Here is a 115,343-nt window from a genome sequence, read left to right as displayed (position 1 = left end):
ACCTGAAGCGGGTGCACTACAACTTCCGTTTCTTCTGGGATTACTCCGGTGGCCAGATGACCAACTGGGGTGCTCACCACATCGATATTGCTCACTGGGCATTGGGGTTTGATCATACTGGCCCCATCAGCACCGAAGGAACTGCCGAGTTCCATCCTGAAAAATGGTTTGAAGTCTCCACCGCCTGCCGCATCACCCATAAATACAGCAACGGCGTGGAAATCGTCGTGGGTCAGGAGCAGAAGGATATTCCCGGAGGAACCACCTTCATTGGTGAGAAGGGGAACATTTTCGTGAATCGTGGCGTTCTCAGGGGGACTCCGGCTGAACTGATCGAGCAGGAACTTTCCAGCAGCGATGAATCACTTTATGTTTCTTCCAACCATCATCAGAACTTCCTCGACTGCATCAAGTCGCGCGAGTTGCCAATCTGTGATGTAGAAATCGGCCATCGCACCGCCAGTGCCTGCCATTTAGGGAACATCGCGATTCGTCTGGGCCGCAAGATTGAGTGGGATCCCGTCAATGAAAAGATCACCAGCAACGATCCGGAAGCCGCAGCTTTGGTGAACCGCCCTTATCGCGCCCCCTGGTCGCTCACTTAAGCGATTCACCGCCGATTCACTGGCGGCAACGAGATTTTATCTCCTCTCAACGTAAGAAGTCCCTGATCGTATGGTCAAGGACTTCTTGCATTTACAGACTCATGCGGTCAACATGATTTGAAGCCGGGCTATAGACGATTTATCTACTGACTCTCCAGACGAATCGTCACAGGAGCGAGGTGGTAACGATCAACTGTTAAAGTAATGCCAGAAGTTGCGGGGCTATTATATCGCTTGGGTATTCGGGACTTGGGAATAATCATTTTTCCCGACTGAATCGGCCCCTCTGCCGATGAGGTGATCTGAGCAGTTGGAGGCTCTGGTTCATCGAGAAACGAATAGACGGCTGCGGTATGAATTCCTGCGGGAATTCCATCGCCCGGTTCATAAGTCTCCCAACTCACGACTTTCCCTTCAACGATTTCGCCTCGTGTGGGCCGATTCCCTTTTGACTCCAATTGCAGAACACCTGTTGGTATCGGTTTTTCGTCGAGCAGAACCTGACAATCGAGCTTCACTAATGGAGGCCGACCATTGCCGCAACCTGCCAATGAAACCCACAGGCCGCCCGCCAGAAGAGAGCATTGTAACATTGAGGCTGGAGTAAAGTTTTTCATTCTCCGGCCACCTCTCCACCCTCACGGGAAGCGAGTGCCCGGTATGTCATGCCATCGATATTCTCGCTCACAAATCTGACAGAGCCGTCACCCATGAGGAAATGGGCACCACCGGTGTGCAGACTGCGAAAGCCCACACCTTCATCCCAGCGAGGATTGGCCGCTGTTGGCCAATTATTGCGATCCTGAATAAAGAACGAATTGCGGTAATTGATAGGCTGGGCCGTTGTCCCGAAAGACTGACAGGCGAAATTTTGAGTATAGGCAAACGCGCCAATACACTCGCCCAGCATAAATGTATTCGACATGCCGTCGGTGACTTGTGAGAAACGCGCACTCCACATATGCCGGCCGATCATGCCGCGTTTGGCCACACCCACCGCGGTGTTACCATAGGCAGGAGTCTGGCCCGTCCCGGTTGTGTTGATGTAGTCGCCTTCGATCGCGGCATAATCCATCTGCGAGATTCCCCATGTGGCCGCTGGTTCAAAGTTCTCTTCCGACAGAATTTCCTGGCCATAGGGATCCGAGGGACAGATCACTTTATTATAGACAGGCTTCACGAGGGCAAAGTTGCCTCCATCCCAACTGGCAATAGAGAAATTGAGCTTGTTGTACATGGCAGCATCGTCCATGGCCGGCAAGAGCATGAGCATCCAGTTAAAGCGTTTATTCATGGCTGTTGACTGACAAACAGGAAGGATTTGCGCCATATCGTGGTAGTTGTGAAGTGCCAACCCCAACTGCTTCATCTGATTGCGGCATTGAGTACGTCGGGCTGCCTCGCGAGCCTGCTGAACAGCGGGGAGCAGCAGAGCGATGAGCACGGCGATGATCGCGATCACCACCAGAAGTTCAATCAACGTGAAACCGCGCTGATGACGCATGAGATTCCCCATATGAAAGAGAAAAACGGGCCGGAAGTAGCCATATAGACAGGAGATTTCTCACGCTACAAACGAAAAGCGAGGCTGTCAACATTTTTTCTTGACAGTTAATGCAATCTCTAACGATGCCTGCTAAAGCCCCACATCAAGCCGGGCAGTCACGCCTCCTTCCAGGAATCAACAGCGGAATATTGGAAAACCCGGCGACTGAAGCATGATTGCTCAACGCGGCGAGCTTGGCACCATCCAGGCTTGGCGCATTTCAAGTATGGCATGAGGGGAGAACAACACTCTGAATCACGTTGTTATTTGGTATCAGAGGCACTGAAGCACAGCCCACAAATAAAACTAAAACAGCCCCTCAACCTTTCGATTGAGGGGCTGCTGTTCGTTGTAACACTGTCAGAGTCGAGAACCTACAGGCTTCCCTGCCGACCGGGCTAGTTAAGACTAGTCCAGGAGGCTGAAGAGCTGACGGAATTCGCTGGTCTTGCGAGCGGCTGGTGGTACTGGAGCAGGAATTGCTTCAGGAGCCACTGGAGCTGGCGAAGGAGCCATCACTGGGGCAGTGCCTGGGCAAGAGCCTGGAGCACAACCGGTTGAGCAGACAGCGTCGCAGTTGCCTTCGACAACTTCGTAGCCGCAGAGTTCGAGAGCTTGCTTGGCCTGACGAACGACTGGCTTGTGGCAGTCACCCAGAGCATGTGTCAGAGCAGCAACAACTTCTGGTGAGCAGCAGCAGTGCTTGCGGAGCTGATCGCCAATTTCATCGGCAGCCTTCACACGGACGCGTTCGTCTGTGTCGTTGAGGGCGTAGATGAAGGCACACATGATTTCTGGGCTGCAGACACAATCGTACTTGTCACCCAGCTTGTGGATGGCATGACGACGATCCTTGGCGTAGCAAGCTGTCTGCGAGGTGTAGATCAGCTTGGCAACTTCGCAAGGATCAACGTTGCAGCAGGCGGTGGTTGCACAGCTTGTTGGAGCTGGAGCAGCACAACCTGGAGCACAAGCGGCTGGAGCGGCACAAGCTGGGGCACAAGTTGAGCCACAAGCTGGCTGAGCACAGCGAGCCTTCAGACGAGCAAACAGACCACAGTGCTTAATCGCTGGTGTGCAGGTTGGTGCACAGGTCGATGGAGCAGCACAGGCTGGAGCACAGACGGCTGGAGCGGCACAGGCTGGAGCACAAGCTGCGGGAGCAGCACAGGCAGGAGCACAAGCAGCTGGAGCACAGGCAGCAGGAGCGGCACAAGCTGGAGCACAAGCAGCTGGGGCTGGAGCACAGGCTGCGGGAGCAGCACAGGCAGGAGCACAAGCGGCTGGAGCTGGTGCACAGGCAGCAGGAGCAGCACAAGCTGGAGCACAAGCGGCTGGAGCTGGTGCACAGGCTGCCGGAGCAGCACAGGCAGGAGCAGCAGCAGCTGGAGCACAGCAGGTGGCTGGAGCACAGGTGTCGCAGCAAGGTGGCTTGATGTCCGAGCACTTACGCTGATAAACGTAAACGTTCGGCGAACAAGGCTTAACAATCACTGGTTTGCAGCAGGCAGGCTGACTGGTTGATGCACAACCACAAGCCTTTTCAGTACCGCAGCCATGGCCACGAAACAGACCGGCTTCAGCCAGAGAGGCCATGCTCATTGCAGCAAGCATGGTACCACAGAACTTGATCCATCGCATGAGTCTCAATCTCCTTCCCTAGGGATTTCGAAAACAGGGTCGTCCCAACCCGCGAGACATATGTCGGTCAGCAGTGGATTGGCAGGCGGTGATCACCTAAGGCGCCGAGCTGTGAGCCCCGCCCCGCGACTTGCTGTCGCGTCACACCAGTCTGAATCCTTCACATGTCCGGCTGACCAGGCCCCGTACCACACCCCGTTCGTTGCGGGCAAACGGAAGTGGCAAGGTCGCTGTCTCCTCCCGATCAGGTCTTCGCGTCACCACCAGGTGATGCGGTCTGCTCGGGCGAAGTTGCCTATTCCATCGGCCTCACTGGAATGACCGCTTGAGTTTCCCAAACGCCTAATTGAGGGCAGATTTACGACGATTGGCCCCGCAAGTTTGACGCCTGTTTGGATTGCGTAAAACAGCAGCGACTTTAACGCCGGCATTCACCGTCAAACTTCCCCAAAACCCTCAGGACAACGACTCGAAAACAAGATGGGAGGGATACATACGATGAATTCTGGTGTAGCGAATGCACCCGGCGTGCGGCTTTTAAGGCAGGGTTTCAATGGCACCCCCCAGGCGTCAAGACCTTACCTGTTATCCTCACTACGGCCTCTGGTAAACCCCTGCTGATTACGCGGCGCCGGCATCTGCAGAGTCTGCCGAACGCACTCAGAAGCCGGGTCGAGACCCGTTTTTCGCTTCCAGAATCACGGCTTCCAGGATCACGGGGAATGTCGCGTGATGTGAGTGGGACGTCACATCACTCAAGCAGCGACAGAGGAGCAAACGTTCACACCAAGGAACGGCAATTGGCTCGCGAAATCCAAAGATCACGGAATGAAGTATCACCGGCAGGGTAGCCCCGGTTGAAATTCCGATTTCTACCGGGGTGGCAACGCCACAAGAGGTATCTCGCTTCCCGGCGGTTCAGGCAGCCTGACCCTCCTGTGCCTCTGACACAAAGGTAGCCCGCAGACGACCAAGCTGTGCTTGCCAGCTTCGGGCAAGCATCTTTTTGATGGCATTCAACACGCCATTTCAAGTCGCGCGATTACGCCATTTCCAAAGCAACGGGAGAAGCTGAGGAACCACCAAATCGCAGAGATTCCGCAGTGACCTGATAAGAGGGAGTTGCCACAACCGCTTCTTCTGCCAGAACACGCTTGATATGACGGTGGCACGCGGTACATCCGCCGCCAGCACCACAGAGCGAAGTCACCTGGCGAACGGTGGACAACTGGCAGTCGACGACTGTCTCACGAACCTGATCTTCAGTCACACGAAGACAGTGACACAGATATTTCCGCTGAGCAGTCGCCACGCCTGCGAGCGCACATCCTGAGCAGGCTGCTGGAGAAGATACATCCCGATTTAAGAGAGTGCTCATGCGGAGGGCTCAACGAAGAATGTCAGCCAAGGCGGGCAAACAACCGAAAGCAGCAGTCCAGAAGCAATAACGAGCCGCGTGGTACTGAGATTCAGTCTCACACGACACCACAGATTATTTGCCTTCTTCCCGGTCACGTCAATATGGAGCCGTAAAAAACACTGAATTTCTTGTGAAAACTCAACGAGCAACGGCTGTTCTCGCCGCAAAAGAATAAGGAATCACTTCGCAACATACTTCACAGAAACAACTTACGCGATATCTCGTAGCAGGCTGGCTCTCACTCACGGCAAAGGAATCCAACGCACCTTATAAACAGAGAGTTTTTCCAACGGAACCATTTTGATGATGACAGGCTCAGAGGCCTTGGGTGCGTTGATCGTCGCAGCGTCTTTACACTCCACAAAATGTCCGATTTCCTGGCTCCACCACTGCTGATCGCTCGCTTGGACGAAAGCCGTTTCTAATCCCTGAGGGACAGCCCGTACGCTCACGCACTTGATATGCGCGCGACCTCCCAGAACCGGATGTTTACGAAACTTCCCGACCGTGCGATCAAACAGATAAACATGGTCATGGGTGCTGACCACCAACTCACGGCTCTCAGGCACCGGCTGCAAATCATGCCCCCCTTCATCAGGGAGCGGGTAAGTGGCTTCCCGCTTCAACTCGCACTGTCCCGCAGCACTTGTGGCCAACTCATAACGGTTAATCTCCTGATATCCGACGGCAAAAAGGCGGTTGAGATCCGTGTCCCACACGACTCCATGAGCTGAATACAGCGGTGTTTCAGCGATGGGTTTGTCACCCTGCGAGAGATCAAACACGAACAATTTGTTACCAGCCTTCGAGGTACTGGCAGCCACAACCACCTTGTTGCCGGGCAGCATTTCAATCGAATGGGCATTGGCCACGGTCGCTGACCAAAGCACAGATCCTGCGGGTTTCTCAGCCGTCGCGATCCGCTGGATCAATGCGCACCCGCCTCCCGAAGAAGTCACCAGCAGTTGAGTCCCGTCACGGACAAACTTGATTTCATCCGTTGTGCCGAATTTCTTCGACCGAGGCTCCGGAAGATCATTTCGACCTGACGCTGACCAAACCCACTTGTCAGTTGCTATCGCCTGATTTGAAGCAGGCCCTGTTCCCGCAAGCTGTTCCAGGTTGACTTGCTGTAACTTGGCAAAACCACAAATCAGCAATTCGCGTGGTGGTTTCTGTTCTTCCGCATATCCCGGACTGATCGCCCCGGCGATTCCCCAAAAGATCACCCCCCGGCAGATCACATTTCGGATTTGTTGGGGGATCCTCATTTGTCCGAAAATGCTCATCACCTGATCTCCTTAACTGGTTTGCAGTCACGCATCATCTCGGACAATATTCGCTATGGCCTGGGAACAACGACTTGCACTGATGACAAATCATCTTTAATGCCGACCAGACAAGACACAAGCAGCCGATGAACATCTGGCCGCAAATTCGCACATCATCAGTGCGCATGAATAGGTGTTGTGAGGAATTGTCGCGGTTTTGCCGGGTTGTTTGGGGGAGAATTCAGGAAACGGTCTTCCTCCAATCCCCAAAGTCGGCTAAGACACGGCTACTTTTTGCTGAAACTCGAGAATCTGCATCACCTCTGTGTGACGGGGACGTGTTGAATCGTTTCTGTCGGGAAGCCCGGGCATGAGTAGTCATTTCTTCGACCGTCGCGACCGCTGGGGCCACGGGTACGGAGTCTACGTGTTCCTGCTGATGCTTTTCTTCGTTCCCACAGCGATTTGGTCTCTCAAGCAGACTCGACTCGAAAACAATGTCGAGAACTGGCTTCCTTCAAATGATCCCCAGCTTAAAGTCTTGAACTGGACTCATTCTCAATTTCCGGTCGAAGACCGCATTTTCATCACCTGGGACTCCAGCTCGCTGAGTGACCCTCGAGTGGATCGCCTTGCTGAGAAACTGGAAGGCGTGGCTGATGCTCAGGGCGTTCGTCGTGAGGGAATCAAGCAGGTTTCCAGAGTCGTCAAGCCCGTCGACGTTCTTCGCACGATGATGGAAAACGGTGTTGAATTCCATGAGGCTGTCCGCCGTCTGGAAGGGACAATCGTTGGAGCCGGTTCTCTCAAGTTGAAGCTGACTCCCGAAGGGCGCAACCGCCTGCGTTCGACCGAACAGCAATTGATCTCCGCTGTTCGCCAGAAATTTGGGATCGAGCCTTCCATTCAGCCAGCCATGGCTGATGCCGTTTCCGCTGCCACGCTGATTCGTTCACCTGAGTTGGTCAAAACCGCATCTTTTGATGAATCGGAGGCTTCGACCGATCAAGCCGCCGGCGAAAGCATTCCAGAAACGACCCCCACAATCCTCTCTCCAGCCGGGCAACTGCTGGAGGAAGCCTCACATGCCCACGATCTGCAAATCTCGTGGAATGGCCTGCGTCTGGGACACCCTCAAACCATCGAAATTGCGGAATGGCTGACCACTGTTAACAGCACTTCCCCACGTTCCGGTGAAGCGACCTATCCATTGGTTGAACAGGCATTCTTCATGCCCGGTTCTCCCGTCGCCCTGGCGGTGACCCTTTCAGAAGCCGGTGCCGCCGACCGCAAAGGCACGATTGCCATCCTTCGTGAAGCGACCCAGGCGGTGGGTATCCATGATGATGAAATGCACCTGGGTGGTTCTGCAATTGTCGGTTCGGAACTGAACACTGCCGTACTTCGTGCCGCCTGGGATCCCACACAGCCGTGGCGTTTTCCACACAAAAAGTCGGTCATTCTGTTTTCGGCACTGGTCGGTACTGGCTTGGCATTCGTCATGTTAAAGAAGGCACGCCTGGCGATTGTTGCCTTGTCTGTCGCCATCTACACACCATTCATCACGACCTCTCTGGTTCCCATGATGGGTGGGAGCATGAACATGGTGCTGGTGGTCATGCCATCGCTTTTGATGGTGCTGACTTTGTCCGGGGCCATCCATGTCATCAACTACTATGATCGCTGCGCACAAATCAATCCGGCAACCGCGATTTCAGAAGCTTTCAAGCATGCGCTGATGCCCTGCATGCTGGCAGCGTTCACGACGGCAATCGGCATGTTGTCGCTGGTCACCAGCCCACTTTCACCCGTGCGGGATTTTGGCATTTACTCGGCGATCGGGATGGTCATTTCATTCGTGATGATCGTTTACGGCGTCCCTTCACTCTTGCAAATCTGGCCCTCCAGAGAGACACCGGCTCCCACTTCATCCACCACAAATGTGTGGCATTGGCTGGGTGAAAGACTCTCAAGAGCCACCAATTTTCAATTAGCCGCCTGCCTGATGATCAGTGCGGCTGCCAGTTACGGATTAGTCTATTTCCAGACCGAAACGAAGGTCATTCGCTATTTCCCGGAAACCTCACAAGTTGTGAAGGATTACCGCGCGATTGAAAATCATCTTGCAGGTATCGCACCGGTTGAAGTGGTAATTCGTTTTGATGAACCTTCGCAGCAACAGACAAATTTTCTGGAGCGGATGGAAGCCGTAAGACAAATTGAAACGAAGATCAAACAGCATCCCGAGATCAGCGGAGCCATTGGTCTGGCGGACTTCCTGCCTGTCAGTGAAAAGCCGGCCGCTGATGCGTCTGTTCTCGCCAACGCCCGCTATAACAAGCGTGCCAACACCATTCAGGATCGGATTCGAGACGGAGAAGTCGCTAACGCGAAGGCCTTCTATACCACAGCATCAGAGGGGCAGGATCTCCTCACACCGGGTGATCACAAGCTAAACCGCCCAGGCGACGAACTCTGGCGAATCACGGCTCAAGTCTCGATTCTTTCACCAATCGACTATGTTGAAGTGGTCGATGCACTCAATTCCATCACTCAGGAAGTGCTGAAGTTTCATCCCGGTGCCGTACATGTTGTCACAGGGACAGCCCCCCTCTTTTTGCGAACACAGCAGGCAGTATTGGAAAGCCTGATCACCAGCTTCGGACTGGCGTTCGCGCTGATTCTGATTGTGATGGTCATTCTGCTGAAAAACTTCTGGGCCGGCCTGGTCTCGATGATTCCCAATGTTCTCCCGGTCACGGTGGTCTTTGGGCTGCTGTCCTGGTTTGGTCAGCGGGTCGATATTGGATCGATGATTACGGCTTCCGTCGCAATGGGCATTGCCGTCGATGGCACGCTCCATTACATCGCCTGGTTTCAGAAGCAGATGCTGGCAGGCCATTCCCGCAAAGACGCTGCTATTCTGGCGCTGGAACATTGTGGGTCGGCGATCTGGCAAACAAGTATTGCCGTCAGCCTGGGACTTCTGGTGTTGCTCCCTTCAGAGCTACTTCTGATCAGTCGTTTTGGCTGGCTGATGGCAGCCTTGGTGCTGGTAGCCATGCTGGGCGATCTGATTCTGCTGCCATTATTAATCATCTCCCCACTCGGGAAGACTCTGGAGCCTGTCGCCAGCGCCGCCAAACAGGAAATTCTCGAGGCCATTGAACCGGACGATTTGCCGATGCCGGTTTCCAATATGCGTCTCGCCCCCATTTCTCCTTCAACTGACGGCCGATAGCTCACGAGTTCATCAAGTGTTGAGGGCGCGAAGAGATTGCGTGCCCTTTTGCAGCCAGGGTCTGTCCACAAGCACTCATCACAAACGACATCACGGTGAATCACTGTGAACAACAGCGAACCGCAGTGAACAAATGCGGACAAAAGTGAGCCTGAAAATCCCTTCTGTGCGGAAGATTGCGAAACCTGATTCATTCTGCAACAATCCTCCTCACAGGCGAACCAGCAGCCAGAGTTGAGTCTCTTTCTGGTCAGCCGTAATGGTCGATTAACTCAGTGGCTAGAGTGCCATCTTCACACGGTGGAAGTCACAGGTTCGAATCCTGTATCGACCATTTCTTAACTCCCTGCTGAGTCCATACTTGTGACGACCCGCCCAATCGGCGGCGCAGCAGAAAAGAGGGTGGCGCCCCTCATTTCTCCCCTCGCGGCAGATTGTCGCACCCCATGGCCCCTACACCTACATACACAAAAAAACCGTCCCGCGTACGTCCATCATCGCCCGACTGGACAGGCCCGCGTCCGCATCACGACGGGACTGAGAACTGTCGACACACGCCATGGATTTTGTGTGCTCCTCTCCTCGAAAAAATCACCCTGACAAAGACCAACAGCATGTCCGTAAGCTGATGGACATTCTATGCTGCCTGAGTGACGTGATTTCAATCGCCAGCCAGTAACGTTCGTTTGCAACGACAATTCCGTCGACGCAGAGTGGCCAACCGAGAATTCTGCCCATGTCAACCGCCACACCCTTGCCAACCGGCACGCCCATGCCTGAGGCCTCGATTGAACCACCCCAGATTGGTCGCAGTCGCTCTGAGCGGATCGGAGTGACTTTTGTCACGGGTCTGATTGGCCTGCTGCCGCTGGCATTGACCATGGCGGTTTTGGCCTGGGTGGTGATGTTTGCCCATGACCTGTTCGGGCCGGTCAGCCCTCTCGGCAAAATCCTGATGTCGATCGGGATGCCGGTGGCTGCCTGTGAAACCACGGCTTATCTGATCGGCGTCATGGGGGTTCTCCTCGCCATTTATGGGATGGGTGCCCTGATCGAAAATGGCGTGGGGGGAAGTTGGCAACGGATGATGGATCAGGGGCTACGTCGTGTCCCGGCCCTTGGAACGGTTTACGATGCATCGAAGCATGTCACCAGCCTGTTTGATCGCAAGAACGATTCCCTGCAATCGATGACCCCGGTCATGTGCTTTTTTGGTGATGGCGGCGGTATCGGAACACCGGCTCTGATGCCGACTTCGGAACTCGTCCATTTCGGGGGCGAGGCCTACCACATTGTGATTCTGCCAACCGCACCGGTGCCATTCGGCGGTGCACTCTTATGTGTCAAGCAGGAATGGGTTAAGCCCGCCCATTGCAGTCTGGAAGACCTGATTGGTATTTATGTCTCCATGGGAGTGACAGCACCACGCTGTCTCAGCAAACCGGGACAACCCTCTCCGCCTGACGCTTCACCGACGCCAAAGGCCCCGTGATCAGTTTTCAGTTTTCAAAAATCACTGAAACGACCTCTCCGCTTTTAGCATATCTTTTTCAATCTCAGCACTATATTTCTATCTTTATCGCATTACCCATTATCAGCCTGCGCAACGAGAATGGCCCGATCATGACAGTTGATTATTGCCAGAAAATTTCCAAGAGCTTCTCCCGCATGGGCTGGATTGGTGTCTGGGTGCAGGCCATCCTGGCGATCTTTCCTCTGGCCGTCATGTTCTATGTCATGTTGGGAATGGCCACAGGAAGGCGAGAAACTTTAGGTTTCATGGACTATCTCGCGTTTGTAGGACTGGCCATTCTCGGTTTTACAACGATCTGGTCGTTTTACTATACACGGCTGGCTCCGCGGATTGCCGACCCTGCCCGTCGCCCTTCTTTAGCTTCAGTCAGCAGAACACTCTGGATCGGTTTGTGGGCCGGAATGTCCGGTATTGCGATTTCTATGTTTCTATTGATTATTGAAGTAGTGAGACTTCTCATTCTGCTGCTCAAAGCCCCTCAAGGTGGCGTGCCTGTGATGAGAACAGAAGTTGATAGCCGCACTTATTGGATTTCAGCGATTGATATTGTGACCTTGCTGGCAGAACTCTGTACACTGATCGGCGAACTGCTGGTGGTGGGTCTCACACTCTGGCTGCTGTTTCAGGTGACTCGCTACAGCACAAGCTTCCCTCAGCCAATCACTCCGGCAACAACTCCTGAAACTCCATAGTGCCGTGTCACGGCTTTGTCTTCGGGTTGATGTCGCCGCAACGTCCTCCGTTGTCGGACTTAACAACAGAAGAAACCCGAATTTCATACTTTGACAATGCACTCGTCATTCCCGGCTCTCATTCAAGAATCAGTCGTTCCAGAGAATCCAGTACTTTCGACCTTCTCCCGAGCGAAGCGCATGGAGACGGCGGCTGATCATGCTGTCTGGCTGAAGCAGATGGCGGTACAAATCGTCAAAAAACTCTGGGGAATCCGTGAAGAAGTGATGCAGATTTCTTGTCCGATTAATGGGAGTCGCATCCACCATCGACAGATTGCTGAGGCCTTCTTTGGCCTGCAGATCAAGAAGTTCCAACCCTTCTTCAAATTGATACTCGCTGGTTCGCTCTTCCGGTGGCAACGAGATGTCAGCCAGTCGACCAAGTCGTCGATCACGATTGAGCCAGTGGCTCATCAGCAAAGCCTTATCGTTTGAACTGACATAGGCCGTCAAATTCCGGGAATGTTTTTTGATGGCATCGGCAAATTTTGAGTCAAACTCCCGGGCTGACACATCGGGAGCCGCCAGCACCACATGGTCAAATTTCGGCAAGCCTTCTGTGAGTTCCGGATGCGACTGCATCCATTTGAACCCGTCGGCGATGGTCTGGCAGCCAAGGCTGCTTCCCATCACCCAGATTTTTTCAGCTCCCGACTCCTGTGCCAGATTGACGAGAAACTGGCCAAGGACCGGAGCAGAAGCCTCAGCGGCTTTGCGTGATGCCAGATATCCCGTCGGCCCTTCACCCTGATTGCCCGGCCAGTCAAACATCACGACAGGCGTATTGATATCGAGAGCGAAAGCTGTGAAAGCAGTTTTCAGTGCGGCTGTTCGGAACCAGTCTCGAAATCCCCACACAATCACGAAGACCGATTTATGTGGGGAACCGGCGACAGCATCCCGCAGGCGTTCACGAAATTCCTCCTGAGCCAGTTCCCGGTGCCCGGCCCACTCCATCTTCTCGCTATCCAGCCAGATATGCGGCTTGATCGACATCGAAGGCAAGATGCGCACATCAAAGGTGCCTGTGGAAACCTCAGTCCCCAGCGCTTTCCCGCGATTCTCAAAAGTGGCCGGATCGTTGGTGTCGCGGTTTGTTGCATAAAAGAACTGAAATCGCCTCCGATCCCCATCGGGAGAACTCGGCAACCGGGCTGCAAAGGCTGATCTCTCAGGAACAGGCCCCAGACCGGTGAAGTTACGAGTCAAAAACGCGGTGATGAGAGCCACTGCGGCCAGCGACCCCAGATAGAACCCCAGAAACATCAAGCGACGATGCACAACAACGTTCTCCTCTGGCGTCGACGCACTGCCAACGGACGCGGGCAGAAAGCTGACTTCGACCGACATGTGATTATTCAGGATGTTCTGAAGGATAACGCTTCCGGGATTCGTTCCCCATGAAATCTCGTGGCTTTTTGCCGGCTGAATCCGGGCAAAGCTGAATCCCTGGCAGAAACAGGGAGTGGGACAGTCCAGCAGGCCAGGATGGCTTCCCATGAGATGAAACCCGATGTTCCCGGACGCAATTTTCCTGGATCGGCCCGCTTCGTCTCCATCTTTGGTGATGAACGCATCATCAGGAATTTGAGATCGAAGGCCATCATCCCGCGAGAGATCTCCTGAAAAACAAGCTTCTGCATGCGGCCAGAAATGGCTAACACCGCTAAAACAATGCGGCTTTCGCAGTCCACTTGAGCACGGCAAACTTCCCAGCTCAACAAACGTTGACCAATGGCAGAGATTGGTTACAATCGGGCGAGTCGGCAGGATCGGTAAGTTAATCACAATCGTGAAGCCCCGAAAATCCGATGCAAACTGACCATTGTCGCACACCTTGGGGTTTTCGGCAGGTCTGGGGTTTGCCGCCAGTCACGTAATTCGCGTGGTTGGCGGGAATCGGCAGGGAATCGCCACCTCTTCGACTACGGAGAGCGAAGAGGTCACAGTCCAGTGTTCCGACAACTGCCTGACAGTTGACGGGGCCGCTTCAAAGGATGGACGTTCGTCATGAAAACGGTGTTCACAACGGGTGAGGCGGCGAAGATCTGTAAAGTGAGCCAGCAGACGATTATTCGCTGCTTTGATTCAGGCCAGCTGAAAGGTTTTCGCGTCCCCGGATCTCGTTTCCGCCGCATTCCGCGGGATATTCTGTTTCGGTTTATGAAAGAAAACGGCATCCCCACGGATGCCCTGGAAAGCGGTCGTCGCAAAGCTCTTGTGGTCGACGATGATGTCGAGCTTGTTGAACTGATCCGCGATGCGCTGGAAGCAGATGGCCGCTTTGAAGTGCGCGTGGCGAACAACGGGTTCGACGCCGGCATGATGGTCAAAGAATATCGTCCGGACATTATCGTCCTCGACGTGATGCTTCCCGATATCAATGGCAAAGAAGTCTGCCAGCGTGTGCGGAACGATCCCGCTCTCGATGATGTGCGGATTATCTGCATCAGCGGGATGGTGGAAGCCGACAAGATCGACGATCTGCGGAAGTCGGGAGCGAACGAATTCCTGCAGAAGCCGTTTGAAATTGAAACGCTGGTTGACCGCATGTGTCGGCTGCTCGATGTCGAGCCATCCGGTCACTAAGTTGCTCTTAAGTACGTGGGATTTGGCGAGACGCAGGCTGTCGAGTGCATAGAGTCCTCGGAATGCACCATGCTCGTCAGTGACTATGGAAATGCCAAATTGGTGCATTGGCATGCACTCTACATCATGCGTGGAAACTGACGAAGCCACGGCGTCAGCAGGCACGCACAACCGGTGATATGAGGCGTCCAAAGAATTCTCGGCGAAGATTCAACCGCATGATATTCATCGCTGCGGGCCAGCCCTTCGTGAAACCTTCGTGAGACATCATGCCTGCTGATCAATCTGCGCCAGAAAATGGCCCCGAGACATTTTCTGGCGACGGATGGTCGCCAGACCCGGTTTATCTGGCGGCTTTAGCGGAGTTCGCAGCCGGTGCAGGTCATGAGATCAACAATCCGCTGGGCACCATTCTGGGGCGAACCCAGTTGCTTTCAGCCGGAGAAACGCATCCCGAACGACGTCGGCATCTGGATGTGATTGCCAGCCAGGCCTTGCGAATTCGTGACATGATTGGCGACCTCATGCTGTTCGCGAGGCCTCCAGTTCCTCGCAAAGTCCTGACAAATCTGGCATTGCTCGTGGAAAAAGTCTGTGAGAAACAGCGAACCGAAATTGAACTGTCTGGCTGCTTCCTGAAAGTTCAGATCGGCCACTCTGCTGAACCAAACCGTGATTTTATCCCTGTGAATGACTCTGAAAAGGAACCTGCAAGCGAGGGGGCTCCGTCGGACTTAACAGCAGCCGTCGATCCCCATCAGATCTCGATCGTATTAGTGGAACTGTTGCGAAACTCCCGGCAGGCGATGAAGGAAAACGGCGGCGATCTCCTCGTTTCACTCCAGCACTCAACCGGCAATCCCTCAGCGATCTCATTGACAGTGAGCGACCAGGGCAGAGGTTTCACAAAAACTGACCGCCAGCATGCCTTTGATCCGTTTTACTCTGGCCGACAAGCAGGCCGCGGCATTGGATTTGGACTGTGCAAAGTCTGGCAGATTGTCCGCCAGCATGAAGGGACAATCAACATTGCCTCCACGCCTGGCGGCCCGACCACAATCACCGTGATGCTCCCCCGATGATGATCAGATCAACTCTGTAGCCTCTTCTCAGTGTCTGCTCTTCTCAGTGCTTATCCGGAAACTCTCAAATACTTCTCCCTGAGGGAGAAGGTGGCCGCAGGCCGGATGAGGGGGACACGTAGATCTCGATGAAAGGAAGCAGATAGCCATCGAAGATGTATGATCGATCGCTATATGAAACACAGAAGACTAATGCCCCTCACCCCGGCCCTCTCCCGCACGCGGGCATTAGTCTCTACACATCTCAAAAAAACCAAAATAATAGGATAAAACACGAAGCGTAGAGGGACATCACCTGAAACCCAGCCATCCTGTCTTGCCTATTCTGTGAATCTAACGATCTCTTTGAGGACGTTTTTCTACTTTTTCAGAGGATGTTTTTTCGAGTTCAATGTTGACTCAGAGATGTGTAGAGACCAATGCGCACGCGGGAGAGGGAGTGTTCTCGTACAGGCTCTCAGAGATGGTGCCTGAGATGTTGTCATGAACCGCGTGGAGCGCGGCATCACTTCGTCAGTGCAAAATCAACGGTGTTGCTGCCGGCTTTCACATCCGCGGAAAGAGAACCAGGCTTGAGGTATTTGGCCGGAACTTTCTCGCTCTGGGCCGGAATCACTTTCCCTTCTTTTCCGTCGGACGTTGGCGGCTCAGAACGGGCATCGGAACGAGTGGTGATCGACACCTGATGGCTGCCGACTTTCGCTCCGTAATTCTGATTGTCGAAACGCAACGTGTAACGGCCCCCATCGTCCGTTCGCCCTTCAGAGGCTCGGCTATCAGGAGGCTGAAACACGACTAACGCATTGGCAAGAGGTTGCCCTTCCAATGTGACCACACCGCTCACTTTACCCAGCGGAGGCATGCTGGCAGAACCACCACAACCCGTGGTCAAACTCACTATCGAAATCAAACAGAGAGTAGGAGCTAACCCGCATGATGCGTTCACAAACATCTCCTCAGGATGAGACAGAAACAAGGCACGCCGTTCGCCGCGATAACTTACAGAAGATATCTGCTAAAACTCGCCGATCACATACCCGTCGCTAATACCTGCGAGAGCTTCAAACGTGCTGTTGATCGTGGCGGGAGGTGCCGACTCACCGATATTGAAGATGTTCTGGCTGATGAACCGAACGGCCCCATCTCCCATCAGGAAATGGGCACCGCCGGTATGCTGGCTGCTGTAGCTGGCACAATCTGGAGCGCTGACAGCAGAAAGCACCGGGTTGATCCCCCACCTTGTGGTTCCAGCGATCGACATCAAGCCCTGATTCCAGACAGCGCCTGGCGTGTCATTTGCAAATGGCCCGACGTTATTGCCACCATCACGTACCGCGAAGAGTGTGCCTGCGCTCATGCGGGTGCTTCCCGAGAGCCATGCCCGTTCCCCGATCAGGAATGTATTGCTGCTGCCGTCTGTGATGCTGGAAAAATTGATGCGACTGTTCCGATAGAACGCTCCACTGGCCGCCACTGAACCGTCGGTTCCGGGTGCCCCCGCCTGCCGGACAGATGAGGTGTTGTTGGAGACCACATAATTGGTGAGTGGCAGACCGCGATTGTTGGTGCCATTGTCTTCGATCGCATAACCTGCATCGACAGCGGTATCATGTACCTGCGGGCCGTTGTCGGAGGGACAATCAAAACCGGCAAGAAAGGTCTGCATCGCCCGTTGATTGGCCTGCATGGCTGGACTGGGAAGCTGACCATTCACATTGAGTGTGTTAAACAGCGGCGTCTGGTCGATATAAGGCAACAGGAAAGCCGACCAGGCCCAATGCCCCTTGTTGTCTGTCACACTTGCCTGCACATAAGCGGGGGGCAGCGTATTGAAAACATCATGGTAATTGTGCATCGCAATCCCCAATTGCTTGAGGTTATTCCGACACTGGGTGCGGCGGGCCGCTTCCCGAGCCTGTTGAACAGCCGGCAGCAGCAAAGCAATCAAAATCGCGATAATCGCAATCACCACAAGAAGTTCGATCAGAGTGAACGCAGCCCGAGAACGAGTTGGCATCGGCATCATGTGACCCCCAGTCAAAATTAGGAGAATAACTGTAGAGATAGCTGAAATGATTCAGAATCGCAGAACGGAACAGAGCAAAAACGACGACAAATAAGAATTGATCTCTCAGTATCGCCAATCCGCGCCTAAACACACAAGCATGCTTTGATATGGTTGCTTCGGTTTATTAAAAATACCAGTTCTAGAATGAGTTTTTCTCCCTGCTTGTGAGGGGTAACCCCTGCCTCAGCCGTGAAATGCCGACGATGCGAAGCCAGACAGATCGTGCAACAGCAGGCCTCATCCGCGAGCACACCGCTTAAGACCACAGATAAGAAACATCCCATGTCGCCCATTGCCCGTCCTTCTTCAACCAAGCTCCGCGGTATTCTCACGCCGAACATCGTCCCGCTGGATGCCAACGGGCGTATCCACGAAGAAGAGTTGCGGCGGTACGTCGATTGGTTGATCGCCAAGGGGGTTCATGGACTCTACCCCAATGGTTCCACCGGGGAATTCCTCCGTTTTACGGCGGAAGAACGCCTGGAAATCATGCGGATCATTCTCGATCAGGTGAAAGGCCGCGTTCCTGTGCTGGCGGGAGCAGCCGAGGCCAATACCCGTGAAACAATCCGGGCCTGTGAAGCCTATTACGACATGGGAGCCACCGCCGTCGCGATCGTGGCCCCGTTCTATTACAAGCTCAGCCCGCGAGCGGTTTATGCCTATTTCAAGGAAATCGCGGACAACACACCGATTGATGTCACGCTGTATAACATCCCTCTGTTCGCCAGCCCGATCGATGTTACAACCGTCCAGAAATTGGCTTTGGATTGCCCGAAAGTTGTCGGCATCAAGGATTCATCCGGCGACCTGCCGCATATGATTCGCATGATCCAGGCCATTCGCCCCCACCGGCCCGAGTTCAGCTTTCTGACCGGTTGGGATGCGGCTCTCATGCCCATGCTGCTGATTGGCTGCGATGGTGGAACAAATGCCAGTTCAGGCGTCGTTCCCGAAATCACCCGCCAACTCTTTGAACTTTGTGAAGCTGGCAAGATCAACGAGGCCCGTGACGTTCAATACGAACTGGTCACACTCTTTGACGCCATGATCCAATCGGCTGAATTCCCTGATGGTTTTCGTCTGGGAGTCCGTCTACGCGGCTTTGACACAGGTTCTGGCCGCCAGCCTTTGACGACCGAACAGCAGTCAGAACTCGTCAAGCTTGCCGACACGCTCCAGTGCCTGCTGGCCCGCCATGGATTTACCGACGCTCCGCATGCTGGTTGTGACCCTCAGACTCCACCCAGCAGTCACTCACAACTCACTGCTCAAGGAAAATCCTCTCCCTCGGCTGCTTCCTCCCCAATGATCCCGTTGGGCGAAGATCAGCTCACACAGATTGTCCAGAATGTTCTCAATGAACTGGGGCAAAGGCGATAAAGCCAGCCTGAAAACCTCTCGCCCCAATCGGTAATCACCACCAGGGCGTTGCTTTTCTGACTTCGGAGTTGGCCTCATAATGGGAATGAAGGTGTATTACCCTTTAAAATCGCGCCTCATCGCGTGATTTCAAAGGGTAATAGAGACTCAATTTACTTCGTATCAGTTCCATTCGGGGCGATGTTCAATACGCCCGATGATCTGTTCGAGTTGCGAAAGCCGTTGAGTCGCTTCGTCCCGCTGCGGAATGGCTTGGCCTTGCTCAAAATGGTGGAGAGCTTTTTTCAAGCGGCGCCTGGCACGGTGGTGCTCGCCGTGCACCTGGCAGAGCGTTGCCATGTGTAAGTGATCCAGCCCCATCCCCATGTGGTCACCAGCGGCTCGATGATGTCGCCAGGCGAGCCTCAAACGAGAAAACGTCTCATCGGCATCTCCATTCATCATCGCCACCAGCGCCAAAGTTCCCCAGTCAGCGCCCGCTTCGTCAGAGGGATGAACAGCAGGAGAATTTTCGTCGGCTGACTCCAGACTCAAGGCGGCTTGTGCTAACTGATCAGCCAGCGGAAGACGCCCCGAGATCAGCGCATCGAGGGAAAGGTTTGATAAATCAAAAGCGTCTGACGTCTCGCTGGAGAGGATTGCGAGTTGCTGAAACCGACGGGCACTTGTGAAGTCACCCACATGCCGATAAACGGTGGCAATCAGGCTCGCCGCGCGGGATTGAGTGCTGTGACAAGCCAGTTCGTTGGCAAAATCCTGAAGCTGGCAGGCATAGCCCATCGCTTCTCGGGCATCGCCACGCCGTAAAGAAATCACCGCTAACAGTTCCAGGCATTCTCGTGGCGCCAGTTCGTCATTGCAGAGGCCACCAATGAATTCTTCCGCAGCGTCCAGATCCCCTGCCAGAATCGCTTGCCGAATCACGGCCAGATCAGAGTCGATTCGTCTCTGCTCTTCGCTCATCTCGTCGTTAGGGATAGCACCGCCGTCGGCAGGATCAGGTTCAAATGCCCAATCGCCGGAATCTCCTTCAAATGACGAGGAATCGCCTGACCAGTCAACCATGATCGCCGTCCTTCTTTCATCAGCCCAATGAAATGAAGACGAGCATCCCTGGGTTCAACGCTGTGGCGAGTGTTGAGACCAAGAAAAACGTGCAGGAAACCCGAGATGGAAAGATCTTCACCAAAGTTGCCAGATCTTTCAAGACTCATCACCCCACCTAAGCCTCCGGAAATACCGAAATTCACGATAATTCCGTGAGGAGGCATTCCATCAACACGCGAAATTTCAGTGAAGTCCGCCTGTGCCAGCCAAAGGGCGATCAAAAGCACCCATGATGCAAACCGCTCTTAACAGGCCACGGGATTTGAAGATACGCTCTTTCCATAGGAAGTTTTCTGGCGTCCTGATAGACTCGGTTGATTGTGCCATGCGTTATGGCAAATCTGCGTGACCGAGCCTTCTCGACTGATCAGCAGATAATCACCAGAATCCTCCCCCTGCGTTCATTCCCACTTTCAAGCGAAAACAGCAAAGAAAAAACAGCCGGTTCCCTGACACCAGGGGCCAACTGACAAAAGTCAACGCAAGGGCTGCTCCTGATAATCTTCTCACTGAAATCGTTGATGATCATTCGCTCATACATTCTTAACAACAAACAAATCTGACTGACGCCAGCCGGCGACCCCATAGACATACCGACACATGACTCTCTGCTGATCGAGACCACCAATCTGGAAACTCGATGAGCGACAAGGAAGGAAAAAACATGTCGACTGACCTCTACCAGCCGTGCCCCTGTGGGAGCGGGAAGAAGCTCAAGTTCTGCTGTGCATCAATTGCCGACGAAATGGCCCGGGTCGATCGTCTGATCTCAGACGGTCAGTTCCGTCCGGCAATTCAGGCTTTGGAAACCATCGATAAGAAGGTGGCCGCAGACACCTCCAGCCATGCCTGGGTGATCACAACCAAGTCAACGATCCACCTCCAGATGGAGCGTCCGGATCTGGCTCGCGACGAGCTGAAAACTCTGCTCGAAACGCACACTGATAATGACTATGGGTTCTGCCTGTACGCCATGGCCTCATTGGCAACAGATAGCTACGAGCCTTCTCGAAAAATCATTCAAAAGGCATTTTTCCGCTGCACTCGCAAGTATCCTGCCATGTGCAGCCATTTGGCGATTGGTATCGCCACGGTCATGATGTCGCGCAGCGCCTGGATGGCCACACGGGAAGCCATGTCACTGGCTCTCCGGCTCGCTTCGGAAGAAGAGCGACAGGATGTGTTCGTTCGCCTGCTTCAGATTGACAACAATCCTCAGATCCCCTGGCCGCTACGTGGTGCCCATCATCTCCCGGAATTCTCGGGGACGGAAGACCACGAAAAGGAATATAAAAAAGGCCAGAAGTTCGTACACATCGGCTGCTTTGAAGCGGCTGCCGACACTCTGACCGCTCTTTCCCGCCAACTCCCCGAATCGGCCAGCGTTGCACATGCAGCAGCTTTGTGCCGAGCCTGGGATGGGAATGAAGCCGAAGCTGCCGCTGGTTTTTATCAAGCCGCCAGGCTCTATGCCGATCGCCCGAAAGCGGTCGAATGTGAGACCCTCGCTCAACTGCTACAGATCAGCGCCAATTCCGATGAACCGAATCTGGTGCGCCAGCAATTCGAGACCACTTCAGTCTCACGCCTGCTGACAGCTCTCGACCAGCATGACCGCCTGGACCGTGAAGAACGCGACCTTTCCCAACTGCAAGTCCCACCGGTTGCGATCTATCAGATCTATGACCGCAGCCTCAAAGACGTTTCGGATAGCCAGGGGATTCCTACCCCCGAGCAGCTTCCCGCATCGATGGGCGAAATTCATATTTTTGATGCTGCTGCGGATGGTTCTTCTCCAGCAATCGTCGGGCTGGTCAGCTATGCCGGCCACGATATGGAGACAGCTTCTCAATTACTGACATCGCTCGCAGGCGATCTGATCAAGGCCTCTGATGAGCCTGTCGCGCCGGTCGCCGGCGTTCCTGATCAGTGGGTTGAAATGCAACGCCAGCATTACTTCCCCAAGCGGCTCACTCCAACTCAAGTGCGTGAGCTGGATCAGAATCTGTTCCAATGGAAGCTCGACCATAAATGGGCCGATTCTCCCGCCGTGGGACTGAGTGGAAAATCACCGCGGGAAGCCGCCAAAGATCCGGCGTTGAACATTCCTGTCACCGCTGCGATTTTTGTTCTGGATGCTTTTGCAGCCCAGGTTCGCAAACTGCTGGATATCAACAAAGTCTTTGCAGAATTAGGAGTCGAACCACTCCCTCAGCTGGAAGTGACTGCTGATTCTCCCCTCTCTAATCTGTCAGTGATCGACTTCCAGCGGCTCCCCGTGACCAAGCTGTCAGACGACCAACTGAAACTGGCTTTCAACCGGGCATTACTCATCCAGCATCCTCAATTCCTCTATGAAGTCGAGCTGGAAATCACCCGCCGGCCAGACCCACTGACTAAAGTGGATCGCGTCAAGCTGTATCGTTCTCTCGGTGAAATGGAGATCCTTCGTAATAACTTTGAAGGAGCACTCCATTGGATTGGTGAAGAACGCAAGCTGCCAGTTCCTGAAGGAGCGACAGAGTTCTCATTCAATCTGCAGCACGATATGTACGAACTCAACCTGCGCGCCATGGCTCCCGAAGTTTCCGGTTACGACGAGCTGGTCACCAAGTTTGTGAGCTATTACCTGCCCAAGCTGCCACAACTGCGAGAATTCCTTGAGACCGTCTCCACCATGTCAGGACGACCTCTTCCAGGAATGACCGCCTCGGGACTGGTCACTTCTGCTGCTCCCTCTGCAGGCGGGCTATGGACACCAGATCAACCCACGGCCGCCCCGGCATCAGGCGGTGGCCTCTGGATTCCCGGACAATAAATCGCGATTTCCCCTTAAAATCAACAAGCCCCCGCCCCTGGTTTTTCATTGACCAGAGGGCGGGGGCTTTTTTTACTCATACGCATTTCAATTTGAAGTAGCGCTCTGTGTGCCCTGCTTGCGGCTTTGAGCATGTCTCTATGACTCCCGGCCAGGCCCAGCTCATTGCACGGAGACACTCCGGAACTCTTTCCGTCAGTTGGGCAGAAATCGTTGGTGAATTCTGATCCGCAGTGTGCCGCGTCTATGCCGCTTTTGTCTGATGGGTCTGGCCATCGAATGAAATGACTGAGAGTTTGTCGTCGATCATCGTTTCAATATGTACCGGCCTGGCCCAGAGCTTGTGCAGGCTTGTCAGTGTGTCTCTTGCATGATCCTGCTTGAGTTCCATCCCCTGGAACTGATGCTGCAAATAAAGCTCGCCCCGGTTTCGATAGTTGCCATCCACGACATAGATGAATGGTCGCCCATGATTCGTCAGGCTGTTTAATAACTGTGATTTAATCTGAGCAAACTCTCGAGAGGCGATTTCATATTGATCCGCTGAAGGGTTGTAGGCAAACGAAAACATCTTGTGCTGGGCACAGAATTCAGGGGTCAGGAATTCGTCGATAAATGTGATGTCATTGTGAATTCGGCGGACTTCAAAAATCTTCTCTCGCCCCAGGCCCACATCGCGTTTCCAGCGAGCCTTTTCTTTCATATCGGTACAGTTCTCGTACTCCGCTCCGAATTGACCGTTGTTCCAGCGCTCTTCGATATTTCGAAACAGTTCAATACCGACTTTATAGGGATTAAGCCGCTGAGGTGTCATGGCTACGGTGCCGCTGTGATGGTCGGCATAATCAATGACTTCCGAATCGTTTAACCCATGGCGGGTCATCAGGAAGGTATGCCAGTAACTGGCCCAGCCTTCATTCATGATTTTTGTCTGCCCTTGCGGGGCAAAATAATAGGCTTCATCCCGGATCATTGATAGCACATCATGCTGCCAGTCTCGCAGTGGCGCATGTTGCAGAAGAAATTGAAGCACGTCCCGTTGAGGTTGCTCCGGGAAAGAACGTTTTTTGACTCGTTCGACTTCCCGGTCTTTCCGTTCTTTCGCCTCACGTTCCAGCACCTCAGGGGGATTAATGAACTGCTCCATATAGCCTTTGGAGGGAAACTTACCTTCCGTCGCTAAATACTCGAAATCTTCGTCTCGCAAGAGGGCGGCATGAGGCATCGCAGAAATTTCTGGAGCACGCTTGATATGTACTGAGTGTGGATCAATCAGATCTTCCAGTGACAGGCAGGCATCAATGAACTGTTCGACAGGCTCGTAGCCATGACGATCAATGTAGCGGCTGATCCGTGCCCCATGATTGGCCATCTGGTTCAGCATCTTGCGATTTGTCTGCGAAAAGAAAGCGTTGTTCTTAAAGAAGTCGCAATGGCCATAAACATGGGCGATGACCAGTTTCTGGTCAATCATCATGTTGGTGTTCAGCAGATAGGCATAGCAGGGGTCATTGTTAATGACCATTTCGTAAATCCGCTGCAAGCCGTACATATGTGTCTTGATCAGTTCGTCATACTCAGCCCCGAATCTCCAGTGAGGATATCGCGTGGGAAATCCCCCGTAGGCGGCAAACATACAGAGTTCTTCCAGGTCGAGAACTTCAAAGATCGTCTCGAAAAAATCTAGGCCATATCCTCGCGCGAATTCTTCCGTCCTGAGTTGAACGTCCCGCAATTCGGCCGGCAACTGGCGATGAGTCGAGATCGACGTGGCCATGGGATTCCTTCACTCTTGGCAATCTTGTGAATCAGCCGCCTGTTATTTCATTCATGATTCAACGAGGCAGAAGTTAAAGGCATTTTTTGTGAAATGCTTACTTCCCTTTTCCCAGGAACGTCTTGATCGAGTCGTAGATCCCTTCGCGATTCTTGATTTCAGAAAGTATTAAATTGTCAAACCGGGGCACGATTTTTTTGAGTTCACGAAGATAGTCACCTGTCCCATAAGGACTTTCGACCTGCCCATAACAGAAGAGATTGCAGACGGGGATGAGGTCTTGCTGGAGCTTTTGCATGCAGAGCGTGTTGTCTTCACCCCAGTTGTCACCATCACTAAATTGAAAGCAATAGATATTCCAGTCCACAGGGGGGAAATCACGTTCGATAATCTTCTGAGCCATGTTGTAGGCTGAAGAAATTCGCGTCCCGCCACTTTCCCGCGTCCGATAGAAGGTGTCTTCGTCGACTTCATGAGCAACAGCGTCATGAACAATATAGCGACGTTGTAAACCGTCATATTGGCTGCGCAGCCAGGTATCGATCCAGAATGATTCCGTCCGAACGATCTGTTTCTGATCGTCCGTCATCGATCCCGAAACATCCATCATATAGACGACAGCCGCATTGGCGTGCGGGAGTACGACTTCCGACGAAGAACGAAAGCGTTCATCTTCATGAGTGGGGATGACAACGGGAGTCTTAGGGTCATAACCGCCCGTAGCAATGAGTCGTCGCAGCGCCCGTTTATAAGTCCGTTTGAAATGCCGGAGCGATTTCGGCCCGGTCTGCCGAATGCTGTTATAGCGAAGTTTTTTTGTCTTGAGCGTGCTGTCCCCTTTAGGGGTGATGTGGGGAAGTTCCAACTCGCTGCCGAGCATATCGGCGAGTTCATCCAGCGTGAGTTCCGCTTCACGAATGTGCTGCCCTTCATTATCGCCAGGTTGAGCGAGTCCTCCTTCCTGATCCCCACCTTTGCCAATGGGCTGCCCCGCTTCCCCTTCGCCTTGACCCACACCGCCAGAGCCTTTATTCCCATGGCGAAAGCGCGGGATATCAAGATTGGGGATCGGGATGCTGACGACTTCGCGCCCTTGCCGCCCCAGGATTTCGCCTTGAGTGATATATTTCTTTAACCCCTCACGAACCTTCCCCCGGACGATCTCTTTAAATCGTTGCGTATCAATATCAATGGGTCTGGTCATTGTATGGCCTCATGCCAGTCACTGGCGGGACTCATCCGCGTTAGTCGTGAGTTGACCTGCCGCGAAGCAAGCCGTGGTATCGATCTGAAAGCCGGGCAGTAATCGGGACTTAGCGATGGTCCCTGGATGAAACTCGCCCCAAAGTTCGTAATCAGTGGATTTATCAGAAAGCGTGAGGATCGTGATACGGGATTCATCAGGATCGACAATCCAGTATTCAGGGATGCCGGCAATCGCGTAATCTTTCCGCTTGTCGAGATAGTCACGGTCACGATCAGAAGGCGAGCCACTGACAACCTCCATGACCAGATCGGCCCCTTCAGGGTATTTGTGATTTTTCTCTAGTCGATCTTTTGATACATAAACCAAATCGGGTTCGCGATAACTGTGTTCGGTGATTCGGACTGGAACTGGGGCTACGACCGCGTCACCTGGTATTTGAAACGATCTCAAATGGAGGCGAATTGCATCGAAAAGAAATGCGAGAATTCGCTGGTGTGACCATGTTGGCATCGGCGGAAACTCCAGAACCCCGTCGACAAGCTCGATCAGACGATTGCTGTTGATAGCCAGGTAAGAGTGTTCCGTCCAATGCCCCTGGAGGGGAAATTGATCCACGAGTTCCCACGTCGGATCGCCCTTGCGCGAACGGGGAGTCTGAGTTTCCCCAGTGGTGATGTTTGTCACAGTCGACATGTGATACCGATCCTGAACGTTTCAATTCATGGCCGCGGTGCAGTCCAGCGGAAGCTGAGAATTCTTAGCCTACCAGAGTGGGGCGCCGCCCTGCCAATTGGAAAAATCTCTGTTTTGCCCTTTCTTTTTTATCATCTCTCATTGGTTCGTCGTGACTGTTCCCGAAGCGGGCACAGCCAGGACGGCGTGAACCAATGAGAGAAAACATCTCACCATCAATCCCGTTTTGCGTCACCGCGAGCAAAGATACTGGCGACATACTGCAAGACATCGTGAGCCGATTCATCGTTATATCCAAAGTCCCGGATGAGGCGTCCTTTGACAATATCGATTTTCTCTTGTGTGTCTTTATCGACCACGTTCGAGACCAGACTCGTCAACTTGATCGTATCCTTCTGATCCTCAAAGAGTTTCATCTCCAGGGCTTTATGCAGTCGTTCGTTGGTCTTGTAATCAAATCGTTTTCCATCCAGAGCCAATGCCCCAATGTAGTTCATAATCTCCCGGCGGAAGTCATCCTTCCGAGTTTCCGGAATATCAATTCGTTCTTCAATCGACCGCATCAGGCGTTCATCGGGCTGCTCGTCCTGCCCGGTAAACTTGTTTCTGACACGCTCACGCTGAGTATAGGCCTTCACATTGTCAATATAGTTACCGCACAATCGCGTGAGGGCTTCATCATCAGCAGCAATAGCACGCTGGACTTCGTTCTTCACAACGTCGGTATACTCTTCTTTCACAATCGAGATCAGCCGCCGATAGGCATCCCGTGTGTCCTCATTGGGAATCAGCGAGTGGTGTTTTAATCCTCCCTCCAATTCATTGAGCATCATGAACGGGTTGATGCTGGTGGCGTCGGCATTATTCACCAGAGCATTTGAAATTTTATCTTGAACATATCGAGGAGAAATCCCTTCCATTCCTTCGTGTTTCGCTTCTTTACGAAGCTGCTCCACGTTGTCCATGGTGAAGCCGGGTAATGATTTTCCGTTATAGAGTTTCAATTTCTGCAGGAGGGTCAGCCCGTGATGCTTCGGTTCTTCCAGACGTGTTAATACGGCCCAGATCGCGGCCACTTCAAGCGTGTGGGGAGCAATGTGTTTACCACGAACTCGCCGGCTGTTGTAATCTTTTTCATAGATCGAGAGTTCCTGCGTCAATTTCGTGACGTAAGGGATATCAATCTTAACGGTACGATCTCGCAACGCCTCCATGAATTCATTCGATTGAAGTTTCCGATATTCCGGTTCATTCGTGTGCCCGATGATGACCGTGTCGATATCTGTCTGGGCAAACTTTTTGGGCTTGATCTTGTGTTCCTGCGACGCGCCCAGCAGGTCGTAGAGAAAAGCAACATCCAGCTTTAAAACTTCGATGAACTCGATCATGCCGCGATTGGCGACATTAAATTCTCCATCAAAATTGAACGCCCGCGGATCGGATTCACTCCCATACTCGGCAATCTTGCGGTAGTTAATATCTCCGGTCAGTTCGGTGGAATCCTGATTTTTTTCATCTTTAGGCTGAAATGTACCGATCCCAATCCGATCGGCCTCGGAGAGAAAGAATCTCTTGACGACGATCGACTCCAGCACCTTGGTCCAATCGCCGTTTTCTTCAGCCAACCTTTCGCGGAAATAGAACCGGGAAAGCGGGCAGACATCCCCTTTAATCTCGATCGGGTAAACAGCATCGGACTCAGAATTTAACTGGTCAAAGAGTTCTTGCCGAAACGCTTGAGGAACCAGTTGTAAAGGTTCGCCATTCATGGGATCCCAGGTGATCGAGCCATCTTTTTCTTTCCATCCAAATGTATAGACAGCCCCTTCCGGCTTGAGGGAATAGCGTTCGACCCCTTTTTTCAGCAGCCTGGCGATCGTTGATTTTGAACTCCCGACAGGCCCATGGAGCAACAGGACGCGGCGTTCGCTGCCATATTTCAAAGCGGCACTTCGAAAGACTGAAACCAGCTGGGAAAGTTCTTCCGTCAGGCCAAAAATGGCATCCCGGCCACCGTTATCCGGATCGTCAAAGAACGCGAATCGTTTGATTCCATCACGACGCCCTTCATCGACATAATAAGAGCCATACGACGTCACCATGTCATACATCCGCTGATGAGCGGAACGCACGACGCCGGGGTTCTCGCGGACAATATCCAGATATTCGGAGAACGAGCCTTGCCAGTGCTCTTGCCAGAAGGCATCCGCGCTCTGACGAGCAGAAAACTTATCCAGCAGATCGCGTCCTGTGACCATTGTTACACTCCTTCGTGAAGATTCCGTTCTCTCTCATCTCTCCGAGCCACCGGTTGTACGATAGGAAATACAAAAAATTCGATTTCCGGGGCATCCTTCGGCTTTGATATCACTTTTGATCGTGACATTTCTCAAATCACAACGTTGTTAATGACACATGACTTTTTCGCCTGTGAAGAGATTCTTGTGGTATTTAGACCTCTCATCAGCCTTTTCAGTTCCCTCAAAATGACAGAACAGCCGTCTTGAGTTGATCATTCAAAGAGTGTTTATTTTTCTGCATCGTACAAGGTTTTATATAGCAAGATTGCCGCGCAGCATGGAACGGGCCAAGCGCCCTCAAGCATCAATAGATACGAGCGATTACAAAAAACGCCGACCCGCATCATGAGCAGGCAAGGAAAGATCCAGCACCCTGTTCACTACTGAGTTCAATACCGATTGCTCGTGAACTCTTGCGGCATGAACCCGGCAGCAAGAATCTCAAAGACTAACCAGCAGCAGGTCAACGCTTGCGATATGAGTGGAAAAGAGCGATTCAACCAATGGCGCGGGGATGGCCCGTGGCGCCTTCACGTTTTATCAGGGGATGATCTAAAACTTTGGCAGGAATCTCGCGTGTCATTGATGCCTTGGCTGGCACCATCGTTCAGGCTTTATCGCAGTCATGGCCAACGCAGAAGCTCGAGTCTGTTCTTTTTGAACCAGGCAAACTTACGACGGTTGCCGGCTCAGCAAATTCGATCCAAAGAGACGCCCTGACATTGGGGCAGCAAGTCTCTCCGTCAAATCAGCCGTAAGGATCGCATCGGAATATCGAGCTTCTTTTTTTGAAGCCTTTCCGCAGAATCTCACCAGCACGGTACCCAATCATCATGCCTCCCTGCCAGGAAAAGTCCACAGCAATTCGCAGATGTCGTCATATGAGGCCGATTATGAAGTGTTCTTCCCAATTATCGCTGAGATGCTATCTGCGACAAGCCCAAGTTTTCAAACTGCGATATTTGAAGAGGGATTTTTACGCAAAAAATGACCTCTTGCGGGTCAACACTCCCTGACCTGCCATCAGGCTGCGGGCCGATTTTCATCGCAGAATCACTGAAATTTCAGTGATTCTGGTCAGCGAGCGCGACCTCGGAATCATCGCTGTCTACTGGCTTTTGAGGGCTTATGACTTCATTTGAGCCATCTCGGCCAGCGTGTCTTCTGCGGCTGATAACGTGTCTCGCAAATGCTCCTCCGTATGCACGGCAGAAACAAAGTGCGACTCGAATTGGCTGCAAGCGAGATAAATCCCTCGGTCGAGCATGCCGTGGAAGAAGCGGGCGTAGAGCTTCGTATCGCTATTTTTGGCCACCTTATAGCCGGTTACGGGATCGGGATTAAAGAAGAGCGTGATCATGCTCCCCACATGCGGACAGGTATGAGAAATACGGGCCTTAATGGCCAATTCTCGCAACCCCGCTGCCAATCGCGCCGTATGGCTGGCTAATCGCGGATAAGGATTTTCATCGCGCAGAGTGGTCAGCGTGGCAATGCCGCTGGCCATTGCCACGGGGTTCCCTGAAAGTGTCCCCGCCTGATACACCGGCCCCACCGGGGAGACCTGCTGCATGATGTCGGTTCGTCCGCCATAGGCCCCCACAGGCATGCCACCACCAATGATTTTTCCCAGCGTGGTCATATCGGGAATGATCCCGAACAGCTCCTGGGCACCGCCATAAGACAAGCGAAAACCCGTCATCACTTCATCAAAAATCAGGATCGTACCGTGCTGGGTGCAGAGGTCTCTTAACGTGCTGAGAAACTCACGGGAAGGGATGACAAGCCCCATATTGCCGACCACGGGTTCGAGAATGACGGCGGCATAATGATCGGGTTGGCTATGGAAAGCGGCTCGCAACCCTTCACAGTCATTGTATTCCAGAACAGTCGTTTCACTGGTCACACTGGTCGGGATGCCGGGGCTGGAAGGGACGCCATGCGTTAAAGCACCGCTGCCGGCGGAGACCAGCAGGCTGTCGACATGGCCGTGGTAGCAACCGGCGAATTTGATCAAGCCGTTCCGTTTGGTGTAACCACGCGCCACCCGAATGGCTGACATGGTGGCTTCGGTCCCTGAATTGGTCATCCGCACCATTTCAATCGACGGAACCGCATCGATGATCAGTTTGGCGAGTTCATTTTCGGCTTCGCAGGGAGCACCGAAGCTGGTGCCGCGATCGACAGCCTCATGAATGGCGGCCGTCACGCGCGGATGCCGATGCCCCAGAAGATGTGGCCCCCATGAACCGATGTAGTCCAGGTAACGGTTGCCATCAATATCGTAAAGATAAGCTCCTTCTCCCCGTTCCATGACCACTGGTGTCCCTCCCACGCCACCGAAGGCGCGAGCCGGGCTGTTCACACCACCGGGTATCAACTGACAAGCCGCAGCGAAGACCGCTTCACTTCGTGAGTGCGACAATCGGCGCGGCGATGTTGTGGAGCTTTTCGCAGGATCAATCGACATGGAGAACGCACCCGGGGGATCTACTCAAAGATAACAATCTGTGGCAGCGAAGCCGCATAGCCTGCTGTTCATCAACACTGTACCAGAAGCCTGAGAGAGGCTTAATCTTCCAGTTCTTTGGTGTCGATCCCTTGAAGTCCCTGCTCAATACTCAGGGCAATCCAGCGAATCCAGGCCTGCTCGGCCCGGTAGGTCAGAACAACACCATGATCCAGCGGTCGCAAAGAGGATTGCAGTGCTCCAGCGGCGGGGTCGATGGGCAACAAATGCTCGGGCATGAGCGGCTTCAGAAGTGTCTGCGCCAGATCGGCCAGATTCATGCTGGAAAGATAAAACGGCGTTCTGGTTCGGGCTGCCAGAGGATCCGTCGCTCCATCAACGCGTTCCAGCAAATGAGAAATTCGTTGCCTGGTCGCGTCCAGAGGAAGCGTGGAGTACCACACCAGTTCATCACTGAACCAGACATAAAACGCTTTCAATACGGATTTTGATTCAGAAGCCTTTCCGTCATCCGCTTTCGCTGGTGCCTCACCGGTGTCATCTTTATCGTTCAGTTCCACCTTCGGAAACCCGGGGATATCAGCCAGAGCTTTTGAAAGGTCCTCTTCGTCGACATACATTTCGATTTTGTGAATGGGATAACCGCGATAGGTTTCAACATTGAGCGTGACTCGCTCAATGACTCGCCGATCTTTGACCTGAAGCTCAGACAATTGCTGCAGTAGAGGAGCAATCTCTACGCTGAAATTCTTACGCAAAGGAAACGCCACCAGGCCGATCCCCTCGAACTGAGCTGAGGTCGTGGCTCGTTCACCGCGTTGAGGAATGGCCTCCATTTCAGAGTAAAGTTCAAAAGGCTTGCCGCTAAAGAGGCTTCGCACCAGATCCTGCACAGGCTTCAAGTGCTTCAGAATGCCTTGGCGTTGATCAACATCCTGAACCTGATCTTTGACGCCTTCTTCCATCGCACGCACCAGAATCCCGCCCAGGGGAGACATCGTTTTTCCCAGCCTGATTCCCCAATAAGAAAAAGTGCTGCGGCTGCGATGATCGACGCCATTGATCAATTTTGATAACCGGCCATCTGGCACATGCCAGCTATCAATCATTTTGGCGGCTCCACTATTGGGAGACACCATCCAGGGAATGGAAAGCTCCAGAAGCTCCAATTCGGGATCCAGCCGCAGACCGACGGTCAGGCTCGCTCCATCTGCAAACAGCTTTTCCAAGCCAGCGGCATAGCCATTTAACATCACTCGCAGACCAGACTTGAAAAGCCTGGTCAGTTCAGGATTTCGGGTCTCATCCTCGCTGTCGGCCTTTTCCCCAATCTGCTGGGCCGCTTGTCCCATCCCGGCTCGGATTCCCAATCCCAGAATACTGCGCAAGCCAGGAGGGATTTCAGAGAGCCGGAACGAAATCGAGAGATCAAAGGCTTTGGCGTCATCACGAGAGACATCATCAAAACTGGGCAATGTCTCGTAGGGGCGATCCAGAACCTTCTCATTACAAAGCAGTAAGGAGTCACGGCGCTCAATGGCATGCGTGATTCCGGGAATCAAATCAGGCGAAATTTCCCAGACACCGGGCTTCCCGGGCACCTTTGCGGCTGGTGATGCGTCGGGATTGCTTTTCCCCAGACCTTTAAGAAAGAGCACGGGATCTGTCACGGGAAAAGACAGAACAAACCATGGTTCGTCCTGCAGGGTCTCACCAAGAAACAACATCATGCCAATAGGGCGATTGCGGTCGGCACCATCGGGTTCGCTCCATTCATCCAGCCATTTCTTGAACTTTTCTTCGAGAGCCGCACGGTCATGAAACTTGGTGGAAATGTACTCGGCGGCTTTTTCCAGCCGATCAATGCTGGCCACTTGAATCACACAGAACGGCTGACCAACCGCCACTGGTTGACGGTCTTTTTCCTGAGCCTGGGTTTGATTGCCGGAGAGCAACATCAGCAATGCGGCAATGACACTCCATCGCAAGCCTTGACAGGCGATGGCCTGCCGGCGATTGACGACATGACCTTCAAACTCCGTTGCAAATCGGTGGTTTGATCGAACCGGAAGAAGAGGGAGTGCAGGCATGACGACTTTCCGTGGGCGGTCAAGAGCCGGGTGAAGCAACACTTGAAGGCTCTTATGTCGCAACCTAAGAGCACAGCCAGAGTATCGAACATGCCGGGAATGCGATCAATGCGAAAGTGGGATTGAAACCCACAATCACACAGACTCGTCAGGACGGCATTTTTTGAGAACCTGAGGCTGCAGAGCTAATTGTCCACTGAAGGAGAAACGGCGGGCGCAGGTTCAGCAGGCTTGGGTTCAGCGGAGTTGGTTTCCGCAGGCTGCGGTGCTGTTCCCTTTTCATCCGTTGGGGTGGTTGCCTCTGCTTTGGATTCCGCTGGTTTGCCTTCCACGGCATTCCCTTCGCCGGGCTTCGGGTCAACAGGCTTGGCTTCCTCTGTCTTTGGTTCTGCAGGTTTTGGTTCTGCTGGCTTTGGCTCGGCTGGTTTTGGTTCGGTTGGTTTTGGTTCGGTTGGCTTGGCATCTGTTGCAGGCTGTTCTGCTGTTGGCTTTTTGGTTGCCGAGACCGGGGCGGGTTTGGCTTCGCCGCTGCCTTCCACAGGAATGATGAGCGATTCCAGCACACGACGATTCACATCATCCTGAACCCAGACAACCAGTGACAGCCCCTGCAAATCCATGGGTCGCGAGGAAAACTGAAAACCGCGATTCTGCTCGAACTCAGCCAGACCATCGACCAGGCTCTGCCGGATATCTGCCATCGGTAATGTGGTGGAATACTTGAGCGCATCATTCTTGATTCCGACGCCTTTCGCTCCTCCCAACATGCGGCGAACCACAAAATGCTGCGTTTGCAATCCATTGGGGGCCTGAAGGGACACGGCATTTTCTACGAGAGCAATTCGCAGGCGGAGTGAATCCTGCTCTTTGGGCAGGCTTTCCATCTCTGCCGCGACGCTGACCGAGAGTTCTTCATTTTCGATCTTCGCCTGGGCGGAAAGCTTGACGGTGGCCTGTTCCTTGAGAGCCGTATCAATGACGCCGCGCATCTGGGCGTATGACATCCCGACATGTTGAAGGATCCCACCGACTCCAGGAATCTGCAGTCCATCAACAAACACTGTGGGAGCAGCCTGGGCCTGATAATAGGCGAATCGGTCTTCACCATCCTGATTTGTTAAAGGATCAGGGACGGGGATGTGCATGTGGTAATGAATGACTGCCACCGCAGGAACGGGGTAGGTTTCGCCAATCGCATCGGTGGCCAACTCGGCAGCCAGACAAGGAGGACACCCGATCCCTGTGAAAGATTCCAACAGGGGGACATGGTGACCTGTGGCCAGTGGCACGGGAGGAATCAGCTTGCGGATGTCTTCGTTCAGTTGGTTCAGTTCTTGACTGTAGACTTCTCGCAAATGCGCTTCGAGACCATCGAGAGAACCGTTATGTGATTCTTTCCAAAGCTTGGCCAGCATTTCTCGTGGGCCTGGTTCACCGGCAGGCGTTCCTTCCTGAGATCGCATTCGCAGAACCATGGATTCGATCTGAGGTAATGCCACGATCAATGAGAGATATTTTTTTGCTGCTTCCACGTCTTTTTTGCGTTCGCTATAAGACGCAAGAGCCATCAGGATTTCTGCATTGAAGGGTTCCAGCTTCAGGAAATCCGTCAGTTGGGTGGCAGCTTTTTCGCTCCCCTCCCCCTCTGTTTTGATCGCCTCCAGTGCCAGTAGCAGATCGAGTGCCTTGCGAGCCATCGTCAACTGCTGCTTGAGGGCGGGAGTGTCATTGAGCTTATCGGCTTCCTCAAACTGAGCAATCGCCAACTCAGGAAACATGCGTTGCATGGTTAATTGCATTGCCATGTTCAAACGGGCACGGGCCACTTGTTCTGGCCCCCAATACTCAGCCACCCGCAGATAATCTTTTTCCAGCTCAGCAAATTTTTCTGGCGTCCATTTGACGTCGGTCAAACGGGACATCTGCCCCAGTAAGGCGGCAAAGCCATCCAATGAGGCTGGCAGTTGGGGGTTATTCTTCGAGAGATACCAGACATTCGCCATAGGCTCTTTGGTTTTGACGGCCTGATCAAAAGCATCCACCCCGGGAGAAGGGATCGGATTGGTCAGTTCTTTCACTGAGGCCATATCGACCGGAAAAATTCGTACCGCTTCCAGCCCCACTTCATTGAAGGTGAACGAGCCAAAAATGACGCCCTCTTTCAATGTTCCACGCACCACTCCGATTTGTGGCTGGCCGTTTGGCCCCTGGCTCGACAATTCCAGGGTGATGGTTTTGTCTTCAATGACCGAGGACTTGATCGACAGGTCTTTAAGAATTGACGTGTCTTCGAGAATCGTGACGGGGGGCGTTGCCTTGGGGTCGATGTTCAACAGGGCGACGATGTAATCCTTGCGCTGCTCGGTCAGTACCAGCATCCATTTCCCGTCGAAGGTCGTCACGTTCTCGCGACCGATGAACCCGCCCTCTTTTTTGGCCTCGTCGGGCTTCTGATCCGTTTTGGCGGCGGCAGCGTCATCCTTCTTATCAGAGCACCCCGAAATCAGCACCAGCGGTGAGATCGCCAGTAAGAGGAGTGCCAGGACAGCAGCCAACGGCGAGCGATGATTCATCGACAACATTCTCGGTTTCCCGGAGGGAGAGTGATCAGCAGCGAAACAGAGGAATTCCTGAGCAAACAGAAAACCTGTCACGGGCAAGTTCCCCCCAAGATTTTCAGGGGGATCGACGTCCAGATTCTACAGGGATCCCCCCTTCATCGCACACCTGGACAACGAGAGAACTCATTCATCTTCGATGAATTCTGAATGAACTCGGTGAAGACGCGATCGCTGCTTCCGGTTTTCGAGCGTCAGAATGGGAGAAACGACCGCGACAGAGCACTTTCATAAAGTCAGTACGCTCAAAATGTCGCTTAAGCCGGGCATTTATTCTGAGTTTTCCTGCATCGAAAATACCTTCTCCCACAAGCGGGAGAGCGCCGGGGTGAGGGTCTGATAAATCATCCAGTTGCTATCGGCCATCGACAGCCTCTCATCAAACGCGACATGCCCCTCATCCGGCCTTGCGGCCACCTTCTCCCTCAGGGAGAAGGATAGGAGTGTTTCCAGGCTGTCTTTAGGACTTGCCGCCGCCATCGGATTTGGGGCTGCTGGACTTCGGTGCTTCGGATTTTGTCCCGCCGCTGGACGCACCACCTTCACCACCACCCGTAGAAGCGGGCTTGTCTGCCGATGCTGCTTTTTTATAGCCATCGCTGCGATAGTCGGTCAGATAAAAACCCGAACCCTTGAAAAGCAGGCCGCCACCCGCACTGATGAGTCGCTTGGCCTTCTTCTTGCCGCATTCAGGACATTTTTTTGTCGGTTCCGATTTAATCGATTGGAATTCTTCCCAGCGATGATCACAGGCGTCACAAGCGTATTCGTAAGTCGGCATAATGAATTTCCAGATTTCCGAACGACGTAGCAAGGTATGACCGCGGGTAGAGATAGCGATGGCCCATTGATTGGGATTAGCTGGCTGGGGCCGAGGAAACGATGACCTTTGCGGGACGAATCACGCGGTCGTGGAGTGTGAAGCCGCGTTCGACTTCCTGAACCACGGTCATTGGCGGGTAATCGGCTGTCGGTATTTGCGTGATGGCTTCATGCTTATTGGGATCAAAGGCTTCGCCCACGGTGGCGATTGTGACAGCGCCCATTCCACTGAAGATTGTTTCAAATTGCTGCTGCACCATCTCGACCCCTTTGACCAGGTCTTCGAGCTTGGCAGTAGGAGCTTTTCCCGCCTGAATCGCCCGTTGCAGGTTATCAAAACCCGGCAATACGGCACGCAAGAGGCTGGCGGCTCCGTATTTGCGTTCTTCTTCGGCTTCTTTCTGCACCCGGCGGCGGTAGTTTTCCAGGTCGGCGAGCGAGCGTGCCCACTTGTCTTTGAACTGGTCACGTTCTTCGGTCAGAGTTTGAACGATGTTCACAGTTTCTGAACTCTCGGAGCTGCTATCGGTGTTATCTGGGGCTTCGGTATTCACAGTTGCCGCACCTTAATAATGAATGATGATTCAAGAAAATTCGTGAGTCTGAAGATATTAAGATCCCAGTGAAAACGGGGAGAAATTCAAACTTACGGATGTCGATATTTTAAACAGACCTGCCAAACATGACGCATGGCGAAGCCGGCTTAACGACTTCACGACGAATGGCCGTCGCCGCCTGCGAAGAGATCTTTAATGGTTTCAAAGAACGTCTTGCGGTGAGGCGAGACTTGCTTGCTATCCATTTCAGCTAATTGTCGCAGGAGTTCTTCCTGCTTCTTGGAGATTTTTTTGGGGACTTCCACCTGAACCTCGACCAGCAAGTCTCCACGCTGGCCAGAATGAGGGTCAGGCATCCCATGGCCACGAACTTTAATGACATCACCGGGTTGTGTTCCCGCTGGCACGACAAGGTTGTGTTTACCAGTCAGAATGGGAATTTCCAGTTCTGTTCCCAGGCAAGCCTGAGCATAAGTCACAGGCAGACGGAACCCCAGGTCGCGGCCCATGCGCTCAAAGAGCTTATGTTTTCGGACGACAATATCGACGTATAAATCGCCGGGTGGCCCGCCTCCTTCACCGGGTTCGCCTTCACCACGAATGCACAGTTGCATATCGTTATCGACGCCGGCGGGGACTTTGACTTCCAGTCGCACTTTTGTCGGTGTATAGCGACTTCCCCGGCAGCTTTCACACTTCTGCCGAACAACGCTGCCTTCACCACGGCAGACCGGGCAGGTGGTCTGAATCCGGAAGAATCCCTGAGCCTGCATCACCTGACCACGGCCAGCGCAGTATTCACATTTCTCTGGTGAACTACCGGGAGCCGCGCCACTTCCATGGCATGACTTACAGTTTTCGTGCTTCTCGATTTCTAACTCACGGGCACAACCGACAGCGGCGTCCACCAGATCAATGACCAGTCGAGTCCTGAGATCGGAGCCACGTCGACCACGGCTTGCGCCGGAACGCCGCCTTCCGCCACCGCCGAACATATCTCCGAAGAGATCGCCGAACGCCCCAAAGATGTCATCGACATCCTGGAAGCCCGCACCGCCTCCGGCTCCCTGAACTCCGGCATGACCATAGCGGTCATAGCGGGCGCGCTTGTCGCCATCGTAAAGCACCTCGAACGCTTCAGAGCACTCTTTAAAGGCGTAAATCGCCTCTTCGTTCCCCGGGTTGCGGTCAGGGTGGTGCTTGGCGGCCAGCTTTCGATAAGCCTTTTTCAGCTCATCGGAAGAGGCCGATTTTTCGACACCCAGAATTTCGTAGTAGTCGCGTTTCGAAGTCATCATTTCTTATCAGCTGAAGTCGGCATCAAGGAAAATTGCTCTATAGCTCCGTGGCGTCTTCTTTCTCTTTCAACTCAGTAATTTTCGTACGAATCCTTTCGTCAGCTCTATCATTGGCTTCACTGACTGCTTCAAGGAAAAGGATGGAAACTTCTTTTGAAAGTCCAAGCTGGCAAAAGAGATTAATGCTGCTCTCGCCACATTCGCTATCATTATTGAATTTTTGAGCCACTGGGAGTTTAGATTCCCCCTTGAAAGCAAAGAAAACATTTGATGGAAGATTTCTTGCCTCTTTGATCACACGCACGCCTGAAGAGGTAATAGGTTCAGGGCTATCGTTCACAAACCAAACTTTCAGCGAACCGTCCTTGTGAAGTTCTTCAATTCGTATTCTTCGGTTACCATTATGTTCTTTGAGACGCTCCTGCCATTCGAGCAGCCCATAGCCATGAAGAGCCTGAAGAATTGTAGATTCTAGTGGCCTCATCCCTGATCCCTCTTTTGGTTACTCTTGAAGCGAGTAAAGTCACATCTAATCGGACTGCAAGCCCGGACTCCAGCGAGACCGGGCTTGCCATGTACTGACAGGCATTACACGTGATCGGCCTGGAAGGTCGAGCACGCAAAGACCCGATATCGAACAATCATTTACTTCACGGCGCCTTCAATGGCCTTCTTCTTCTCGCCTGGCTCATTGCCCTTGGTCACAAGAACCTGAGTGGTGAGCATGAGGCCAGCGATGGAGGAAGCGAACCGGAGAGCGCTCTTCACGACCTTGGCAGGATCAACGATCCCGGCCTTGTACATGTCGACATACTCGCCGGTCTGAGCGTTGAAACCGTGATTCTTGGCCAGGCTGCGAACTTCGTCTGCGACCACTGCGCCATCGAGGCCACAGTTAGCAACAATCTGGCGGATCGGAGCTTCGAGAGCCTTGACGACAATCTCGACACCGATCTTTTCGTCGCCCTTGGCCTTCACTTCACCAGCCGCTTCGATGGCTCGCAGGAGAGCAACGCCACCGCCGGGGAGAATGCCTTCTTCCACAGCAGCACGTGTGGCATGCAGGGCATCTTCAAGGCGAGCCTTGGTCTGCTTCATCTCGGCTTCGGTGGTCGCACCGACAGAGATGATGGCCACACCGCCGGTGAGCTTGGCGAGCCGTTCCTGGAACTTCTCGCGGTCGTATTCGCTATCGGTCTGCTCGATCTGCTTACGAATCTGATCGATGCGTGTCTTGATATCGTCCGAGTTGCCGCCTCCGTCGATCAGCGTGGTCTTGTCCTTGTCGACTTCAACCCGCTTGACCTGACCCAGATGGCCGAGTTCAACAGCTTCAAGCTTGATACCGAGGTCTTCGGAAATCAGCGTGCCGCCGGTGAGGGTGGCCATGTCGGCAAGCATTGCCTTACGGCGATCACCAAAGCCAGGAGCCTTGACGGCAGCAATCTGGAGAATGCCACGAAGCTTGTTCACAACCAAGGCTGTGAGAGCTTCGCCATCGACATCTTCGGCGACGACCAGCAAAGGACGGCTGGTCTGTGCCACCTTTTCAAGCAGAGGCACAAATTCACGCAGGCTGGAGATCTTCTTTTCGTAGAACAGCACATAGGCGTTCTCGAGGATGACCTTCATTTCTTCGGCACTGGTGACGAAGTAGGGAGAGATGTAGCCCTTGTCGAACTGCATCCCTTCGGCAAGGTCAAGGGTAATGTTATTCCCTTTGCCTTCTTCGACAGTGATCACACCATCGCGGCCAACCTTTTCCATGGCGTCAGCGATGAGGTCACCGATGGCCTTGTCGTTGTTAGCCGAAATCGAACCGACCTGGGCAATCTCTTCTTTTGAAGCGACTGGCTTGGCGATTTCTTCGAGGAACTTCACTGCTGCGGAAACAGCTTTGTCGATCCCTTTGCGAACAACAGTGGGGTTAGCGCCCAGTGTCAGGCTGCGCAGGCCTTGCGAGTAAATCGCACGAGCCAGCACAGTGGCAGTCGTCGTTCCATCGCCAGCGATATCGCTGGTCTTGGAGGCGACTTCGTTCACCAGCTTGGCGCCCATGTTCTCAAACGGATCGTCGAGTTCGACTTCCTTACTGACCGTCACGCCGTCCTTGGTGACGACTGGATTGCCGAAGCTCTTGTCGATGATCACATTGCGGCCAGTAGGCCCCATGGTGACGGCGACAGCCTGAGCCAGCGTTTCCACGCCACGCTGCAATTTCACACGGGCGAGATCTTCAAACAGCAGTTGCTTGGCCACAGAAGAAATTCCTTATTGATATGCCGCTGTATTGATAAGCCGTCGTGTGGTTGAGCCACGGTGTTTGCTTAAGCCACAATGCAGACGGGCGGCGAACGATCAAGAGAGCAAAACGACAAACAGTCTGAAAACCAATCGCGATAAACCCTGGTAAGCCACAACTGAGTAAGTCAGTCGTGGCACCAGGGATCGTCAGAATTTCTGATTAGCCAGAAATCTTGGCGAGGATATCGGATTCGCGAAGAATCTTGACTTCTTCACCGTCGACTTCGATTTCAGTCCCGCCGTACTTGGCGAACAGGACTTCATCACCCACGACCAGAGAGATCGGGTGACGTTCGCCATTGTCGAGCAAGCGGCCTGGGCCGACAGCGACAACTTTGCCACGCTGTGGCTTTTCCTTCGCAGCATCGGGAAGCACGATACCGCCGGCGGTCTTTTCTTCTGCGGTCAGAGGCTGCACAACAACACGATCATCCAAAGGCTTCAGGGCCATCGAAAAACTCCTCACTTGCAGACTAATTCAGTGTGATATTCAAGACTGTGATATTTAAGAACGACCGGTCTGGAAGCTGCATTCAGGGTTGAAATTGCCAGGCCACCAGCCACCGGGTTGAAAACGATTGATATCAAACGGGAAACAACAGGAGAGCGCCGAACGACTAGAAGCCGCCCATTCCACCCATGCCGCCCATTCCCATCCCACCCATGCCGCCGCCCATTCCGCCCATGCCACCCATATCGTGGTCATGATCATGACCGCCACCCGCTTCAGGAGCCTTTGGCTCTTCCACAATGATGGAGTCTGTTGTCAGCAGGAGGGAGGCCACGCTGGCACCGTTCTGCAGAGCACTGCGAACGACCTTGGCGGGGTCAACAACGCCGAACTCGAACATGTCGCCGTAACGCTCGTTGAGAGCATCGTAGCCGTGCGACTTATCCTTGGACTTGCGGACATGATTCGCCACCACAGCGCCATCAAGGCCAGCATTTTCAGCGATGGTGCGGAGAGGCATTTCGAGCACGCTGCGGATCAGATCCACACCGAGCTTTTCATCACCCTTAACGTCAAGCTTTTCCAGCACGGCATTGCAGCGAACAAGCGCCACGCCACCGCCAGGAACGACGCCTTCTTCAATGGCAGCGCGAGTGGCAGCCAGTGCGTCGTCGATGAGATCCTTACGCTCTTTCATCTCGGTTTCGGTGTGAGCACCAACCCGAATCTGAGCCACGCCGCCGGCGATCTTGGCGAGACGCTCCTGGAGCTTCTCACGATCGTAATCGCTGTCGGTTCGTTCGATTTCTTTGCGAATGAGTTCGGCACGACCTTCAATCGCAGTCTTGCTGCCGGCACCCTGAACAACGGTGGTGTTTTCGCTGTTAACGCGGATCTTCTTGGCAACGCCCAGGTCGCTCAGTTCCACGTTTTCGAGCTTAAGGCCCAGGTCTTTGAAGATGGCCTTGCCACCGGTGAGGATGGCGATGTCTTCAAGCATGGCCTTGCGGCGGTCGCCGTAACCGGGAGCCTTGACGGCACAAACGCGAAGAATACCGCGGAGCTTGTTAACCACCAGAGTGGCCAGTGCTTCACCTTCGATATCTTCAGCGATGATCAGCAGAGGGAGGTTCCCTTTCGAGATCTTCTCGAGCAGAGGAACCAGAGACTTTGCCTGGCTGATTTTTTCTTCGAAAATCAGGATGCGGCAGTTGTCGAGTTCGACAACCTGATCGTCAGCGTTGGTGACGAAGTGCGGCGAGAGATAGCCTCGCTCGAACTGCATCCCTTCGACCAGATCGACTTCGGTTTCAACGCCACGGCCTTCTTCCACCGTGATCACGCCATCCTTGCCGACCTTGAGCAGAGCGTCGGCGAGAATCTTGCCAACTTCTTTATCGTTGTTACCAGCGATGGCGGCAACCGTTTCAATCCCTTTGCGGTCGTCAGCTTTAACGGGCTTGGCAACTCGTTTCAGCTCGGCACCCACAGCATCAACGGCCTTCTGAATACCGCGACTCATGGCCACGGGATCTGCCCCAGAGGCCAGATAACGCAGGCCATTACGGAAAATCGCTTCCGCGAGAACAGTTGCGGTGGTCGTTCCATCACCAGCGGTGTCGCCGGTCTTGGAGGCGGCTTCTTTCACCAGTTGCACGCCCATGTTCTCGAACTTGTCGTCGAGATCAATGTCTTGTGCAACGGTCACACCGTCCTTTGTTACCTTCGGTGAACCCCAACCCTTGTCGAGAACGGCATTGCGTCCACGTGGGCCAAGAGTGCTCTTGACCGCGCGGGCCAGCTTGGAGACACCCTCCAGGAGACTCTTTCTCGCTTCTTCATCGAAACTGATCAGCTTGGCCACAGTCACTCCTCAATCAGCAAGTGCGTCTAATGTCGGTCTGGGTCGTCCAATCTGGCGAGGCTCCCCAGTATCACTGGAAACCCTCAACACCTGACTGAACCGACCTCTTTGTGCGATTTTGCCTGCGTCACGTCTCTTCTGCCATGACGAACCTGGCTAAACCTCGACGTGTCATCCCCAATCAGCATATCCTGTGCCTGCCGGGGTCATGTTTTATAAGTTGTTTATCTGTATAATGTTGTGGAATACTCTTTTTTGTCTGCCATCGTAGAGGCTGCCAACTTGGCAGGATTCTTGCTCTTTGTAGTCAAGGATCTGGCAGAATCGTGATGGCATCTGCCAACTTTGTTTTCATAATGTCCAGATCTCCGCGCCCTTTCACAACCTTGCCTGAATTTGAACCAAGAACATGCTCAACCGCCGCGAGTGGATGCAGTCGACCGTCAGAGCTAGTGCAGACGCCGCGACTGCTGTCATGATTCATGGCTTCCTGACGAATCAACAGACGCTCATGGCTCAGGAGCGAAGGGAAGCGTATCCCCCGCCGCGGCTGCAAACCGGCTTCAGCTTATATGGCATCACTGATGCTCCGATGGCGCAGACTTTGTCACGAATTGCCGAAGCGGGTTTTGGCGGCGTGGAAATTCCGCTCATGCCTCGTGGTTTCTTTGATCCTGTGCGTTTTTCGGCCGCTGACCGCAGTTTGCTGCGATCACAATTGGCGGCAGAAGCTCTCGATCTTCAAGCCGTCATGGAAGATCTGCCGACACTCGACCAGCGGCTGACTGCTCAGGACGAAGCCAGTCGTCTGCGTCAGGCGATCCAGTTTTCTCGAGATATCTCCCCAGAAACGCGTCCTTTAGTCGAGACGGTGCTCGGGGGGAAAACCAGCGATTGGCCAGGAATCCGGGCTTATGCGCTGGATCAAATGGGCCGCTGGGAACGATTGGCTCGGGCGGAAGATGCTGTCATTGCCATCAAGCCGCATATTGGGCAGGCGTTGCAACATCCTGACGATATTGCGTTCGTCATGCAGCAGGTTGACAGCCCCTATCTGCGTTTAGCGTTTGATTACAGTCACCTGGAACGCCAGCGAATCAGCATTGATATTGCTGTTAAAACGCTGGCGAGATGGTCGGCCTTTGTCCATTTGAAGGACAACATTCAAACAGAAAAAGGCTGGCAATTCACCTTGCCTGGGCAGGGGATGACGGACTATCTGCAATTGCTGCCTGCGTTGAAACTCGCGGGATACCGTGGCCCGGCTTGTGCGCAAGTCTCCAGCCAGGTCTTCTCCAAACCCGGCTTCAACAGCAAAGAAGCCATCACCACCAGTTGGAAACTCCTCCGCCCCGCCTTTGAAAAAGCGGGGATCGTTGCGGTGGGGTGAGTGAAGGTGAGCAGAAAGCACTGGGGGCTGTTATTGGTTAATAGAAAAGCATACGGTGACTCAAATTGAAGGACGTTGCCTGGCCTGTGAGTAAAGGCCAGGTCGACTGAGTCCAGTTAAACTGGTTTACCCTGTGAAGGGAACGACTCGCGTCAGAACCGGAAGAGTTACCTTAAATCGTTGACGACCACTCAAGAAAAAAGGCGAGTGATGCTGGATACTGTGAAAAAAAACGTCGACTGCGAAAATCCACTGCAATGTTCGCATTGGCAGTCTTAGCGTTCGGACTCTCGCCAGTTTGGATGGAGATCGTCGATTATAGAATGTATCAGCACTTGAGAGTTCAACCGCAGATGTACAGTGATCATCAAATTAGAGAAACAATTGGAACCGCCCCGATTCGGTACGGCATAGCAATCGGGGTGTTACTGGCGTCAATCTTCTCTGCCACCGGGCTTATCATTCGCGACTACGAGCGAGAATCGCTGGCGAACACATTAGACTGATCGCAGGGTGGCCCTGGTTGAAATTCTGATTTCTACTGGAGTGGCGAAGACACAGGAGGGTGTGTATTGCCCCACCTCACTGAGTTTCACTTGAGATCCCTAATGATTCGCAATAGTGATTTTCTGGCAACAAACGTCCTCAGCCTATAGCAAACAGGGGCGTATTACGCTGTGACGAAAAAGCTTCCTGTTCTGACGAACCCAGACGTCCAAAGCGACGTCTGGGCCACCCCGCCTTAATACTAATCGAGCAACTTCATTAAAGACTAGAAATATGATTAAAGATTCTGTTGAGCCGGCTTGCATGCTGGCTGTTCGGCTTTTTTTTGTTTTTGTGTTCTGTCTAGCCGTTGACTGCCGGCTAGCCAGTTCAGCCGAACAAGTGAAAGAGGCCTTGGGGGAACAGGTAAAGTCCGTGAGCGTATTAGAAGATCAACCTCTAATACCTGAATTAGATTGGCTTGAGGCCGACACTGTGTATAAATGGAAGATTGTGTCCATGTTAATAGGTCACATGAAATCCAATTACGAGAATATTCGCACGTGGCGAGGAGCATATCTGGTTCGTTCAATTGAGCCGCAACGTGAAGCATTCTTAAGTTCGGCATTTGCTGAACGCAGTACTAGACGAGATTTTTCCGACGTAGCGCTTGAGCGTGAATTTCGGATCGAATTTGCATTCGAAGCCAAATCACGCAAGATATTTCGTTCAAAGGTTTCGGAACTAATGTATTGGCGAGACAGAAAGACGAATGAGCAATTTAATTTTCAGAATACCGCTCCAGCCGACGAGAGATCTGTTGTTGATGGCGAGCAATATATACATTTCGACCCTCTGGTCAAATGGCCAGAATTTAATTATTTACTTGACAATCCTGATGCAATGCAGAAGCGTGCTGCCTTTGTAACCACTTCGGAATCAGCGGCCAGAAAGCATTATGGTGACTTGTTGGACCCCATTGTGTTTTTTGGAAACGACCAAGAGTCACGTCTATGGGAGACTATGTCATTTTGTTTGGACGCTCACGAAGGAAAGATGGGAAAAGAGCGGAAGGAGAAGGTGGAGGATCTAGTTAAATGCTATTACGGCGAAGGGCAACACGGGAAGTTTTATAGATTCGACTTCAATGTCATACCATCCAAGAATGATTTGCGTGGGGCAGCTCTCTATTCCAGTTGGATTTTTTCTGCCAACCAGGGATTACAACCTATTTCCTTTTTCATGCGTCGTGGAGATGAAAAAACTGATATTCGCCAGATGAAATGGCTTTGGAAACTCGTCAATGATGTATATGTCCCTAGTGTTGTTCTAGAAATCTTTTCCGATAACTCGCCTCAGGGGATGAACTTGTGGAGGGAGTGTGAACTTGAGGACAGCAGTGTTAACGAGCCCCTAGATCCAGATCAATTCACACTGCGGGGGTTAGGGTTGAAAGATGGCGAGTTGGTCGTGGACGAGGTTAAACGCACTGTTGGCGTGCTGCGTGATGGAAAAGTGATGGCGATCGGTAAGTTTGGAGATAAGTATACGCCCCCCCAAAAGCCAGTTAATTATTTTACAGGGCGATACAACTTTCTAGGCGTAAACATTTTAATCGTTACTGTTCTCGTAGTTATACTTTCCCGCGCCCGAAAGCGATCCAGCACCAAAACCTAATATTTTCGCATAAACAGCCACATCACCTTCGCGAATGTGGGCCGAGTTTATTCGGCCCTGCATTTATGAATTTAGTTTTTTGTCTGCCTCTTAGTCATGTCCGTCGCTGACGCTTCCGGCTCGTAACGCAGGGTGGCACGCCACAAGAGGATCTGTATCGCCCTGTCTCAGTGAGTTTCACTTGGGATCCCTGATGATTCACTTGAGTGGTTTTCTGGCAATAAACCTCCTCTGCCTCCAGCACACAGGTAGCTCGAAGACGACCAACCTGTGCCACTCAGCGAAGACGAGCAAACTGTGCTACTCTGCGATATGGGCGATAGGCCAATCACCTTTAGTACCACCCTACAGCATCAATGTTCGGCAGCGCTTAAGCTCAGTAGGCGATCCAGGCTCAGCAGGCACAGGTGAGACCGCGTGTAGTCGATGATTCCCTCGTGTTTGAGATCTGCTAACACTTCGGAGACAGCGGGCCGGGTGGCCACGACCAACTCGGAGAACTCCTCGTGCGTCAGCCGTATGTCGACGAGATGGCCATGTCCACAACGTCCACCCGAAAAGCAGAGCAGATCGTAGAGCGCCGTGGCGATACGAGTACGTAACGGAGAGATCAACTGCCACTGCAGGCGTCGATCAAGAGCCTGCAATTGCGACGAGAATGTCTGCAGCATCAAGGCTTCAAATGCGGGCGACGCGGCTGCTTCGTTCTCTAAATCCTGTCGCGTGACCTGGATGATGCACGACATCCCGCTGCCGATGGCCTGTTCATTCGGCAGGAAGAAGCCTGGCGTGAAGGGTAAATCACCAAACATCGCCCCTTTTCCAAGGATCTGTCGTGTCAGCGATTTTCCGCTGGAATCGACATAGACCAGTCGGACGTAACCCCGCTTGATAATAAATGTTGTTCCGGCCGTTCGACGAATAGAGATGATCGCCTTGGACTTTATATCACGTGTGATCGCCGAGTTGAGTTTTCCGCAGGCAGTCACGAATGGTGTGGAGAGTTCTGAATATATCTGCATGATGTCGTCCAGAGTACCAAGTCTCTTCTGGAAGTGGTGCTGCGCAGGCATACGCAACCGGTTCCGATTTCAAAACCGGGAGAATATCCGCCTCGGCTACACGCCGGGATGCAGGATATTCGATGAAAACCGAAAGCGTTGTCATCTGCATGACAGAAACGTTTCAGAATCGCCATTAAATTTATGCCGACCAGCTGGAACGTCCGGTTGGGCCAAGTCCGCTGACGCTCACCGGCATTCTCATTTCCAAGAGCGAGGAATTCAATGAACATTTCAATTCTGATGGGATTCTCCTGTGCGGCTGGTATCTCTGTGATGGGTGTATGGCTTGCGGCAACTCCTGCGGCGTTGTCGCAAGAGAAGAGAGAAGCGAAGTCCTGGGTTGAATTCACGGTCGATGGAAAAGCGAAGCAGCCGGTGGGATATCGGAAGTGGGTATTTATTGGTTCACCTGTTACGCCAAATGATATGAATGACGGTGAAGCTCCTTTTCCGGAATTCCATAACACGTATATGGATCCGGAAGGCTTTGCTCATGTCGAGAAAACAGGCGAGTACCGTGACGGAACCGTGCTCGTTAAAGAGCTTTTGGCTGTCGGTTCAAAGGAGCAGTCTAGCGGAAAAGGCTACTTCCAGGGCGAGTTCAGTGGTCTCGAAATCTCTGTGAAAGATAGTAAGCGGTTTCCAAACGAGCCGGGCAACTGGGCCTATTTTTCTTTCGGACACAAGTACCCGCTAAAGGCTGAAGCAGCCAAGAACGGAGTCGCTTCCTGCAATAGCTGTCACGAAAAAAATGCCACGAATTTCGTCTTCTCCGAGGTCTTTCCAGTGCTCAAGGACACGCTGCAGAAAGCGAAGAAGTAACGAGATCACAAGGCAGAATGCCATAAGTTGCTCCTTCTCGATGATGTTCTGGTCAGTCAGCGTTGATCGGCGGATCATCAGAATCATCCTGCTCGCAAACACGTATCTATCGCGACCAAATCAGGAGTCACTTTACATGGCAATACCGACACCGTCTCAGTCCCTGTTTCGACTCGCCTTCTGTGCTTTATCGATATCAGTGAACCTTGTTGCTTCTTTGCACGCCGAAGATGGTCGCTATCTTTACATTCAGGCGAACGACATTCGCGAAGGGCAAAATGCGGTGCTGGGCTACGTTCGGCACGGCAACGGAACGCTATCACCGCTGCCAGGAAATCCGTACTACACGGCTGGAACTGGCATAAACAACGATACGCATGGGAAGCTGGGGCCTCATGACAACGATACACCGCTGGTTGTCAGCCAGAATGGTAAGTATCTTTTTACAGTGAACACGCACAGCAACACGATTGCCGCGTTTACGGTTCACGATGACGGTTCATTGAAACATGTCAAAGGATCGCCATTTTCGTCACACGGGGTTGCTCCAAACAGCTTGTCTGTTAGTGGCAATGTGTTGCTGGTCTCCAACCGTAATGAAGACTATCACCAGATCGAAGAACTTCGTGGTAAGGCGAAAGCCAGCTATGTATCGTTCGTGATCGAGCAAGACGGATCGCTACGGAAGGTATCGAAGATTGAAGTTGAAGGGTCACAGAAGCCGACTCAGATCCATATCTCGCAGACTGAACCCGCCATCGCGTTCGGTTGCGACTTTCAGGTCGATGTCGACTTCGATGGCGATAAAAAGCGTTCGTTCCTCGCAGGACTCAAGCCGAGCGTACAAGGGCAGTTGCATGTGTTTAAGGTTGGTGACAGGAGTCTCCTGATGGAGAAGGTTCGCCTGCAACTCCCGGAAACCAACGTCAGTTACAAATATAAAGGGATGGATGGCGTCCCCTCAATGCCTCTCGGAATCTGGACACACCCCAGGCAACCGTTGCTCTATGTGGGCTTCGTTACCAGGAACGAAGTCGGTGTCTACCGTTTCACCCCGGAGGGTGAAATGCACTTCAAGGGTTCTGTGCCCAATAGCGGTCAAGATATCTGCTGGGTGCTGCCCAACAGGGAAGGAACTCGCCTGTATACCATCAATAATCTGCCTCGGCCAGACCTCGGGCAAAAAGCCGCGACGGTGACAACGTACGATATCTCTGGAGAACACGCGGAGAAGCCGGTGGAGATGGCAGTGCTTGAGCTTCCAATGTCCGGTGAGTCATTCAGGAACAACCGCGACTTTGAGCAGCCGGGAAGTACGGCGTTTCAGTGCCACTTGAACCCGGAAGAAACGATCCTGTATGTCATGTGTCAGCGTATCAACCAGACTGACGAGAACAAGAATGAGGAAGGAAATATCCTGCGCAGCTTGATGATCGAACAGAGTGGAATTCCTTCGATCAGTCATTCGCGACATCTGGGGCCGGACGGAATCTCTTTCCGATCGCGTCCTCAGGGCATTGCGACTGTAAATAAGTAATATTTCTAGATCGCATGTTTATGCCTCAAGTCTTAATTTATTAAATATCACCTATTTCAGGAGTATTCCTGTGAGTGAATCCAGCTATCGTGAATCGTGTCTTACAAAATATTGGCTTGTTCAAGTCTGCCTGGTTGCTAGCGCACTCATTGCTGTCTCAGGGACTTGGGCCATCCGGGAAATCTCTGCTCAGCAGTCCAAGCCCAAAGTGTTCTCGAAATACGTCGATGCGTCGGGGGGGATCTCGTTGCCTGACGACTTCGAGTCGACATTCATTCACATAGGGACAGTGGCTGTCGCTCCAAAACCGGAACAGCCCGTCAACGAATTGCATGGCACATACACCCGCGCCGAGGATCTGGCCGCATTTCTGAAAGATGGCAAGTTCCCTGATGGCGCGGTCTTAGTCAAAGAAGTTCGATCGACCAGCAACTCGAAGCTGACGACAGGAGAGGCGGCTTACGGTGCGGACATCAAAGTCTGGTTCGTGATGATCAAGGATTCCAAGGGGCGGTTTCCGGAAAACGAACTCTGGGGCGACGGATGGGGATGGGGCTTATTTGAAGGAGAAGATCGAACCAAGCAGGTGGCCGTTGATTACAGCACGGAGTGCCGATCATGCCACGTTCCCGCGAAGAAGCAAGACTGGATCTACACCCAGTGTTATCCGGCATTGAACGCTCATTGAAATCGCAACTTCAGCCTCTGCTATTACTCAAGGAAAGTCTGATGCCTATTCCCACGAGATCAACGGAGTCACATTCAATGACAAATCACCCGACATTGGTGGCTGCTACTTGGGAGGAACGCCTCGTGCCCTGGCTGCAATCAGCGGGTATTCATCTGAGCCGCTACGGATTGGTGATCGTTTTCCTTTGGATTGGCGGGATGAAGTTTACGAACTACGAAGCCGAAGGGATTCGACCGTTTGTCGAGAACAGCCCGCTCATGAGTTGGCTCTATCTTATCTTCAGCGTCAGTCAGTTCTCGGCAATACTAGGCGTGGCTGAGATCCTCGTCGGCCTGCTTATCGCCACTCGGTACTTCTGGCCGAAATTGTCTGCTTTGGGAAGTCTGGTCGCGGCTAGCATGTTTGTCGGCACACTGACCTTCATCATCACCACACCAGGATGGGAGCCATCACTGGGGTTTCCGGCCTTGTCCGTTCCGGGGCAGTTTCTTTTGAAAGATGCTGTCTTGCTCGGAGCATCGGTGTGGACGGCAGCGGAAGCATGGCAGGCGGCGATCTGTCGAGTAAAAGCCGTCTGACCATCGAGGTATCAACCGGGGCCGTTCTGGTCACGACAATCAGCGTCTGCACATCATCGAAGTTGCAGGGTGCCTCGGGTTAAAATTCTGATTATTCCCGGGGTGGTGAAGCCACAGGAGGGTGTGTATCGCCCCGCCCCGCTGAGTTTCACTTGAGGTCCCTGATGATTCGCAAGAGTGGCTTTCTGGCTATAAACGTCCTCTGCCGACGGCACACAGGTAGGTCGCAGGCGATCTACCTGTGCTACCCAGCTGCTAAACCGCAGGCAGCAGCAGTGCAATCAGCACGGCGATAATCGCAATGACGACGAGAAGCTCAATCAGCGTGAAGCCGTGAACGGGGCCTTGGCGTTTCTTCATCACGACTCTTCCAAACCTGATCTTGAAGTATCCGGCATTTCGTTATGTCACGGAACGACTTCAGTACCTTACACGCACATGCAATTGATTTGCAAGTGCTTTTCTGAGTTTGTGAGGTGGTGATGAATAGAGAGGCCTTTTACGGCGTGGTGGAGGAAGGCTACCGGGAGGTTTCTTATGGGTGTTTCTAGTTGAAACTCCGCTTTCGACAGGGAGTCTGCGGCACGGAGACTCGCGGGAGATCAGTTTCTGATGTGGAAATAGGTTTCCAGAGGAGTGATCGACTTCATCATTCTGGTGAAGACTACATGTTTCCACTAATTAAAATCAGTGGGAAGCCGTTTTTGCCGTATAGGAAATGACATGGGTAGAAACGAGATGCGTGAATATTTGATCACACTCTCAGCTTGTTTTTTCTTAAGTTTACCTTCAGGTTCAGCTGTTTTGAGTTGTGATTCAAAGCGCTGGCAACCAAAATGTTGGCAAGTTGAGACTGCGACTCAAGTTCACCAGCTAGCCAGCCACGCCACCGAGCACGTCAACCATTTAATCCTTGTGGGCATGTGATATGACTTTCCCCGGTTTAAAAAAATCTTCCTCCGGCGATGCACTCACCATTCCTGTTAACCCAGTGTTACGTCGAGCGTTCACACTGATTGAGCTGCTCGTCGTGATCGCGATCATCGCGATTCTTGTCTCGCTGCTTTTGCCTGCTGTGCAGCAGGCTCGCGATGCCGCTCGCTCGACGCAGTCGAAGAACAATCTGCGTCAGTTTGCGCTGGCACTGCACAACTATGCCGAAGTCCACTCGGGGATCATGCCCTTCCACACCGGCGAAGGCGATTTGTCGGACAAGTCGATGTCAGCGATGTATGCCCTTCTACCTTACTGCGAGAACAACGAGGCGATTTTCCGTTCGCCTGGGGATGCGGGTGCCCGGGAAGACTCCACTCCATTCTGGGTGCAATTCGGAACGAGTTACAAGTTAGAGGGACGGGCCTTAAGTGAACGACCGTTGCCGGCCCGCTCCGTTCTCGAATGGGACAAAAATAGGCTGGAGTGGGTGACAAAGAACAAGGGTGCAAAGGCCGGATACATCCGGACTCTCAACCAGCACCTTTCCGCCGTAGATGGCAAGAAGGTGGCGGAAGGTAAGAATCTCAAGCCCGAGGATCAGGTCGGTATGTCGCAGATTCAGTTGGCTCGTGACCTGTTTGAGCCATGGAAGATTGAGACCAAATCGCATCCACTGCGAGGCCTCTACACCGGGATCCCCTACCACCAGACGCATATCAACGTAGTTTTCGTGGATGGACACTGCGAATCGTTCGGCAGCAAGGTTCACTGGGAACTCGCCCGTGGGAAGACTCCTGGCGGTGGCGATGACGATTAACTTCCCGTTGCCGGTTCGCTTCTCCACGAGTGCTCTTTGTCAGTAAATTCTGATTCGTACTTCCAGCGAGTTCCACGTCATGGCGATGTATCCCAAGATCCGCAATCTGCACCTGTGGGCAGGGCTGGCTGTGCTGGTGCCAACAATTATCATTGCTGGCTCAGGCATCGGGTTGAATCATGAGCGAGCCTTGGGGCTTAAACCGACGAAGGAGAAGCAGCCCAGGAAAAAACTCAGCTCAGAGGATGCCGTCGTCGCTCCGGGTTCCGATGCGTCCCGTCAGCACCAACTTGTGGCTACCGAAGCGACTTGGCGAGAATACGATTCGGCGATCACTGCGGCCTTGTCCTCCGCCCGGTCGACCTGGGGCGAGGTTCCTTTGGAGCGCATCGAACTCAAACGTGAGCCAGGCGAGGGAATGGTGGTCAAAGTGAAGGCTTCCCCGGTCGCATCCATGGGGATGTCTCACGAACCGGAGGAGATCGTCTGGTCGGTCGCGAAGAATGCCGCCTTGCCTATGCACCAGGAAACCTACCTCAAGGCGGATGGTGGGACTAACTGGGCCAAGGTCTGCAAAGATCTGCATACGGGAAAGTTCTTTAGCAAGACATTCGGGTATCTCTGGTCAGACCTGGCGGCGATGGCGTTGATCCTGTTGTCCATTACAGGTTTGGTGCTCTACATCATTCCCATCGTCAAGAAGCGAGCCGCGAAAAAGCGAGCTGCCCTCGCTGGCCCTGTGGCCAAGCGGCCCCTGCCCGTGGTTCGGCCCGCCGCGCGTCCACCTGTTCCTGTGCACGCGGTGCGGAGTGCCGTCTCGGAAGAAGAGGCCGGGATCGATTCCACAGCGCTTCCAGCGGGAGCACCTGCGTGAGGTGGTGGCTGTCTCTCGCGGGGATTGCGGCGCTAATCGTTGGATTCTGGCCTTGGTCGGCATCCCCGCCGGCCACGTTGCCCCTCCCTTCCGCAACGGAGCTTTCCAATCTTCTGGAACGGGATCACGATGCCCAGGTTGCGTGGCTGACCCAATGGCAGGAAGAGGCTTCCAGCCGACTCGCTGGGATGCATGATGCGCAGCCGCCAACCTCGGTGGGGGCCAGCGTCCAGGCCCTATTGGTGCAGGGGCATCCGCCCGTGGTGGTCGTCAACACCCTGGAGGAGGACACCAGCAGCGAAGGGACTCTGGGATGGGAACTTCCCTGGCCGCAGGTTGTGGATGCTTTGAAAGAGATCCCGGCGGCTCCCGTCGAATTAGTTGCCGGTTATCGCGGCGTCACCTTCTCGCACACGCTCATCCCGGTTGACCCGCAGGCCGGACTCGTGTTGGTCGCGACCCACGCTGCGCCAACGCAGTCGCACTCGATTTTTTGGCGCGTCGCGATGGGCATCGCAGCCATCGCCTGCTTTTTGCTGGCGGGAAAATTCGGTACCAGCAAATGACAGTAGGGTAGCCCCGTTTGAAATTCTGATTTCTATCGGAGTGGCGAAGCCACAAGAGGGTGTGTATCGCCCCGCGTCGCTGAGTTAAACTTGAGATCCCAGATGATTCGCAAGAGTGGCTTTCTGGCAATGAACGTCCTCTGCCTATAGCACACAGGTAGGTCGCAGACGACCAACCTGTGCCACCCAGCGGCGTATTACGCTGTGACGAAAAAGCTTCCTGATCTGGAGAACCCAGACATCCAAAGCGACGTCCGGGCCACCTCGCCGCAAGCATGGGAGTGACTGTACGTCTCATTGTTGATCGACAATCAGCCTCCTGTGCTTTCAGCACACAGGTAGCCCGAAGACGGGCAACCTGTGCTACCCAGCTGAGTTGGTGGGTTGCGCAAAGCCTTAACGCCACCCTACGGCTATTGGTGCATTTCGCTTCGCTTCATGACACCCTACCTTCGAGACGGAAAGTTGTATCTATAGAGGCCGTCCAAGGCGGCAAGTCTGGCAGGATTCTGTGATGGGGCGCAACAAAGGGTGATAGGGTAGAGAGACTTCGTCAGGGCGCGCCTTGCGAGTCAGGTTTCCTGACTTGTGATTCCGGACAGAAGTCTTTCCCTTGGCTCGGTCAGGGCCTGAAGAGTCGGCGTTAAATTGATTTTAACACCGGCGGGAGTGCCGTTTGTGGGTGCTCCCTCTCGAATTCGAGACTGACGAACAGCTTACTGCTGAACGTGAAACTGGTAGCGACTTTCACTTAATGTGATATCAACAGCGAGTGAAAGCCAACACAATAACGTCTGAGTTTTCAGACAAGCCAGCGGAAGAACGCCAGCGAAGGTGACTTCGTAAACTGAAATTCCGTAGAACGGTTCTGATCGATGCTGGAGATTCAGCCGCCCTCGTCCATGGGAAACTATGGTCGGGGGCGGTGTTTTTTTGAGAGCGAGGGAGGGAAAGCGGAGAAGCAGAAAAGCGAAAAAGCCTGAGGAAGCAATTTGATGCCGCTCTGTACGTCGCTGACTGGCGATGCGGGCAAACAAAAAGCGGAGAAGCCAGAGGACGGTTAAAGGCGAAATGCCAACCTGTAGATATCTGGCATTGCGTCGCGGGATCGGTCAGCCTGCCCCCTGAGACTGCGGGTGTGTCCAAAGGGGGCGATGACGCGATTTGCAAGATCACGTTTTCAGTCGTTGTGGCCAGCGGCCCATTCGCTGTCGCAGGCGTCGCAACGGAATCCGATGAGGGTGGCGGTGCCGGGGATCGGTTGGCCGTTGCGGTTGACCATCGCGTCATCGAGTTCCATCGGCTCAACAATTGGATAGGCACAGTTTGGGCAGCAGCGGTTGGCGTAAAGCGTGCGAGCGCGGTCGATCACATTCATCATCTGAGATGTGCTGCGATCAGAAGCTCCACCAAAGTGTGGCTCGCTCAGGACGGCGGCAGGATGACGATGGATGCGAAGCGGCAGTTGCGGGCGAGGTGAATCCGAGAGCCGGCTGGTTAAGCCGGGGAACTGCACAATCGCTGCTTCCATGTCGGCCGAGGCTTCTGGCCAGTAAACACGCAATCGACTCATGAGGGCATCCTTGCCTGGAGTGAATAGCACGCACACCGGTTTCCATCTTGGCTCCCGATGCTCACACCTTGTGTTACGACCGCTCTGTCCTGACAGGTTGTTGAACTCGTCCGCAGGCTCGCTGGCCTGCTCATCACTCACTGCTTAACCTGCCAAATCAGAATTGAAGCTCCACGAGAAGGTGATTCGTTCAGAGATGAAGGAAATACCTCCCAGCGAGCATGCCTGCAAGAGCGTCAATGTCATTTTTTGTGGTAAAATCTGCAAAAGTTGCCAGATCATAAGATCCCAGACTGACATATTCCCCCAGATTCACAAAAGTCTTGCGGGAATCGCTGAAGTGGATGGTGTTCTCGATCCATCCACTTTCAGGTGTGATCTGAGAGCCTGCCTGAGAAGACTCTCAAATTCATCTTCCAGAAGGAGATCGTAGCCGCAAGCGGGATAAGCGGGGAGCACGTGATCCCGATAAGGGGTGGCCTGTTGCGATGAGAAAAATGGGGGATAAATCAGCCCTCACCCCGGCCCTCTCCCGCACGCGGGAGAGGGAGTATTCCCGAACAGGCACTGAGAGCGATTGGAAGAGTGCGATTAGCGATTGGAGGAGAGTGGCACCAGTTCTTCGCGACCGGGAAGGGCGTTTCGCTTAAAGGCTGATGTGCGTTCCTGTCCCCAGGGACGTGGCCCCATCGCTTCTTCTGCGTGAGAACCTGGTGCTGGTCGGGATGCCTGTGATCGTGCGGGTGCTGGGGAACTCATCATCCGTGTGGCAGGATTCCGAGAAGGCTGAGACTCTTCGACTCGCATGGAAACTGGCTGACGCTGCGATTGAGAGTCGACCTCGCCCAGCAGATAACTCATGAAGGTCTGGCTGGCGCGATTGAGCACCACAATCCGGCTGGTTTCTCCGGCACTGCCTCGAGGGCGAACAATACAGATGACTTCAGCATCAGGTGATTGGCTCATGTAATCACCGTTTGGCATGGTTTCCTGGCTGGCGAGGGCCTGACCACTCTGGCCACGGACGGCTTCGGCTTCCAGAGCTTGCTGAAGCAGCTCAGAGGCGTTCTGTGCTCCGTTGCGGCGGGAATTAGCAGCACTGTTTTGTGCCACCGCGGTGTTGGCCAATGTTTTGCCTTCCCGGCGAACCAAGGCCCCCATCTGATGTTTTTCCAGCATATTGCAGATCAGGCTGAGACCGGCATAGATGCCTCGTCGCTCTTTGGTATCGGCAGCGATGCAGACTCCCGCAAGCTGGCTGTTGGCAAGAAACAAACCACCGCCAGAGCGCCCCGGGATGGGAGTTCCTGTGCATTCGACATTTTCTGGCCCATTGTAGCGGTTAATCGCGGTGACTTTATGGTCTTCACGAGAGGGGTTTGCGCCACCGCCGCAACCAATGCTGAAGACGGCTTCATTCGGACTGAGTTTGCGATCCACAATGGCCAGAGGCACCATCGGGAGTTGATCCGTTGTGGGGATGGTGATCAGGCCCACATCTCCCTTGAGGTCAAAATCAACCACATCGCCCAGATAGGTTCTTGCAGCCACCTTGGGATGAAAGACGTCCACTTCAATCACAGGCTTGGCTTTGAGATCACGGAAGATGTGGCCGCAGGTCACGATGATGGCCCGGCCAGGTCGACTGTCGATAATTGTTCCCGAGCCGTAGTTCGACATGCCGCCTTGACCATCCAGAATGCGAATGCGAACGCTGGCGTGTAAAGGGTCATCACTTGTCTGTGAAGCGGCATCTTCTTCTTCAGGGGTGTTGCCACGATAGAGATCGGCTCCGCGAGCGTCAGCTGTCCGTGTGTCCTGACGAGGATCCGTCGATTCCGCCGAGCGGGTGAGTCCCATGCTGTTGCTGAGTGTCCCCAGCAGGCCGCCTCGAGCCGAAGCGGCAGGGGCTTGTGTCGTTGAGGGATCTTGTGTTCTTGAAAAATTCTGGGCCGAAGTATTGGAAATGACTTGAGCTTCAACTCTTGAAGGTGCACCCAGTTCAATGGTTGGCAGGCCGTCGGCATCAAAGGGGTTGGCATTTGTGCGTGGCAGAGGGCGAGTGCCGGGGACGCCCAAACGATCCTGTTGACCACGGGCGAGCGGAGACCCCTGAACGGCCTGTTCTGCCATGCGTCGCAGCTGATCTTCCGAGGTCATGCCCACAATCCGATTCACTTCTTTCCCGTCCACCACGAGAATAAAAGTGGGCATCGAATCGACGCGAAACTGGCGAGCCAGGGCCGGTTCCTGATCGACGTCAACCTTGCGGATGGCAAATCCCTGGCGCTGTAACTTTGAGACGATGGGACTCATCTGTTGGCAGGGGCCGCACCAGGTGGCAGTAAAATCGAGCACGAGGGAATTTGTCGGAGTTCCTGCAGCTTTTAATGTCTGAGTTTCTGTTCTCAGGCTGACAGGCCAACTGGTCGGACAGACCACAGCGATGACCGCCACGATCAGGAGCGTTGCCGACAGCATGACGATGCCGGTCAAGCGAGAGAGCTTTGAGAAGAGTTGGAGTCCAGCGGGTTGACTGTTCGTCGCTTCATGCGATGCAACAGTCACGTTTGCAACGTGATCCACTGAAGATTCAATCAACGACGACTGACTGTGCCCGATTGGCGACACTCGGTCCATGCAAGGCCTCCTTGCCTTGTTTGGCTTGTAAATCTTGCCAGACGAGCTGGTAAGTTTTACGAGCGTTTTTACAACCATATCCCTCTGAAACCCCGGTCATCCTGACGAACGATTTCAGAGGGTGTGTGCGAAACTTAACTACCACAAGGGTTTGACTCAAGACGAAGTTTTTCTGGTGACCCGAACCTGTGGAATTCGCTCAGAACTCTTCGGGAATCGAATCGGCAAACTTCGCCGATTCCCGACATGTATGCAGATCCCATGCCGGTGATCAAGAAGATGGTTTCTCTCTTTGTGAGCTGCATTTACTGGCGCTCCACCTGATTCACTGGCGCTGCCTCTGGATTTTTCGTTCAGAAATTCACAGGGAGCACCACTTCAGAATCTGGAAGGAAAGCCAAACTTCCCGCTATGTGTTTCACACTTCGGTTTCATCGTGGAGATTGCCAATATCCACTGATGTTCACGTTGGTCTCTGGCAGATGCAAGCTGGCGTGCTCTGGCAATTTTCTTTCTTAGCTGCGAATCTGACTTAACTGCAAATCTGATCGGGCATCAAATCGAAGGCTTCCAAGATTTGAAGCCCTCCCAAACAAAACCTGAGGCGACATATGAGCACCGTTTCGACTTCTCTGCGTGATGAGCTTCTCGAACGGTTTTTGCGTTACGTGCAAATCGAAACGACGGCGGATGAAACCAGCCAGACGGTTCCCAGTACGATGTCGCAGTTGAATCTCTCCCGGCTTCTTAAAGAGGAATGTGAAAAGCTGGGACTGGCTGATGTTTCCCTGAGTCCACAGGGCGTACTGATGGCCACAATTCCCGCTACGATTCCTGAAACAGCAGCGTCCGGCAAACTCCCCGCCATTGCCTGGATCGCTCATGTGGATACGTCGCCCGAATACAGCGGCAAAAACGTGAAGCCGATGATCCATCCGCGATATGATGGACGTGACATCGTGCTTCCCGCTGATCCCCGGCAGGTGCAGCGACCTTCGGAACAGCCGGAATTAGCCGCTGCGGTGGGGCACACGATTATCACGACCGATGGGTCAACGCTTCTGGGCGGCGATGACAAAGGGGGCGTGGCCGTCATCATGCAGGCTGCCCGTGAATTGCTGCGATCAGATGTGCCTCACGGCCCGATCCGTCTTTGCTTTACCTGTGATGAAGAAATCGGCCATGGGACAGATCATCTGGATCTGAAGCAACTGGACGCCATTTGCGGCTACACCCTTGATGGCGGTGGACAGGGAATGGTTGATAACGAGACGTTCTCTGCTGATCAGGCCGTGGTGACTGTGAAGGGAGTCAATACGCATCCTTCGGTCGGAAAAGGAGTGATGGTCAACTCCCTTCGGATTCTTGGCGAATTCCTCTCACGGTTGCCGAAGCTGGCCTGTTCTCCAGAAACAACGGACGGCCGGGATGGGTTCATTCATCCCTATCATGTGGAAGGTGGCGTGGCAGAAGCGTCTGCCCGCCTGATTCTGCGAGACTTTGAAGAACAGGGTCTGGAGGCACAGGCTGCCTTGTTAGAATCGATTGCCACTTCGCTACGGGTGGAGTATCCACGCGCAACGCTCGAGATCGCGATTCATCCCCAGTATCGCAACATGCGCGAGGGGCTGGCTAAAGAACCGCGGGCAATTCTCAAGGCCATCGATGCGATGAAAGCGGCAGGTCTCGAACCGAAGTTAACTATCATTCGTGGCGGGACAGATGGCTCATTATTGACGGCCAAGGGGCTGCCTTGTCCGAACCTTTCCACTGGCCAGCACAACCCCCATTCTCCCCTGGAATGGGCCAGTCTTGATGAAATGGAAACCGCAGTCAAAGTGCTGATCCAACTGGCCATTGAGTGGGGAAAACTCGACTCATACGAATCGTAACTTGAAGTAGCGCCTTGATGATCTCAATAACATGCTTACCCAAAGCTGCCGTCTTTTATACACAACTTTTTCAAGCTCAATTTGACCATTAACGGGGCGCCGTGTTGGGAATTCAAGGCTTTTGTGCCATGCTCACGGCTCTGAGTAAGCACGCCGAATGTCCATTTGACGCCGATCTTCCATTAATCCAAAGAGCATGCTTGCTCAAAGCCGCCGCAAGCATGGCACGAATGCGGCCAACATGGCACACAAAGCGCTATTTCCAGTTGAAATGCGTATCAAATTCCTCTCCCTGAGGGATAAGAATTTGAGAGCTTCACCAGAAACGCTCAGTAACTCATGGCCGCCTGAGGCTGTCATTGAGCCAATTGGGCAAGACCAATGGCCATGGGTCTTGCGGATCCAGTCGATAGAACCGGGTCGAATGATGATTACGGCGGCTGATTTGAAGTGTCTGGGTTTGTAATCGATATCGGTCGATGCTCTCTCGGAAAATCCAGCTGGCGGTGGGGTGATTCATCCAATCGGTCGCCAGTTGCAATTCCTGATCAGCAGAAGCCTCCCCATTTTTCTGGAGATTCATCACGAACTCTGAGGGAGAACGCCTTGAAGTGAGGTGATCCTTCATCGGTCGTGAATCAGGCATCACCACGGACTCTGACCGTGCTGATTCTGGAGTCGCTTGACTGTCGAAAGAACGTAATCCGACCGGCATGGAGGCTGACATGACGCCACTCAAGAGAGGCTGACTGTCGGGACGCTGACTGTCGGGGAACAGTTCGTCTGGAGCATTTTTCCACAGCGAAAAAAAACTCCACCAAACACGGCGTGGGGAAGTTTTTAAGCTCAGCCAGTGTGTCTGGTGCCAGGAACATTGTGGCAGCCAGGCGATGCCGTTCGTTGTCAGGATCAGTGCACCATGAAACAGAAGCGGCCCGCGGAGAAGCCCGACATGATGAGTCCGGGCCAGCGGTTTTCCCAGCCGCTGGGCCAGTTCATTCAGCGGCATATCGGGTTCAAGGGGAGACAGGCTCCCCCGACATGAAGGGCAACCACCATTGAAAGGAGCACCCCATTGAAGGCAGTAGCGGCATAATAGCAGCGTCATCGCCGTCCTCCGCCCGTGCCAACAGTGCCACCCGTGCCGCATTACGGCTTTGTCTTGGGGTTGATTGTGTAGTCACGTCCTTCGATGTCGGACTTGACTACCTGTTCAACCCTGCTTTTAAGCTTTGACAATGCACGAGAGTATCCATGAATACGAAAGATAGACTGGTTTTTGAAGAGAAACAATCCCCTGGTTTCAATGGATTATTGCTTGCCATCTTCACGATTTGACCACCAGGGGAGACTGACTCCACCGTCAATGGTCAGCGTGCTGCCAGTCATATAGGCGGCATCATCACTTAATGCAAAAGCGACGGCTTTGCCAATTTCTTCCGGCTGTCCAAGGCGACCAAAAGGGAGGTTTTTTGCTCCTTCGGCCAGTTGCTCTTCCGTGAAAAATTTGCGCTCGCCGGGCGTATCGATCCAACCCGGATGGATGATGTTCACACGGATGCGATGTTGGGCCAGTTCAATGGCGGCTGTTCGGGCCATGTGATCGATCGCCGCTTTGGCCATGTTATAGGCCATGGCGGTGGGTATGGCGATAACGGCATGCGGCGAGCTGATCACGGCCATGGCTCCTCCCTGACCTTGAGCCACCATTTTGAGGGCAGCCGCTCTTACGCCGTAAAACGCGCCCCACATGCAGACATCGATTGTTCGGCGGAAGCCATCGAGATCGGCTTTGAGCATGATTTCGCGATCGCTGTAGACCGCATTGGAAACAAACAGATCCAGGCTGCCCAGCGCCGCTGCGGTGTCGTCAATCATCTTCTCGATGACCGCCTGCTGCGAGACATCCCCCTGAAAGATGACGGCCTTCTGACCCAGCGCTTCGATCTCGCGAGCGAGTGATTCGGCTTCCGCAAGATTGCTGAAGTAATTGATGGCCACGTTCGCCCCTGCCCTCGCCAGTTCCAGGGCACAACCCCGCCCGATGCCGCGCGAAGAACCGGTGACGAGTACGTTTTTGCCAAGAAGTTTCATGAACGAATGACTCTGATTAGTGGAGCTGTGCTGGAGACAAAGCGGTATTGGAGACAAAACTGTGCGAAAACTCATTTCACAAGAACATGGATTCCTCCGCAAGTACGAACGAATCGGTCGTCTGTCGAATGATTGCCTCTTTCAGATCGGCTACGCACTGACGTGATGTGAAAAACATTTGACAATGCAATGAGGCTGACGACAGCATCGCTTTCTGGATGTGCGAGTTCCAGAAATCTTGAGGGGAAGATGAAATTATGGAAGCAAAAAGTGCTGCCGTGCTTGGAATCACGTTTGGCCTGGCGTTGGGCGGGAGTGTTGTTCTCGCCTCTTACATCGCTGTCAGAACTCAGCCATGGGGAGCATCTCGCGATGTGAGTGGAGCAGCCGTCGTTGGCCGCTATCAGATGAGCGGGATTCCTGGACACGCTTATGTTTTAGATACCGCGACCGGCCAGGTCTGGGAGGATTTTGGAGCCGCGAGCAGCGGGATTAGCGACGCGGAGTTCAAGAAAGTCAAGCTCAAGTAAAGGCGTTGTTCAAGTGGACTGAAAGGCCGTGAAGATGTCACTCATCAGATTCAGGCCATCTTTCCTGTCACACGATATCGGCATCTGTTGAGAGCATGAGTGACAGGTTCTCAGTTCCCAGTTTGCAGTTTGCAGTGCCCATCAGTGATTAAGGTTTATCAGTCGTTTGTGTGGGATGGCTTGCACCGTTTGAGGAGTGATTAATTCACCGGGTAGTGACTTTTTGCACCCTCCCCTACCTGATCGCTTGAAGGATCCCCCTCCTTTCCGCTATTCTCCGTTTGAATCAAAACCCGGCTCCTGGGCGCGTTGACGCCTGGATCGTCGCTGATGCGACGCCGTACGGCTGAAACCGTGCGCCCCGGATGCGATAGCCCTAAGTGAAACTTCATGTTTGAATCGATCTCCCAAGGCCTGCAAGGGGCGTTATCGGGTGTTTTCCGCTCTGGAAAACTGACCGAAGCCAATATCCGTGAAGGACTTAAGCAAGTCCGGCAGGCTCTCCTCGAAGCCGACGTCGAATATAACGTCGCGACGCAGTTCATTGAAAAAGTGACTGCCGAGGCAGTGGGTGAAAAGGTTCTGAAGTCACTCCGGCCTGATGAACAACTCATCGGGATTGTCCATCAGCAGCTCATCGCCTTGATGGGCCCGACCGATCACTCGCTCCATTTGCGACGTGACGGAATCAACAAAATCATGATGTGCGGCCTCCAGGGGGCCGGCAAAACAACAACTTGCGGCAAACTCGCCCGCATGCTGAAAGCTGAAGGCTGGAAGCCTTTGCTGGTGGCCGCTGACTTGCAGCGCCCCGCGGCTATTGAGCAGCTGAAAACTCTGGGTGAACAACTGGGAGTGCCGGTTTATTCCGAAGACCCGACCAGTAACCCGGTCGCCGTTTGCAAGAACGGCCTGGCGAGTGCGAAGTCGCAGGGCGCGAACGTTGTGATCTTCGATACCGCTGGTCGATTGCATGTCGATGATCGGTTGATGTACGAACTGGAGCAGATTGATTCACGCGTCCAGCCGGATCAGGTCTATCTGGTCTGCGACGCGATGACCGGCCAGGATGCGGTTCGCTCGGCGAAAGCGTTCAATGATGCACTTGAGCTGGACGGGGTGATCCTCACCAAGCTGGATGGCGATACCCGCGGCGGTGCCGCGATCAGCGTGAAGCAGGTCACGGGCGTTCCCATCAAGTTTGTGGGGATTGGCGAACAGCTTGACCGTCTGGAGCCATTCCACCCGGATCGTATGGCGGGTCGCATTCTGGGGATGGGTGACATTGTCACTCTGTTCGAGCGTGCCCAGGAGCAATTCGACGCGGAAGAAATGGAACGCCAGCAGCAGCGGATGCTGAAAGGGCGGTTCACACTGGAAGACTTCCGTAATCAGATGAAACAGGTTCGTCGGCTCGGCTCCATGCGGGACATCATGAAAATGATTCCCGGGATGGGTGGCATGCTGGATCAGTTTCAAAATGTTGATGCTGAAAAAGATATGGGGCGGATCGATGCGATGATCAGCTCGATGACGCTCGAAGAACGACACAATCCGGATAAGATCGATCGCAGCCGTCGGACAAGAATTGCACGGGGCAGTGGGACTGAACCTGCCGACGTGAACCGCCTGCTGAAAGACTTCGACAACATGTCGAGCATGATGCAGAAGATGGCCGGCCTGGGTGTCAAAGATCGATTCAAGGCCGTGCAGGATCTTGCTCAGGGGGGAGGAATGAACCCCGCAGGCGGATTGCAGGCACAGAAGCTGCGCAGCAAGCGAGGGCCAGCAGATGCTGACCTGGCTGCTGAAAAGAAAAAGAAGGCGAGAAAAGACGCCAAGAAACAGCGAAAGAAAAATCGCTGAGAGTGGCTTAGGCCACTCTGTTGATCTCTGGTGAGTCTGCAGTGTTGAGTTTGTAGTGCCAGCACTGCCTGGACTTACATCATGTGGTGTCAGAACCACAACGTTTTGTTGGTTTTCATGTGTTTTCCAGTCTCCGTGTTCCTATGTAGCGTGTGTGTTGCAGGTTCTGTTGGATGCGGAAAGATGTCGGTCGGTGTTTTGCCCGGTCGAGCGAGGAGGATTGAGTGGCAGTTCGGATTCGTATGAAAAAGATTGGGCGTAAGCATCGTCCATTTTACCGCATCTGTGTGATGGATTCTCGCGTACACCGCGAAGGCAAGGCGATTGAAGAAGTCGGCTGGTACGACACCTCCATCGATGACAAGTCCCAGCGAGTGAAGATCAATCTTGAACGCGTTGACTACTGGGTCAGCGTGGGCGCCAGCCTTTCCGATCGAGTGGCGACACTTGTGAAGAAGGTCAAAACCAACAAGTTTGGCGTGAAGGCAGCTCCACCAGCTTTGATTGCTCCGAAGGTCAAGGAAGCTCCTGCTCCTGAAGCCGCCGAAGCGCCTGCTGAAGGTGGTGAGGCCTCCGCCAGCTAGTGGGACGACACTCTGTGATTGCAGGTTGCTGAACTCGTTCGCAGGCTCATGGGCCTGTGTGCAGTTCCAGGCTTAATCTGTCAAAATCAGAAATGAAGCTCCACTCGTACGCTGAAAGCGATTGTCATGCGGTTCGATGTTCTGACACTTTTCCCCGGAATCTTCTCGGGATACTTGCAGCAAAGCCTTCTTAACAAGGCCATTGCTGCCGGTCTGGTCAGTGTCGATCTGTGGAACTTTCGCGATTGGACAACCGACAATCATCATTCGGTCGATGATAAGCCCTATGGCGGTGGCCCTGGGATGCTGATCATGTGCCCTCCGGTCTTTGATTGTGTCGAGCATGTGCAGGCTCAGGGGGAAGCCCCGGGGCAACTGATCATGTTGACTCCCTCAGGAAGAAAACTCGACCAGCGACTGGTGGAAGAGCTTTCGACGCACAAAAGACTCGTGCTGATGTGCGGCCGATACGAAGGTTTTGATGAGCGCATCAGCGAAGGATTGAAACCGATGGAAGTCAGCGTAGGAGACTTCATTGCCAATGGTGGCGAAGTTCCTGCCATGCTTCTCATCGATACGGTGATTCGATTGATACCCGGTGTTCTCGGCGACGAGACCAGCCATAAATATGAGTCATTTGCCGAGAGCGGGCTGTTGGAATATCCACAGTACACTCGGCCACGCGAATATCGCGGAATGAGAGTTCCCGATGTTCTCCTTGAAGGAAACCATCAGGCGATTGCCGCCTGGCGAACCGAACAAAGCCGTCAACGAACCTTGACTCGAAGACCACCGGCCTGATGGCCTGAGCTTCGAGAGCAGGCCTCTGACCAGGCCAAGTTCATAGCGAAAACATTTTTTCATCGCACATTTTCATCCGGGGATGCTGAATCCGCCCGGTGATGAGCAGTAAGAGGATCAAGATCATGCAACACAAGCTTTTGCAGGCGGCTGAAGTATCCAGCCTGCGTGCAGATACTCTGGAATTCGAGATTGGCGACACGGTCGACGTGCACCAGCGAATTCTGGAAGGTGATAAAGAGCGTATTCAGATTTTCAACGGCGTGGTCATTGCCCGTCGTCATGGTGGCACTCGCGAGAACTTCACCGTCCGCCGCATTGTGGCGGGTGAAGGGGTCGAGCGTACCTTCCCGATCCACTCCCCCAAAGTGGCCAAGGTCGTTGTGAAGCGGCATGGTAAGGTTCGCCGCGCCAAGCTGTTCTATCTCCGTGACCGCGTGGGTAAGGCCACCCGCCTCACCGAACGTCTCGCCCGCAAGTCAGACGATTAATGCGAATCGCCACTTGAAATGGCGCGTTGAAAATCACGAAGCCATGCTTGCTCAACGCTGCGGGCACGGCCCACTGAGCAGAGACCGCCTTTGAGACAGATATCCAGAGGGAATCACTCCCACTTCAAGCTCGGTGCCCCTCCAGGCACCGAGCTTTTTTGCATGTGTGCCGAACATTCACACGACCGTCTTTAAGGTCACCGTCTTTAAGGCCAAAGAGGCCCTGAAAGCGATTTGTAAACTCAAGACGATCAATGAAATCTCTCAAAGTCTATCCGGGAAGGCTCACTCTCCCGCTTGTGGGGTTGGGGTGAGGGCCGATCAACCAGCCGTGTTCCCAAAGCCAAGACCAATCCCCGCATCCGGCCAGCGTTTCAGTGGGCCGCTCAAAATTGCTCAGGCAATCTGCCAAGCCAAATTCAATGCATCCCCATGGACTGATAGGAATTGATTTTTTCAGCCAATCTTCGGTATTCTCGGCCCGTTCAATTAAAAAATGCGGATTCCGTCACAAAAAAGAATATGTCGTATAAAAATGGCTAAACCAATCACCTTTAAAAGGTTCCTAAAAGGTCTGGATGGTTGCCGGCGAAAAATGATGAGGCTGCCGATGCTGATAATTGAAATCGGCTTAGTGAGCAGCTTCACCCTGTTGACCCAAAGGCGGGGAAGAATCCCTGGTGAGACTTATCCTCTCAAACCGCGGCATGCGAATCACAGTCTTTACTACAGGCACGGTTCTTCAGACTTCCTGGTCTTCAGACAAATCTTTATCGATTTCGAATATGGGCCTTTGTGTAACATGCAAGAGGTTCGTCTCGTAGTCGACTGCGGCGCAAACGTGGGTTACTCCTCCGCTTTCTTTCTGTCGCAATTTCCCGCTTGTCATGTCATTGCCGTGGAGCCGGACTCGGGCAACTTTGCCATGCTGAGTCGTAACCTGCATGAGTATGGTTCCCGTGCGGAAGCTGTCCATGCGGGAATCTGGTCTCAGGATGCCCCACTGAAGCTCTCACAGGAGCGTTATCGCGATGGGAGAGAATGGAGCATCCAGGTTCGACCGTGTCAGCCTCACGAAGAGCCTGACTTTCAGGGTGTGAGTATTGCATCGTTGTTAGATTCATCGGGGTTTGACCGAATCTCTTTACTGAAGATCGATATCGAAGGCGCCGAGGCGGTTGTCTTCCAGGGAAATGTCGACTGGCTTGATCGCGTCGATGCGATTGCGATCGAACTCCACGATGACAGCAGTTTTGGCCGGGCGACAGAAGTCTTCCATGCGGCGATTCAAGGGCGAGGTTTCAAGACCTCTCGGAGTGGCGAATTAACCATCTGCCGCCGAGTCAAATAAGACGCATTCCCATTTGATATATCGCTCTGTGTGGCATGCTTGAAGCATTGGGCAAGCATCTTTTTGCGATCGTCAACGCCACATTTCCAGTGGCGATTCATATCAGTTCCAGGATGTCAAACGCCCCGTTGAAGCGTGGAAACTCAATGACCGCCCCATGATCCCGTTCCGCCGCTTAACTCGCTAGATGGGAAATGACAGGGACAATATCAGGATCACTTTCCGAACAAGGCGTCGTGCATGCCGGGGGATGGGGCGTTGCTGGCCTTGTCCCAATAGTGGAAGCCGGCTTTCCAATCCCAGAGTGCCCAACCAAAGTCGGCCTGCTCAATCGCTTGCCGAAATTCACGATAATAGTTGGTACGGGAAGCCTCATCCGCCGCTTGATAGGCACCGAATTCCCCATAATGAATGGGACGGCCGTAATAGTCCGACCATTCTTTCGCTCGCTGCACTGACGACTGCAGCACTCTGGCTGAAGACGGGTTTTCTGATGCAGGCAACGTGTTGTATCGCTCCAGCCAGTCTTTCACATAAGGCTTGACACCTGCGGGAATAGCGAGCGGCTTTTCCGGTGGGCCGGGAAACTGGATTCCCTTAAGCGGCTTGACATCATCGCTGGAAAACGTCGTCGCCTGATGAGTGAAATAGAACGGGTCGTAAGAGTGAACGGTGACGATCAGATTCGTATCGTTCGCAGGCAGCACCAGATCAGGAAGCTGGTCAACGGCGTTGTAATGCCCCGGGCCGACAAACAGCGTTCGCGTGGGATTTGATTTGCGAATCAGCTCAATCGTTTCTGCATAGATGGGATTCAAAACAGTCGTTGTGGCCGCATCTTTTGGCTCATTGAGCAGTTCAAAGGCCAGACGATGGGAACGCCTGGCATAGCGATTGGCAACCTGTTCCCAAATCTTGAGAAACCTGGCTTTTTGAGCGGCAGGATTAGTCGTGAAAGCGTCGAAGTGATGGATATTGATGAGCAGGTTAAGGTCGTGTTTTTCTGCCAGATCAACCATTTCATCGACGGTCTTCCATAGCCCCGGCTCAATCACAAAGTCTGGCCCTGCTCCCGTGTAGTGCTGCCAGGCAATGGGCAGGCGAATGTGATCAAAGCCTTCCTTCTTTGCATTGGCAAAATCTTCTGCGCGATAGGTCTGCCCCCAGTCTTGTCCCCGGGGAGCTTCCAGCCAGTTGCCAAAATTCGCCCCTTTTTTGAAGTGAGCCAGGGCTTGATGAGCCGGTGTGTCTTGAGAAGTGATGCGGGGATTTTCCAACATCCCCGGCGGCAATACGGCTTTCACCTTGAATGACAGGCGAATCGGCACGCCCGCCCGGGCATTGAACGTGTTGACAATCCGGTCATCATGCCAGGCCCGCAGGACTGTTCGCGTGAGGGTGGGATCGCTTTCATGAGGAAGAGAGACGAACTGTGAGTTTTTCCCTTTCCACTGGGTGGGATGTGGTGCAGTAACTTCGATCCAATCGACTTCGGCCCTGGCCCGCTGTTGTGGTGCGGCTTCAATCCAAGGCCCCATGAGCGCCACTTCGACCTGCCCCGAATTTTCTGGCGTGAACTCAAATTCAATCGTTCGCCAGGAATGGGTCACAATGGGAGTGAAGACGGTGTAGCCCCGGAGTTGTTCGTCCGCCGTTCGCCAATTCTGTCGTTCAAAATGACCATTTCCAGACAGAAACTTGCCCTGGGAAATTTTGCCGACAGCCTCATCCGCCCAGAGATCAATCCGCCCGTTGGTGGCCCGAACGGAAGGGATCGTCACCTTGGCTGAGGGCTGATCCTCGGCCCACAATCCCAAGGAAGGCATGGTGATCAATGCCAGACAGCACAGCAGGCGACGCAGATCCATCATGATGAGGTCTCGCAAGAGGTGAGCGTTCCAGATTGCTCACACACTCTACCAGAAATTTCGGCGGTGCTTGAAATGCCCTTCCTTTCTCGAAACATCGATCCAGGCACTTGATGATTTCCAACCGGCCTCTTTATCTGCCGATCTCTGCGCGGATCGTCCACCCCTGCATCTGATAGATCACTCGACCATCGACTTCCAGCCAGCCGTTCGCGGTGACCGTTTGATTGAGTTCATCAACCGACACGATCTCAGCTTCAACGGTCACCAGTGAATCTTCAGGAATCACTTGTCCGCGATAGACCCACGCATGAGGCGTTCCACAAACCGGAGTCTGGAAGGAGACACCTTGGCCTTGAGCAAAAGCGCTGCCCCAATGCGCCATCATCCAATGCTTGATGACCTGAAGAAATGCCTCCAGTCCCAGCGATCCAGGCATCACCGGGTCTTCATAGAAGTGTGCCCGATAATACCAGGCGCCGGGGTCAACGCGTGCAATCCCGCGCACAAAACCCACCAGTTCAGGCTTGCCGGGGACTGATTGAATACCCGATGTGCAGCTCGTGATCTCGTCGACAAACGAGTAGCTCTTTTCCGGAAAGGGAGACACGAGTGAGAATGGTGTCAAAGGCAATTGAGGCTCGTGGATGACGCGCTTGGCGTCGCGCAGCCCCACCTGATTGGCTAACGAAGCTGCTGAAAAGAAACCAAAGTACGTGGTTCCCGAATAGACCAGTTCTTCGCGAGTCCGCATTTCCATCGAGAAATGCTGAATGATCATGCCGCCCGACATTGAAGCCTGCGTCATTTTGGCGGTTGTGGTCAACGTGCCGATCTCTCTTGTGACCGGCCTGTGCTGCGTTGCTTTTCCTCCCAGATTGCGGAACTTGATATCGGTCTCACTGGTCAATGCTGATCCTGCATAAGCCGCCAGCCAGCCGCAGGGTTGTAATGCAGTTTCCAGCAGCACGGAGAACGGCATTTCTGCTTGCCGGTTGGCCGTGAAATACCAGGCATCCACAGGAACATCATATTGAGCGACACAATGACAGCCAGCCTTCATGACAAACGGTGGCCCACCGACTTCAACAATCCGATCCAAAAACTGAAATGGTGGCCCAGGCAGCCGGGCAATCTTTCGTTCTTGATCGAAGACGGCATACTCCGGCCCAAATGCTTCTGAGGGTTTGCCAATGGAATAAGCTGTAATGCGTTCCAAAGGATAGATAGCTGGCCGCACGTCATATTGAGGCCGGCTTCGCCCATCGACAATTTTCTCTCTCTCTGACTTCTCAGCCTCCTCTTTTCTCACTGCCCACAACGAATCGACGCGCTCTTTCGTCAACCCCGTCATCTTCAGCGACATGTTCGTAATTTCGACGATCGGCTTGCCATCAGCAAACATCAACGCATCCGCCAGGCAATACGCATCGGGGCCGTAACCCAGTTCTCGAATGGTGACCTCATACCAGACTTCTCTGGTCGATTCGAGCACCTGTCCCCGGCACTTTAACCGGCTTTGCACACCAACAATCGGTTCACAAACAACCTGCCCCGTTTCTCCGATCCAGCCCATGCGCAGCAGATAAATCCGGAGTGTGTGCAGACAGCATTCATACATGAGCGTGCCGGGCATGACATGGTCATCACAGAAGTGGCACTCAAGGAACCAGTCATTGGGATGAATGTCGAGAGCCGCCTTAATACGCCCCAGGCCATACTTTCCACCGCCCGGTTCAATCTCCAGCACGCGATCCACCAATCGCAGTTTTCCACCCGGAATCGTGCAGGGTTGCTGTAAGGCCAGGTGACGGAACTGCTCGCCAAACGCCCCCACAAGGTTGCCATTTCGCAAGAAGTCAACCTGTGTATCGGTCATGCTGCCGGATGTGATGGCGACAGGCTCGCACCAATTTTCGGGAAGGACTCCGGCACGCGGTTGCTTATCCAGCGTGCTGTGGATGATCCCCTTCCCTTGAGCCAATGCCGCCTGTGTAAAGAAGCCCGCACAGCCTTCCCGCATGGTCAGCAATGGTTCGCCATTCACCGTGCCGTCGAACTCAAACTTGAACAGCCAGGTCTCCCCTTGCTGGAAAAACTTCAAGATCCGAATGTCATAGACAATCGTCTCTCCCGGCACCGGTAATCCCCGATGAAAGGTGACAATTGCGTCCAGTAACCGATAAACGGCGAGGCCTTTTGTCTGAAAATCAATCCCCAGCCAGCCCGACAAAAACAGATCCGCCTGCCCGGATTCCACGGCAATGGCCGTAGGGATTCGCCCGCCATCCAGATACCAGCGGTCGGACGTGACGTCGTGCTCGGTCACCACCCGCCCCGAGGTCATGGAAAGTGGTTCCCCTTCGATCTGAGTAATGCGATCCACCAGCATCAGCGGCTCATCAGGCAGGCGGACACGTGTGGGGTATTGATCGACTTCCGCAAACAGTGGCCCCAACGCTTCGCCAATTTTCCCGATGGCAAACGCCATGCACTTCTCTCGTGAGAGAGATCGCGGGGGAGAGGTGGCCTCTGTGGCATTTTGGAAGAGTTCAGTCTCTCCCGGCCCCGACTCACTGACAGGCCATTCGTGTGACTCTTCCAGTGAGCCAGTCTGATTGAACTGAGCCAGTCGGGCTTCAAAGGCAAGATAAGCGGCTTCAGCCGGATCGAATGAAGGGGAAGAATCCGTGGTCATGGAGGTCGCACTGAGTGAGTGGTGGCTGGATGAAGTGGTGATATCTGCTGCCAGGGAATGTGATGAAACAGATGGTTCTAAGTGTCTGTCCGGGATGTCTCCCTCTCCCCTCGTGGGAGAGGGTTGGGGTGAGGGGGCCGATGAACCAGCCGTGTTTCCGAAGCCAATGCCCATCCCCTCAACCGAAGTAGAATTTGAGCGTTTTTGAATAGCCTCTAAGTCAGATGGTTCGAGTGAACCTGGCTCATGTTTGACGAAGCTGGCATGGCTCATGATCCCGGTTAAGGCCTTCGCCATCCCGCTGCCCACCTGAGGCCGATGTTCCCATGCCAAACGGCGTATTGGAATCTCGACCTGCGGGCCAGAGGAGGAATGTTTCGTCTTACGCAGACCTTTAACAGCCAATTCCAAAGCGGTCGGCTCAAAGAGCGGCAAGAAATTGACCGGCACGCCGCGAACAGCCAGCCAGCCCAGAGTCCGCAAGAAATGACGCACAGGGTGCGCCGTCAACGGACATGCACTCCGCGCGAAAGACGTCGCTCTGTCAGACCCGATGATGTCGTCAATCAACCGCGAACAATTGCTGCCTGGGCCAATCTCCAGAAACGTCGTCGCGCCATCACGACGGGCGGCTTCGATCACAGCAGGAAAGTCAATCGTGTGCAGTGCCTGAGCCGTAATCGCTTCCGCACAGGTGGCTGTTGAAGGAAGATAAACATTCGCTGTCGCTGTGCTGTAAACCAACACATCAAGTCGCGGCGACACCGGCAATTCATGGAGCGCCCGCCAGGCAGACTCCACACGCTGAACCAGATTCAAATGCACGGTGCTGGGAGCTGTCAGAGGCGTCCAGGGAATGGCCAGTTCGTTCCTTAGATGTTCGATCTGATCCGCATCACCACCAATCAGGCAACGCTTCGGCCCAAGCACAATTAATAAATCAACACGCGGCAAACGGGAGACTCGCGTCCAGAGTTCTTCCGCCGATCGTTCAACCACTCCACTGGCCCAGGGCACCTCTTCATCGGCAGGAATGCCCCACGCCTCGCGAGCAATATCAAAAGGAAAAGTCAGCTCTCCCGCGAACAGTCGGGATTGCAGCATGCGCCGAAGCATTTCGTCCCGACTCTGCCAGATGCGTAAACCAAAAAGTGCTGCCGATTCTCCCAGACTGTTGCCAATGCTGGCGTCAGGACGAACGCCCAATTTCTCCAGCAGGTCGCACATCAAAGTGGCAATCGCCACTTGGCCAAAAATCATGGCGCGATGATTATCCCCAATCGCGGCTGATGATTCACCGTTCCATAGCAAGTCCGGGCGATACTGGTCGGCTAACCGCTCGTTCTCATGATCCTGCTGTTCCAGAATGGCAGGGAAGGCCCACCCCAGTTCTCGTCCCATGCCAAGAAAATGACTGCCGGAACCGGGAAACACAAAGGCCAATTTGCTGCCAGAAGCCGCTGCTGCCAAACCTGCTGGGGCCTGAAACAAACATCCCTCTTTTTGAAGGACAGTCTGGCCAACCTCACTGGTTAATTGCTCGAGCCGAGTCGTCAGCCCCTCCTGCGAAGAGACCATCAGCACAGCCAGCGGCTGCCGTTGGTTTGAAGACGCGTGAGCTTTCAGGAATTGCCGCCAGTGAAGTTCAGGTCGCGAATTTTCACCACTCACGCCGGCAGAGAACATGCGCCACTCAGCGATCAATTCATGTGCCCGATCACTCAGAGACGCTGAACCCGACGGCCAGATGACGAGTGGCAGTTCCTCGGTATTGCCCACACCAAGAGAAGCAAGCCCCAGGAATGGCTCGGGAGATTCAACAAGTTCCAGCGATCCCCAATGCCCCGCAGGAGACGATTGCGTCAACATCGTACGGCGTGCCCCATCGGCCCGATTACGCAACCAGAATTGCCACCCGCGTGCTGTATGCCCCAGAGCATCGCGCGCTCCTTTGGGAAGTTGTCGAGTGGCCAGACATGCGATGGCCGCCACAGCATCCACCATACCGGAAGCGGCACCGACTGGCCCCAACTGCTCTGTCAGTGAAGGGAACGTCGCCGAGGGAATCGAAGTCGTGTCTGGTGAATATCCCGAAACGACACTTCCGACCAGCGCCCAGACGGTATCGCCATCGCGCTGAGCATCGGCCAATCGCTTCAGAACCAAGGCCCCCGCACCGTAAGTGGCGTGTGTGGGAAGAGTCTCTGCAAAAAGCCCTGTCTGATCCGCATCGGGCAAGTCGACAGCCCCGGCCATAGCCAGATCAACTTGCCTTGTTCTCAAGGCGTTGACCGCCAATCGAATCGATTCCAACCCGCTGGCTTCTTCGCTGGAAAGGACAAACGACGGCCCGCCACAATCGAGTTCACGTGCCACCCGGCTGGCAACAATTCCGCCCAGATTTCCCATGACGCGGTTAGGGGTCAAAGGGGGATGCAAACCATTGAGTAAGGCCGCTAGTTCGGATTCATCCAACGTTTCACCACGTGCGGCCGATTCGCGAAGTTCCTGCTCCAGCCGCCAACGCAAATGAAAGTTCGAGGATTCCAGATCCAGCGCAATCCCAACGAACAGCCCGCACCGATCACCCAGTGGCCCGTCAATTCCCGCATGAGCCTTGGCTTCGCTCGCGATATCAAGCATCAGCCCCTGCTGCGGCAGCATGTCTAACTGCTCGACAGGTGGTATCCGAAATCGCTGCAAAGGCCATTTCAGGCAGTCGTGATTTACATCTGGCTTTTCACGTTCGGGATGCCTCTGGCTCCAGCGTTCCAGCAATTGCTGGAGTGATGCGCCACCCAACGACGCCGCAAACCCGATGACGGCAACCGCCTCGGGATCATCCACCGTTGAGGCCGTTTCAGATGCGACATCAGCCGCCACGCTAACTTGTGAAGAGGAATTTCGTCCCTGTTCTTCGACATCGCGCCAGGCCGCTTCGGGGATAAATTCTTCGACGAGCAGATGGCCGTTAATCCCACCAAACCCAAAACCATTCACTGCCGCACGGCGGGGACTTCCGTCTTTTGTCATTTCCCACGGCTGGCTTTGAGCCAGTGCTTCAAAGCGAGAATCGGCACTTTGCAGCGGGCCGGCGGGTTGTTCATAGTTTGCTGTGCAAGGGAGTGTCTGGTGCTTCAACGCCAGAAGAACTTTCATCAATGCCGTTGCGCCCGCCCCTGTCAACAAGTGACCGACATTCGATTTCACAGCCCCCAGCACACATTTTCGAGATCGATGAGCAGCCTCTTTCCACAGTTCATGCAGACTGGAAATCTCGACCTGATCGCCCACTGGTGTGCCGGTGGCATGACACTCAATGAGATCGACGCTTTCGGGAAGCCACCCCGCCCGCGCATAAGCCTCCCTCATCGCTCGCAGCTGCCCTTCACTGCGCGGCGAAAGCAGACTGCCACCGCGGTCATTCGAGAGTCCTGCATCCACAAGAACACCGTGAATCTCATGCCCTGCTGCGAGAGCATCTTCCAGCCTCATCAGCAGGAACATCCCCGCCCCTTCGCCCACCACCAGCCCATCGGCCCGAGCATCAAGTGGACGACATTTCTGCCCTGATGAAAGGGCCTTGAGCTGCGAAAACCCGATCTGCGTGTACTGGCAGTCGGGACGGGAAAGCCCTCCCGCCAGCATCAGATCAACGCGCCCGGCTCGCAGTTCCTCCATGGCCAGATGAATGGCATAGAGCGACGACGCACAAGCCGCATCCAGAGTAAAAGCCGGGCCACTCCACCCCAGTTCTCGTGCGATGATGGCGGCGGGAAAGCCCAGGGCATACCGATTCATCCCCGACCACTTATGGCCAGACACTGCATGACCAGACACGGCATGACTGAACGCTGCGGTCTGCCCGATGTTTTGCCCCGGAGAAGCGGATATCCACTCCAGATACCGCTGGCCTGAAACCTCCCAGCTTAGATCATTGAGGGACTCGATCGGGAGGGCAATGCTTCCCAGAATCACACCACAACGTTCGGGAGCAAATTGATTCAACCGCCAGCTACCAGTGGAGGACGCACTGGCAATGGTGTCCGAAGCGGTGTTGAGACTGAGACGGAAAAGGGGATCCAGCCGGTTCCATTCGGATTCTGAGATCGTGCTTAATCCACGAGACGGGATCAGCGACCAGGCTGCGTCGTCGAGATAACAGGCCCAGTCTGAAAGTGCTCGATCAGGCTCTGGATGGGGCCGGGTCGCAAAGCAGGATTCCAATCGCCAACGACCAGCGGGAACTCGTTGGCCCAGATCCACGCCACCAGCAAGATGCTTCCAAAATTGATCGAGGGAGACACTCCCCGGAAAGCGGCCACCCAAACCGACAATGGCAATTTTGGAACGACAAAGACGGGATTTCTCTGAGCTGATCGACACGGGCTGGCACATCACTCGAAAGTAGGAGAAACCGCACGACAAGCGCCGTCCCGGCACAAACCTTCGCCCAGAGACTCCGCGCACCCCACCCAGTTTAACCTCACAATCCCCCCCTCGCTATCAGCCTCTCTTGTTTCAGGCAGACATCGAAGGGAAAAGTGACAAGGAGATCATCAAACCTGAATTGGAATTCAACAGATTGTTATGCCCGGCAGTGGAGGAGGTGACACCTCAGCGAACGGCAACGTGATGCCGGAAAAACGGCGTTAGAACCCATGGTCGGACAGCTTGCCCTGGATTCCGCCCCAGTAGTTCGCCTGGGAAGTGCCGAAGGCAGAGATGCCCACGATGACCACCAGCAGGATCATCGCGAGCATCACGGAATATTCAACGGCAGTAGGCCCATCTTCGCTGCGCAGAAAACGAACGATGGCGGTCATGGTTAGAAACACCTTGGAACGGTTGGCCCTGTAACAAAGCAACAGACACGGCATGTAAATCTAGGTCGCCAATTCTGACTGGGCAAATTTCCCGCCCCATGCCGCAGCATTTTATTCTGAAAATTCCGGATGAGATGGAGTTGACAGACAATAACAGGCGATACAATAATCACCCACCAATCAGGTGGTAGTTATTTAACTGGGAAGCCCGAGTTCGTCATGTGCCAACAGTTTGCTCCTGAATAACAAACAGAAACGCCACATCATCACAGTGGACGTTTCACCAGAACAATGCCGTTTATGGCTTTGAATGCCGGGTTTGTTCCCGATCCCTAATTGGGAATGGCGGCATCAAGACTGCCATGCCTGATGTGTTCTTTGAATGAACACACACTGTTCACCCACCAGTGATCCACCAGATTTCTGCCCTTGCTCCCCCGTGAGACTCTTTTTCGCCCACGTTTTCTGAAAGAATGAATGATGATTCACTCCCCTCGCTCGCTTGTGCCAAACTTTTTGCGTTATCAACCAAAGCGTCAGGGATTCACCCTGATTGAACTGCTGGTCGTGATCGCCATCATCGCGATCCTGATTGCCCTGCTGCTGCCCGCGGTACAGCAGGCTCGCGAAGCGGCTCGAAGAACTCAGTGCCGCAACAATCTCAAGCAGATCGGCCTGGCCTTTCACAACTTTGAAAGCACCTATGGCTATCTGCCAACCAGCCTTCGCCCCACGGTCAATACCGCTTCCCGCGTCGCGATTTTGACTGACCTGCTACCCTATATCGATCAGGCGCAGATCTATAACAAATATGATAAGTCGATTAATTGGAACGCTGGCACAAATACGGCGTTGTCACAGACGCGGCTGACAGCTTTCCAATGCCCTTCCAGCCCTGAGGCGGGCGTGCTGGACACCGCCCCGCCTTCGACAACGACACCCAGTTTTCAAGCAGGGATAGCGTCGACCACCGACTATTCGCCGATCTTCGGCATCGCTCCCGGAGTATTTACCAGCACTCTTGGATTATCCAGCACTCCAGGAACCTATATTGACCCGGCTGAAGTACATGCTGGCTCAACCACGCCATATACCTATGTCCCTGGGTTTTTCCCAAAGAACGCAACCATCAATACCACCACGGGGCTTCCGACCAAGCAGGGGAAAAAATTTCGTGATGTGACCGATGGCTTGAGCAATACGCTAGCCGTTGCGGAATCGGCTGGACGTCCCTTTGTCTATGTCCGTGGCCCCAGAAAACTGACAGGTGGGAACGCCTTGACCGATACCACCTCCAACTCTGCGACGACCGACCGATTGAATTCGGGCGGTTGGTCACGGCCTGCCAGCGATATCATCATCTTTGGTGGCAAAGCGTCTGCTACAGGTGAACTTGGGGGAGCCATCGCGATCAATGCGACCAATGGCCACAACATTCGTAACCTTGATTATACAAACAGCGGGATAGCCACCACGATTACCAATATGGGAGTCCCCATCGCCACTCACGGAACGGGTGCCCCCTTCTCGTTCCATACAGGGGGAGCACACTTCACCATGGGCGATGGCTCTGTCCGCTTCCTCAGCGAGAACATCGACTTCCGGACGTTTATCAGCCTGTGCACACCATCAGGCGGTGAAGTCGTGGGCGAATTCTAAAAGACATCTCGCACCCTCTTCCTGAATCGTTCTTTTTTGGGGCGTCTCATCAAATCGAGACGCCCCTGACTCTCTCCCGATTCATGCCTGATGCCGTACGAGACGCAGATCGTCTTGTCAAAAAGGCTTCTGGCATCAGTGGAAATCATGAACTCGAACCGGCAAAGAAAGCAGAAGCATGTTCGCGAAATCTTCTATATCCCCGGGACTAAAAGCTCTTTACGCCGCCTTAGTTATTGTATTTATCAGTGGTTGCGGGCAAGCCAAGCCCTGGGAGAAATCTCATCCTGCCAATGGCTCGGTGAGCTATAAAGGAAAGCCACTGAAAGATGCCGAGTTGGCTTTCTTTCCTTTGGACGAAAGTATTCCCGATTCGGTTCGTCCACAGGCCAGAACTAAAGAGAACGGCGAATTCGCCGTCTCGACCTATGACCGAGACGATGGAGCACCGGCAGGAAAGTATAAAGTGACCGTGGTTCACTACGAAGTCGTGGTCTCCAGGGGAGGCATGGGCACAAAGCCCAACGACCTTCCCAAGAAGTATGCCAAAAAAGATACGACCGACCTGATTGTGGAAATCGAAAAAGGGGGAACATCGCTCCCACCGTTTGACTTGAAGTAAAGCTGCCCCTTGTCAAACATCCTTGAGAACCCATGAGGGGATCGCCGTGTTTCCATGCCGGGACCAATCCCCTCATCCGGCCTGCGGCCCTTCTCCCTCAGGGAGAAAGACTGATAGAGTTCCCTCAGGGAGAAAGGCTTATAGAGCTCCCTCAACCAGATAAGGATTGAGCGTTTTCCGATAGCCTCTTACAGCGATAGAGACTCCGGTGACCACCAGGGGAGTCGTTCAATAGCGGCGGCGCGAATCCCATGAAAATAGATGTCGCGATCCGACGCCACAAATTGGCCGGTAGGAAACTCATCCGTATCTGAGATCGTGACTCGTCCTTTGCCGCCAATGGGGGAAGAAGCCGCAGAGCCACCGACCAGTTTAGGAGCGATAAAAGCATGAACTTCATCGACCAGCCCCTCATCAAAAAACGATCCCATCAGCCGGCCGCCACCCTCAACCAGCACGTGCGTCCATTTTTCACCGGCCATTCGCTCGAATAATTGCCTCAGGCAAGGATGATGGGCCAGCCCTTGATCGGTCGCACCACAATCAAGCACCCAGACAGCACAGCCAGCCGCTTCCAGTCGATTTTTTCGGGTCACCCAATCGTGCTCTCGCTCGCCCGGACTGATACTCAAGGGATTGACAGTGGCAACCACCGTCGGAAACTCATGAGCTGTCTGAACAAGCTGTGAGTGCGGATTGATCGAAAGGCGGGAATCCACAACAACCCGTGCGGGAACTCGCAATGGGCCGCTCCAATCAGCAGGCAGACGAACGGTCAGCCGGGGATCATCGGCCAGCACGGTTCCGATCCCCACAACAATGGCATCCATCCGCGCGCGAAGCTCATGAACAGTCAGGCGTGACATTTCGCCAGAAATCCAATGAGAATGTCCTGTTTTTGAGGAGATCTTCCCATCGAGTGTCATAGCCCATTTGGCGTGAACCCAAGGCTTTCCGGCGCATTGCAGTGAAACGAAAGGAGCCAGCAGTTCTTTGGCAGCAGCCGCTTCACAACCGACATCCACCGTAATCCCGGCAGCTTTCAAACGCCCGATCCCTTTTCCCGAGACATGCGGCGCGGGATCAACCAGCGCAGTTTCCACATGCGCAATTCCAGCGGCAATCACCGCATCGGCGCATGGCGGCGTTTTCCCGAAATGAGAACACGGCTCCAATGTCGTATAGAGGGTCGCTCCGCGGGCAAGCTCACCCGCCATGGCCAAAGCATGAACTTCCGCATGCGGCTCACCGAATTTTTGATGCCAGCCTTCCCCCAGAAGTTCCAACTCACTGTTGACGACGACCGCCCCGACAGCCGGGTTCGGCTCGACAAATCCCCGCCCGCGACTTGCCAGTTCCAACGCATATCGCATGACGGCTACTGGCGAATCAAACTTCCTGCGAGATACTGCTGACATGAGTCTTCTCCGCCCTGCTGATCATCACGCCTTTGATCATACGCTATCCAAAAGTCCATACCAACGAACTTGGGGGCAGACAAGAAACGAACGATGAATCATACCTCCAGACACAGAAAGCCCCACAACTACTGAAATCGTCACCTGTGATGATCACAAGGCGACTCACTGCCAGCCGCAGCTTCGTCACCGAAGGCGGAACAAGTTACTGAAGAAAGTCGCCAGAAAAACTCCTTCGCACTCGCACCAGATCGCGGACAATCACGCGACATATCAACACCAGAACACGAGGAATCAGTTAAAACTCGGTGTAAAACAGCAAGAGCTGTGCCAAGGCCATGTCTTGGGGGGGGATGTCACCGCAACGTCCTCCGTTGCTGGACGTCACAACAGACGAGACACGAATTTCAGGCTTTGACAATGCAGCAGTAAGCCACTTTTGTCGTAAAAGGCGTTGCAATCGCATCTGATTGAACGAGCCTTTTCACTGGTTTTTACGAATTGAACCTTGAAGATCTTGTCGGCGCGGTAGGTTTGCCATGATGTGCAGCCGAAGAGGTTGTCGACTCTTGCCGCTGGAGCCAGGGAATAAGAACCATTCGGGGTTCTTGTGAACCTTGCCCGTGACTTCATTTAAGACGGAAGAACCAACGCGATGCCTCAGAAAGCTCTGTCCAAAGACGACCCAACCAGCGGAAAAGCCATGCTCAGCGTTCGCAAGTCTTGTGCAGGCCGAGTTTTCGTCTGTTGCTGTTTTGTGGGCTTGCTGCCGCTGAGCGTTGCTCAGTCTGCCGAGCGAAATACGAATGAGCCGGGATGGATTCCTGTGGTGATTGCGACGGGTTCATTACGAGAGCAGATTGAATCGACTCCGATTGAAAACCGCCCTTATCGCCCGCTCCACTTTTACGGCAATACTGTTCGCCGCGTTTACTACCGCGGGACACCCATGCCACGATTGGGCGAAGTGCTTGCGACCCCTGTTCGGATTGTGGCTCGCCCAGACCGTGAAACACGTGAAGCATCACGACCTGCCCGAGCCGCACGCGTAAAGTAGACCCGCTTCCGGGTTCGTAAAGAGAAGCCGTGCAAGATCGGCGTTATCCGCATTCCAATTTGAAATAGCGCTCTGAGTGCCATGCTTGCGGCATTGAGAGCAAGCATGCTCTGTGATCGTCAACGCGCTGTTCCAAGTTTGCGATTCGTATGATTGATATTGATCGATCTGTCCGAAGGTTGATACCGAAGATTGATGCCGAAGATTGAAACTGTGGATATGACAAAGGGGGGAGTCGCCAGTTTTGTTGGCCACTCCCCCCTTTGCAATTATGGTCTATCAAACGGCTGGTTTAGCACTCCACCAGCAGCTTGAAGGCATCGCTCATGAGGCTGGTCAGCTTCACGACAAAGCGGGCAGCATCAGCGCCGTTCACAACGCGGTGATCGTACGAAAGGGAGAGTGGCAGCATCAGACGCTGCGTGACCTGTCCATCAACCAGTTGCAACTGCTGGAAGCTGCGCGACATTCCAAGAATCGCCACTTCAGGGGAGTTGACGATCGGCGTGAAAGCCGTCCCGCCAATGCCACCCAGGTTGGTAATGGTGAAAGTCCCCCCCTGCATATCCTTGATTTCCAGCTTGCGATTGCGGGCCTTCTCCGCCATTTCGGTCAGTTCCACCGCCAACTGAAGAATCGTCTTTTTGTCGACATCACGAATCACAGGCACCACCAGACCGTTCGGTGTATCCACCGCGATTCCGATGTTGTAATAGCTCTTGAGAATGACTTCTCCACGAGACATATCGATGCTCGAGTTGAAGTTGGGAAACGCCTTAAGAGCTGCCACGGCGGCTTTCATTGCCACGGCGGTCATCGTCACTTTGGCACCGCCCTTGCCCACCGCTTCCTGGAACCGCTTCCGGGCCGCTTCCGTCTCGGTAATGTCGGCCAGATCATGCTGAGTAACATGAGGAATCAGCTGCCAGGCAGCAGCCAGATTGTTGGCGCTGGTCTTCTGGAGCTTCGTCAATGCCTGTGAAGTCACCGGGCCATACTGAGAGAAGTCCGGTAATGGCGGAGCCACCACGCCACCGCCGCCACCCTGCTGGGACGCATAAGCCCGCGCCACATCTTCCTGAGTAATCCGACCACCGGGGCCGGTGCCGCGCAAACGCTCCAACTGAAGGCCAAGTTCACGAGCCAAACGGCGAGTGGCAGGGCCAGCGGCAATCGGCAAATCACTCGTCGAGCGTGCGGGAGCCGTTGCCACAGCGGCCTGTGTCGAAGACTTCGCCGGTGCAGGTGCTGCGGCCGGTGCCGGCGATTTCGCAGGAGCACTGGATGCCGAAGACGAACCACCACTGCCTGAAGCCGCCGGAGCCGCAGGTTTGGCAGCGGCTCCGTTACTGGCCCCGGCGGCCTCGATGATGAGCAAAGCCTGCCCCGTCTTGACGGTATCACCCGTTTTCACGAGCAGTTTTGAAACCTGCCCCGCATGAGGGCAAGGCAGTTCCATGACCGCCTTATCGGTTTCCAGTTCCATAATGATTTTGCCGGCTTCAATCGTATCGCCAGCGTTCACAAGAATCTGGGCGACATCGGCACTGTCGATACCTTCCGCCAGCTGAGGCAGCTTGAATTCAACACTCATGGAAGAGAACCCGCTTTCGCGCAATAGTCAGGGTTGAGCAGTAATCTTGAGACAAAGAAAAGTGCGTGGAGAACATCAGGCCGTCGCGGGGTCAACCTTTTCAGGATCAATGCCCAGTTCCTGAAGAACCTTTGGCAATCGCTTGGCATCGAAGTGACCATCTTTAGCCAGAGCAGACAGCGCGGCAAAGGCAATGCACTCGGCATCAACTTCAAAGTGCCGACGGAGGACGTCTCTCGCTTCACTACGGCCAAAGCCATCACAACCCAGAACGGTGTATCGCCCGGGGATGTACTGCCGAATCTGTTCAGCCACCAGTTGAACGTTCTCACTGGCGGAAATAAACGGCCCCGTCACGCCAGCCAGTGTCTGGTCGAGATAGCTTTGCTTGGGCTTCTTGTCGGGATGCAACGCATTCCACCGGGCCACCGATTGAGCGTTACGCTTCAGTTCGTTGTAACTGGTTACGCTCCAGGCATCGGCTTCGACACCATATTTCTCTGACAGGATCTGCTTGGCCTTGAGGACGTACTGCATGATCGGGCCGCTTCCCATCAGTTGGGGCCGGTTGGCTCGTTTCTTGGCAGAGACATTCGGCTCCAGCGGATACATCCCGGCACAGATCATTTCCTGTGTCACCCCGGCAGGGATGGCGGGCATGATGAAGGTGCCGTCGTTGTAGACCGAGAGGTAATAGAAGACGTTCTCATCTTCCGCATACATCCGGCGGCAACCATCCTGCACAATGGCAGCCAGTTCGTAGCCAAAGGCGGGGTCATAAGCCAGCAGGTTCGGGACACTCGAAGCAATCAACTGCGAGTGGCCATCCTGATGCTGGAGACCTTCACCATTGAGCGAAATACGGCCCGATGTTCCACCGCAGAGGAAACCTTTGCAGCGAGAATCACCCGCCAGCCAGACCAGGTCGCCGACACGCTGGAAACCGAACATTGAGTAATAGACATAGAACGGAATCATGTTCATGCCGAGGTTGGCATAAGCCGTCCCCGCAGCAACGAACGAGGACATCGCCCCCGCTTCGTTGATCCCTTCCATCAGGATCTGGCCGTCTTTTTCTTCCCGGTAGTAGACCATCTGCCCGGCATCAACCGGCGTGTACTGCTGGCCTTTGCTGCTGTAGATCCCCACTTGTGCGAACAGGGTGTGCAGACCAAAGGTCTGAGCCTCGTCAGGAATAATAGGAACGATCCGCTTGCCGATTGTCTTGTCAGTGCAGAGCCACTGAAGAATCCGGCCCAGCACCATCGTGGTCGACCAGTCCTTGCCGATGCTCGACTTGATCGCATTCTGGAACTGGTCAAAGCCCGGAATGGTCAGCCGTTCGCTTGTTGGCTTACGGACAGGAAGAGATCCACCAAGTGCCTGCCGGTGTTCGAGCATGTACTTGATTTCGGGGCTGGAAGCATCCGGCCGATAGAACTTGGCCGCCTTGGCTTCTTCATCCGACAGCGGAAGTTCAAAGCGCGTGCGGAATTTGAGCAGATCGTCTTCTTCCAGCTTCTTCTGCTGGTGGGTGGTGTTTTTGCCTTCAGCCGCTTCGCCCAGACCATATCCCTTGATGGTGTGAGCTAGAATAACAGTCGGGACACCCTTGTGGTTCACAGCCGCATGATAAGCGGTGTAAACCTTCTGGGCATCGTGACCGCCGCGGCGCATGGCCTTGAGCTGGTCGTCGCTGAGATGTTCAACCAGCTTGAGAAGTTCAGGGTTCTTGCTGAAGAAGTCCTGGCGGATGTAGCTGCCGGACTCAACGACATATTTCTGGAACTGGCCATCCACGATTTCCAGCATCCGCTTTTTGAGTTGTCCCGACTCGTCATTGGCCAGAATAGGATCCCAATCGGCACCCCAGATGACCTTAAGGACATTCCAGCCAGCGCCTCGGAAGAGACCTTCAAGCTCCTGAATGATCTTCCCGTTACCGCGAACCGGGCCATCAAGCCGCTGGAGGTTGCAGTTGATCACCCAGGTCACATTATCCAGATGCTCACGGGCGCCGAGCGTGATGGCACCCAGAGTTTCTGGCTCATCCACTTCCCCGTCACCAATGAAGCACCAGACGCGGGACTTGCTGGTATCAAGCAAGCCACGATGCTGCAAATACCGCAGGAAGCGTGCCTGATAGAGCGAACAGAGCGGCCCCAGTCCCATGGAAACCGTGGGGAATTGCCAGAAATCGGGCATCAGCCAAGGGTGCGGATAAGACGACAAGCCTTGCCCGCGAGGAAGCTCGCGGCGGAAGTTTTTGAGGTGGCTTTCATCCAGCCGACCTTCCACAAACGCCCGGGAATAAACGCCCGGCGAAGCATGCCCCTGAAAATAAACAAAGTCGCCAGGATGCGACTTTGTAGGAGCATGGAAAAAGTGGTTAAACCCGGTTTCTACCAGGCACGCCGAGGACGCGAAGGTCGAAATGTGACCACCCACACCCGTGCCGGTGCGGGCCGCCTGAACGACCATGGCCATCGCATTCCATCGCACTATCGAGCGGATCTTTCGCTCCATCTTGCGATCGCCGGGATACTGTGGCTCGGCCTCTACAGGAATTGTGTTGATATAAGGCGTCGTCAGGCTGGCAGTTCCACTGACACCACGTGCCGAGGCCCGCTGTTGAAGCTCTTGCAAAAGCTGACGAACTTCATCTGGCCCATAACGGTGAAATACATCGTCGAGTGACTCGTACCACTCGGCAAGTTCATCGGTGTCCAGACCTACCGCAGGAAGTTCGCCAAGTTCGGTCTGCGATTCCAAGGAGCCGTGACCATTCGACGCTGCGGAACGGCCTGTGTCTGTCATCATACTCGCCATGTGCGTCGAACTCCCGGAACCGGATCGTGATCAGCCCGTTATCAGGGACTGGTCACGAATTTTGAGCTTGAATTACTGCGAAATCACAAGGGAACCCCGGCATTTTCGCACAATCATCGATTCGTCTCTACTGAATGGTCACAGAGATATGGTAACGGACACCCGCTTAACCGCCCAGTGAGGAACATCTGAGCCAGATCGTCCTTGCTGAAAATCCAGCGCAGACTGTTGGCTCACACCTGGTTGCCTTAAAAGCAAAATGTTCCTGAGCTTCTTTCCACAATCGAAAGCCATCGACTGCGCGAAAGGTCGCCCCTCCATCCCTTTCACCGTTTTCTTCTCTTACCGTTTTCTTCCATTGAAGTATGACGACTCATGAGACTTGTGGCAAAGCCCAACAAGATTTGTCCTGCCAAAGTTGTCCCTCTTTCCTGATGAAATTCTTCCGGAAAGCTTCAATAAATCGCACAGTTTGCCGGTTCCCGAATCTCTATTTCACATAAAAACGGGAAAAACTAAACATACGTGCGCTTTCCTGCCCACATTGAAAGACCATCGCGTGCACCACTCATCAGAACAGGTGCAGACACTCATGCACCGTAGGAGCTATACCTTCTGGCACCAAAATAAAAGGCCAGCCGTACCAAAACCCACAAGCCCGCACACCAACCGGCAGCAATCATCAGCTCCAGAAGTATCTCTTGCTGCGAATATCGCTGTAACGCAACAGCTGCCGGAAAGTAGGCGAGATATTTGAAGGGCAAGCACTGGACAACCTGGCCAAACGTCCCCTGAAACCAATCCAATGGAATCATGTGCCCGCTCAAAATGTAATTCAGCAGCATGTACACAAAGACCAGAGAACTGACTTCCAGAAACCAGAAAGCACATAAACCCAACAGGGCTTCGATCAAAAAACCCAGGAGAAACGCCAGCAACAGCGACGCCACCAAAGCCACCCAGGTGAACAGATCAGGCCACCCAGGAAAATAGGCCCGGCACAACCAGAAAACTAACGCGAATGGTCCAGCGGCCACCACATAATAAACCAGCTTATGCGCAGAGCGATGCCAGAACAGAAACTCAACGAGATCAAGAGGTTGAGTCAAAAACTTCTTGATGCTGCCATCACGAATATCCCGGGCAATCCCCGTCGTCAGCCCCGGCATGCTACTAAACGCCCGACCCAACATCACCAGCAGGAAATATGCCACCATGTCAGCATAAGTATAGGTGTTGATCTTCTTGCTATCAGATGCCGAGTGGGCGTTGAAAATCGCGCCCCAGAGAAAGATCTGAGTAATGATCGGCAGAAAACGAATCAATGTCGCAAAGGCAAAGTCACCGCGATAGGCCAATCTCTCTGCAATGCTGGTGCGTAAAATGAACCATCTGACCCGCCAGCTGGATTGCCACCGTCTCCACAAAGGGCCGGTCTCATCCGCATGATGAGCATGAACAAGAGTGTCGACAGGGACATCGGAACTTGTGGGGATCATGTCCGCAGTGCCATCAGCTGGTGAAGAGTCAGCGTTGCCTTAAGAATATTCCAACAAAAAGCGCCGCCTTGGACTGTAGCATCTGTGCTCGTTCCTCGCACCTGCCCGGAACAATCCGGCACGACAAGCCTCATGGCCCGCCGACGAAGCCTGACTCTTTTTGAGACGCCACACGAAACGTGCGACAGGCTGACCCTGCAAATTGTCACTAATGCATTGTCAAAGGATAAAACTCAGGTCTCTTCTGTTGTTAAGTCCGACAACGGAGGACATTGCGGCAACATCAACCCAAAGACAAAGCCGTGACACGGCACCAGCGTCACTTCAGATTCTCGTAAGCCGCCAGCGTTTTTTGGGCATGTTCGGCAATCATCTCTCGCAATGCCTGTGGTTCCAGAACAATGGCATGGCGACCGTAACCCAGAATCCACCAGACAATTTCTGTGAAACCATCGACCTTAAACTGAAGTTCGAGTGACCCATCCTCATTCCACTCAGCTTTCTGCGTTCGGTGCCATTGAACTTCGGCCACATTAAGCGCCACTTTCCGATCGAAGCGAACGCGGATCATCTGGCCCATCGGCTGAGATCGAATCAGATGCCAGGCATTTCCCAGATACCGATCCAGGCTGAATCGGGGAGGTATCTTATAAGTCGTTTCTGCCAACTCGACACTTTCCAGTCGCCCGACATTGAAAGTCCGCACCGCACGATGCCAGCTTGAACGACCAATCACATACCAGCTGCGTCGGCTGAACAGCATGCGGTAAGGACTTAGTAGCGTCGAAATCCCGGACTCTTCACTGTAACTCCGATAGTGAATACGAATCTGCTCCCGCCGAATGAGTGCCGCCAGTAAGACTTCGTATTGCGACTGACTACCAATCAAATGGTTTCTCGCATCGATACGAATCGCCATCGATTCAGCGATCTCACTGACCGTTGTTCGAATCGATCGAGGTAGCCCATCCAGAATCTTCACTGCCGCCTGACGGGCTGCCTGCTGAAACGGAATTCCTGTGGTCGTGTCTGACAGTTCACTGCAAACCAGCAGTAATGAAACCGCTTCACTCAGACTGAGTTCACTGGCAGGCAGCGAGAGACGCAAAGGCATGAAATAGCCTTGCCGTTCTTCGTCATAAAGAACATGAATGCCGGCCTCTTGAAGAAGCCCGATATCACGAAAAATTGTCCGCCGACTCACGCCACATTCATCAGCCAACTGCAAGGAGTTGCAGATCCTTCCCGATTGCAGCGATTGAATGAGCCGAAGAAGCCTGGGGAGCCGGGCTGTCGCCACCATGCTTAAAATTCCGGCTTTCCGAAGCGGCCTGTCGATCGGGAAGCATGTGGCTGAAGGGGGGGAATTGTTTGAATGGGAACTGTTCGCAAGTCTCGCCAGCACGCTTGAATTGAAAGAGAGGGGGAGAACTGGCTAACGACGCGAAAACGGCATGTGGAAGTGCTCAATCGCAACCACTCGCCATCAAAGCGGAATTGCCTACTGCATTGTCAAATGCTTAAAAGCGGGGTTACACAGGTTGTAAAGTCCGACATCGGAGGACGTAACGACGCATGAAACCCCAAGATAAAGCCGTGACACGGCACGACCCATCCCTTTGAACAAGTTGAGCAACTGGAGATGGCAGTTGTTCACTATGCCTCAAGGCGAGATCCGAAAACCAAATTTACGTCCCCAGGCGACTCAGTAACAAGTATCTGTTTGTTCCCATTCTCCATTTCTAATGATTTCGACAAGTATACGCACAAATCATGACGTTTGTCTGTGAGACTCCAGCATTACTCCCTCTCCCGCCTGCGGCCACCTTCTCTCTTGAGGGAGAACGATTTGAGTGCTTTCGGATAGCCTCTCAGAATCCACCAGACATCAACGTCCCGTCCCGGCGGTCGAGTAATTGCCGATAAAGCGTCATGTCAATGTTTTCGCTTAAGAAACGCACACTGCCATCCCCCAGCGCAAAATGTGCTCCGCCCGTGTGATAGCTGGAAAATCCATCTGTGAGTGGCCCATGCTTTGCCACCATCGCTGCCTGACGCTCTTCCGGTGTCTGGCCATCGGAACGATTTTCCGGCGGTACAGTTTCACCGTCAGTGGCCTTTTCTGAAGAAGCCTCCTCTAACGAATCTTCAGCGCCAGAGGTGTCGGCACTGGGATCGGTACTGGGATCGGTACCAAGGAGAGGAGGCCCTTCATAGACATTGCGGACGCGGGATTGCCAGGCATTGATTTTGCGGCCGCCATTTCTGAGCGTGGCCCGGGTTCCAGACATCCACCCCAGATTGATATTTGGCTGACCCGCGGCATTCATGTCCGGCTCGGTATATTCTCCAAGATAGATCGTATTGGAAGACCCATCTTCCACCTGTTCATAGCGAATAGAGCTATTGAGAAACAGAACGCCCCATTGGCCCTGATCAACATAGCTTTCGATCGGATGATGGGCACCCGCATAGCTGGAAACAGATCCCCAGGGATGAGCAGCGCCACCAGATGAACTATAGGGCGTACTGGGACATTGAAGCAGGCTCATGGGAACCTTGCGGACAGGAGCATTGGCGTCCGCATAGACGGAACTCGAAAAATCAATATGCTTAAAGACTGTCGACTGTTCAATATAAGGAAGGATCTGGGTGATCCAGCCCATATGGTACCCATCGGGAAGATTATTAACTGGCCCCTGGGGATTCTGACTGCCGGGGGGGAGCACTTCATGGGCTGCCATATAGTTATGCATCGCGAGAATCAACTGTTGAAGATTATTGCGGCATTGTGTCCGACGGGCCGCTTCACGTGCCTGCTGAACAGCGGGAAGTAGCAATGCAATCAGAATCGCAATGATCGCAATAACAACCAGCAGTTCAATCAATGTAAACGCCGATCGTCGAACCGGGGGCGAGGTCGTGGTCTTCATCGTTTTCCTTATGAGAGAGATTCGAGTGACGTTGTTTTTTGGCATTTATAAAGTAGCGTTATGGAATCTCCAGCCAGGCACGGCGAACCAAAAGGACGCTGTCATTTCGTACAAGCATCACCCGCAGTTCATATCGCCCCGGGACTTTCTCCCGCGATGGAGCTTTCGCCATGTCGTCTTCCTGCCGGGAGGCAGGGAATTGTGGCCTGCATTCCACACGCGCCGTCTCATCCCGGACACCTGTCGAGAATTCCCAGGAAAAAGCGGGGTGATCTGAAGGCTGAATGGGGAGAGTCTGTTCCTGAATCGCCATCGCGAATTGATCGCGCAACTGGGTCTCGGCTGCGCGCATCAAAAAGTCCATTTGAGATTCCCGACGGGCGACAGCCGACTGGCTGAGCATCATGACGGATGTCGTGACCATCGCCGCACTGGTTAATCCAAACAGAATGACAGCCGCAACGACAAACGTGGTGCTGGCACCCGCACGACGAGAGGATCGGAAATTCAGAGGTGGCCAACCCGACGACTGACGCTCTTGCCCATATCGCATTATTGATCTCCCATAGAGCGTGATTCGAGGGAATCAGGTGCCTCAGCAATTGGTGGCCGTAATGTGTTTCTCTCCAGTTGGGATTGTCCCAGAGTGGCAGAAATCGTGATCGCATTAGCCGGGGTTGTGCCTGTTTGCTGAGCGGACGCCGGCAGCTTGACGGTGAGAGGTGCCAGCAATTGAAGTTCGGCGCTCACCACCCGCTTCTTGATCTCCCCGCTTGCTGCGTCGGTAGTGGGTGTCTCTTCGGTCGTTACCTCTTCGGCTGGCTCAATCACCCAACGGGCAGAACCACCCGGAAAGAGATATTTTTCGGTGGCGGGCTTCCCCCCTAGTTGTCGAGTAATTGTCACCCCCTGATGACGGCTTTCAATTCGATAAACGATGTCCGGAGATGCCTCTGGCGGGGATGATCCCGTCGTCCAGAGTTTCAATTCGTGGCGGTCATCCACTTCTTCAAGTTGAGCAGCACTCCAGATATCTCTACGGAAGTCACTGGAGAATCGCCGCAGGTTGACAATCGAAACCAATCGGTCAGATTGCCCACCTTGCGCCCGCAGGATGGTCACCATCAGCACAGAGAGAATGGGCATGATGACGACCAGCATGCCGATCGCTGTCAGCATTTCAATCAACGAGACTCCCAGCCGCTTCGCAAGGCGGCGCGGGCTTTTCTCCCTCGCAGGGAAGCCTGTTTTTCGGATGACAGGGAAAAATCGGATCATTGAGAACCCCCGCTTTCTGAAGAAGAATTCGAGGTGTTTTCCATGTTGGGTGTGGTTGCGGAAGATTGACGGGGAATCCAGGCACTCAGTTGAACAGGGGCATGTCGGTTCGCAGACGCCTGCTCACCCGCAGTCACCTGCCAGTCAATCGCAACCGTCCAACGTTGGCTGGTCTGGCGAACAAGAGCCTCTGACCGAGCATCCACTACAGAATTGGAAATGGAGTGAAGATCAATGGAAACCTCTTCCGAGACCAGCCGGATTTTTCCATCGGGAAGTAATGTTGCCATCCGGGAAGAGTCCATCAGACGGCGTGCCAGAGTTTTCCCCACCGAAGCCGGGGCGGGCGTGGTCAATGGTTGAGCATTCGTTGGCGGTTGCAACAACAAGGGCAACTTTTCCAGAGATTGCTGTTCCGCAAACTGTTCTTTAATGGCATCACGGTCTTGAGCCGACGCCGATAAAAGGTGATCGAGCCAATTTGCAGCCAACTGACTGGCCACCACTTCCTGTTGAGCCAGACGACGAGTGCGCGTGACAAACGCAAACATCATCACGGAACTGCTCAAGAGGACAGCCAGCAGGATCATCGCCACGACCAGATCAAGAATCATCAGGCCAGATCGAGGGGAGGAACACGAGCGCTTCATGCCAGTTTCTCCATCATCGTCACGAGTGATTGAATGATGGCGACGGCGATCATCAAGACAATTCCACCCAGAAAGATCACGATCAGAGGGCCAACAAATTCCATGCACCGATCCCAGATGTCTTTCTGACGGCGGAGCTGTAGCTCAGCCAGTTCATCCAGAATGATGGCCGCATTGCCCGCCAGAAATGCCGTAGAAACCACCTGTTGCTCCATTTTGGACAGGAATCCGGTTTGATAGAGCACCTCAGGGATGTCGCGTCCTTCTTTCAACGATTTGGCTGCCGTTCGCAATCGATGAGCCAGGCGGCCTGAAGGTTCAACCTCAGCCAGACGCTCCAGATCCTCATCCAGCGGGCGGCTGTCACGTAAGGTGGCAGCCACTCCCCGAAGAACGAGCGGGCGCTTCGGTCGGTCAGAAATCTGGCTCCAGAAACTCAACCCCCAACGCTGTTCTCCCTGAAAGCCGCGATGAAGAATGTTTAATGCGAGCACCGTTGTAAATATCGAAGCCCCTGCCGTCATCAATCCAAAAAGTCCCACGCTGTCACGTGGCATCAGAATCATTAACTGTTGAGGACGTTCAATATCGAAGTCATCAAAAATTTTCATCATTTTCGGTACGACGAAATAGGCGATATAGCTAAACACACCCCAGATGACCATAATTGTCATCAGGAAGACTTCAAAGAGATTAAATGTTCTCAACTGAAGTTCCTGTTCAAACTCATCAATGGAATCAACCATCTGCCGTTGCAAGCTATAGAGCAAGGATTCAGGAGAACTCTGAGCCGCCAGATAGGTGTCCGGGGAATCCAGAATCTGCGTGTTCGCCACGAGGGCAGGTTGCCAGGCCACTCCCCGATCAATGGCATGAGTGACCCCTGCCAGCGTAGAGCCAATTTTGACAACCGGAAAGTCTTCCCAACCAGTCAAAGACTCTCCCACGGGTTGATCACTTTTCAACGCGCTGATCAGTGCCCAGCGAATTCCCATCGCCCGATTTCTCCGGCGAAATCCCAACCACGAAAGGATGGAAATCGCAAAGGCCACAACCAGCAGCCAGACAGAAAAGGAAATGATTCCAATCGTCGGTGTAAAACTGCCCGCCACAGTGAGAGTGCAAGCCAGAAAGACCAGCATCATCTGGATTCTTTGTCGGAAATTCCTCAGCCTCCGGTGAGTCAACTGGTCATACCGGCGGACAGGGTCACACTCCACTTGCCAGCGCATTCGAGCGCCAAAGAGACCATTGATTCCCACTGTTAAACTAGGGATCGTTAACAGTAAAAAAACAATGGCTCGAATCGTGAACTCGGCCGGACCGGGCCAGAAGATAAATGCCAGCGACAACAAGCCATTCAATAGCGCCAGGCTTGCTGCAGAAAAAATAATGAGTGATGTAATCACCGGGCGAGTGGATCCTTCCTGGATCATTGAGACACCTGCCGTCGGCAATCTCAGTCCTCGCAATATCAAGAGCGTGGCCAGAAATGTCAGGCCAAACAATATTGATACCGGGATCAAAACGTGCCACCACGGGGCAGCAATGGCTGGAATCCCCGCATTCCAAAACATGAGTTGATTCCTGAAAAAGAATGAATAAATGAAAAAGTGTCGTAGCTGCTGCGACAGCAGGCTTCATTGTTATTTACGAAAGTACGCTGGTCAGTTGAAGCATCGGGAAAAACAAGGCAAAGAGCGTTGAACCAAAGGTGATAATTGCAAACACCACAAAGAGGGGTGGGATTGCCAGGTAACCCATTTTCAAATGGGAAATCGCACGAACAACGCTCGTCGCTGCCAGCAGGTCAAAGGCATCGTGCCGACTCTCTTCCGACAGATGAGCATCGCAAACAATCCCCAGGGCCTTCGGTAAAGAACTCTTTGCCGGAATCGCCATCGAGGGCGATTTCCCTGATTCCATCTCCTTTAACCAGAATGCCACATCATATTGTATCAATTCGTCTTCAGAGAGATGTGCGGCCAATCGGGCAGAAACATCCAACCGGTGATGCCGCATGAGCAATATCCCCAGTGACTCGGAAAGGCGCGCGATTTTCAAATGATAAAGAGGACGACCGATCAACGGGAGGTAGCAGAATACTCTTTGATAAAAGCGGCGAAGATAAGAATATCTCGACGTTGCGAATAATATCGCAATCGTCAAGACACTCCCCAACATGAGCCACGTAATATGTCTCGTAATAAAATCAACAAAAAAGAACAATGCCCGAGTAAATGCCGGCATCTGAGTTCCAAAAGAATCATACATATTCTGGAAGCGGGGGATAATATAGATACCACCGGCCAGAAAGATCGCCATGAGCACGAGATACCAGGCGAGTGGCGTGCCAATCTGAATCAACAATCGATTGATAAACATGCGCTGGCGGGCACGTGAGGTCATTAACTGACGCAAAAGGGTTGCTGCCAATCGACCGTCCTCCAGAACGGCCAATTCCCGATGCAAGCCCTGAGGCAAAGAAGAACCGGCGAATTCCAGAGAACCTTCCAGATCCTGATCGTTGCGATATCTCTTCCAGGCCTGAAGCAATCTCGCGCGATCTTTCCGTGAAGGGCTTTCTTCCGCCAATAGCCGCAGGCTTAACTCGGCAGGAAGATCCTCCAACGCACCCTGATACTGGATCGCCATATGCGGAAACATCGGCAGGTTTGACAGAATTCTTGGGCGATGCTCAACAGCACGTTCAAAGCTGGCAAGTTCCAATCCCTGTTCGCGCAGTCGCATCACCAAGTCATTGTCAGTACTGGCTGACAATTGACCATGCACCACCGATCGATGTGATTCAGGCGAACCGATTTTTCGAGCAATATATGAATAGGACAGCATTGTTGAAAACCTGAAAGGCGATACCCGCCGTGACGTTCAAACAGATTGAATAGCGTAACAAGTCCTATTTAATGAGCTCGGCTTAATCCCGAAAGAAAAATTGTCAACGGCCCGAAGACCATCAGCACATAAATCACTGCAATCCCACCTCCCACGAGCATTGTAAGAATCATGGGCAAGATCGCAGCCATCAGGTCGATACGCCGGTGGGCACGCCTGGCCATCACTCCCGTGGCTAGCTGCAGAGCCACAGGGAGTGAATTTGTCCGCACGCCAATATCAATGGCATCCCGGACGAAGCTGGGGACATGTCGGATACGAATGAGAGCCGCACTTAAGTCGACTCCTGACTCAATCGCCAGGCGGGCTTCTCGCGTCTCCTTCCGGACAGTTCCTTCGCCCAGCAGATATTCCGACCGACTCAGGCATTCCACAAAAGGAACCCCTTCACGTGTCAGCAAACTGGTGACAAATAACCATTGAATCCAGCGAATGGCTTCTGGAAGCCCCAGGCTCCACGCCAGCGCCCCGGTGATCACCTGCAATGAAGGCCAGACTCCCCGGCTATCAGCCAGCATACCTGAACGAATCGCGCGTGTTTGCCCCAGTACAACCAGCATGATGAGGGTCAACAACGGGACGATCGGTATCCAGTAGTAAGAGGTGTCGTGAATAACACGGAGAAACACCTCTATCCATCCCCCATCGATATCAAAGTTCTCTAGTGCACTGATCCAGCGAGGAATAAAGATCAGGCTCATCCCGCAGATCAGCAGGTATGACAAAACCAGCACCATGGTGGGATAAATGGCTGCTCGCCGGAACTCCTGACGTAAATTTGTCATTTGAATCCCGAGATCGGCCATGGACTCCAGCATCTCGGAAAGGTGACCGCTCCGAATCCCCAGATCAACAATTGTCGCATAGAGCTGTGCCTCTCCCGTCTCTTCAGCCGCAAATGCTTCGGGAAGAGTCAGACCTTGCGACAATCGTGAAGCAACACGCTGAGCCAATTGAGAGAGACGATATGACGACGATTCCCCGAGCTGCTGAATCCCGACTTCAATAGGCACGCCAGCTCGAATCAACTGAATCATCTCACGATTAAACGCCTGCAGGGCAGGTGATGAAATGACGGCGGTGGGAGGAATTGATGACATATTGAATACGATATGATGTGCGGTCAATTATTGGTAAATTTAATAACAACAGATAGATGAAAAGAAAATTATCGATACACAGAGAATATGTTCTATGTATCCGGGAATAGTTGATTTTCTTCTCCTCCCAGAACGCGGCAAACCTCGGACCAATCCGTGATTCTCTCACTGACAGATTGCGTCAGTGATGTTTTCAGCTTAATAAAGCCATGCCGTTCTGCCTGACTTTCTAATCGACGGCTGGTGGCACGGCGCATAATGGCCCGTGAAAGGGAATGACGCTCCGGGTCGAGAATTTCTGCTGCAACAAATCGACCGTGATACCGGCTTCTTATAGGAGAAGAAACTGTTTTTACTGATTCTAATGCCGCAGAAGTGGCGCTGGATTCTTGAGCAGGAACTGCCAACTTCCGAACAAGCCGCTGGGAACAAATTGCCAGGAGGGAGGAGCGTAGTAAAAACGGTTCTACGCCAAGATCAGCTAATCGGCACAGAGCTTCACAGGAAGAACCGGCGTGAAAAGTCGAGATGACCAGGTGGCCTGCCAGTGCCGCCTGAAAAGCGGTCTGAGCCGTTTCTGCGTCGCGAATTTCGCCGACAAGAATCACATCAGGATCCTGTCGCAACAACGACCTTAAACCCATGGCATAGTTAAATTCCGCCCCTCGCCGCACTTGTGTTTGCGAAACTCCCGGCAGAACGGCCTCGACCGGATCTTCTAAAGTCACCAGGCTGGCCTGATGTTGCCGCTCGGTTTGCAACCATCGTAAGCACGCATAGGCGCTGGTCGTTTTTCCGCTTCCTGCGGGGCCGGTGAGCAAGAGCATGCCGCTGGTCTGTCGTAAGGCATGCTCCAGGCATTTTCGGACGTGGGCACCGTAACCAATATCGTCGAGATTCAGATAGCGTCCAGAGCCGACGAACAGACGAATAACCGCCTTTTCTCCATGAATGGTCGGAAAGGTACTGGCTCGCAACTCGCCGGGAAAATCCGGGAGTCGCAAGCGGCCTTCTTGTGGAACATCGGTGCGATAGGTCAGCAGTTGAGCCAGCACCTTCAACCGGTTGACAACCATGGAGGCCACCTGAAGAGGAAGTGTGCCGCCTCTTTCCAGGACACCATCCTTTCGGAAGGCGACGTCCAATCCGTCGGGAGTCGGGACAAGATGCAGGTCGCTGGCTCCCATTTCAATCGCGTGTCGAATCAGACGTTCCACCGCTTGAATCGAGAAGTCCGAGGCCTGCAAGCTCAAATCGCCCAGTACAGAAGGAGAGCCAGGTGCTGAGAGAGAATCAGCAGGTCGGACTTTCGAGTTCGTTGCCATGAGCGGGGCTGAAGACATTGGCAGAATCGCTCCTGAGTTTCGCCGAGAACATTCTGCTGTCATACCAGAAGTGCATGGTGCATTCATGCCCCCTCGAGATTTGCTTGCGGGATGACAGGCCATTCCTCACTCATTGAGACCCCGGACGTAACAAAATTTGTCTACTGACTCACGTCGATTCTCAACAGTTCTTTCCGTTTCCTGCAAGACAGCCCTCTGGAAACCGATTATCGTCACCACTGATTCAGCCCTGAAACAGCCATCCCCCGAACCGTTGAAGCGACGGCATTTTCATAAAGTGACGACCTGATGCCCATAAGACCACCAGTGGATTTGCATGACAATCCGCTTTCCGAAGAGACATCGCCTCATCAGAACCCACAGCTTTCTCTGATTGATGGCGCCAGTCTGATTGTCGCGATTGTGATTGGCAGCGCGATTTATTTCACATCACCCACAGTCCTGTTTCTCAGCGGCAGCCCGGTGATGATGATGAGCCTCTGGGTGGTGGGAGGACTCATTTCCCTGATGGGCGCCTTCTGTTATGCAGAACTGGCGACAACCTATCCTCGAACGGGCGGTGACTATTGGTATCTCACCAGAGCTTACGGCCCCGTGGCCGGCTTTCTCTTTGGATGGCTGCAACTGACAGTTGTGCAAACGGGCAGTATCGGAGCCTTGGCGTGGATTTTCTCCGAGTTTGCCTGCCGCCTGTTCATGGTCAACGCCTCTGCCAACACTTCGCTCGACGTGACCGCCATGGGCGCCATCGCTGCGGTGATGATCCTGACGATTGTCAATCTGATTGGTCTTCGTGCCGGCACTGTGGCGCAGAGGATTCTCATCTCACTTAAAATTGCCGGGCTGATAGCGTTAATTGTCGCGGGGCTATGGTTTGGCAAAGGAGACCCGGAATGGAATCAACCAGTGGATTTCCAGCAGATTCCCAATCTGGGCGTGGCTTTGCTGCTGGTGATGTACGCCTATGGCGGCTGGAATGATGCCGGGTTTGTCGCGGCCGAAATCCACCGCCCGTCGAAAAATATCCCGCTGGCCCTCTGGATGGGATTAGGATTTGTCGCGCTGGTCTATCTCTTGATTAACCTGGCCTATCTGAAAGGGTTGGGAGCCGCGGGCCTGGCAGCATCAAAAACGCCGCCCGGCGACCTCTTTCAATTAATGTTAGGAGATTACGCTGCAAGGGCGATGCATCTGGTCGTCGCCATCTCGGCATTTAGCGGGCTAAATAGCCTGATTCTGGCCGTCTCCAGAGTGCATGACGCTGTTGGGCAGGAGCATCGTCTGCTCGCGGCATTAAGCTGGAAGACTCAACGCACGAGAACACCTTATGTCTCGCTCATTTTACAAGGCTTCGTCAGCAGCCTGTTAATCCTGCTGTTCGGCACTTCGACCGGCCAGGAGTCATTAAATCAGATCTTGGCCATCACTCACATGCCGGCCATTGACTGGAAAAAGTACGGCGATGGATTCTCGACACTTTTTGCCATGTCCGCGCCCCTTTTCTGGCTATTCCTTGGATTGACCGGGTTAAGTGTGCTGATTTTGCGGCAAGTGGATCCTCATCGCGAGCGTCCGTTTCGAGTTCCCGGCTATCCCATTGTTCCGATTCTGTTTGTGATCGTTTGCGGCACGATGCACCATCTGGCGGTTAGCTATGCCGATCGACTGGTCTTGCTCACTCTTCCGATTGTGGCGGTAGGACTCGTCCTCTCTTTATTTAGCCGCTATCATTCTGTGGGAGAATTTGAAGACGCAGACCAGCGCTCATAGATATCCGACACCAAGTCATTACGTTTAACGTCGTTATCGATGTATCGACTGGTGGGTTTGAGCGATAACCCGAAAATCAGGGCGAAGACAGCCTCCCCAACCGTTTGCGGTGATGGCTCGCCGAAGCGCCTTACCATCTCCGCCATCGCCCTTCTCCTCGCAGGGTCACATTCAGTGTGAGCCAGAGTTAATTAATCGCTTCGCAGGAGCTTGGCCATTCGCTCAAGACTTGCCATGATTGTGTTTGCCTGCGAACCTGATTCCACGTCTATTTTGCCGTCACATCGTAGCAAAGCAGCATCCCCTGGTCGCGGATGTACAGTTTGCCATTGGCGACCACAGGATGAGCCCAGGCTGGCAAACCGGTTCGATCAGGTTGCTCAAAGCGTCCGCGTTCAATCAAGCCCTCCTTGGAAGGTTCAATCAAGACGATCGGGCCATCCTCACTGCGGAGATAAAGGCGTCCGTCGGCGTAAAGTAAAGACCCTTTGGGGCCTTTGCGGTCTCTCCACAACGTCTCGCCTGTCTGGAAATCAAGGCAGGCCATGAACCCTCCCCCGTTCCCGCCATTGGCACCGTAAAGAGCGCCATCGACGACAATCATGCCGCCATGGTGATTTTGCATGTTCGGCGTGAAGTAGACTTCTTTCGCTTCAAAAAGGCCGTCGTCGTTCTTCTTCAACTTGACCGCACCACCCCCGGCTCCATAAGCCGAAGCTGCAAAAATCAGCCCGTCCTGATAGATCGGTGTTGAACAGTTGATCCCCATTCCGTTGGAGGGCTTGGCGTATTGCCAAATCACTTTCCCATTGTCGGGTGATACGCCTATCAACGCACTTGACGTGAATTGTACGTATTGTCGCGAGCCTTCATAATCGATAGCGATGACGGACGAGTAGGCGGCGCCTGGACGAGGGCCACCAGATCGACCGTTTCCCCCACGTCGGCCTGGACGATCTGCGCCGTTTGCTGAAGGACTCGGAGGTTGGATTGCCGGCGCGGTTGTCTTCCAGATCACTTCGCCATTAACCTTGTCCAGGGCGACCAACATCGCGTCGGATGCGCCCGGCGTGCAGATGACTTTGTCACCATCAACAAGCGGCGACTCACGAAAACTCCACATCGGTGAAGCCCCGCCGAAGTCATCGATGAGACTTTTTTTCCATAGAATCTTGCCATCATTGATATTAAGGCAGGCGACCCGCCCGCTCATTCCGATGACATAGATTCGGTCACCATCAACTGTCGGCGTTCCGCCCGGGCCTTCTTTCGACTGAGGCACACCTTGCGAGGCAGCATTACCAAGTGAAGCGGCCCATATTTCTTTGCCATCTGCTTCCGAAAGTGCCCACACGATCTCTTTTCCGTCGCGATTACTCATTCCATAAATTTTGCCGTTGGCAATCGCTGGCGCACTGTCTCCCCCACCAAGTCCCTCCGCTCGCCAAGCCAGGCGAGGCCCACCTTCAGGCCACTCCTGGAGCAGGCCTCGCTCTTGCGAAGTGGCGTCACGCTTGGGGCCTTGCCACTGTGGCCAATCACTGCTGACCGCAAGAGATGGCAAGACAGAGAGCGAAAAAGACGCGAGAAACAAGAAAATTGGTTTCACTACAACATTTCCTCTCGGTGGCGTCTGCCACGACGGCTTTGGCGGAACGAACAGACACGGAAAGGCCGTTCGCTGGAGCCTTCGGTTAATCATATCTCTCCGAACCAAACTCATTAGAGAATCACAAGCGAGGCAAAAGAAGGCCTAATCCTCTTAAAGTCTAGCCTAATCCTATCCATTATGGCACAGAATGCCCAAGTTCGGCTAAACTGAATTCTATGAACCATCCGAACAGTGATCACCGCGCAACGCCTGAGGGATGTCCGTTGTCGACGGTATTAGCAGAGTTGGCGAGCCAGGAGGGAATTCACTCAACCTATCTGGAAGGAGTGCGAGTCGCCCGACATACCACACCACTTCGACGAACTCCCGTTGTCTACGCGCCTCTCATCGTCTTTATCGGCAAGGGGCAGAAACGCAGCTACCTGGGCGACATCGCGTACACCTACGACCGAGATCATTTTCTAAGTTTGTCGGTTCCCATGCCGGTAGAATGTGAGTGGGACGCTGATCCTGACCACCCGTTACTGGTGGTCTCCGTCATGGTTGATTTGGCAGTGCTGACCGATGTCGTGTTGGAAATGGATGGCATCGGAGGTGGCTCGAACATAGTTCCTCGTGGCATTTCAACTTCTGTAATGACGGCTGAAATCCAAGAAACAGTCGTGCGGCTACTACACTGTTTGAAATCACCCTTGGATAGCCGCGTGCTGGGGCGGCAGATTGTCCGCGAGCTTTTATATCGCGTGCTTCAGGCTGAACCCGATGGCCCACTTGCGGTGCTGGCGCGACGTAGCGAGAACTTCACTCAAATAGCCCGCGTCTTAAAACTAATTCACACGCAGTTTGCTCAACCACTGCTGGTTGAACAGCTTGCGAGACAGGCGGGAATGAGCGCTGCGAAATTCCACCAGAGTTTCAAGAGCGTCACTTCGACCTCGCCGATTCAATACATCAAGCGGATACGCCTGGATCGAGCAAAGAATTTGATCACCCGTGAAGGTTATACCGCAACGCAGGCGGCACACGCGGTCGGCTACGAAAGCGCCTCGCAGTTTGGCCGAGAGTTCAAGAGACTTTTCGGCGTTCCACCGATCGAAGAAGCGCAACAATCGCGAGAACGACGACTGACCAAGTGATCCAAGGCTCCCTCTCCCCTCGCGAGGTTTGGTTCTTTCAGCGCCGGGACGTGGGCTAAAGATTCGCGGCCCCGTTGTGGCCGCTCCCTTTGCGGGAGTCGGGGAAACGCATGATGGCCGGTTGTTCATTCACCAGTGGATTTTACGCCGCCAGGATGACAGGACGCAGGGTTCGTGAAACGCACCCTCTTCTACTGATCCGCATCTTCCCTGAAACTGGGCCGGACAAATTTAGCGATAGATCCATTGAGGATCGCCGTCCAGACGGATTTCGACTTCCTGTTGGTCGAACTCATCGCCGGGTCGCCAGTATTTCTGAACCAGTGTCTTATGCTGAACCAGAGGCTTACCGTCCGGGCCTTCGATTTTCCGGATTCCATTGGAGAAGCCGGTCAAATAGACGGTATAGCGGCGGGCTTTGGGATCCACATTGCGAAAAATCGCCACTCCAGAAATCGCCTGCTCGTCCGGAGATTTCGGTTCGGCAGCCGGAGGAATGGGCGCTACGGCATCCACTGAGTTCTGAAACGTGAACTTCTCTCGCTTGTTGATCACTGCCAGGGCCTCAGGACAGACCGCATCCTGGGTAACTGTCGGCTTGTCGGCTTCTGTAACCAGTGTGAATTCAGGAACGAACATGGGCGGACGAACTGGGGGATCAAACTCATTGACTGGCAGGTTGTCCTGCTCGCGCTGAGGCACGGGACGATTGAAAGCGCGGTAAGTGATGTACCAGACGTACTCAGGTTTTTTTTCGCCGGTTTTGGGATCGGTGGTTTCCACAACGATCTGTCGCATCGGTTTGAAGGCGACATCCATGACCCAGAGGTCGCTCTGAGCCACCCGCTCTTCAGCAGTCGCTACCCCTTTAACCAGCATTTCTCCACCGAGAAGCACCTGAGCCGATGCTTCGCCGGGGAACATTGACAGGAGGGAGAACGCTCCCAGTGCCCCTGCTGTCAGAAGGGCATCGCTCCACAGGCGGAAGAATGGCAAGCGGATCGTGGATTCGTTGCGACAGGGCATGAAGGAACTCCGGGAAAACAGATTCTTGGCATTGTAGATATAGGTAAGCCTGCGGGAACGGGTCAAGGCGTCTCTGCCGCAACTCCCTTCAAATCTAAGACTTCCTGCCAGGCATGGCGGGGTTGTGCTGTCTTTTTGGAAGATTTTTTGAGGTACAGCCGGATTTCTGAACGAAGGCGACCACAAAAGCCCACTTCTATTGTACGAACACCAATGTACGAACGCAGAAAATACGAACGCAGAAAAATAGTGTGGGCGCGATAACCGACTCTTCGCCATCCCAAAGCGTCCACTCCTTGAAAATGTCCAGCAGCCCTTGTGCCGTGACACGGCCCTTGCGGCTTTCCCGAGAGCACACATCATGCGACTGACTCTACGAACCTTGCTTGCGTATCTGGACGACGTTCTTCCGCCGGCGACTGCAAAAGTGCTGGGAGAGCGGATCCGCGAAAGTGAAGACGTCCAACAACTGGTCAGTCGTATTCGTGAAGTGATCCGAAAACGCCGGTTGAATGCTCCTTCCGTTCTGCCGGATGGTTCGGGAGAAACGTCTCTCGACGCGAATCTGGTGGCCGAATATCTCAACGACCTGCTTTCTCCCAAACAGGTGATTGAAATTGAGAGTCTTTGCCTGGAATCAGAAATTCATCTGGCCGAGGTGGCGGCATGTCATCAGATCCTGACGTTGGCAGCAGCCGAGCCAGTCACGTTTTCGGCGGCTTCTCGCGAACGACTCTATGCTCTTGTTGAAGGGACGCCGCTGGAAGTCCCGGCTGTAGAATCACCTTCACCGACGAAAGTCGTTCCGGAAACCGTTCCTTCTCTGAACGGAAACCGTGCAGGAATTGGTGAGACCAGCGACACTTCCCGCTTGGGACAGTCCCCATCCAAAAGCCCGTCTCATCAATCAGAATCACCTCACTATCGGGGTGCCGAATATTCTGAAGCCCCTCAAGCGACGGCCAGATCCTGGACAAACCGGGTTCTTCCCGTTCTGGCTGTGGGTGTGATTGGTGTGGCCTGGTTGGCACTGTTGTCTCGAGACCCTGGCCTGGAATATGGCATGCAGCCCGCCACGCCCCCTCATCGCGGGAATATCGCGAGGCTTCCCGTGGCTCCTGCCACAGCACTCAATGAAAAGAAGCCAGAAGGTGTCGATAGCAATCTGCTCCCTGTTGATCCTGTCACCTCTCCGCAACAGGTGGCGAGCCTGACGCCGACGAACCCGCCTGGTCGTGTGACAGACAGTGCTTCAACTAACGGCCAACCAAATAGCGTTCAGCCAATGAACGGAGACGCTGCGACTCCCCCTGTGGTTGCGGTCAATACGGTACAACGCCCAGCGGAAAGTGCGCCACTACCAGCGGCGGCCGTTCCTACTCCCACGCTTCCAATGACACCTGCTGGTGAATCACCAATGCCTGTCTCGCAGGAAAAAATGCCACTGGCCAATACAAATGTCGCCAATAACACGCCAGTACAAGCCCCCGCAAATAACAACGGCCCCACGATGTCCGATCTGGAAGCCTTTACAGCAGGAACCGTGGTGAAATATGTCTCGACGGAAGGCGCTGTCATTCGCAAAAACCCAGAAACTTCCAACTGGGTTCGCGTCGTTCCTCAAGCGACAATCGTTCCCGGCACGGTTCTCGTGGTGCCAGATCCTTTTGAAGCACGCTTTCAGCTCACCACGGGAACGTCTCAGGCAGCGACTGAATCTAATACGACAGCGGGTTCGTCTCAGTGGCAGATTGATGTCTTATCAGGATCTGTCGTGCGATTCGGTGGGGCGGTAGGAAATTCCCCCGCTTCACTGTTGATAGATCGTGGTCGCGTGACGCTGATGGGGCAAGGCATTAACAACGCACTTTCGCCCCCTGTTGAATGGACGTTCCAGGTGGGAGGCCTCATCGCCAAAATCCAGCCCACAACTCCTGATGTCTTGGTCGGAATCGAGGTTCAATGGCGCGAACCGACTCGTTTTGAACAAGATCTGGGAACCAACAAAATCAGTTCTGGCCTGTATCTGGCAAAAGGTGCTGCCCGTGTGATTGTCGGAAACGAGGCTCCGCGTGAAATCACTCCCGGCGTGTTTGTGCCGCTCTCTGCCATCAGCCAGCAACCAGAACATCTCGCAGCCAATCCGCCGATTTCGTCGGCTCTGCCAGAATGGATGGAGGCATCGGCTCGAGTTCCTAACGCTGCCGTCAAGCGAATTTCGTCAGCCTTTGAACGGGCGTTTGACGACGGCGGGAATATCGATCTCAACATGCTGGCTCTGGTGGTGGATGCCCGGCCCAAAATGTCAGAACTGGCGATCAATACTCTGGGATTGATGGGACGAATTGATGGTCTCGTCGAAGGACTCTCCAAGAGTGAACACGAAGAAGCCCGCATGGCGGCTTTCTTCTGGTTAAAACAATGGCTGGGCCACTTGCCTTCATCCCGTGTGGTGGTCAAAGAAGAACTGGCCACACAATATTCTGAATCCGATGCGTCCGCCGTCTATCGATTACTTTGGGGATACGCTCCCGCCGCTGCGTCCGATCGATTGGCATCGCAAGAACTGGTCGACTGGATGGGAAGCCAGCGTGTCGAAATTCGTGAGATGGCATTCTGGTATGTCCAGAAGTTTACCGGCAAGCGGCTGGAATACCGCCCCATGGACGCTGCCGGCCGACGCGACGCCGCTCTCCAGAAATGGTACGCCATTCTCCAGAAAGACGGAGCACTCGTCCCAACCCCCAACCCAGCCACCCCCGAATAGCCCCCTCGCGGGGTTTGGGCCTATCGGCCGGGTCGTATGACTAAAGATCCGCGGCCCCGTTGTGGCCGCTCCCCTTTCGGGGTTTTGTTAAGCTGTAGACACAGCGATTAGCGAGTTAATAAATAGTGTTAGTTAATAAGGATATCGGGGATTAGTGCAATGCACCGTCGCTTCAGGCACCCGACGTTAGATACTCACTGATAGATAGTTGGCGGTCTTTCTCTATCATGAATGACGATTGAGGGAGGCCCTCACCCCGGCACCAGGATCGCTATATCAAATCCAAAGGTGTCGTTGCGTATTAACGAGACGTCACATAATTAATCTCGCCCGGTTGAGCCATGTGGCCAATATTAAGATGGCGCCACACTTTCGATTGAATGGATTTCATATCCAGAGGTTTTGAAAGGAAGTCCGTAGCACCAGCATTCGCCGCCAGAATCACCGCATTACGGGAAACATCACGGCTCATAGCAACAATCGGTATCATCACCTGCTTGCTCCTCAGCCACTGGATTTCCCCCAACCCACGACTTTCGCCGGGGAGGATATCGATCAGAATCAGGCTGGCTCGTTGAGCATGAAATGCCAGATCAATAGGATTCTGACAGCATTCCACATGAATCCCATAAGATTGCAGCGAAGACTTCACCAGTTCCTGGGCAACCACATCCCTGTCAACAATCAGTACAGTTTTCTCAATGGTCTTCTCAGCCGGTGAGCCGCGATTTTCAGCACAAGAGTATGCCTCAAAGCCGACATTCCCCAGTTTCGCAGGAGGGGGCATGACTTCTTGCTGAAAATTGACTTCTGGTCTGACAAATTTGGGCTGTTCGAGGTTTTGGTCAGCCACCTCCGTCTGGGGAAATTGCCAGATCATGTGATCGTCCAGAATGCTTGCCAGAGAGTGCACGCTATCTGACGCCTTCATAACCTCTGCAGACTTCACCTCCACACGAGCATTTTTAGCCGAACTCGAGACTTCGTTAACATTGGCAGAATTGTTGCCGGCTGGTTTGAAACGGGCCTCATCGGCACTGGCTTCATGGGCACTGGCCTTAACCTCAGGAGAACCATGCGCGTTCGCTCCTTCGGAATTCCCATAAGCCGCTGGCTTCTGAACATTGACGAATGTTTCAACAGGTTCTGGCACGGCCCCCGTGGTATTGGGAGGGAGGTAATCGGGTGAGAGTTCGACATCAGCATCACGGGCAATCCGCTGCATGATTTTCTGAAAGCTGTGAGTATCGGGCATGGGCAGACTGAAAAGTTTGCTCATTTCCATCGTCTGTGCGACAGACTGCGATAAGCAGCCATGAAAAGTATCTTCATTCATCCCCCCACATTTCGCGACAAGCCGATTCAGAAGGATCTGTCGCTGAGGCGAAAAGTGCTCTCGGCAGACCGCGACCGATTCACCAATCTGCATGGCCTGGATCAATTCGATTTCGCCCGGATTCACTTCCACACGATCCAGCGGATCGTGGTGTTGTTGAACCAATCGAATCAAACGGGGAGGTAATTCCCATTTCTGTAAAAGTGCAGCCGAGACATCAGCATGAGTAAACCCAAGCTGTGACTTCTCGTAAGGGGCTAGTTGCAACTGGGCAATGTTCGCACATCGCTCGAATGTATGCTGGTAATCATTTCCCAGTTCATGGAGCAATATGAGAATTCCGATATCCTGCAGCAGGCCGACAACATACGCCAGATCTGCCGATTGGAAACCTCGCATCTTTGAATAGGTAGTGGCAGTCACGGCGGTGAGTAAACTTCGCATCCTTAAACGAAGATCTAAACCACTTGGCAAAGGTTTCACTTTTGAATTTCGCGATCCCAATAAATGGGCCGCCAGCACCAATCCGACAGTCCGGCGGACGCCGATCAGACTCACGGCATCCTGCACACTCTTAACGCGATGATTCAATCCCAGAGCGGCACTGTTGACTTGCTTTAATAGCTCAGCCGTCACGCGCTGATCGGTCGAGATCTCTCGTGAGAGCATGCCCACAGTGGCATTCGGATCATTCAAAAATCCGGAAATCCTTACCAGCAATTGTGGCATGGGAGCAATGTAGTTCTGGTCTTTCACCAGCACTCGGGCACCGTGCGGAATCGACAAGCCGGTGTGAATCTCTTTGGAAATCGCGTTCGCGACAGCCGCTGCAATGACCAGCGGGGTCGATTCTTTCGGTAGAACCGTTCCAACCCGCAGTTCCTCGGCTCGACGCTTTTGAGCGGGCGTCAGATCACCGATGAGCACACAGATCGGGTGAACCAATTCTTCCGCGAATCGGTTGATGATATCCACACCACTTAAGAAGCAGCCCAAGGCATTGGTGACGACAATCGCGTCGATCTGCCCGGCATTCACCACATTGTACAACTCGTCAGATGTTGCACAGACCCGCCCCTCTGTGGGATGAGAGAGCAGTTCGGCAATTTCCCGTGAAAAAGATTCGTATTCTGTAAGAATCGCGACCCGGCAATGGCTGGTCATTGCTAGAACTCCAGGTTTTGAGCAGAAAGACGGGAATAGCCTGAATAGGCAACAAGTAGCATTGAACTTTCAAGATGGGGAGATGGCAGACGTAATAAGGACAAATCCTCTTTAGCATAAATGGAAGCATTGCAAGGATAAACAAGTTGTCTTTGACAAGTTTCGCGTTTATTACGATTCTGTAAACTCCCGATTTTCCGACTTTAACAGGCTCAACGTGTCGAACCTTTCCGAGCGGCGCGAAAGTCGAGCCAAAAATCGAAACCCAACAACAACTTTGCACCAGCAAGCGTTTCAGATCGTCGATTGTACCCGCTGCGCCAATTGCTGTAAGACGATGACGATCAAGTTCAAGGACGAAGACATCGAACGGATCGCCGGGCATCTGAACATGACGGCTGATAAGTTCATTGACGAATACCTGGAATTCGATGGCGAATATGGCAGTCAGGAGGACGGATTCTATCATGCTCGCCAGCAGCCCTGCCCGTTTCTTGGGGATGACAACCGCTGTAAGATTTACGACGTTCGGCCGCTTGTCTGCCGGGAGTTCCCGCATACGGACAAGGAGGGGTTCACGATGAGAACGATGGGGATTGCCGACAATGCGTTGGTCTGCCCCGCAGTATTCTGGATCGTGGAAGAGATGAAGCAGCAGGCGACAAACTGAAGAAAGAAATCAGAATGTCCGCCTCAGCCAGGCTTCAGCCCGTATAGTGGCCTCGGCAGAAATTAGAATTTCAACCGGGGTCACCCTGCGCGATTCGGGAATATGCCCGATAACCCTGAAATCTGTCAGGCAGTCAGTCCTGGGCGAACGTACTCCAGCAGTGAGTCCCTGGAGTTTCCGACAACCTCGCAAAATGAATTTGGAAAGCAGATTGTGGCGCGATGCATCGGATTGTTGATTCTTGCGATCGCAATTCCCTTGGGAACTTTGGGTCTGTTACGCATCGTTCCTTCGCTGCGACCGCAGGCCGAACTCTATTCTGGTGGCACTCATTACGCTCCTTCCGAATTGCCTTTTCGCTTTGAACGGCTGGGCGCTCCCGTCGTTGGCCTGCCGTTGATCACGAACGTGCAAATCCTGGATTTGGATGGAGACGGTCAGAACGAAATTCTGGCGGCAGATGCTCAAGCGAACCAGATCGTGATGCTCAAGCGACAGCCAGATGATTCGTGGCGCGAGTCGGTCTTGATTCCCGATGTGTCAGTTCCGGCTCATATCACCGTGGCCGATCTCGATCAGGACGGCGACCTGGACGTCATCATTGCGGTGCTTGGCAACATCATGCCGGATGACAATGTTGTCGGCAGAGTCGAACTCTTTGAGAACCGCGATGGCGAGTATGTCCGGCATGTGATTCTCGACGATGTCCGTCGAGTCGCCGATGTGCAGACTGGCGACTTCAATGGCGATGGGAAACTCGATCTGGTGGTCGCCGTCTTCGGGTATTCGCGCGGGTCGATACTCTGGCTGGAAAATCTGGGCGATTTTCGGTTTCGGGATCATCTCTTGTTGGAGGCACCGGGGACCATTCATGTGCCTGTGGGAGATTTCGACGGCGATGGCGACCTCGATATCACTGCAATCGTCACGCAGGAAGAAGAGGAGTTGTGGGGGTTTGAAAATCAGGGGGACGGAACCTTCACTTCCCGACGTTTGTGGATGACCATTAATCCCGATCTGGGCGGGGCGGGTCTGGTCGCCGCCGACTTGAATGGCGATGGTCGTTTGGATCTGATCCTGCCAGCCGGGGACAATCTCGAGGATTTCGATGCCTACCCACAGCCTTATCACGGCTGTTACTGGCTTGAAAACCGCGGGGGGTGGGAATTCCAGGCGCATCGCATCAGCAATCTGGGCGGGGCCTATGCTGCTGCCGTGGCGGATCTCAATGGCGATGGCGCTCAGGATGTCGTGTTAGTCAGCCTGACCAATGATTGGCTTCACAGCGAAAACGCCAGCATCATCTGGCTCGAGAACGATGGACGGCAGAACTTCACCCCCTGGCAGATCGGCCCAACTCCGTTGCATCTGGTGACCGTCGCGGCGGGTGATCTCACGGGAGATGGACGTCCCGACATTGTGGCAGGAAGCTTGAACATCAGGCGGCCTTACCGGCATCTGGGGCGAATTTCGGCGTGGTTCAATGCAGGAGACGCGAAGAATGAAGATCGCTGAGCGGCTGCTGCTGATCGTCGTGATGCTGCAAATTCTGGCGAGTGGTGGCCTGCTGGTTCAAAAAGCCTGGAGCACGGTTCCACGCATTCCCGACGAGCATCTGGCGGATCCCCTGATCATTCCCGATCTCCAGCAACTGGCCCAGTCGGCTGCAAATGGGACGGCACGGGATTGGACCCGCTTGGGTGAGGCCCTGCTGGGAAAGGGATTTTACGCGCATGCAGAACAGACCTTTCGCGATACCCTGCTAATGGATCCTAGGTCGCTACCGGCCCAGTTTGGGTTGGCGTTTAGTCTGGATCGCATGGGACGCATGGCGGAAAGCTCCCAGGAGTATGAAAAAGTCCTGGCATTGCCCGCACGCTCTGCCGCCGACAAACTGTCCCATGCTCGCGCGTTATACGCGATGGGGCGTAACGCACTGCGACTGGAACAGGCAGAACTGGCAGAACAGTTATTCCGCCGCAACATGGCCTTCGTCCCGGCGGCTTATCAGCATTCCAAACTCCTGATCCGTTCTGGTCGGGCTGCAGAGGCACTGCCGACAATTGACAGGGTTCTCGAACAAGTCGAATTTTCCCTGGAATTTCAGGCCCTCCGGCAACGCGCGCTGGCGGCACTCGGTCGGGATCGCGAAGCATTTCATGCGGCAGCGATGGTCGAGCGATCGGCGCACCTGGTCTCGTTGAACTTCAACACGGAATACGTCTCACCGTTTGATCAAATGACGGGAATTGCCCGCAAAATGAAAAGCCTGGAGCAGTTGACGCAGGGAGCGGCGCTGACAGATTTTGAGAAAGAAGTGCAGGAGCTACACGATCTGATCGGGGACACGCCACAGATCTCAAAGCAGGCAGTGGATGAGCAACTGCTCTACAACGCTGTAAGTCGACAGCAGCCGGAGAGGGTTTTTGAGCTGCTCACGAAACTCCGAGCCTTGGGCCAGGAAAACGCCTGGACGCTGGAAGCGGAAGGTGACGCCTGGCGCATGCAGGGCGATTTAGACCGGGCAGCCGCGAGTTGGCAACGAGCCTTATTACTGGGCCACAGTCGCTCGCTCCACGACAAGTTGGCAGCCTATTACGGCGAACAGCACCCGCAACAGAGAGATTCGCATCTCGGACGCAGCGCATTGGCTACTGGCATCGCCGCCTACCGCCGAAACCGCTTGCAAGAGGCACTGCCGCCTCTTCTGGAAGCGGCTCGATTACTCCCGGACGAGGGGGCACCCTGGTTTTACATCGGTGAGATGCATTTCCATTTGAATCAGCCGGAAGTGGCTCGGAGCGCCTACCAGAAATGCTTGGAACAACAGCCCAGCCATGGAAGAGCTGCTGGAAAGCTAGAGTATCTGGGGGATAGCGAGTAGATAGAACGACTGCATCTAACTTCTGTAAAGACATAATCTTCCGGCGAATCGACCTCTCCGCCTCGATCCATTAACTGTTGACCAGGGTGAAAACTCAGGATACATTCACAGATTCTTATGAATCTATATGTACTTCCCTGAGAGTTTACACCATGCTGCCAGTGCGTCATGTGATCGCCGCGATCTTAACTTGTGTGCTTGTCGTTGGTTGCGGCGGAAAGGTCGATGCTCCTCCCCTCGGGACGGTCACTGGCAAAGTGACTCTGGATGGGAAGCCGGTCACGAACGTCACGGTGAATTTTGAGTCGGCCAACGGCCAGATCGCTTTTGGAAACACCGATCCCTCTGGCATCTACGAGCTGAAATTCCGCAGCGGGCTAAAGGGGGCTGAAGTCGGCATGAACAAGGTCCGCATCGAGACCATTCTCGATGCCCCTACCCCGCCGGGATACAAAGATCCCATTCCCGCGAAGTACAACTCCCGGTCAACTCTTCAACTGAGTGTTCAGCCTGGAAAAAACACTCACGACTTCGATCTCACGTCCAAGTAATTGCCGATCAAGTAATTGCCGGTTTCGGCATCGTTCGTACGGCCTTTCCCTTTCTCTCTTCCTCTCTCCCTTTTTCTTCTACATCGGAGTCCCTGCAACATGAGAACGTCACGGGTACGGTCGGCCTCGCTTTGGCGAGGCTTCACGCTCATCGAGCTGCTGGTGGTCATTGCGATTATCGCAATCCTGATCGCCCTCTTGCTCCCCGCGGTGCAACAAGCGCGGGAAGCAGCACGGCGGACGCAATGCCGGAACAATCTGAAGCAAATCGGCTTGGCCCTGCACAATTACCACGACTCCTTCCTCGTCTTCCCGCCCGGGTTCATCGACTCCAATTCCAGCCACACAATTGCGACGCAAACATTTCAGGAGAATTCCAACGGACTGGCGTGGTCTGCAATGGTGCTGCCATATATCGATCAGGCGCCCCTCTACAATAAGATCGGTGCCGACACAGGCTTCACGCGGCACTGGCAATTGAGTACCACCGGCACCAGCGCTCCCACCTCAGCGGCCTCCGTGGGCCTGGCGGCATACAGCTGTCCCTCCGACACCATGCCGCTCATCAACACGAAGCGCAGCAATTTCGGCAAGACGAACTACCTCGGGAACTCGGGAAATTCGGCTGCGAACGATCGCAAGGGCATGTTCTCGGTGAATTCCTCGATCCGGATGCGGGATATTACTGATGGCACATCGAACACAGCGATGGTCGTCGAACGCTCGGGCACGCAGGACGGCGCCGGACGGCAGACATGTGCAACCGCTAATTGCAACTGGAACGCCGGACTGTGGATCGGTGCACGTCACGTGGGAGACTCTACCACTTGGCACCCAGGGGTGACCTCCCACGATGTCGATAGTTATGGCGGAAACAACTCAATCTACATGATCAATCGCTCGAGCGTGACGTGGGGGGCTGACTGGGGGTCTAGCAGCACGCATACCGGCGGTCTGCATCTCGTGAAAGCCGATGGTTCGGTCATTTTCTTGAGCGAAAACATCAATGTGAACACCTACAATTGGTTGCGGCAAATCAACGACGGTCAAAACGTTGGTGAGTTGTAACGGCCAGCCATTCGGCCGAACGTTCGTCGTCTGATCATTGTCTGATTATCGTCTGATCATGGAGCGGGTGAGTCGCATGCCAACACGACTCACCCGCTGTCTTTTCTAACGAGCGCATTGCCAAAGCCACGTAGGGCAGGCCCCCGCCTGCCGATTCGGCTACGTTCCTATGCCATATAACCGGGTAGCACAGGTTGGTCGTCTGCGACCTACCTGTGTGCCGTAGGCAAAAGAGGTTTGTTGCCAGAAAACCTCTCTTGTGAATCCTTATTGAAATGGGCAGGCTGAAGGCAGTAGTAGTAGGGCAGGCTCCCGCCTG

General features: G+C 53.7%; 84 protein-coding genes and 1 tRNA gene (1 of these 85 cut by a window edge). 36 read left to right on the top strand and 49 right to left on the bottom strand.

Annotated elements, in window-relative coordinates; all coding sequences use genetic code 11:
• On the top strand, positions 1-605 hold the final stretch of the coding sequence (locus SH287x_RS01860) for a Gfo/Idh/MocA family protein (protein WP_479516741.1). It extends 661 nt beyond the left edge of the window; 605 of the gene's 1,266 nt are visible here — the last part of the coding sequence; its start codon lies beyond the left edge, outside the window; the stop codon is at positions 603-605.
• A gap of 143 nt (positions 606-748) precedes the next feature.
• Here the strand turns inward: SH287x_RS01860 and SH287x_RS01855 are convergent, their stop codons facing one another.
• From SH287x_RS01855 to SH287x_RS01835, 5 genes are all read right to left on the bottom strand, one after another.
• Positions 749-1,222 (bottom strand): hypothetical protein, encoded by a 474-nt coding sequence (locus tag SH287x_RS01855; protein ID WP_479516740.1) that lies wholly within the window; start codon positions 1,220-1,222, stop codon positions 749-751.
• Positions 1,219-2,109, bottom strand: coding sequence for a DUF1559 domain-containing protein (locus tag SH287x_RS01850; RefSeq protein WP_479516739.1), 891 nt, complete (start codon positions 2,107-2,109; stop codon positions 1,219-1,221). The genes SH287x_RS01855 and SH287x_RS01850 overlap by 4 nt, the downstream gene beginning before the upstream one ends.
• A gap of 450 nt (positions 2,110-2,559) precedes the next feature.
• Entirely contained in the window at positions 2,560-3,792 is a 1,233-nt protein-coding gene (locus SH287x_RS01845) for a HEAT repeat domain-containing protein (protein WP_479516738.1), read from the bottom strand.
• A 1,042-nt stretch (positions 3,793-4,834) separates the two neighbouring features.
• Positions 4,835-5,170 (bottom strand): (2Fe-2S)-binding protein, encoded by a 336-nt coding sequence (locus tag SH287x_RS01840; protein WP_479516737.1) that lies wholly within the window; start codon positions 5,168-5,170, stop codon positions 4,835-4,837.
• A gap of 284 nt (positions 5,171-5,454) precedes the next feature.
• Positions 5,455-6,501, bottom strand: a complete 1,047-nt coding sequence (locus SH287x_RS01835) for a DUF6528 family protein (RefSeq protein WP_479516736.1) — start codon at positions 6,499-6,501, stop codon at positions 5,455-5,457.
• A gap of 352 nt (positions 6,502-6,853) precedes the next feature.
• Between SH287x_RS01835 and SH287x_RS01830 the strand changes: the two genes are divergently transcribed.
• From SH287x_RS01830 to SH287x_RS01815, 4 genes are all read left to right on the top strand, one after another.
• On the top strand, positions 6,854-9,724 hold the full coding sequence (locus SH287x_RS01830) for an efflux RND transporter permease subunit (RefSeq protein WP_479516735.1): 2,871 nt from the start codon (positions 6,854-6,856) through the stop codon (positions 9,722-9,724).
• Positions 9,725-9,985: 261 nt separating this feature from the next.
• Positions 9,986-10,058 (top strand) — tRNA-Val (locus SH287x_RS01825).
• Between the two features lie 402 nt (positions 10,059-10,460).
• A complete protein-coding gene (locus SH287x_RS01820) occupies positions 10,461-11,216 on the top strand; it encodes a DUF502 domain-containing protein (RefSeq protein ID WP_479516734.1) in 756 nt (251 codons plus the stop codon).
• Between the two features lie 131 nt (positions 11,217-11,347).
• Positions 11,348-11,950: a DUF3611 family protein gene (locus tag SH287x_RS01815; protein ID WP_479516733.1), complete on the top strand. Its 603-nt coding sequence runs from the start codon at positions 11,348-11,350 to the stop codon at positions 11,948-11,950.
• Between the two features lie 129 nt (positions 11,951-12,079).
• On the opposite strand, the gene SH287x_RS01810 is transcribed toward SH287x_RS01815, so the two are convergent.
• Positions 12,080-13,492, bottom strand: coding sequence for an alpha/beta hydrolase (locus SH287x_RS01810; protein ID WP_479516732.1), 1,413 nt, complete (start codon positions 13,490-13,492; stop codon positions 12,080-12,082).
• Between the two features lie 510 nt (positions 13,493-14,002).
• Here SH287x_RS01810 and SH287x_RS01805 point away from each other — a divergent pair.
• The gene (locus tag SH287x_RS01805) at positions 14,003-14,581 is read left to right on the top strand and encodes a response regulator (RefSeq protein ID WP_479516731.1); all 579 of its coding nucleotides are present in this window, start codon (positions 14,003-14,005) and stop codon (positions 14,579-14,581) included.
• A gap of 269 nt (positions 14,582-14,850) precedes the next feature.
• A complete protein-coding gene (locus SH287x_RS01800; protein ID WP_479516730.1) occupies positions 14,851-15,663 on the top strand; it encodes an ATP-binding protein in 813 nt (270 codons plus the stop codon).
• 505 nt (positions 15,664-16,168) lie between these two features.
• Here the strand turns inward: SH287x_RS01800 and SH287x_RS01795 are convergent.
• Positions 16,169-16,609, bottom strand: a complete 441-nt coding sequence (locus tag SH287x_RS01795; RefSeq protein ID WP_479516729.1) for a hypothetical protein — start codon at positions 16,607-16,609, stop codon at positions 16,169-16,171.
• A 69-nt stretch (positions 16,610-16,678) separates the two neighbouring features.
• Positions 16,679-17,680 carry a DUF1559 domain-containing protein gene (locus SH287x_RS01790; protein WP_479516728.1) on the bottom strand — a complete coding sequence of 334 codons (1,002 nt, stop codon included), beginning with the start codon at positions 17,678-17,680 and terminating at the stop codon, positions 16,679-16,681.
• A gap of 333 nt (positions 17,681-18,013) precedes the next feature.
• On the opposite strand from SH287x_RS01790, the gene SH287x_RS01785 reads away from it, so the two are divergent.
• The gene (locus tag SH287x_RS01785; RefSeq protein WP_479516727.1) at positions 18,014-19,114 is read left to right on the top strand and encodes a dihydrodipicolinate synthase family protein; all 1,101 of its coding nucleotides are present in this window, start codon (positions 18,014-18,016) and stop codon (positions 19,112-19,114) included.
• 162 nt (positions 19,115-19,276) lie between these two features.
• Here SH287x_RS01785 and SH287x_RS01780 read toward each other — a convergent pair whose 3' ends face one another.
• Positions 19,277-20,179, bottom strand: a complete 903-nt coding sequence (locus SH287x_RS01780; protein ID WP_479516726.1) for a hypothetical protein — start codon at positions 20,177-20,179, stop codon at positions 19,277-19,279.
• Between the two features lie 706 nt (positions 20,180-20,885).
• On the opposite strand from SH287x_RS01780, the gene SH287x_RS01775 reads away from it, so the two are divergent.
• Positions 20,886-23,039, top strand: a complete 2,154-nt coding sequence (locus SH287x_RS01775; protein ID WP_479516725.1) for an SEC-C domain-containing protein — start codon at positions 20,886-20,888, stop codon at positions 23,037-23,039.
• A gap of 244 nt (positions 23,040-23,283) precedes the next feature.
• On the opposite strand, the gene SH287x_RS01770 is transcribed toward SH287x_RS01775, so the two are convergent.
• The 15 genes from SH287x_RS01770 to groL (SH287x_RS01700) form a co-directional block, all read right to left on the bottom strand.
• Positions 23,284-24,816: a SpoVR family protein gene (locus SH287x_RS01770; RefSeq protein WP_479516724.1), complete on the bottom strand. Its 1,533-nt coding sequence runs from the start codon at positions 24,814-24,816 to the stop codon at positions 23,284-23,286.
• 97 nt (positions 24,817-24,913) lie between these two features.
• A complete protein-coding gene (locus tag SH287x_RS01765; protein ID WP_479516723.1) occupies positions 24,914-26,020 on the bottom strand; it encodes a DUF444 family protein in 1,107 nt (368 codons plus the stop codon).
• A gap of 18 nt (positions 26,021-26,038) precedes the next feature.
• The gene (locus SH287x_RS01760; RefSeq protein WP_479516722.1) at positions 26,039-26,716 is read right to left on the bottom strand and encodes a Uma2 family endonuclease; all 678 of its coding nucleotides are present in this window, start codon (positions 26,714-26,716) and stop codon (positions 26,039-26,041) included.
• Positions 26,717-26,931: 215 nt separating this feature from the next.
• Positions 26,932-28,974, bottom strand: a complete 2,043-nt coding sequence (locus tag SH287x_RS01755; protein ID WP_479516721.1) for a PrkA family serine protein kinase — start codon at positions 28,972-28,974, stop codon at positions 26,932-26,934.
• Between the two features lie 1,168 nt (positions 28,975-30,142).
• Positions 30,143-31,486 carry a glutamate-1-semialdehyde 2,1-aminomutase gene (gene hemL / locus SH287x_RS01750; RefSeq protein ID WP_479516720.1) on the bottom strand — a complete coding sequence of 448 codons (1,344 nt, stop codon included), beginning with the start codon at positions 31,484-31,486 and terminating at the stop codon, positions 30,143-30,145.
• A gap of 101 nt (positions 31,487-31,587) precedes the next feature.
• Positions 31,588-33,576 (bottom strand): hypothetical protein, encoded by a 1,989-nt coding sequence (locus SH287x_RS01745; protein ID WP_479516719.1) that lies wholly within the window; start codon positions 33,574-33,576, stop codon positions 31,588-31,590.
• Positions 33,577-33,761: 185 nt separating this feature from the next.
• A complete protein-coding gene (locus tag SH287x_RS01740; RefSeq protein WP_479516718.1) occupies positions 33,762-36,149 on the bottom strand; it encodes a hypothetical protein in 2,388 nt (795 codons plus the stop codon).
• A gap of 315 nt (positions 36,150-36,464) precedes the next feature.
• The gene (locus SH287x_RS01735) at positions 36,465-36,674 is read right to left on the bottom strand and encodes a hypothetical protein (protein ID WP_479516717.1); all 210 of its coding nucleotides are present in this window, start codon (positions 36,672-36,674) and stop codon (positions 36,465-36,467) included.
• Entirely contained in the window at positions 36,655-36,975 is a 321-nt protein-coding gene (locus SH287x_RS01730; protein ID WP_479516716.1) for an FmdB family zinc ribbon protein, read from the bottom strand. Before SH287x_RS01730 ends, SH287x_RS01735 begins: the two co-directional genes overlap by 20 nt.
• 76 nt (positions 36,976-37,051) lie before the next feature.
• Positions 37,052-37,570: a nucleotide exchange factor GrpE gene (gene grpE / locus SH287x_RS01725; protein WP_479516715.1), complete on the bottom strand. Its 519-nt coding sequence runs from the start codon at positions 37,568-37,570 to the stop codon at positions 37,052-37,054.
• A 158-nt stretch (positions 37,571-37,728) separates the two neighbouring features.
• Positions 37,729-38,868 (bottom strand): molecular chaperone DnaJ, encoded by a 1,140-nt coding sequence (gene dnaJ, locus SH287x_RS01720; protein ID WP_479518754.1) that lies wholly within the window; start codon positions 38,866-38,868, stop codon positions 37,729-37,731.
• 40 nt (positions 38,869-38,908) lie between these two features.
• Positions 38,909-39,355: a hypothetical protein gene (locus SH287x_RS01715; protein WP_479516714.1), complete on the bottom strand. Its 447-nt coding sequence runs from the start codon at positions 39,353-39,355 to the stop codon at positions 38,909-38,911.
• Positions 39,356-39,516: 161 nt separating this feature from the next.
• Positions 39,517-41,130 (bottom strand): chaperonin GroEL, encoded by a 1,614-nt coding sequence (gene groL / locus SH287x_RS01710; RefSeq protein ID WP_479516713.1) that lies wholly within the window; start codon positions 41,128-41,130, stop codon positions 39,517-39,519.
• A 205-nt stretch (positions 41,131-41,335) separates the two neighbouring features.
• Positions 41,336-41,626 (bottom strand): co-chaperone GroES, encoded by a 291-nt coding sequence (gene groES, locus SH287x_RS01705; protein WP_479516712.1) that lies wholly within the window; start codon positions 41,624-41,626, stop codon positions 41,336-41,338.
• Positions 41,627-41,792: 166 nt separating this feature from the next.
• Positions 41,793-43,490, bottom strand: coding sequence for a chaperonin GroEL (groL, locus tag SH287x_RS01700; protein ID WP_479516711.1), 1,698 nt, complete (start codon positions 43,488-43,490; stop codon positions 41,793-41,795).
• A 409-nt stretch (positions 43,491-43,899) separates the two neighbouring features.
• On the opposite strand from groL (SH287x_RS01700), the gene SH287x_RS01695 reads away from it, so the two are divergent.
• Both SH287x_RS01695 and SH287x_RS01690 read left to right on the top strand, forming a co-directional pair.
• On the top strand, positions 43,900-44,880 hold the full coding sequence (locus SH287x_RS01695; RefSeq protein ID WP_479516710.1) for a sugar phosphate isomerase/epimerase family protein: 981 nt from the start codon (positions 43,900-43,902) through the stop codon (positions 44,878-44,880).
• A 780-nt stretch (positions 44,881-45,660) separates the two neighbouring features.
• A complete protein-coding gene (locus tag SH287x_RS01690) occupies positions 45,661-47,043 on the top strand; it encodes a hypothetical protein (protein WP_479516709.1) in 1,383 nt (460 codons plus the stop codon).
• A 353-nt stretch (positions 47,044-47,396) separates the two neighbouring features.
• Here the strand turns inward: SH287x_RS01690 and SH287x_RS01685 are convergent, their stop codons facing one another.
• Entirely contained in the window at positions 47,397-48,065 is a 669-nt protein-coding gene (locus SH287x_RS01685; RefSeq protein ID WP_479516708.1) for a Crp/Fnr family transcriptional regulator, read from the bottom strand.
• Positions 48,066-48,329: 264 nt separating this feature from the next.
• On the opposite strand from SH287x_RS01685, the gene SH287x_RS01680 reads away from it, so the two are divergent.
• The 4 genes from SH287x_RS01680 to SH287x_RS01665 all read left to right on the top strand — a co-directional run bounded on the left by SH287x_RS01680 (position 48,330) and on the right by SH287x_RS01665 (position 51,735).
• A complete protein-coding gene (locus SH287x_RS01680; RefSeq protein WP_479516707.1) occupies positions 48,330-48,929 on the top strand; it encodes a cytochrome P460 family protein in 600 nt (199 codons plus the stop codon).
• A 136-nt stretch (positions 48,930-49,065) separates the two neighbouring features.
• A complete protein-coding gene (locus SH287x_RS01675) occupies positions 49,066-50,466 on the top strand; it encodes a beta-propeller fold lactonase family protein (RefSeq protein WP_479516706.1) in 1,401 nt (466 codons plus the stop codon).
• Positions 50,467-50,536: 70 nt separating this feature from the next.
• Positions 50,537-51,154 (top strand): cytochrome P460 family protein, encoded by a 618-nt coding sequence (locus SH287x_RS01670; protein ID WP_479516705.1) that lies wholly within the window; start codon positions 50,537-50,539, stop codon positions 51,152-51,154.
• Positions 51,155-51,231: 77 nt separating this feature from the next.
• Positions 51,232-51,735, top strand: coding sequence for a YkgB family protein (locus SH287x_RS01665; RefSeq protein ID WP_479516704.1), 504 nt, complete (start codon positions 51,232-51,234; stop codon positions 51,733-51,735).
• Positions 51,736-51,990: 255 nt separating this feature from the next.
• Here the strand turns inward: SH287x_RS01665 and SH287x_RS01660 are convergent, their stop codons facing one another.
• Positions 51,991-52,095, bottom strand: coding sequence for a prepilin-type N-terminal cleavage/methylation domain-containing protein (locus tag SH287x_RS01660; RefSeq protein ID WP_479516703.1), 105 nt, complete (start codon positions 52,093-52,095; stop codon positions 51,991-51,993).
• Between the two features lie 568 nt (positions 52,096-52,663).
• On the opposite strand from SH287x_RS01660, the gene SH287x_RS01655 reads away from it, so the two are divergent.
• The 3 genes from SH287x_RS01655 to SH287x_RS01645 all read left to right on the top strand — a co-directional run bounded on the left by SH287x_RS01655 (position 52,664) and on the right by SH287x_RS01645 (position 54,928).
• Positions 52,664-53,488 (top strand): type II secretion system protein, encoded by an 825-nt coding sequence (locus SH287x_RS01655; RefSeq protein WP_479516702.1) that lies wholly within the window; start codon positions 52,664-52,666, stop codon positions 53,486-53,488.
• A 79-nt stretch (positions 53,489-53,567) separates the two neighbouring features.
• Positions 53,568-54,362, top strand: coding sequence for a PepSY domain-containing protein (locus tag SH287x_RS01650; RefSeq protein WP_479516701.1), 795 nt, complete (start codon positions 53,568-53,570; stop codon positions 54,360-54,362).
• The gene (locus SH287x_RS01645) at positions 54,359-54,928 is read left to right on the top strand and encodes a hypothetical protein (RefSeq protein WP_479516700.1); all 570 of its coding nucleotides are present in this window, start codon (positions 54,359-54,361) and stop codon (positions 54,926-54,928) included. The genes SH287x_RS01650 and SH287x_RS01645 overlap by 4 nt, the downstream gene beginning before the upstream one ends.
• 1,180 nt (positions 54,929-56,108) lie before the next feature.
• Here SH287x_RS01645 and SH287x_RS01640 read toward each other — a convergent pair.
• Both SH287x_RS01640 and SH287x_RS01635 read right to left on the bottom strand, forming a co-directional pair.
• Entirely contained in the window at positions 56,109-56,501 is a 393-nt protein-coding gene (locus tag SH287x_RS01640) for a hypothetical protein (RefSeq protein ID WP_479516699.1), read from the bottom strand.
• A gap of 591 nt (positions 56,502-57,092) precedes the next feature.
• Complete coding sequence (locus tag SH287x_RS01635; protein ID WP_479516698.1) at positions 57,093-59,141, bottom strand: thioredoxin domain-containing protein; 2,049 nt, start codon at positions 59,139-59,141, stop codon at positions 57,093-57,095.
• A gap of 611 nt (positions 59,142-59,752) precedes the next feature.
• Between SH287x_RS01635 and pepT the strand changes: the two genes are divergently transcribed.
• On the top strand, positions 59,753-61,033 hold the full coding sequence (pepT, locus tag SH287x_RS01630) for a peptidase T (protein ID WP_479516697.1): 1,281 nt from the start codon (positions 59,753-59,755) through the stop codon (positions 61,031-61,033).
• 337 nt (positions 61,034-61,370) lie between these two features.
• Here pepT and SH287x_RS01625 read toward each other — a convergent pair whose 3' ends face one another.
• Both SH287x_RS01625 and SH287x_RS01620 read right to left on the bottom strand, forming a co-directional pair.
• Positions 61,371-62,141, bottom strand: coding sequence for a hypothetical protein (locus tag SH287x_RS01625; protein ID WP_479516696.1), 771 nt, complete (start codon positions 62,139-62,141; stop codon positions 61,371-61,373).
• A gap of 203 nt (positions 62,142-62,344) precedes the next feature.
• On the bottom strand, positions 62,345-63,127 hold the full coding sequence (locus tag SH287x_RS01620) for an SDR family NAD(P)-dependent oxidoreductase (protein WP_479516695.1): 783 nt from the start codon (positions 63,125-63,127) through the stop codon (positions 62,345-62,347).
• A 257-nt stretch (positions 63,128-63,384) separates the two neighbouring features.
• Between SH287x_RS01620 and SH287x_RS01615 the strand changes: the two genes are divergently transcribed.
• The 6 genes from SH287x_RS01615 to SH287x_RS01590 all read left to right on the top strand — a co-directional run bounded on the left by SH287x_RS01615 (position 63,385) and on the right by SH287x_RS01590 (position 68,750).
• Entirely contained in the window at positions 63,385-63,657 is a 273-nt protein-coding gene (locus SH287x_RS01615) for a hypothetical protein (RefSeq protein WP_479516694.1), read from the top strand.
• Between the two features lie 390 nt (positions 63,658-64,047).
• Positions 64,048-65,523, top strand: coding sequence for a signal recognition particle protein (ffh, locus tag SH287x_RS01610; RefSeq protein ID WP_479516693.1), 1,476 nt, complete (start codon positions 64,048-64,050; stop codon positions 65,521-65,523).
• Between the two features lie 224 nt (positions 65,524-65,747).
• Positions 65,748-66,107: a 30S ribosomal protein S16 gene (gene rpsP / locus SH287x_RS01605; protein ID WP_479516692.1), complete on the top strand. Its 360-nt coding sequence runs from the start codon at positions 65,748-65,750 to the stop codon at positions 66,105-66,107.
• A 126-nt stretch (positions 66,108-66,233) separates the two neighbouring features.
• A complete protein-coding gene (trmD, locus tag SH287x_RS01600) occupies positions 66,234-66,908 on the top strand; it encodes a tRNA (guanosine(37)-N1)-methyltransferase TrmD (protein ID WP_479516691.1) in 675 nt (224 codons plus the stop codon).
• Positions 66,909-67,033: 125 nt separating this feature from the next.
• Positions 67,034-67,399 carry a 50S ribosomal protein L19 gene (gene rplS / locus SH287x_RS01595; protein ID WP_479516690.1) on the top strand — a complete coding sequence of 122 codons (366 nt, stop codon included), beginning with the start codon at positions 67,034-67,036 and terminating at the stop codon, positions 67,397-67,399.
• A gap of 802 nt (positions 67,400-68,201) precedes the next feature.
• Complete coding sequence (locus tag SH287x_RS01590; RefSeq protein ID WP_479516689.1) at positions 68,202-68,750, top strand: FkbM family methyltransferase; 549 nt, start codon at positions 68,202-68,204, stop codon at positions 68,748-68,750.
• Positions 68,751-68,965: 215 nt separating this feature from the next.
• Here the strand turns inward: SH287x_RS01590 and SH287x_RS01585 are convergent, their stop codons facing one another.
• The 3 genes from SH287x_RS01585 to SH287x_RS01575 form a co-directional block, all read right to left on the bottom strand.
• The gene (locus SH287x_RS01585; protein WP_479516688.1) at positions 68,966-70,621 is read right to left on the bottom strand and encodes a glycoside hydrolase family 5 protein; all 1,656 of its coding nucleotides are present in this window, start codon (positions 70,619-70,621) and stop codon (positions 68,966-68,968) included.
• 130 nt (positions 70,622-70,751) lie between these two features.
• The gene (locus tag SH287x_RS01580) at positions 70,752-77,702 is read right to left on the bottom strand and encodes a beta-ketoacyl synthase N-terminal-like domain-containing protein (RefSeq protein ID WP_479516687.1); all 6,951 of its coding nucleotides are present in this window, start codon (positions 77,700-77,702) and stop codon (positions 70,752-70,754) included.
• 266 nt (positions 77,703-77,968) lie between these two features.
• A complete protein-coding gene (locus SH287x_RS01575) occupies positions 77,969-78,142 on the bottom strand; it encodes a Flp family type IVb pilin (RefSeq protein WP_479516686.1) in 174 nt (57 codons plus the stop codon).
• 477 nt (positions 78,143-78,619) lie between these two features.
• Between SH287x_RS01575 and SH287x_RS01570 the strand changes: the two genes are divergently transcribed.
• Positions 78,620-79,801, top strand: a complete 1,182-nt coding sequence (locus tag SH287x_RS01570) for a DUF1559 domain-containing protein (protein ID WP_479516685.1) — start codon at positions 78,620-78,622, stop codon at positions 79,799-79,801.
• Between the two features lie 178 nt (positions 79,802-79,979).
• Positions 79,980-80,423 (top strand): hypothetical protein, encoded by a 444-nt coding sequence (locus SH287x_RS01565; RefSeq protein WP_479516684.1) that lies wholly within the window; start codon positions 79,980-79,982, stop codon positions 80,421-80,423.
• Between the two features lie 188 nt (positions 80,424-80,611).
• Here SH287x_RS01565 and ribD read toward each other — a convergent pair whose 3' ends face one another.
• Positions 80,612-81,841 (bottom strand): bifunctional diaminohydroxyphosphoribosylaminopyrimidine deaminase/5-amino-6-(5-phosphoribosylamino)uracil reductase RibD, encoded by a 1,230-nt coding sequence (ribD, locus tag SH287x_RS01560; protein WP_479516683.1) that lies wholly within the window; start codon positions 81,839-81,841, stop codon positions 80,612-80,614.
• Between the two features lie 655 nt (positions 81,842-82,496).
• On the opposite strand from ribD, the gene SH287x_RS01555 reads away from it, so the two are divergent.
• A complete protein-coding gene (locus SH287x_RS01555) occupies positions 82,497-82,898 on the top strand; it encodes a hypothetical protein (RefSeq protein ID WP_479516682.1) in 402 nt (133 codons plus the stop codon).
• Positions 82,899-83,190: 292 nt separating this feature from the next.
• Here SH287x_RS01555 and SH287x_RS01550 read toward each other — a convergent pair whose 3' ends face one another.
• From SH287x_RS01550 to SH287x_RS01495, 12 genes are all read right to left on the bottom strand, one after another.
• Positions 83,191-84,492: a 2-oxo acid dehydrogenase subunit E2 gene (locus SH287x_RS01550; protein WP_479516681.1), complete on the bottom strand. Its 1,302-nt coding sequence runs from the start codon at positions 84,490-84,492 to the stop codon at positions 83,191-83,193.
• 75 nt (positions 84,493-84,567) lie between these two features.
• Positions 84,568-87,321 carry a pyruvate dehydrogenase (acetyl-transferring), homodimeric type gene (gene aceE, locus SH287x_RS01545; RefSeq protein ID WP_479516680.1) on the bottom strand — a complete coding sequence of 918 codons (2,754 nt, stop codon included), beginning with the start codon at positions 87,319-87,321 and terminating at the stop codon, positions 84,568-84,570.
• A gap of 590 nt (positions 87,322-87,911) precedes the next feature.
• Positions 87,912-88,820: an ABC transporter permease gene (locus tag SH287x_RS01540; RefSeq protein WP_479516679.1), complete on the bottom strand. Its 909-nt coding sequence runs from the start codon at positions 88,818-88,820 to the stop codon at positions 87,912-87,914.
• Between the two features lie 319 nt (positions 88,821-89,139).
• Entirely contained in the window at positions 89,140-90,123 is a 984-nt protein-coding gene (locus tag SH287x_RS01535) for a helix-turn-helix transcriptional regulator (protein WP_479516678.1), read from the bottom strand.
• Between the two features lie 568 nt (positions 90,124-90,691).
• Positions 90,692-91,753 carry a DUF1559 domain-containing protein gene (locus tag SH287x_RS01530; RefSeq protein WP_479516677.1) on the bottom strand — a complete coding sequence of 354 codons (1,062 nt, stop codon included), beginning with the start codon at positions 91,751-91,753 and terminating at the stop codon, positions 90,692-90,694.
• 58 nt (positions 91,754-91,811) lie between these two features.
• Positions 91,812-92,306: a hypothetical protein gene (locus SH287x_RS01525; RefSeq protein ID WP_479516676.1), complete on the bottom strand. Its 495-nt coding sequence runs from the start codon at positions 92,304-92,306 to the stop codon at positions 91,812-91,814.
• On the bottom strand, positions 92,306-93,031 hold the full coding sequence (locus SH287x_RS01520; RefSeq protein WP_479516675.1) for a hypothetical protein: 726 nt from the start codon (positions 93,029-93,031) through the stop codon (positions 92,306-92,308). Before SH287x_RS01520 ends, SH287x_RS01525 begins: the two co-directional genes overlap by 1 nt.
• Positions 93,028-93,681 (bottom strand): hypothetical protein, encoded by a 654-nt coding sequence (locus tag SH287x_RS01515; protein WP_479516674.1) that lies wholly within the window; start codon positions 93,679-93,681, stop codon positions 93,028-93,030. The genes SH287x_RS01520 and SH287x_RS01515 overlap by 4 nt, the downstream gene beginning before the upstream one ends.
• On the bottom strand, positions 93,678-95,258 hold the full coding sequence (locus SH287x_RS01510) for a type II secretion system F family protein (protein ID WP_479516673.1): 1,581 nt from the start codon (positions 95,256-95,258) through the stop codon (positions 93,678-93,680). The genes SH287x_RS01515 and SH287x_RS01510 overlap by 4 nt, the downstream gene beginning before the upstream one ends.
• A 73-nt stretch (positions 95,259-95,331) precedes the next feature.
• Complete coding sequence (locus SH287x_RS01505; protein WP_479516672.1) at positions 95,332-96,534, bottom strand: type II secretion system F family protein; 1,203 nt, start codon at positions 96,532-96,534, stop codon at positions 95,332-95,334.
• A 68-nt stretch (positions 96,535-96,602) separates the two neighbouring features.
• Positions 96,603-97,694, bottom strand: coding sequence for a type II secretion system F family protein (locus tag SH287x_RS01500; protein ID WP_479516671.1), 1,092 nt, complete (start codon positions 97,692-97,694; stop codon positions 96,603-96,605).
• A gap of 92 nt (positions 97,695-97,786) precedes the next feature.
• Positions 97,787-99,037: a GspE/PulE family protein gene (locus SH287x_RS01495; RefSeq protein ID WP_479516670.1), complete on the bottom strand. Its 1,251-nt coding sequence runs from the start codon at positions 99,035-99,037 to the stop codon at positions 97,787-97,789.
• Positions 99,038-99,328: 291 nt separating this feature from the next.
• Between SH287x_RS01495 and SH287x_RS01490 the strand changes: the two genes are divergently transcribed.
• The gene (locus SH287x_RS01490; RefSeq protein WP_479516669.1) at positions 99,329-100,810 is read left to right on the top strand and encodes an APC family permease; all 1,482 of its coding nucleotides are present in this window, start codon (positions 99,329-99,331) and stop codon (positions 100,808-100,810) included.
• A gap of 268 nt (positions 100,811-101,078) precedes the next feature.
• Here SH287x_RS01490 and SH287x_RS01485 read toward each other — a convergent pair whose 3' ends face one another.
• On the bottom strand, positions 101,079-102,419 hold the full coding sequence (locus tag SH287x_RS01485) for a PQQ-binding-like beta-propeller repeat protein (protein ID WP_479516668.1): 1,341 nt from the start codon (positions 102,417-102,419) through the stop codon (positions 101,079-101,081).
• Between the two features lie 266 nt (positions 102,420-102,685).
• Here SH287x_RS01485 and SH287x_RS01480 point away from each other — a divergent pair, with 266 nt between their 5' ends.
• Positions 102,686-103,558: an AraC family transcriptional regulator gene (locus SH287x_RS01480; protein WP_479516667.1), complete on the top strand. Its 873-nt coding sequence runs from the start codon at positions 102,686-102,688 to the stop codon at positions 103,556-103,558.
• Positions 103,559-103,789: 231 nt separating this feature from the next.
• On the opposite strand, the gene SH287x_RS01475 is transcribed toward SH287x_RS01480, so the two are convergent.
• A complete protein-coding gene (locus tag SH287x_RS01475; RefSeq protein WP_479516666.1) occupies positions 103,790-104,584 on the bottom strand; it encodes a hypothetical protein in 795 nt (264 codons plus the stop codon).
• A gap of 361 nt (positions 104,585-104,945) precedes the next feature.
• On the opposite strand from SH287x_RS01475, the gene SH287x_RS01470 reads away from it, so the two are divergent.
• A complete protein-coding gene (locus SH287x_RS01470) occupies positions 104,946-107,351 on the top strand; it encodes a hypothetical protein (RefSeq protein WP_479516665.1) in 2,406 nt (801 codons plus the stop codon).
• A gap of 301 nt (positions 107,352-107,652) precedes the next feature.
• On the opposite strand, the gene SH287x_RS01465 is transcribed toward SH287x_RS01470, so the two are convergent.
• Positions 107,653-109,851 (bottom strand): HDOD domain-containing protein, encoded by a 2,199-nt coding sequence (locus SH287x_RS01465; RefSeq protein ID WP_479516664.1) that lies wholly within the window; start codon positions 109,849-109,851, stop codon positions 107,653-107,655.
• Between the two features lie 217 nt (positions 109,852-110,068).
• Between SH287x_RS01465 and SH287x_RS01460 the strand changes: the two genes are divergently transcribed.
• From SH287x_RS01460 to SH287x_RS01440, 5 genes are all read left to right on the top strand, one after another.
• Positions 110,069-110,521: a YkgJ family cysteine cluster protein gene (locus SH287x_RS01460; RefSeq protein WP_479516663.1), complete on the top strand. Its 453-nt coding sequence runs from the start codon at positions 110,069-110,071 to the stop codon at positions 110,519-110,521.
• Between the two features lie 102 nt (positions 110,522-110,623).
• The gene (locus tag SH287x_RS01455) at positions 110,624-112,036 is read left to right on the top strand and encodes an FG-GAP repeat domain-containing protein (protein ID WP_479516662.1); all 1,413 of its coding nucleotides are present in this window, start codon (positions 110,624-110,626) and stop codon (positions 112,034-112,036) included.
• Positions 112,023-113,405, top strand: a complete 1,383-nt coding sequence (locus SH287x_RS01450) for a tetratricopeptide repeat protein (RefSeq protein WP_479516661.1) — start codon at positions 112,023-112,025, stop codon at positions 113,403-113,405. Before SH287x_RS01455 ends, SH287x_RS01450 begins: the two co-directional genes overlap by 14 nt.
• Before the next feature lie 152 nt (positions 113,406-113,557).
• Positions 113,558-113,956 carry a carboxypeptidase-like regulatory domain-containing protein gene (locus SH287x_RS01445; RefSeq protein ID WP_479516660.1) on the top strand — a complete coding sequence of 133 codons (399 nt, stop codon included), beginning with the start codon at positions 113,558-113,560 and terminating at the stop codon, positions 113,954-113,956.
• Between the two features lie 99 nt (positions 113,957-114,055).
• Positions 114,056-115,024 carry a DUF1559 domain-containing protein gene (locus SH287x_RS01440; protein WP_479516659.1) on the top strand — a complete coding sequence of 323 codons (969 nt, stop codon included), beginning with the start codon at positions 114,056-114,058 and terminating at the stop codon, positions 115,022-115,024.
• Positions 115,025-115,343: the final 319 nt, after the last annotated feature.

Source organism: Planctopirus sp. SH287, assembly GCF_056500625.1.
Note: the sequence above shows the minus strand (reverse complement) of the source record. Positions and strands in the feature narration are given on the sequence as shown.

Excerpts from the sequence above, each read along its gene's own strand:
- SH287x_RS01490 (WP_479516669.1), top strand. The coding sequence starts at position 99,329 with ATGCCCATAAGACCACCAGTGGATTTGCATGACAATCCGCTTTCCGAA.
- aceE (WP_479516680.1), bottom strand. The coding sequence starts at position 87,321 with ATGGCGAGTATGATGACAGACACAGGCCGTTCCGCAGCGTCGAATGGT.
- SH287x_RS01620 (WP_479516695.1), bottom strand. The coding sequence starts at position 63,127 with ATGAAACTTCTTGGCAAAAACGTACTCGTCACCGGTTCTTCGCGCGGC.
- SH287x_RS01855 (WP_479516740.1), bottom strand. The coding sequence starts at position 1,222 with ATGAAAAACTTTACTCCAGCCTCAATGTTACAATGCTCTCTTCTGGCG.
- ribD (WP_479516683.1), bottom strand. The coding sequence starts at position 81,841 with ATGTCAGCAGTATCTCGCAGGAAGTTTGATTCGCCAGTAGCCGTCATG.
- SH287x_RS01530 (WP_479516677.1), bottom strand. The coding sequence starts at position 91,753 with ATGAAGACCACGACCTCGCCCCCGGTTCGACGATCGGCGTTTACATTG.
- SH287x_RS01820 (WP_479516734.1), top strand. The coding sequence starts at position 10,461 with ATGTCAACCGCCACACCCTTGCCAACCGGCACGCCCATGCCTGAGGCC.
- pepT (WP_479516697.1), top strand. The coding sequence starts at position 59,753 with ATGAGCACCGTTTCGACTTCTCTGCGTGATGAGCTTCTCGAACGGTTT.
- SH287x_RS01640 (WP_479516699.1), bottom strand. The coding sequence starts at position 56,501 with ATGAGTCGATTGCGTGTTTACTGGCCAGAAGCCTCGGCCGACATGGAA.
- SH287x_RS01840 (WP_479516737.1), bottom strand. The coding sequence starts at position 5,170 with ATGAGCACTCTCTTAAATCGGGATGTATCTTCTCCAGCAGCCTGCTCA.
- SH287x_RS01775 (WP_479516725.1), top strand. The coding sequence starts at position 20,886 with ATGTCGACTGACCTCTACCAGCCGTGCCCCTGTGGGAGCGGGAAGAAG.
- SH287x_RS01695 (WP_479516710.1), top strand. The coding sequence starts at position 43,900 with ATGCTCAACCGCCGCGAGTGGATGCAGTCGACCGTCAGAGCTAGTGCA.
- dnaJ (WP_479518754.1), bottom strand. The coding sequence starts at position 38,868 with ATGACTTCGAAACGCGACTACTACGAAATTCTGGGTGTCGAAAAATCG.
- SH287x_RS01785 (WP_479516727.1), top strand. The coding sequence starts at position 18,014 with ATGTCGCCCATTGCCCGTCCTTCTTCAACCAAGCTCCGCGGTATTCTC.
- SH287x_RS01850 (WP_479516739.1), bottom strand. The coding sequence starts at position 2,109 with ATGCGTCATCAGCGCGGTTTCACGTTGATTGAACTTCTGGTGGTGATC.
- SH287x_RS01465 (WP_479516664.1), bottom strand. The coding sequence starts at position 109,851 with ATGACCAGCCATTGCCGGGTCGCGATTCTTACAGAATACGAATCTTTT.
- groES (WP_479516712.1), bottom strand. The coding sequence starts at position 41,626 with ATGGCCCTGAAGCCTTTGGATGATCGTGTTGTTGTGCAGCCTCTGACC.
- SH287x_RS01505 (WP_479516672.1), bottom strand. The coding sequence starts at position 96,534 with ATGCTGTCCTATTCATATATTGCTCGAAAAATCGGTTCGCCTGAATCA.
- trmD (WP_479516691.1), top strand. The coding sequence starts at position 66,234 with ATGCGGTTCGATGTTCTGACACTTTTCCCCGGAATCTTCTCGGGATAC.
- SH287x_RS01815 (WP_479516733.1), top strand. The coding sequence starts at position 11,348 with ATGACAGTTGATTATTGCCAGAAAATTTCCAAGAGCTTCTCCCGCATG.
- SH287x_RS01715 (WP_479516714.1), bottom strand. The coding sequence starts at position 39,355 with ATGAGGCCACTAGAATCTACAATTCTTCAGGCTCTTCATGGCTATGGG.
- SH287x_RS01535 (WP_479516678.1), bottom strand. The coding sequence starts at position 90,123 with ATGGTGGCGACAGCCCGGCTCCCCAGGCTTCTTCGGCTCATTCAATCG.
- SH287x_RS01740 (WP_479516718.1), bottom strand. The coding sequence starts at position 36,149 with ATGAATCATCGCTCGCCGTTGGCTGCTGTCCTGGCACTCCTCTTACTG.
- SH287x_RS01540 (WP_479516679.1), bottom strand. The coding sequence starts at position 88,820 with ATGATCCCCACAAGTTCCGATGTCCCTGTCGACACTCTTGTTCATGCT.
- SH287x_RS01590 (WP_479516689.1), top strand. The coding sequence starts at position 68,202 with ATGCAAGAGGTTCGTCTCGTAGTCGACTGCGGCGCAAACGTGGGTTAC.
- SH287x_RS01810 (WP_479516732.1), bottom strand. The coding sequence starts at position 13,492 with ATGGGAAGCCATCCTGGCCTGCTGGACTGTCCCACTCCCTGTTTCTGC.
- ffh (WP_479516693.1), top strand. The coding sequence starts at position 64,048 with ATGTTTGAATCGATCTCCCAAGGCCTGCAAGGGGCGTTATCGGGTGTT.
- SH287x_RS01470 (WP_479516665.1), top strand. The coding sequence starts at position 104,946 with ATGCGACTGACTCTACGAACCTTGCTTGCGTATCTGGACGACGTTCTT.
- SH287x_RS01550 (WP_479516681.1), bottom strand. The coding sequence starts at position 84,492 with ATGAGTGTTGAATTCAAGCTGCCTCAGCTGGCGGAAGGTATCGACAGT.
- SH287x_RS01760 (WP_479516722.1), bottom strand. The coding sequence starts at position 26,716 with ATGTCGACTGTGACAAACATCACCACTGGGGAAACTCAGACTCCCCGT.
- SH287x_RS01475 (WP_479516666.1), bottom strand. The coding sequence starts at position 104,584 with ATGCCCTGTCGCAACGAATCCACGATCCGCTTGCCATTCTTCCGCCTG.
- SH287x_RS01585 (WP_479516688.1), bottom strand. The coding sequence starts at position 70,621 with ATGATGGATCTGCGTCGCCTGCTGTGCTGTCTGGCATTGATCACCATG.
- SH287x_RS01765 (WP_479516723.1), bottom strand. The coding sequence starts at position 26,020 with ATGACCAGACCCATTGATATTGATACGCAACGATTTAAAGAGATCGTC.
- SH287x_RS01510 (WP_479516673.1), bottom strand. The coding sequence starts at position 95,258 with ATGTTTTGGAATGCGGGGATTCCAGCCATTGCTGCCCCGTGGTGGCAC.
- hemL (WP_479516720.1), bottom strand. The coding sequence starts at position 31,486 with ATGTCGATTGATCCTGCGAAAAGCTCCACAACATCGCCGCGCCGATTG.
- SH287x_RS01675 (WP_479516706.1), top strand. The coding sequence starts at position 49,066 with ATGGCAATACCGACACCGTCTCAGTCCCTGTTTCGACTCGCCTTCTGT.
- SH287x_RS01525 (WP_479516676.1), bottom strand. The coding sequence starts at position 92,306 with ATGCGATATGGGCAAGAGCGTCAGTCGTCGGGTTGGCCACCTCTGAAT.
- SH287x_RS01655 (WP_479516702.1), top strand. The coding sequence starts at position 52,664 with ATGACTTTCCCCGGTTTAAAAAAATCTTCCTCCGGCGATGCACTCACC.
- SH287x_RS01615 (WP_479516694.1), top strand. The coding sequence starts at position 63,385 with ATGGAAGCAAAAAGTGCTGCCGTGCTTGGAATCACGTTTGGCCTGGCG.
- SH287x_RS01830 (WP_479516735.1), top strand. The coding sequence starts at position 6,854 with ATGAGTAGTCATTTCTTCGACCGTCGCGACCGCTGGGGCCACGGGTAC.
- SH287x_RS01800 (WP_479516730.1), top strand. The coding sequence starts at position 14,851 with ATGCCTGCTGATCAATCTGCGCCAGAAAATGGCCCCGAGACATTTTCT.
- SH287x_RS01570 (WP_479516685.1), top strand. The coding sequence starts at position 78,620 with ATGATGATTCACTCCCCTCGCTCGCTTGTGCCAAACTTTTTGCGTTAT.
- SH287x_RS01690 (WP_479516709.1), top strand. The coding sequence starts at position 45,661 with ATGATTAAAGATTCTGTTGAGCCGGCTTGCATGCTGGCTGTTCGGCTT.
- SH287x_RS01500 (WP_479516671.1), bottom strand. The coding sequence starts at position 97,694 with ATGTCATCAATTCCTCCCACCGCCGTCATTTCATCACCTGCCCTGCAG.
- SH287x_RS01650 (WP_479516701.1), top strand. The coding sequence starts at position 53,568 with ATGGCGATGTATCCCAAGATCCGCAATCTGCACCTGTGGGCAGGGCTG.
- SH287x_RS01735 (WP_479516717.1), bottom strand. The coding sequence starts at position 36,674 with ATGGCGGCGGCAAGTCCTAAAGACAGCCTGGAAACACTCCTATCCTTC.
- SH287x_RS01495 (WP_479516670.1), bottom strand. The coding sequence starts at position 99,037 with ATGTCTTCAGCCCCGCTCATGGCAACGAACTCGAAAGTCCGACCTGCT.
- rplS (WP_479516690.1), top strand. The coding sequence starts at position 67,034 with ATGCAACACAAGCTTTTGCAGGCGGCTGAAGTATCCAGCCTGCGTGCA.
- SH287x_RS01660 (WP_479516703.1), bottom strand. The coding sequence starts at position 52,095 with ATGAAGAAACGCCAAGGCCCCGTTCACGGCTTCACGCTGATTGAGCTT.
- SH287x_RS01780 (WP_479516726.1), bottom strand. The coding sequence starts at position 20,179 with ATGGTTGACTGGTCAGGCGATTCCTCGTCATTTGAAGGAGATTCCGGC.
- SH287x_RS01680 (WP_479516707.1), top strand. The coding sequence starts at position 48,330 with ATGAACATTTCAATTCTGATGGGATTCTCCTGTGCGGCTGGTATCTCT.
- SH287x_RS01555 (WP_479516682.1), top strand. The coding sequence starts at position 82,497 with ATGCCTCAGAAAGCTCTGTCCAAAGACGACCCAACCAGCGGAAAAGCC.
- SH287x_RS01685 (WP_479516708.1), bottom strand. The coding sequence starts at position 48,065 with ATGCAGATATATTCAGAACTCTCCACACCATTCGTGACTGCCTGCGGA.
- SH287x_RS01455 (WP_479516662.1), top strand. The coding sequence starts at position 110,624 with ATGCCCGATAACCCTGAAATCTGTCAGGCAGTCAGTCCTGGGCGAACG.
- SH287x_RS01745 (WP_479516719.1), bottom strand. The coding sequence starts at position 33,576 with ATGCCTGCACTCCCTCTTCTTCCGGTTCGATCAAACCACCGATTTGCA.
- SH287x_RS01835 (WP_479516736.1), bottom strand. The coding sequence starts at position 6,501 with ATGAGCATTTTCGGACAAATGAGGATCCCCCAACAAATCCGAAATGTG.
- SH287x_RS01755 (WP_479516721.1), bottom strand. The coding sequence starts at position 28,974 with ATGGTCACAGGACGCGATCTGCTGGATAAGTTTTCTGCTCGTCAGAGC.
- SH287x_RS01520 (WP_479516675.1), bottom strand. The coding sequence starts at position 93,031 with ATGATCCGATTTTTCCCTGTCATCCGAAAAACAGGCTTCCCTGCGAGG.
- SH287x_RS01625 (WP_479516696.1), bottom strand. The coding sequence starts at position 62,141 with ATGACGCTGCTATTATGCCGCTACTGCCTTCAATGGGGTGCTCCTTTC.
- SH287x_RS01445 (WP_479516660.1), top strand. The coding sequence starts at position 113,558 with ATGCTGCCAGTGCGTCATGTGATCGCCGCGATCTTAACTTGTGTGCTT.
- SH287x_RS01805 (WP_479516731.1), top strand. The coding sequence starts at position 14,003 with ATGAAAACGGTGTTCACAACGGGTGAGGCGGCGAAGATCTGTAAAGTG.
- SH287x_RS01515 (WP_479516674.1), bottom strand. The coding sequence starts at position 93,681 with ATGAAGCGCTCGTGTTCCTCCCCTCGATCTGGCCTGATGATTCTTGAT.
- SH287x_RS01730 (WP_479516716.1), bottom strand. The coding sequence starts at position 36,975 with ATGCCGACTTACGAATACGCTTGTGACGCCTGTGATCATCGCTGGGAA.
- SH287x_RS01845 (WP_479516738.1), bottom strand. The coding sequence starts at position 3,792 with ATGCGATGGATCAAGTTCTGTGGTACCATGCTTGCTGCAATGAGCATG.
- SH287x_RS01440 (WP_479516659.1), top strand. The coding sequence starts at position 114,056 with ATGAGAACGTCACGGGTACGGTCGGCCTCGCTTTGGCGAGGCTTCACG.
- SH287x_RS01565 (WP_479516684.1), top strand. The coding sequence starts at position 79,980 with ATGTTCGCGAAATCTTCTATATCCCCGGGACTAAAAGCTCTTTACGCC.
- SH287x_RS01770 (WP_479516724.1), bottom strand. The coding sequence starts at position 24,816 with ATGGCCACGTCGATCTCGACTCATCGCCAGTTGCCGGCCGAATTGCGG.
- SH287x_RS01575 (WP_479516686.1), bottom strand. The coding sequence starts at position 78,142 with ATGACCGCCATCGTTCGTTTTCTGCGCAGCGAAGATGGGCCTACTGCC.
- SH287x_RS01665 (WP_479516704.1), top strand. The coding sequence starts at position 51,232 with ATGACAAATCACCCGACATTGGTGGCTGCTACTTGGGAGGAACGCCTC.
- SH287x_RS01635 (WP_479516698.1), bottom strand. The coding sequence starts at position 59,141 with ATGGACCGAGTGTCGCCAATCGGGCACAGTCAGTCGTCGTTGATTGAA.
- SH287x_RS01790 (WP_479516728.1), bottom strand. The coding sequence starts at position 17,680 with ATGCCAACTCGTTCTCGGGCTGCGTTCACTCTGATCGAACTTCTTGTG.
- SH287x_RS01450 (WP_479516661.1), top strand. The coding sequence starts at position 112,023 with ATGAAGATCGCTGAGCGGCTGCTGCTGATCGTCGTGATGCTGCAAATT.